107 protein-coding genes and 1 pseudogene (1 of these 108 running past the window's edge) are annotated in these 115,343 nt (G+C 38.3%); 23 read left to right on the forward strand and 85 right to left on the reverse strand.

The features are described from left to right. Nucleotides 1-5: 5 nt before the first annotated feature. From H5122_RS07590 to fdxA, 4 genes are all read right to left on the reverse strand, one after another. Entirely contained in the window at nt 6-1,760 is a 1,755-nt protein-coding gene (locus H5122_RS07590; protein ID WP_370659492.1) for a putative bifunctional diguanylate cyclase/phosphodiesterase, read from the reverse strand. 366 nt (nt 1,761-2,126) lie between these two features. After that, the gene (locus H5122_RS07595; RefSeq protein ID WP_223231588.1) at nt 2,127-2,621 is read right to left on the reverse strand and encodes an Sbal_3080 family lipoprotein; all 495 of its coding nucleotides are present in this window, start codon (nt 2,619-2,621) and stop codon (nt 2,127-2,129) included. After that, nucleotides 2,609-4,852: a carbohydrate binding family 9 domain-containing protein gene (locus H5122_RS07600; protein WP_182681655.1), complete on the reverse strand. Its 2,244-nt coding sequence runs from the start codon at nt 4,850-4,852 to the stop codon at nt 2,609-2,611. Before H5122_RS07600 ends, H5122_RS07595 begins: the two co-directional genes overlap by 13 nt. A gap of 136 nt (nt 4,853-4,988) precedes the next feature. Next, nucleotides 4,989-5,312, reverse strand: coding sequence for a ferredoxin FdxA (gene fdxA / locus H5122_RS07605; protein ID WP_002958626.1), 324 nt, complete (start codon nt 5,310-5,312; stop codon nt 4,989-4,991). Between the two features lie 194 nt (nt 5,313-5,506). Between fdxA and H5122_RS07610 the strand changes: the two genes are divergently transcribed. Both H5122_RS07610 and H5122_RS07615 read left to right on the forward strand, forming a co-directional pair. Continuing rightward, nucleotides 5,507-7,114, forward strand: coding sequence for an NAD(P)/FAD-dependent oxidoreductase (locus H5122_RS07610; protein WP_182681654.1), 1,608 nt, complete (start codon nt 5,507-5,509; stop codon nt 7,112-7,114). Nucleotides 7,115-7,209: 95 nt separating this feature from the next. Continuing rightward, nucleotides 7,210-8,709, forward strand: a complete 1,500-nt coding sequence (locus H5122_RS07615; RefSeq protein WP_182681653.1) for an amidase family protein — start codon at nt 7,210-7,212, stop codon at nt 8,707-8,709. Nucleotides 8,710-8,740: 31 nt separating this feature from the next. On the opposite strand, the gene H5122_RS07620 is transcribed toward H5122_RS07615, so the two are convergent. The 21 genes from H5122_RS07620 to dapA form a co-directional block, all read right to left on the reverse strand. After that, nucleotides 8,741-10,045 carry a DEAD/DEAH box helicase gene (locus tag H5122_RS07620; RefSeq protein ID WP_002958629.1) on the reverse strand — a complete coding sequence of 435 codons (1,305 nt, stop codon included), beginning with the start codon at nt 10,043-10,045 and terminating at the stop codon, nt 8,741-8,743. A gap of 90 nt (nt 10,046-10,135) precedes the next feature. After that, nucleotides 10,136-11,365: a beta-ketoacyl-ACP synthase gene (locus tag H5122_RS07625; protein ID WP_182681663.1), complete on the reverse strand. Its 1,230-nt coding sequence runs from the start codon at nt 11,363-11,365 to the stop codon at nt 10,136-10,138. Continuing rightward, entirely contained in the window at nt 11,365-12,090 is a 726-nt protein-coding gene (fabG, locus tag H5122_RS07630; RefSeq protein WP_002958631.1) for a 3-oxoacyl-ACP reductase FabG, read from the reverse strand. The genes H5122_RS07625 and fabG overlap by 1 nt, the downstream gene beginning before the upstream one ends. After that, nucleotides 12,087-12,542, reverse strand: a complete 456-nt coding sequence (locus tag H5122_RS07635) for a hotdog family protein (RefSeq protein WP_165722742.1) — start codon at nt 12,540-12,542, stop codon at nt 12,087-12,089. Before H5122_RS07635 ends, fabG begins: the two co-directional genes overlap by 4 nt. Further along, on the reverse strand, nt 12,535-13,704 hold the full coding sequence (locus H5122_RS07640) for a beta-ketoacyl-ACP synthase (protein WP_182681652.1): 1,170 nt from the start codon (nt 13,702-13,704) through the stop codon (nt 12,535-12,537). The genes H5122_RS07635 and H5122_RS07640 overlap by 8 nt, the downstream gene beginning before the upstream one ends. Continuing rightward, the gene (locus H5122_RS07645; RefSeq protein WP_182681651.1) at nt 13,701-14,261 is read right to left on the reverse strand and encodes a DUF3261 domain-containing protein; all 561 of its coding nucleotides are present in this window, start codon (nt 14,259-14,261) and stop codon (nt 13,701-13,703) included. The genes H5122_RS07640 and H5122_RS07645 overlap by 4 nt, the downstream gene beginning before the upstream one ends. Further along, a complete protein-coding gene (locus tag H5122_RS07650) occupies nt 14,249-15,487 on the reverse strand; it encodes an NAD(P)/FAD-dependent oxidoreductase (protein ID WP_182681650.1) in 1,239 nt (412 codons plus the stop codon). The genes H5122_RS07645 and H5122_RS07650 overlap by 13 nt, the downstream gene beginning before the upstream one ends. 1 nt (nt 15,488) lies before the next feature. Beyond that, nucleotides 15,489-17,729 carry an MMPL family transporter gene (locus H5122_RS07655; protein ID WP_182681649.1) on the reverse strand — a complete coding sequence of 747 codons (2,241 nt, stop codon included), beginning with the start codon at nt 17,727-17,729 and terminating at the stop codon, nt 15,489-15,491. A 46-nt stretch (nt 17,730-17,775) separates the two neighbouring features. Next, complete coding sequence (locus tag H5122_RS07660) at nt 17,776-18,285, reverse strand: outer membrane lipoprotein carrier protein LolA (RefSeq protein WP_182681648.1); 510 nt, start codon at nt 18,283-18,285, stop codon at nt 17,776-17,778. 23 nt (nt 18,286-18,308) lie between these two features. Beyond that, nucleotides 18,309-18,737 carry a thioesterase family protein gene (locus H5122_RS07665; RefSeq protein WP_007580812.1) on the reverse strand — a complete coding sequence of 143 codons (429 nt, stop codon included), beginning with the start codon at nt 18,735-18,737 and terminating at the stop codon, nt 18,309-18,311. After that, nucleotides 18,730-20,274, reverse strand: coding sequence for a histidine ammonia-lyase (gene hutH / locus H5122_RS07670; protein ID WP_182681647.1), 1,545 nt, complete (start codon nt 20,272-20,274; stop codon nt 18,730-18,732). The genes H5122_RS07665 and hutH overlap by 8 nt, the downstream gene beginning before the upstream one ends. Next, nucleotides 20,267-21,235 carry an acyltransferase gene (locus tag H5122_RS07675; protein ID WP_182681646.1) on the reverse strand — a complete coding sequence of 323 codons (969 nt, stop codon included), beginning with the start codon at nt 21,233-21,235 and terminating at the stop codon, nt 20,267-20,269. Before H5122_RS07675 ends, hutH begins: the two co-directional genes overlap by 8 nt. Next, a complete protein-coding gene (locus H5122_RS07680; RefSeq protein ID WP_182671188.1) occupies nt 21,225-21,974 on the reverse strand; it encodes a glycosyltransferase family 2 protein in 750 nt (249 codons plus the stop codon). Before H5122_RS07680 ends, H5122_RS07675 begins: the two co-directional genes overlap by 11 nt. After that, complete coding sequence (locus tag H5122_RS07685; protein WP_182671187.1) at nt 21,967-22,332, reverse strand: thioester dehydrase; 366 nt, start codon at nt 22,330-22,332, stop codon at nt 21,967-21,969. Before H5122_RS07685 ends, H5122_RS07680 begins: the two co-directional genes overlap by 8 nt. Then, nucleotides 22,316-23,680: an AMP-binding protein gene (locus H5122_RS07690; protein ID WP_182671186.1), complete on the reverse strand. Its 1,365-nt coding sequence runs from the start codon at nt 23,678-23,680 to the stop codon at nt 22,316-22,318. The genes H5122_RS07685 and H5122_RS07690 overlap by 17 nt, the downstream gene beginning before the upstream one ends. Next, nucleotides 23,673-24,239: a hypothetical protein gene (locus H5122_RS07695; protein WP_002958647.1), complete on the reverse strand. Its 567-nt coding sequence runs from the start codon at nt 24,237-24,239 to the stop codon at nt 23,673-23,675. The genes H5122_RS07690 and H5122_RS07695 overlap by 8 nt, the downstream gene beginning before the upstream one ends. A gap of 4 nt (nt 24,240-24,243) precedes the next feature. Then, nucleotides 24,244-24,489, reverse strand: coding sequence for an acyl carrier protein (locus H5122_RS07700; protein WP_002958648.1), 246 nt, complete (start codon nt 24,487-24,489; stop codon nt 24,244-24,246). A gap of 21 nt (nt 24,490-24,510) precedes the next feature. Continuing rightward, complete coding sequence (locus tag H5122_RS07705) at nt 24,511-24,768, reverse strand: phosphopantetheine-binding protein (RefSeq protein ID WP_002958649.1); 258 nt, start codon at nt 24,766-24,768, stop codon at nt 24,511-24,513. Then, nucleotides 24,765-25,547, reverse strand: coding sequence for a 1-acyl-sn-glycerol-3-phosphate acyltransferase (locus H5122_RS07710; protein WP_182681662.1), 783 nt, complete (start codon nt 25,545-25,547; stop codon nt 24,765-24,767). The genes H5122_RS07705 and H5122_RS07710 overlap by 4 nt, the downstream gene beginning before the upstream one ends. Next, complete coding sequence (locus H5122_RS07715; protein ID WP_045899132.1) at nt 25,540-26,253, reverse strand: beta-ketoacyl synthase chain length factor; 714 nt, start codon at nt 26,251-26,253, stop codon at nt 25,540-25,542. Before H5122_RS07715 ends, H5122_RS07710 begins: the two co-directional genes overlap by 8 nt. Nucleotides 26,254-26,371: 118 nt before the next feature. Continuing rightward, nucleotides 26,372-27,289: a 4-hydroxy-tetrahydrodipicolinate synthase gene (gene dapA, locus H5122_RS07720; RefSeq protein WP_182681645.1), complete on the reverse strand. Its 918-nt coding sequence runs from the start codon at nt 27,287-27,289 to the stop codon at nt 26,372-26,374. A 170-nt stretch (nt 27,290-27,459) separates the two neighbouring features. Between dapA and H5122_RS07725 the strand changes: the two genes are divergently transcribed. Together H5122_RS07725 and H5122_RS07730 are read left to right on the forward strand one after the other, a co-directional pair. Continuing rightward, entirely contained in the window at nt 27,460-28,113 is a 654-nt protein-coding gene (locus H5122_RS07725) for a DUF6058 family natural product biosynthesis protein (protein WP_182681644.1), read from the forward strand. Nucleotides 28,114-28,209: 96 nt separating this feature from the next. Beyond that, nucleotides 28,210-29,070, forward strand: a complete 861-nt coding sequence (locus H5122_RS07730; protein WP_182681643.1) for a delta-class carbonic anhydrase — start codon at nt 28,210-28,212, stop codon at nt 29,068-29,070. 77 nt (nt 29,071-29,147) lie between these two features. Here the strand turns inward: H5122_RS07730 and H5122_RS07735 are convergent, their stop codons facing one another. From H5122_RS07735 to H5122_RS07765, 7 genes are all read right to left on the reverse strand, one after another. Next, complete coding sequence (locus H5122_RS07735) at nt 29,148-29,912, reverse strand: 2-keto-4-pentenoate hydratase (RefSeq protein WP_182681642.1); 765 nt, start codon at nt 29,910-29,912, stop codon at nt 29,148-29,150. A 138-nt stretch (nt 29,913-30,050) separates the two neighbouring features. Then, nucleotides 30,051-30,455: a hypothetical protein gene (locus H5122_RS07740; protein WP_002958658.1), complete on the reverse strand. Its 405-nt coding sequence runs from the start codon at nt 30,453-30,455 to the stop codon at nt 30,051-30,053. A 294-nt stretch (nt 30,456-30,749) separates the two neighbouring features. Further along, nucleotides 30,750-31,094 carry a hypothetical protein gene (locus tag H5122_RS07745; protein ID WP_182681641.1) on the reverse strand — a complete coding sequence of 115 codons (345 nt, stop codon included), beginning with the start codon at nt 31,092-31,094 and terminating at the stop codon, nt 30,750-30,752. Between the two features lie 94 nt (nt 31,095-31,188). Next, entirely contained in the window at nt 31,189-31,410 is a 222-nt protein-coding gene (locus H5122_RS07750) for a hypothetical protein (RefSeq protein ID WP_182681640.1), read from the reverse strand. A gap of 455 nt (nt 31,411-31,865) precedes the next feature. Continuing rightward, entirely contained in the window at nt 31,866-32,153 is a 288-nt protein-coding gene (locus H5122_RS07755; RefSeq protein WP_002958660.1) for a putative quinol monooxygenase, read from the reverse strand. 78 nt (nt 32,154-32,231) lie between these two features. Beyond that, complete coding sequence (gene dkgB, locus H5122_RS07760; RefSeq protein ID WP_024605501.1) at nt 32,232-33,047, reverse strand: 2,5-didehydrogluconate reductase DkgB; 816 nt, start codon at nt 33,045-33,047, stop codon at nt 32,232-32,234. 157 nt (nt 33,048-33,204) lie between these two features. Further along, nucleotides 33,205-34,377, reverse strand: coding sequence for an MFS transporter (locus tag H5122_RS07765; RefSeq protein WP_039487557.1), 1,173 nt, complete (start codon nt 34,375-34,377; stop codon nt 33,205-33,207). Nucleotides 34,378-34,493: 116 nt separating this feature from the next. Here H5122_RS07765 and H5122_RS07770 point away from each other — a divergent pair, with 116 nt between their 5' ends. After that, on the forward strand, nt 34,494-35,381 hold the full coding sequence (locus tag H5122_RS07770; protein ID WP_182671178.1) for a LysR family transcriptional regulator: 888 nt from the start codon (nt 34,494-34,496) through the stop codon (nt 35,379-35,381). A 107-nt stretch (nt 35,382-35,488) separates the two neighbouring features. Continuing rightward, the gene (locus H5122_RS07775) at nt 35,489-36,529 is read left to right on the forward strand and encodes a metal-dependent hydrolase (protein WP_182671177.1); all 1,041 of its coding nucleotides are present in this window, start codon (nt 35,489-35,491) and stop codon (nt 36,527-36,529) included. A 52-nt stretch (nt 36,530-36,581) separates the two neighbouring features. Here the strand turns inward: H5122_RS07775 and H5122_RS07780 are convergent, their stop codons facing one another. Next, nucleotides 36,582-37,562, reverse strand: coding sequence for a sensor domain-containing diguanylate cyclase (locus H5122_RS07780; protein WP_182681639.1), 981 nt, complete (start codon nt 37,560-37,562; stop codon nt 36,582-36,584). 281 nt (nt 37,563-37,843) lie between these two features. After that, a complete protein-coding gene (locus H5122_RS07785; RefSeq protein WP_039487544.1) occupies nt 37,844-38,113 on the reverse strand; it encodes a hypothetical protein in 270 nt (89 codons plus the stop codon). A 241-nt stretch (nt 38,114-38,354) separates the two neighbouring features. Between H5122_RS07785 and H5122_RS07790 the strand changes: the two genes are divergently transcribed. Then, entirely contained in the window at nt 38,355-38,621 is a 267-nt protein-coding gene (locus tag H5122_RS07790; RefSeq protein WP_182681638.1) for a type B 50S ribosomal protein L31, read from the forward strand. Further along, entirely contained in the window at nt 38,618-38,752 is a 135-nt protein-coding gene (gene ykgO, locus H5122_RS07795; protein ID WP_002958669.1) for a type B 50S ribosomal protein L36, read from the forward strand. The genes H5122_RS07790 and ykgO overlap by 4 nt, the downstream gene beginning before the upstream one ends. 63 nt (nt 38,753-38,815) lie before the next feature. Here ykgO and H5122_RS07800 read toward each other — a convergent pair whose 3' ends face one another. Together H5122_RS07800 and H5122_RS07805 are read right to left on the reverse strand one after the other, a co-directional pair. After that, nucleotides 38,816-39,202 (reverse strand): OsmC family protein, encoded by a 387-nt coding sequence (locus tag H5122_RS07800; RefSeq protein WP_002958670.1) that lies wholly within the window; start codon nt 39,200-39,202, stop codon nt 38,816-38,818. 83 nt (nt 39,203-39,285) lie between these two features. Continuing rightward, on the reverse strand, nt 39,286-39,675 hold the full coding sequence (locus tag H5122_RS07805) for a cytochrome b562 (protein ID WP_101217007.1): 390 nt from the start codon (nt 39,673-39,675) through the stop codon (nt 39,286-39,288). 551 nt (nt 39,676-40,226) lie between these two features. Here H5122_RS07805 and H5122_RS07810 point away from each other — a divergent pair. Together H5122_RS07810 and H5122_RS07815 are read left to right on the forward strand one after the other, a co-directional pair. After that, nucleotides 40,227-43,079, forward strand: coding sequence for a TonB-dependent siderophore receptor (locus H5122_RS07810; RefSeq protein WP_182681637.1), 2,853 nt, complete (start codon nt 40,227-40,229; stop codon nt 43,077-43,079). 549 nt (nt 43,080-43,628) lie between these two features. Further along, nucleotides 43,629-46,469 (forward strand): TonB-dependent receptor domain-containing protein, encoded by a 2,841-nt coding sequence (locus H5122_RS07815; protein WP_182681636.1) that lies wholly within the window; start codon nt 43,629-43,631, stop codon nt 46,467-46,469. 327 nt (nt 46,470-46,796) lie between these two features. Here the strand turns inward: H5122_RS07815 and H5122_RS07820 are convergent, their stop codons facing one another. The 9 genes from H5122_RS07820 to H5122_RS07860 form a co-directional block, all read right to left on the reverse strand. Then, nucleotides 46,797-48,575, reverse strand: a complete 1,779-nt coding sequence (locus H5122_RS07820) for a sugar phosphorylase (RefSeq protein WP_002958672.1) — start codon at nt 48,573-48,575, stop codon at nt 46,797-46,799. Nucleotides 48,576-48,630: 55 nt separating this feature from the next. Then, on the reverse strand, nt 48,631-49,851 hold the full coding sequence (locus tag H5122_RS07825) for a glycosyl transferase (RefSeq protein ID WP_002958673.1): 1,221 nt from the start codon (nt 49,849-49,851) through the stop codon (nt 48,631-48,633). After that, nucleotides 49,844-51,589, reverse strand: a complete 1,746-nt coding sequence (locus H5122_RS07830; RefSeq protein ID WP_182681635.1) for an HAD-IIB family hydrolase — start codon at nt 51,587-51,589, stop codon at nt 49,844-49,846. Before H5122_RS07830 ends, H5122_RS07825 begins: the two co-directional genes overlap by 8 nt. 145 nt (nt 51,590-51,734) lie before the next feature. Further along, nucleotides 51,735-52,973 carry a uracil-xanthine permease family protein gene (locus H5122_RS07835; protein ID WP_182681634.1) on the reverse strand — a complete coding sequence of 413 codons (1,239 nt, stop codon included), beginning with the start codon at nt 52,971-52,973 and terminating at the stop codon, nt 51,735-51,737. 10 nt (nt 52,974-52,983) lie between these two features. Then, nucleotides 52,984-53,613, reverse strand: coding sequence for a uracil phosphoribosyltransferase (upp, locus tag H5122_RS07840; RefSeq protein WP_002958676.1), 630 nt, complete (start codon nt 53,611-53,613; stop codon nt 52,984-52,986). A gap of 146 nt (nt 53,614-53,759) precedes the next feature. Then, the gene (locus tag H5122_RS07845; protein ID WP_182681633.1) at nt 53,760-54,716 is read right to left on the reverse strand and encodes a phosphotransferase; all 957 of its coding nucleotides are present in this window, start codon (nt 54,714-54,716) and stop codon (nt 53,760-53,762) included. A 270-nt stretch (nt 54,717-54,986) separates the two neighbouring features. Beyond that, on the reverse strand, nt 54,987-55,430 hold the full coding sequence (locus tag H5122_RS07850) for a hypothetical protein (RefSeq protein ID WP_121955211.1): 444 nt from the start codon (nt 55,428-55,430) through the stop codon (nt 54,987-54,989). A gap of 163 nt (nt 55,431-55,593) precedes the next feature. Then, nucleotides 55,594-56,019 (reverse strand): hypothetical protein, encoded by a 426-nt coding sequence (locus tag H5122_RS07855; protein ID WP_024591716.1) that lies wholly within the window; start codon nt 56,017-56,019, stop codon nt 55,594-55,596. A gap of 87 nt (nt 56,020-56,106) precedes the next feature. Continuing rightward, nucleotides 56,107-56,331 (reverse strand): hypothetical protein, encoded by a 225-nt coding sequence (locus tag H5122_RS07860; protein ID WP_024591715.1) that lies wholly within the window; start codon nt 56,329-56,331, stop codon nt 56,107-56,109. A 323-nt stretch (nt 56,332-56,654) separates the two neighbouring features. Between H5122_RS07860 and H5122_RS07865 the strand changes: the two are divergent. Beyond that, nucleotides 56,655-57,404, forward strand: a pseudogene (locus H5122_RS07865) (IS110 family transposase); the annotation flags it as partial. A gap of 317 nt (nt 57,405-57,721) precedes the next feature. On the opposite strand, the gene H5122_RS07870 reads toward H5122_RS07865, so the two are convergent. The 9 genes from H5122_RS07870 to H5122_RS07910 form a co-directional block, all read right to left on the reverse strand. Further along, nucleotides 57,722-58,696, reverse strand: a complete 975-nt coding sequence (locus tag H5122_RS07870) for a transposase (protein WP_182681632.1) — start codon at nt 58,694-58,696, stop codon at nt 57,722-57,724. A 48-nt stretch (nt 58,697-58,744) separates the two neighbouring features. After that, nucleotides 58,745-59,350, reverse strand: a complete 606-nt coding sequence (locus H5122_RS07875; protein ID WP_182681631.1) for a hypothetical protein — start codon at nt 59,348-59,350, stop codon at nt 58,745-58,747. A gap of 205 nt (nt 59,351-59,555) precedes the next feature. Next, nucleotides 59,556-59,852, reverse strand: coding sequence for a hypothetical protein (locus H5122_RS07880; RefSeq protein WP_182671165.1), 297 nt, complete (start codon nt 59,850-59,852; stop codon nt 59,556-59,558). A 121-nt stretch (nt 59,853-59,973) separates the two neighbouring features. Then, on the reverse strand, nt 59,974-60,276 hold the full coding sequence (locus H5122_RS07885; protein ID WP_182681630.1) for a hypothetical protein: 303 nt from the start codon (nt 60,274-60,276) through the stop codon (nt 59,974-59,976). 108 nt (nt 60,277-60,384) lie between these two features. Next, complete coding sequence (locus H5122_RS07890) at nt 60,385-60,786, reverse strand: hypothetical protein (RefSeq protein ID WP_182671164.1); 402 nt, start codon at nt 60,784-60,786, stop codon at nt 60,385-60,387. A gap of 135 nt (nt 60,787-60,921) precedes the next feature. Next, complete coding sequence (locus H5122_RS07895; RefSeq protein WP_182681629.1) at nt 60,922-61,275, reverse strand: hypothetical protein; 354 nt, start codon at nt 61,273-61,275, stop codon at nt 60,922-60,924. 69 nt (nt 61,276-61,344) lie between these two features. Continuing rightward, entirely contained in the window at nt 61,345-62,139 is a 795-nt protein-coding gene (locus H5122_RS20100) for a DUF6615 family protein (protein ID WP_220487754.1), read from the reverse strand. Nucleotides 62,140-62,565: 426 nt separating this feature from the next. Then, a complete protein-coding gene (locus tag H5122_RS07905; protein WP_182681628.1) occupies nt 62,566-63,135 on the reverse strand; it encodes a hypothetical protein in 570 nt (189 codons plus the stop codon). A gap of 3 nt (nt 63,136-63,138) precedes the next feature. Continuing rightward, on the reverse strand, nt 63,139-63,522 hold the full coding sequence (locus tag H5122_RS07910; protein ID WP_182681627.1) for a hypothetical protein: 384 nt from the start codon (nt 63,520-63,522) through the stop codon (nt 63,139-63,141). A 278-nt stretch (nt 63,523-63,800) separates the two neighbouring features. On the opposite strand from H5122_RS07910, the gene H5122_RS07915 reads away from it, so the two are divergent. Beyond that, entirely contained in the window at nt 63,801-64,769 is a 969-nt protein-coding gene (locus tag H5122_RS07915) for an integron integrase (protein WP_182681626.1), read from the forward strand. A 186-nt stretch (nt 64,770-64,955) separates the two neighbouring features. Here H5122_RS07915 and H5122_RS07920 read toward each other — a convergent pair whose 3' ends face one another. From H5122_RS07920 to H5122_RS07940, 5 genes are all read right to left on the reverse strand, one after another. Then, nucleotides 64,956-67,211, reverse strand: a complete 2,256-nt coding sequence (locus H5122_RS07920; RefSeq protein ID WP_182681625.1) for an acyl-CoA dehydrogenase — start codon at nt 67,209-67,211, stop codon at nt 64,956-64,958. A 339-nt stretch (nt 67,212-67,550) separates the two neighbouring features. After that, on the reverse strand, nt 67,551-68,579 hold the full coding sequence (locus tag H5122_RS07925; RefSeq protein WP_182681624.1) for a zinc-binding dehydrogenase: 1,029 nt from the start codon (nt 68,577-68,579) through the stop codon (nt 67,551-67,553). A 10-nt stretch (nt 68,580-68,589) separates the two neighbouring features. Next, nucleotides 68,590-70,002, reverse strand: a complete 1,413-nt coding sequence (locus H5122_RS07930; protein ID WP_182681623.1) for a TolC family protein — start codon at nt 70,000-70,002, stop codon at nt 68,590-68,592. Next, complete coding sequence (locus H5122_RS07935) at nt 69,995-73,147, reverse strand: efflux RND transporter permease subunit (protein WP_149593041.1); 3,153 nt, start codon at nt 73,145-73,147, stop codon at nt 69,995-69,997. Before H5122_RS07935 ends, H5122_RS07930 begins: the two co-directional genes overlap by 8 nt. A 9-nt stretch (nt 73,148-73,156) precedes the next feature. Further along, complete coding sequence (locus tag H5122_RS07940) at nt 73,157-74,326, reverse strand: efflux RND transporter periplasmic adaptor subunit (protein WP_149593042.1); 1,170 nt, start codon at nt 74,324-74,326, stop codon at nt 73,157-73,159. A gap of 119 nt (nt 74,327-74,445) precedes the next feature. Between H5122_RS07940 and H5122_RS07945 the strand changes: the two genes are divergently transcribed. Further along, on the forward strand, nt 74,446-75,384 hold the full coding sequence (locus tag H5122_RS07945; protein ID WP_182681622.1) for a LysR family transcriptional regulator: 939 nt from the start codon (nt 74,446-74,448) through the stop codon (nt 75,382-75,384). A 10-nt stretch (nt 75,385-75,394) separates the two neighbouring features. Here the strand turns inward: H5122_RS07945 and H5122_RS07950 are convergent, their stop codons facing one another. The 7 genes from H5122_RS07950 to H5122_RS07980 form a co-directional block, all read right to left on the reverse strand. Beyond that, nucleotides 75,395-76,432, reverse strand: coding sequence for a GGDEF domain-containing protein (locus H5122_RS07950; RefSeq protein ID WP_182681621.1), 1,038 nt, complete (start codon nt 76,430-76,432; stop codon nt 75,395-75,397). Between the two features lie 147 nt (nt 76,433-76,579). Then, the gene (gene moaA, locus H5122_RS07955; protein WP_182681620.1) at nt 76,580-77,551 is read right to left on the reverse strand and encodes a GTP 3',8-cyclase MoaA; all 972 of its coding nucleotides are present in this window, start codon (nt 77,549-77,551) and stop codon (nt 76,580-76,582) included. A 186-nt stretch (nt 77,552-77,737) separates the two neighbouring features. Beyond that, nucleotides 77,738-80,029, reverse strand: a complete 2,292-nt coding sequence (locus H5122_RS07960) for a xanthine dehydrogenase family protein molybdopterin-binding subunit (RefSeq protein WP_182681619.1) — start codon at nt 80,027-80,029, stop codon at nt 77,738-77,740. Between the two features lie 12 nt (nt 80,030-80,041). After that, nucleotides 80,042-80,530 (reverse strand): (2Fe-2S)-binding protein, encoded by a 489-nt coding sequence (locus H5122_RS07965; protein ID WP_007582016.1) that lies wholly within the window; start codon nt 80,528-80,530, stop codon nt 80,042-80,044. Between the two features lie 199 nt (nt 80,531-80,729). Next, nucleotides 80,730-81,323: a nucleotidyltransferase family protein gene (locus H5122_RS07970; protein WP_182673593.1), complete on the reverse strand. Its 594-nt coding sequence runs from the start codon at nt 81,321-81,323 to the stop codon at nt 80,730-80,732. Next, nucleotides 81,317-82,345, reverse strand: a complete 1,029-nt coding sequence (locus tag H5122_RS07975) for an XdhC family protein (protein WP_182681618.1) — start codon at nt 82,343-82,345, stop codon at nt 81,317-81,319. Before H5122_RS07975 ends, H5122_RS07970 begins: the two co-directional genes overlap by 7 nt. A gap of 84 nt (nt 82,346-82,429) precedes the next feature. Then, nucleotides 82,430-83,293, reverse strand: coding sequence for a DUF6279 family lipoprotein (locus H5122_RS07980; protein WP_182671148.1), 864 nt, complete (start codon nt 83,291-83,293; stop codon nt 82,430-82,432). A 782-nt stretch (nt 83,294-84,075) separates the two neighbouring features. Between H5122_RS07980 and H5122_RS07985 the strand changes: the two genes are divergently transcribed. Further along, nucleotides 84,076-84,801 carry a tetratricopeptide repeat protein gene (locus H5122_RS07985; protein ID WP_149593050.1) on the forward strand — a complete coding sequence of 242 codons (726 nt, stop codon included), beginning with the start codon at nt 84,076-84,078 and terminating at the stop codon, nt 84,799-84,801. Nucleotides 84,802-84,947: 146 nt separating this feature from the next. Here H5122_RS07985 and H5122_RS07990 read toward each other — a convergent pair whose 3' ends face one another. From H5122_RS07990 to dnaK, 12 genes are all read right to left on the reverse strand, one after another. Further along, nucleotides 84,948-86,342: a coniferyl aldehyde dehydrogenase gene (locus H5122_RS07990; RefSeq protein WP_404936276.1), complete on the reverse strand. Its 1,395-nt coding sequence runs from the start codon at nt 86,340-86,342 to the stop codon at nt 84,948-84,950. Between the two features lie 214 nt (nt 86,343-86,556). Beyond that, nucleotides 86,557-88,032, reverse strand: coding sequence for an SLC13 family permease (locus tag H5122_RS07995; protein ID WP_182681616.1), 1,476 nt, complete (start codon nt 88,030-88,032; stop codon nt 86,557-86,559). A 9-nt stretch (nt 88,033-88,041) separates the two neighbouring features. Next, nucleotides 88,042-88,998, reverse strand: coding sequence for a porin (locus tag H5122_RS08000; protein ID WP_182671145.1), 957 nt, complete (start codon nt 88,996-88,998; stop codon nt 88,042-88,044). A 176-nt stretch (nt 88,999-89,174) separates the two neighbouring features. Continuing rightward, a complete protein-coding gene (locus H5122_RS08005; RefSeq protein ID WP_182681615.1) occupies nt 89,175-90,539 on the reverse strand; it encodes a sigma-54 dependent transcriptional regulator in 1,365 nt (454 codons plus the stop codon). Next, entirely contained in the window at nt 90,532-92,262 is a 1,731-nt protein-coding gene (locus tag H5122_RS08010; protein WP_182681614.1) for an ATP-binding protein, read from the reverse strand. The genes H5122_RS08005 and H5122_RS08010 overlap by 8 nt, the downstream gene beginning before the upstream one ends. Before the next feature lie 190 nt (nt 92,263-92,452). Then, nucleotides 92,453-92,716: a hypothetical protein gene (locus tag H5122_RS08015; RefSeq protein ID WP_024595558.1), complete on the reverse strand. Its 264-nt coding sequence runs from the start codon at nt 92,714-92,716 to the stop codon at nt 92,453-92,455. Nucleotides 92,717-92,877: 161 nt separating this feature from the next. Continuing rightward, nucleotides 92,878-93,129 carry a hypothetical protein gene (locus H5122_RS08020; protein WP_024595559.1) on the reverse strand — a complete coding sequence of 84 codons (252 nt, stop codon included), beginning with the start codon at nt 93,127-93,129 and terminating at the stop codon, nt 92,878-92,880. Between the two features lie 304 nt (nt 93,130-93,433). After that, a complete protein-coding gene (locus H5122_RS08025; RefSeq protein WP_024595560.1) occupies nt 93,434-93,802 on the reverse strand; it encodes a response regulator in 369 nt (122 codons plus the stop codon). 92 nt (nt 93,803-93,894) lie between these two features. Next, nucleotides 93,895-94,299: a DUF1761 domain-containing protein gene (locus tag H5122_RS08030; protein WP_024595561.1), complete on the reverse strand. Its 405-nt coding sequence runs from the start codon at nt 94,297-94,299 to the stop codon at nt 93,895-93,897. A gap of 150 nt (nt 94,300-94,449) precedes the next feature. Next, nucleotides 94,450-94,911 (reverse strand): Cys-tRNA(Pro) deacylase, encoded by a 462-nt coding sequence (ybaK, locus tag H5122_RS08035; RefSeq protein WP_024595562.1) that lies wholly within the window; start codon nt 94,909-94,911, stop codon nt 94,450-94,452. A 97-nt stretch (nt 94,912-95,008) separates the two neighbouring features. Next, on the reverse strand, nt 95,009-96,148 hold the full coding sequence (gene dnaJ, locus H5122_RS08040) for a molecular chaperone DnaJ (RefSeq protein ID WP_002959065.1): 1,140 nt from the start codon (nt 96,146-96,148) through the stop codon (nt 95,009-95,011). 202 nt (nt 96,149-96,350) lie between these two features. Next, nucleotides 96,351-98,267 (reverse strand): molecular chaperone DnaK, encoded by a 1,917-nt coding sequence (dnaK, locus tag H5122_RS08045; RefSeq protein ID WP_002959064.1) that lies wholly within the window; start codon nt 98,265-98,267, stop codon nt 96,351-96,353. A gap of 241 nt (nt 98,268-98,508) precedes the next feature. Here dnaK and H5122_RS08050 point away from each other — a divergent pair, with 241 nt between their 5' ends. Next, complete coding sequence (locus H5122_RS08050) at nt 98,509-99,324, forward strand: thioesterase family protein (protein ID WP_182681613.1); 816 nt, start codon at nt 98,509-98,511, stop codon at nt 99,322-99,324. Here the strand turns inward: H5122_RS08050 and H5122_RS08055 are convergent. Further along, nucleotides 99,313-100,020 carry an ABC transporter substrate-binding protein gene (locus H5122_RS08055; RefSeq protein WP_220487752.1) on the reverse strand — a complete coding sequence of 236 codons (708 nt, stop codon included), beginning with the start codon at nt 100,018-100,020 and terminating at the stop codon, nt 99,313-99,315. The two genes, H5122_RS08050 and H5122_RS08055, sit on opposite strands and share 12 nt — an antisense overlap. A gap of 191 nt (nt 100,021-100,211) precedes the next feature. Here H5122_RS08055 and H5122_RS08060 point away from each other — a divergent pair, with 191 nt between their 5' ends. Genes H5122_RS08060 through H5122_RS08070 form a run of 3 tightly spaced genes read left to right on the forward strand, consistent with a single transcriptional unit; the run spans nt 100,212 to nt 103,638 of the window. Next, nucleotides 100,212-101,378 carry a paraquat-inducible protein A gene (locus H5122_RS08060; RefSeq protein ID WP_259395764.1) on the forward strand — a complete coding sequence of 389 codons (1,167 nt, stop codon included), beginning with the start codon at nt 100,212-100,214 and terminating at the stop codon, nt 101,376-101,378. Beyond that, nucleotides 101,375-103,030, forward strand: coding sequence for an intermembrane transport protein PqiB (gene pqiB / locus H5122_RS08065; protein ID WP_182681610.1), 1,656 nt, complete (start codon nt 101,375-101,377; stop codon nt 103,028-103,030). The genes H5122_RS08060 and pqiB overlap by 4 nt, the downstream gene beginning before the upstream one ends. After that, entirely contained in the window at nt 103,030-103,638 is a 609-nt protein-coding gene (locus H5122_RS08070; protein WP_138490393.1) for a PqiC family protein, read from the forward strand. The genes pqiB and H5122_RS08070 overlap by 1 nt, the downstream gene beginning before the upstream one ends. Here the strand turns inward: H5122_RS08070 and H5122_RS08075 are convergent. Both H5122_RS08075 and H5122_RS08080 read right to left on the reverse strand, forming a co-directional pair. Then, nucleotides 103,635-103,976 carry a GNAT family N-acetyltransferase gene (locus H5122_RS08075; protein ID WP_310736069.1) on the reverse strand — a complete coding sequence of 114 codons (342 nt, stop codon included), beginning with the start codon at nt 103,974-103,976 and terminating at the stop codon, nt 103,635-103,637. The genes H5122_RS08070 and H5122_RS08075 overlap by 4 nt on opposite strands. A gap of 201 nt (nt 103,977-104,177) precedes the next feature. Then, nucleotides 104,178-104,405: a hypothetical protein gene (locus H5122_RS08080; protein ID WP_370626123.1), complete on the reverse strand. Its 228-nt coding sequence runs from the start codon at nt 104,403-104,405 to the stop codon at nt 104,178-104,180. A 323-nt stretch (nt 104,406-104,728) separates the two neighbouring features. Here H5122_RS08080 and H5122_RS08085 point away from each other — a divergent pair, with 323 nt between their 5' ends. Then, the gene (locus H5122_RS08085; RefSeq protein ID WP_182681609.1) at nt 104,729-106,111 is read left to right on the forward strand and encodes a Na+/H+ antiporter NhaC family protein; all 1,383 of its coding nucleotides are present in this window, start codon (nt 104,729-104,731) and stop codon (nt 106,109-106,111) included. Between the two features lie 247 nt (nt 106,112-106,358). Here H5122_RS08085 and H5122_RS08090 read toward each other — a convergent pair whose 3' ends face one another. After that, on the reverse strand, nt 106,359-109,241 hold the full coding sequence (locus H5122_RS08090; RefSeq protein ID WP_182681608.1) for an insulinase family protein: 2,883 nt from the start codon (nt 109,239-109,241) through the stop codon (nt 106,359-106,361). Between the two features lie 239 nt (nt 109,242-109,480). Here H5122_RS08090 and H5122_RS08095 point away from each other — a divergent pair, with 239 nt between their 5' ends. Beyond that, nucleotides 109,481-109,897: an MAPEG family protein gene (locus H5122_RS08095; protein ID WP_002959052.1), complete on the forward strand. Its 417-nt coding sequence runs from the start codon at nt 109,481-109,483 to the stop codon at nt 109,895-109,897. Between the two features lie 67 nt (nt 109,898-109,964). Here H5122_RS08095 and H5122_RS08100 read toward each other — a convergent pair whose 3' ends face one another. After that, nucleotides 109,965-110,705, reverse strand: a complete 741-nt coding sequence (locus H5122_RS08100; protein WP_182681607.1) for a peptidylprolyl isomerase — start codon at nt 110,703-110,705, stop codon at nt 109,965-109,967. A 250-nt stretch (nt 110,706-110,955) separates the two neighbouring features. Here H5122_RS08100 and H5122_RS08105 point away from each other — a divergent pair, with 250 nt between their 5' ends. Together H5122_RS08105 and ushA are read left to right on the forward strand one after the other, a co-directional pair. Then, on the forward strand, nt 110,956-111,141 hold the full coding sequence (locus tag H5122_RS08105; RefSeq protein ID WP_024594581.1) for a hypothetical protein: 186 nt from the start codon (nt 110,956-110,958) through the stop codon (nt 111,139-111,141). 87 nt (nt 111,142-111,228) lie between these two features. Further along, a complete protein-coding gene (ushA, locus tag H5122_RS08110; protein ID WP_182681606.1) occupies nt 111,229-112,860 on the forward strand; it encodes a bifunctional UDP-sugar hydrolase/5'-nucleotidase UshA in 1,632 nt (543 codons plus the stop codon). Between the two features lie 29 nt (nt 112,861-112,889). On the opposite strand, the gene H5122_RS08115 is transcribed toward ushA, so the two are convergent. Both H5122_RS08115 and H5122_RS08120 read right to left on the reverse strand, forming a co-directional pair. Then, nucleotides 112,890-113,834 (reverse strand): hypothetical protein, encoded by a 945-nt coding sequence (locus H5122_RS08115; RefSeq protein ID WP_182681605.1) that lies wholly within the window; start codon nt 113,832-113,834, stop codon nt 112,890-112,892. After that, complete coding sequence (locus H5122_RS08120; RefSeq protein ID WP_182681661.1) at nt 113,827-114,693, reverse strand: hypothetical protein; 867 nt, start codon at nt 114,691-114,693, stop codon at nt 113,827-113,829. The genes H5122_RS08115 and H5122_RS08120 overlap by 8 nt, the downstream gene beginning before the upstream one ends. A 251-nt stretch (nt 114,694-114,944) precedes the next feature. Here H5122_RS08120 and H5122_RS08125 point away from each other — a divergent pair, with 251 nt between their 5' ends. Continuing rightward, nucleotides 114,945-115,343: the start of a S1/P1 nuclease gene (locus H5122_RS08125; protein ID WP_182681604.1), read on the forward strand. 456 nt of this gene lie beyond the right edge of the window; the window shows 399 of its 855 coding nt (coding positions 1-399); it begins with the start codon at nt 114,945-114,947; its stop codon lies off the right edge, out of view.

Raw genomic sequence — 115,343 nt, forward strand, 5'->3', positions numbered from 1 at the left:
ACTAACTAACTAACAATATCCCACGCACTTGTACCTGATGCAGAAAGATTGCTGGTGTTATTACGTAATACTTTATTGCCTACATTAACTGATGACTCAGGACGGCTCACTAAATACCCCTGAACTGAACTCACACCCATTTTTTTAACAAGCTCAAACTGCCCTATTTCTTCAACGCCTTCAGCTACAATTTTAAGGCCCAGCTTTTGTCCAAGCTCACTAATTGTATTTAATATATCGTTATATTTTTGGCTTTTATTGGCTTGAGCTATAAACGAGCGATCAATTTTAATAACATCAATTGGTAGATCAGCTAATGTACTCAACGAGCTAAAACCTGTACCAAAGTCATCAATTGCAATAGTGATGCCTTCTTCTCTTAATCTACTTAGCTCTTTAATTATTCTAGGGCTGGCTTGAATAAATGTTGATTCGGTAATTTCAAGCATTAAAGACGTCGCCGGTAAGCCGGTTTTTTTTAGCTTCTTCATTATCCAATCATAAATATCACGGTGCTTTAACTGAATGCCCGAAACGTTAACAGATATTTTTACTTTGCGCATACCTGCATTATGCCATGCAGCCATTTGCCGACACGATTCAAGCATAATCCAATCGCCAAGCTCTAATATTAAATTCGACTCTTCTGCTATTGGAATAAATTCTGAAGGTGGGATCATACCTTCAACTGGGTGGTCCCACCGGGTAAGCGCTTCAAAATAATCAATCATACAATCTTCAACATGTACAATTGGCTGAAAAGACAAGTAAAAATCTTTACACGCGAGCGCTAAACGCAATTCTTCGAGTAAATAATGGTAACGGCGCATTTTGTTACCCATTTCTGGCGAGTAAACTTTAAATATTCCCTTACCATCACTCTTAGCTCTGTACATAGCAACATCAGCTAATTGTAAAAGTGCTTGTGGGGTTGACGCGCTTTCTGGGTAAGCTGCAATACCAATACTGGCACTAATTTTTACTATTTTATTGCCAAGCACAAAGTCTTTTTCAAGCTCACTTAGTACGTGCTTCGCAATGTCAACAACTCTGTCGCTATCATCAAGTAGTTCTATAAATATGGAGAATTCGTCTCCTCCTAATCTTGATAAGTTTTGCTCTAATTGATTAGCGCTATTAACATTACTTAACTTATGGTGACGTAAAACATTTGCAAGTCGACTGGCCACTTGAACTAATATTTCATCACCAAAACTATGGCCAAATGAATCATTTACTTGTTTAAAGCCATCCAAGTCGATAAATAGAAGCGCACATTTGAGATCTTCCTGATTAGCATGATTTATTTGTCTGTCTATGTGTTCAATATATGCATGGCGGTCAATTAACAGCGTCAGTTTATCTTGACAAATACTTGTTTGAGTTTGTTTTACATAATTAACTACGTGTGAATTTAAGCTATTTATAGATTGACTTAAGCTGCTTACACCTAATGGGTTCTCTGCCGGTTTAACTTGTAGGTTAAATGCAGTAAGTAAGCTATTGGCTTGGCGGTTGAGCTCCGCTATTTGATTTTTATAATGACGTTTTCTACGTTCTCTACGTAAGTAGATACCTGAGCCAAATATCAATATACATAAAAATAAAAAGTTCATGGGTGATGAGAGCGTCATCATGATTAACTTATTAGAATCAGCGGCTACAAATTGGGTATCAGTGGTTTTAATAAGTAAAAAATCAGCTGTTGGCTGCTCAATTATATAATGGCCATTTAAAATGGGATTATACCAAGGAGCCATATCAAGGGAGGTATTCGTGATCTCGAAACTTCGTATATCAATATTAGTCTGAAATAGATTTATACGGTTGATCTGATTAGTTAACTCTATGTTTATGCAGAAACAAAATAGAACTATGATTAAGAAAATAAAACCGAGCGGCTTAAGTTTATTCATAAAAAAAATCCATCTATTTTGCTTCTCCTATCAAACCTATTACCAAAAGCGGATTATATCGCTTGCATTTAGTACTACGCAAGCATTGATATAATCCTAAGCCATTAGAATAACAAAAAATTGTAACGATAATGGATTAACTAACTATATCTACATATAGTATAGGTGGGATTAATAAAAATAAACAAAAACGTTTTAATTGTTTAAAATTTAATACATACCGTCAATAAGCTCTATAATTTTTTCTTCCGCATTTATAAATTTATCCAACCCACCACCCGTGCGATAAGATGCTTGTGCTATTTTTTCATTTGTTTCAACATCTTTTACCCATATATTTGCGTATGCCATATATAGTGCTAAATCCCAACGCCAATTTGCTACATAGTAAGCCACGGCATTACAACCAGTAGTATCTGAATCAGATAATTCAGTCTGATAGTCTTGGTGTTTCAATACGTAGTTAGCTGAAATAACTCGAGTTTCTACCTCATGCTTTGCAAAACCTTTTTTCATCGCATCAATAACACCCTCTTTAACAGCCTTATGTTCAGCAATACACACTGTTTTAGGTTTGTTTGTTTCAAAGCGAGTAATGTCTTGCTTGGCCGCACAACCCGCCAAGGTAGCAACCATTGCTGCTGCAACTGTTATTTTTAAAGTTTTCATATTTATTCCTTTTTTTTTAATATTTAAAGCTGCCATGCATAGCTAACTTTTGTAAATAAGGTACGTTGATCCCGCTCAATATTTTTAAGTGAATCGTCTTGGTAACCTCTATCTGAGTAACCCAAATAAAACAGTGTTTGCGCATTAATTTTATATGAGTAAACAAGCTGACTACCATAGTCTTTGTTAATTTGGCTAACTTGATAAAAGTAGGCATTTTCGTCTCTATCAATATCTTCAAATTGTAAAATAAGCTTAAGAATTGAACGCATACTAAATTTATAATGAAGCATAAAATCAACTAAGTTAGCTGTAAATACACGCTCCCCTTGTGGGTTATCTAATTGGCTGTAGTTATGTTTTACATCGAGCTGCCAATGGTCGTTAATGTCCCACACCATTTGGGTTTGGGTGTCAAACGCATCGCCTAATTGCTCATTTGCATAATCAATGCGGCTAGCGTATTCAACATATAATGATAACTTTAAATCTTTAGTGGGTTTAAAGCCCGTATAAATGTAACCAATATTTTGATTATAAAAATTGTCATTATAATTTTCATAACGGTGTACTAAACCAATTTCAAAAATAGATTGTTTTTGACCTTTAAAACTCAAAAAGCCTTCGTACTCTTCTTCAAGTAAGTCGCCATTTTGCGCCCACGTTTTATCCCAGTCAGCTTCGTATGACCATGAGGTAAGTAAATCAGACTCATCTCTGTACCATGTTTGTCCGCCACCAAAGCCTACTTTTTCATAATCGACTTTAGCTTGATAACCTAAATCAGTGCGGTAGTCCTGCCCAATATTTTCATAAGATGCAAATAATTTGTAATCACGTTTATCGCGGGTAAGTTCTAGAGCATAAGCTTCATCTGATTGAGTTTCAGATAAGTTATAGTTTTGAATTAAAAATTCAGAGTTACGAGTATCAGCAGATGACACTTGATACAAAAGAGTATCCGATTGATTAAACCAGTAGGTACCATCCACTGATAATACAGTGTTGTGATAGTCATCACTTTCTCTGTGCGTGCTTGAAATACCAATAGTACCTTGCTGACCTAAGTCATATTGATAACGCCCTGCGGCTGCATTCGTTTTTTCGTTTAAGCTTGCAAAGCCAGAGCCCTGATTCGTTGGCAGTAAAATATTACTATTGTCGTCATCAGCTAGCATTAGCGCATAACTATGATCACCCGTTTTACCCGTCAGCTTTGCACCTAAAGTAGGCTCTGCAATTGTACGTGTGTATAAAAGCTCAAATAAGCTACTTTTAAAGTAAGAAGCACCATCTAAAAAGAAAGGACGTTTTTCAGCGTAATAAATTGAGAAGGTTGTATTTACATCAAGCTCTAAAGAGTCAGTTTCTACTTGCGAAAAATCAGGATTAATTGTCGCGTTTAAAACAGCATCTTTTGTTAAACCCCAGCGTAAATCTAAGCCCACTTCAGTATCTATATCACCCTTATCCCAATCACCTGGCAACGCAGATTTATTATCGTTACGCAGTGTGGTTAATGTAGGTGTTAATTGGATATTTTTACTTGATTCAATGTCACTAAAGCCAACTAACTTATCAAACTGGCAAAGGCTGCATTTCACATTTCTATCAAACCCCATATTTGATAGCTGATATAGCACATCACGTTGATAGTTTCTCATTACAGAAAAACCCCACGTTAGCTCATTTTGATTTTCGGGGAAACGTAGTGCCTTAAAAGGAATACGCATTTCAACAACATAACCTTGTTCGTTAATTTGCCCTGCGCTATCCCAAATAGCATTCCATGAGGTATCAGAGCTCCAGCCATCAGTGTCTGTCATTCGTATATCGCCTTGCGCGCCCAGCGGGTTCACATGGAATTCATAACCACTGCGTTCATCATTAAATGTATCAATAACAAGAATAACTACGTCGTCTTCCCATAGCGTATCGCGATCACGAAGTGATGCACGAATTTGTTCAGGGTTTGGATCCTCTGCAATAAAGGCAACATATAAGTTTGTGCCATCTTCGTAAATAAAGGCATCAGTTTTTACAGGAGGTGTGCCTTTTTCGTTAGGCTCATCTTGGTAGAGTAGAGGTATACGTGTCGCATTTTGCCAGTGCGCTTCATCCATAACACCATCAATAGTGATATTTGAATCAATACGAGATAAGGATACTTGCTGTTTACTAGCCGCTACATCAAGGCTTGAGAGTAATAAAACGAAACTTAAAAATAGGAAGGTAAATTTTTTTATTATAGTTATAAAGTACTGCATAAACATCCATTTAGACTGTAATTACTCATAGGGAGTAACTTAAGCTGGAGATTGTAATTTATCCAGGTACATTTGTTAATACTTTGAAATAAAAAATTAACTATTTAATGATAAAGGAGTAACTAATTGTTACGTATTATGTTTCGAGTAGTTTAAGTTTATCGTCTATGCCATTCCATACATCAGCGTCCTCTGGTGCAGGTTTAACCTCTGTAATGCGCGGCCAGACCAGTGCAAGTTCAGCATTCAATTCAGTAAACTCTTTTTGAGATTCTGGTAATTCATCTTCTTGATATATAGCATCAGCTGAACACTCAGGGACACATAAGCCACAATCAATACAATCAATCGGGCTAATTGCTAAAAAATTAGGGCCTTCAAAAAATGCATCTGCTGGGCACACTGATACGCAATCGGTGTACTTACATTTTATACAATTTTCGGTGACAACAAACGCCATACTATTTTAATACCTAAGATTTTGAACAACAGTTGTGGATCATACCCATCCACCCCAAAAATACAATAAATAAGTGCCATATCAGGCTATTTTAACGTAAAATGCGCGCCTAATGTTTGCACACTCGTTGTGCCCTACATCCCCTTATTGTGAGCGGTAATAATACCCCGCTATGACACCTAAAAGAGATATAAATGATACGTTTAACCGAAATAAAGCTGCCACTTGACCATGACGAAGACGCAATTGGTCAAGCAATTGTAAATAAACTAAAAATCCAACCTGAACAATTGCACAGTTTTAATGTGTTTAAACGTGGTTATGATGCACGTAAAAAATCAGCTATTTTACTTATTTATACACTCGATATAGAAGTTGATAACGAAGCCGAGCTACTCGCCGCATTTGAAAAAGACCAACATGTAAAAGTAGCGCCAGACACAAACTATAAATTTGTAACCCACGCCAGCGAAAATATAACAGAGCGCCCTGTTGTTATTGGTTTTGGTCCTTGTGGTTTATTTGCGGGCTTATTACTTGCTCAAATGGGCTTTAAACCCATTATATTAGAGCGCGGTAAAGAGGTACGTGAACGTACAAAAGACACGTTCGGCTTTTGGCGTAAACGCACACTTAATACCGAATCAAATGTACAATTTGGTGAAGGTGGCGCAGGTACATTCTCAGACGGTAAGTTATACAGCCAAGTAAAGGATCCAAAACATTACGGTCGTAAAGTCATTACTGAATTTGTAGAAGCAGGCGCACCCGATGAAATTTTATACGTAAGTAAGCCACACATTGGTACGTTTAAACTTGTCACCATGATTGAAAAAATGCGCGCTCGTATAATAGAACTCGGCGGCGAAATTCGCTTTAGCACACGTGTTGATGATATTCATTTAGATGACGGGCAAGTAACAGGTTTAACGCTTTCAAATGGCGAGAAGCTAAACACTCGCCATGTTGTATTAGCCGTTGGCCACAGCGCACGTGACACGTTTGATATGATCCACAAAAAAGGGATTTATGTTGAAGCAAAGCCATTCTCAGTCGGTTTTAGAATCGAACATAAACAATCAATGATCGATGAATGTCGTTTTGGCACAAATGCAGGAAACCCAATTTTGGGCTCTGCCGATTATAAACTTGTTCATCACTGTGACAATGGCCGTACAGTTTACAGCTTTTGTATGTGCCCAGGTGGCACAGTAGTCGCTGCAACCTCTGAAGAAGGTCGCGTTGTTACCAATGGTATGAGCCAATATTCACGAAGTGAGCGCAACGCTAACAGCGCTATTGTGGTAGGTATATCACCAGAGCAAGATTTCCCTGGTAATCCACTTGCTGGAATAGACTTACAACGCAAACTTGAAGAGCAAGCGTATGAGCTTGGTGGTAGCAACTACGATGCACCAGCACAGTTAATTGGAGATTTCTTAAAAGGTAAATCATCTGCAGACTTAGGTGAAGTACAACCCTCTTACACACCTGGTATTAAGTTAACTGATTTGAGTAAAGTGTTACCACAATTTGCAATTGATGCTCTTCGCGAAGCGATACCTGCGTTTAATAAACAAATTCGTGGTTTTTCAACTAACGACGGCTTATTAACCGGTGTTGAAACGCGTACTTCGTCGCCTATTAGTATTAAGCGCGATAAAACATTCCAAAGTATTAACACCAAAGGGCTTTACCCTGCAGGTGAAGGTGCAGGTTACGCTGGCGGTATTTTATCAGCGGGTATTGATGGTATTAAAGCAGCTGAAGCAGTCGCACTGTCTATGTTAGAAAGCGCTTAAACCTCTTTTTTAAGCTGTTTATCGAAAAGCCTCACTTTGTGAGGTTTTTTTGTGCTAAATGTATAGAAAATAATAACAACTCAAGCACCTCAACAATGATCAAAACATTTACCTTTTCGTTGCTCAGTGTATTAGCAATTTTTAACGCTAAAGCACAGGAGCTAAAAACCATCAATGAAATCCACACTGCATATAAAAATAACTCTATTAATGCACAGCAACTCACCCAAAATTATATAGACCGAATTAATAAACTTAACCCACAATACAATGCAGTTATTAGTATTGAGCCTACAGCGATTGCTCAAGCTAAAACGTTAGATGAACTTGCCGCCAAAGGCACTTGGGCAGGTCCATTACACGGAATACCTGTACTTCTTAAAGATAATATAGAAACGAAAGGCACACTTCCCACAACGGCTGGCTCTTTAGCACTTAAAAATAACGTTACTAATAATGATGCTTTTGTTGTTAAACAACTACGTAATGCGGGCGCTATAATTTTAGGCAAAGCTAATTTAAGTGAATGGGCAAATTTTCGTTCATCTTACTCATCTTCAGGCTGGAGTGCCGTAGGCGGACAAACACATAATGCGCACGATGTAACACGTAACCCATGTGGTTCTAGCTCAGGCTCTGCTGTGGCAGTCGCACTTAACTTTGCGCCTATAGCATTGGGGACTGAAACAGATGGTTCAATTACGTGCCCTGCCTCAGTAAATGGAGTTTATGCAATAAAACCGAGTATGGGCCAAGTATCACGCTCAGGCGTTATACCTCTTTCAAGTAGCCAAGATTCAGTAGGGCCGATGGCGCATTCACTTAAAGATGCACTGCTAGTTTTATCAGTTTTGCAAGGTGAAGACTCTCTTGATGCAACAACTACAGGGTTTAAATTAAAAAAAGGTAATCTAAAATCAAAACCATCACTTATTATTGGTGCGCTGCCTAGCGACAAATTTACAATTGAAACGCAGCGCCTTTATGCCAAGCAGTTACAAGCATTAAAACAGGCTGGGCACACTATTATTAATGTAGATATTACTGATAACTTAGATACGCTATTTGTTGATGAATACTATATTTTACATTATGACTTCAAAGCCGAAATTAATCATTACCTCGCAAGCACTCCAACACAAGTGGCTGTTAGAAGCCTAAAAGCACTTATTGATTTTAATATTCAAAATAAAAATACAGAAATGCCCCACTTTGAGCAAGATATACTAGTTCAATCGCAGGCTATTGATTTAACTAACAAACAAAAATACCAAGAGACTAAAGAACGCTATCGCACTTTAGCAACGACAGCCATTGCCAATGTATATAAAAACAACAAGCTTGATATTGTTATAGCGCCTACAGTATCACCCGCCTGGAAGACAGACTTAGTTAATGGTGATAATTTTAATGGCAGTAGTAGTTCGTTATCTGCTATTGCAGGCACAACTCACATAACTCTGCCGGTAGGCAAAGTAAGTGGTTTACCGGTTGGTTTGTCCATAATAGCAAATAAAGAGGGCGAGCAAGCGTCTTATGTATACGCAAATATTATTGATGAGGTGTTATCATCACGCACAAAAAAACCTGAGTAAACTCAGGTTTTTTTAAACTAAACGGCGTTAACTATGACTTTTTAAGTGACAGTTTTTCGCCTTTTAAGCTTTTACGAACGCTTGAAATACGTGAGCGATTTACTGCTCTCGCTTCACCGGTAGCTTGTCCTGATAACTTGTTAGAACGTGTACGGCGTAAATGCGCTGGTTTTTTACCAATTTTATCAATTAGTACTTCACGGTTACTTACTTCGTAACCTTCTAAATATACACGTTTGATTTTTTGACCGATTAACGTTTCAATTTCAAACAAAGTGTTTTCTTCTTCGCGGCTAACAAATGAGATTGCTTGACCTTGGCGACCAGCACGACCTGTACGGCCAATACGGTGAACGTAATCTTCTGCAAGCCAAGGTAAATCAATATTAATAACACGAGGTAAACCATCAATATCAATACCGCGAGCAGCCACTTCTGTAGCTACTAATACACGTACTTTGCCTTCTTTAAATTCACGTAAAGCACGACGACGGTTACCTTGAGATTTGTCACCGTGGCAAACGCCTGCCGGAATACCATCAAGGTTAAGCTCTTTAACAAGCTCGTCAGCTGTTTCTTTCATGTTTACAAATACAAGCACTTGTTGCCAGTTTTTCTTACCAATCAATTCAGAAAGTAGTTCTTGCTTACGACGCTCTTCAACAGGGTAAACAACATGCTCAACAGTACTTGCTGTACTGTTAGTTTGATCAACACGCACTATTTCAGCTTGTTTTAATACTTTAGATGCAAATTGTTTAATTGCTGCAGGGAAAGTAGCAGAGAAAAGTAAAATTTGGCGCTCTTCTGCACAGCTTTTAATCACGTTTTGCATGTCTTCAATAAAGCCCATATCAAGCATACGGTCGGCTTCATCAAGAACAAGGTGTTTTACACTTGCAAGGCTTAAGTTACCTAAGCGAATATGATCAAATAAACGACCTGGTGTTGCAACAACAATATCTACACCTTCTTTTAAAGCATTTGCTTGGCCGGCGGTACTAACACCACCAAATAAACTAACGACTTTAAGTGATGTATGCTTTGCAAAATCTCTAAAATTATTTGCAATTTGTTCTGCAAGTTCACGCGTTGGCGCAAGTACTAACGCATGAGGTGCATTCGTTGTGCTGAGTTCAGACTCAACCAATTTTTGGATGATAGGTAAAGCAAACGCGGCAGTTTTGCCGGTACCAGTTTGTGCACTGGCTAAAACGTCTTTACCTTTACGAACAGCAGGGATTGCTGCGCGCTGAATGGGCGTAAGAGTGTGATAGTTAAGTTCGTCCAACGCCTGGATGATTTCAGGAGCGAAACTAAAAGATTTAAAATTCATGCTGTATAACCTACGGCCACATTATCAAGGGTCGCAAATTATACAGCAAAAACGAGTCAACAGTTAGTCATTAGTTCTATTTTAACGCGTTTAATCTGCTTTATAACGTTTAAATATTAAAGAGGTGTTAATACCACCAAACGCAAAGTTATTACTCATCACATAATCGGTATTAATCTCACGTCCTTGATGCCTTATGTAATCAAGCTGAGCACATTCGTCATCAACGTTATCTAAATTAATTGTTGGTGCAAACCAATTATCAGCCATCATATTAATGCTTGCCCATGCCTCTATTGCCCCACAAGCACCTAATGTATGCCCCAAATAACTTTTTAACGAGCTAATAGGTTTACTACCCAATGCTTTAAACGTTGCGTGAGACTCGGCAATATCACCTTTATCTGTTGATGTACCATGAGCATTAACGTAACCAATTTTTTCTGGTTCTAAATTAGCATCTTGTAGTGCCATTTCTATCGCTAGTTGCATTGTTTTTGATGTTGGTTGAGTAACGTGCTGTCCATCAGAATTACAACCAAAACCAACCACCTCAGCTAATATTGTTGCTCCGCGCGCTTTTGCATGTTCGTATTCTTCTAAAATAAGAGTACCCGCGCCTTCGCCTATCACTAAGCCATCACGATTTACATCAAAGGGACGAGGTGTTTGTTTTGGTGTGTCATTTTTTGTAGATGTTGCATAAAGCGTATCAAATACTGCAGCCTCTGTGATGCATAATTCCTCCGCTCCACCAGCCACCATTATTTTTTGTCGGCCAAACTTAATCGCTTCATAGGCGAAGCCTATTCCTTGAGATCCCGATGTACAAGCAGAGCTTGTTGTTATAACACGCCCTTTTAAACCAAAAAACACACCAACATTTACAGGGGCAGTATGCGCCATCATTTTAATGTAACTCGTGGCTGTTACACCTGACATCGACCCCGTTTCCATCATATTTGCAAAGGCGAGTAGTGGCTCAGTAGAGCCCGTAGATGAGCCATACGCTATGCCCGTAGAGCCATCAGTTAGACTTTCGTGCTCTAGTAGTTTGGCTTGTTCAAGTGCGCATTCAGTAGCACGAGTTGACATAAGTGATACTCGCCCCATTGAACGGATTTGTTTTCGTTTGTAATGACTTGGTCGCTCAAAGTGTTTAACTGGCGCGGCTAAACGGGTATTGAGTTCGTCAGCTATATCCCACTCTGGCATAGTAACAACCGCATTTTCGCCTTTAATTAAGGCTTGTTTGAATTCAGACCAATCATCGCCCAATGCAGTGACCACCGACATCCCTGTTACAACAACGCGTTTAATCAAACCATACCACCATTAACCGAAATCACTTGGCGTGTTATGTAAGCTGCATCATCAGACATTAAAAAAGCAACTGTTCCCGCAACTTCTTTAACGCTCCCCATGCGTTTAAGGGGGATCATTTTCATCATTTCATCAATAGGTAATTCATCAGTCATCGCGGTTTCTATTAAACCAGGTGCCACACAATTAACTGTGATTTTGCGTTTTGCCAATTCTAATGCAAGTGCTTTAGTAGCTCCAATAATACCGGCTTTTGCTGCACTATAATTTACTTGACCTCGGTTACCTGCAATACCTGACACCGATGACATTGTAATTATTCGCCCACCTTTACGGCTTTGTACCATAGGCATTACAGTTGGGTGTACTACATTATAAAACCCATCAAGGCCTGTACGTATTACACAATCCCAGTCTTCCCCTTGCATAGCAGGAAATGCCATATCGTTAGTAATACCTGCATTACACACCACGCCATAATAAGCGCCATGCTTAGCTATATCTTCTATTATTTGTGCTTTGGCTTGCTCTCTGTCGCATACATCAAATTGTAATAAACTGGTAGCTCTACCTAATGCATTAATCTCATCGCATGTTACTTGAGCTTGCTCAACACCGGCTCTGCAATGCACAGCAATATCAAACCCTTGCTCAGCAAGTTTTAACGCAATAGCTTTACCAATACCACGGCTTGAACCCGTAACTAAAATTCTTTTTGTCATTGATTTTCTCTTATAAATTCCAACGGGTTTTCAGGCTGAAATACATTAATTTTTGCTTGGCAAAGTAGAGTTTCACACGCGAGTATTTGGCATTCAAATACACTTAAACCTGACTCTTCTTGATATAGCTTTTTCACTTCAATAGTCAGCTTACTGCCGTTTTTAAAACACGGTTGATAAGTTTGATATTTTCGCGTGCCAATTAAAAAACCAATTTTTACAGGTTTATTTTCATCATTCGCTAACGCACCAGCGTAAGCGGCAATAGACTGCGCCATGTACTCAACACCAATATAGCTAGGTACGCCGTTAATTGCAGGACTAAAAAAAGGGCTTTGCTCAGTGATAGTAACGCCGCATTGAGCTTCATCTTCGCTGTGTGTTAAAAGGCTATCTATTAAAATCATAGGCGCATCATGCGGGACTACTTGCTCTATAGGGTAATTAGTCAACGTTAACTCCCAATATTAAGCTGGCATTATTACCGCCAAACGCAAATGAATTAGATAAGCAGTATTTAAGAGCGGGCTTAAACGCTTGTTTTATTATTTTTATATCAGCCAAATCACTGCCTTCTTTAATCGCATTATACGGCAGCATATGTTGGCCGCTGTCTTTTAATAATAACCAACATATACCGGCTTCAATGGCACCTGCAGCACCAAGAGTATGTCCTGTTAAATGCTTACTTGAGCTAAGCGGGGTATTGTTGCCAAACACGCGATTAATTGCAAGTGCTTCCATTTCGTCATTTTTTACAGTAGCCGTACCGTGAGCGTTAATATAATCAATATCACCACAGGATAACTTTGCGCTTTTTAGTGCTTTTTCCATTGAGGCTTGGGCGCCCATCCCATTAGGATCGGGGGCTGACATATGATGCGCATCTGAGCTTTCGCCACTGCCTAGTAACATAACGCCGTTATTTGTTATTGGCGTATTTTTAGTCATTACAAATAAAGCGGCCCCTTCACCAATATTAATGCCGTCTCTGGTGCTAGAAAAAGGCTGGCATAAACCCGAGCTTAAAGAAGCGAGCGAATCAAAGCCATTAATTGTTAATTGGCACAAACTATCTGCACCACCACAAATTACCACATCGGCTAAATCAGTATTTAGCAAAGCTCGAGCGCTAATTAACGCTTTAGCGCTCGACGTGCATGCAGTAGAAATACTGTAACAAGGGCCTAGCGCCCCTATTTTATGTGCAATGTAATGAGCGGGTGTTGCTAGCTCTTGATCACTGTAACTAAAGTCACCTGGCCAGAGTTTTGTACTTTCATAGCTTTTACGCGCTCTTTCACCATCATGAATACCTGATGTACTAGTACCCATTACAATTGCGATACGCGACTTATCAATATGCGAAAGTTTATCTAAGGTGGGCTTAATCTGCTCTAAAGCTAAATCAATAAATGTATTGATACGTTTATTATTTGATAAAGCAATAGACTGAACTTGCCCGACATACAGCGGTGTTTTCTCAGCACTTAAATTTTTATTTAAAGTTAATAAAGGAGTTGCAGGGTTATATTTATTTAAGTTTGTTATGGTTGCATCTTGGCCTATGCCCATCGCACTCACAATGCCTAAATCATTCAGCCAATATGTCACTGTTCTACCTTTTTAAATGTTATTTGATACTGATGTAAAATATTGTTCAAGGTTGTCGACTCATCACTATAGTCAATAGCGATAAATGTACCATCATCGTTAAATACCTCCCGATTAGAGCCAACCTGCTCTATTAAAGCACCCTCTAACTGCTTTTGTAAAAATGCTACTGGCCAATGTACTAATGCAATATCCGCCAAAATATAATGAGGGTCTATCCCTTCTACCGCCAGCATATTTCTTGTTTTTACTGGGCCATTTAAAGGTTTTTCAAGCTCCATAATTGGAAAGCCTTGCACTGTCATTAACAATAACTTAATTGCACCTTTGTCATTTATAGCTAATTGGGCAAATACAGTGTGTGTGTTTTGCTGATTCGTAATATACAAAACTTGCTGCCAAGACTTATTAAACATTTGTGCTGGTACACTATTAATATTTAATTGAATATTAGGTGATAGATACACTTTATTTTTATATGCTGTAAAACTCGTACATGCGCTCAATACAGCAAATATAAATACACTACACACCGCATACTTAATTAATTTTGACATAACTGAGCCAACACATTTAAACGGCGTTCACTTTGTGCAACAAATGGGTTATTCGTATCCCATGCGTAACCCGCTAAAATAGCACTGATCATTTCTCGCACCTGAGTATTTTGTTCAGAGTAAAATATCACATCCTGAAAACGCGTATCGTACCACCCTGTTACAAATGTTCTAAAACAATCGACTCCAGCTTGTAATGGCTGTGCGTAGTGAGCGTCAAAATCGACGACTTCGTTTTTTAAATAGCGATCAACAAGTGGGGCAATTAAATTTGCAGATTTGAGTGCGATTGTTACACCTGATGAAAATACCGGGTCTAAAAATTCCCCCGCATTACCCAATAAAGCAAAGTGCTTACCATATAACTTACTCACATTTGCCGAGTAGCCTTTTATATTTTTTGCTGGAGTTAATAACTCACGCTGTGCTAACAGTGTTTTTAAATAAGGGTCTTGCTCTATAAATTGATTTAGTAAATCGCTAGATTCATCATCATTAAAACGCTCTGACTGCGCCACAACCCCAATACTCGCAGTACCATCACTAAAGGGAATAAGCCAATACCACACGTCTGAATATTGAGGGTGTACGGTAATCAAAATTTTATTTCGATCGAAGCTTGTATCACTAATATTGTCTTTAAAGTGACTAAAATAAGCGCTTCGAACAGGAAAGTTAGAAGGAAGCTCTAAATCTAACAATTTTGGTAATACACGCCCAAAGCCACTTGCGTCCAATACAAATCGGGCATTAACGCGATAAGCTTGCTGCTTCTCATTGTGTACCACTAATGATGCACCATTTGGCTCATCACAGTAGTCAACCACCGTGTGCTTATATCTGATTTCTACGCCTTGTTCTTGTGCTTTGTCTGCTAATAATTTGTCAAAGTCGGCTCTTTTCACTTGATACGTAGTGCCTGGGCCTTTAGTAAATTTTTCAGTGAAATTTATAGTTGTATTTTGCTCTGCCCGATGAAAAGCAGCGCCATCTTTAAACTGAAAACCTAAAGCCGCTGCATTGTTATGTAGTGTATCGATTAAGCCCGCGTCTTCTAAGTACGCCATACATTGCGGCAGTAAGCTTTCACCAATTGAAAAACGTGGAAACGCCTGCTGTTCAAGTACCAGTACCCGCCATCCCTTTTGAACTAAAAGACTACTAGCCAATGCACCAGAAGGCCCAGCGCCAATAACAACAACATCGTACTGCTCAAGGTTATTCAAATTATTGTTCCTTTTGAGGCTTTAAAACACTCAGCGGTGATAAAAAGTAAATAGCTAAAATCCCTACCATTACACTCAGCCCAAAGCTAAAAATAGCCGGTGTATCAGATGCACTCAACATGCCAAATACCCACATTGATGACGCAGCCGATAAGCTAATCGCTAACACATTTTTGGGCTCTAACTTATTTATTTGATAAAAAACGAGGTAATCAATTGCTAAGGCAATAACAAGTAACGCACCGAGTAAATTAAATAACGACAAGCTACCTTGAATCGCATTACATACCCAAAGCATGCTCAACACCACAACAGATAAAATGTTCACCTGCAGCAGCGCTATCTTAATCGTAAATCGCCAACTAAAAAGCAGCCAACTAATAAAACCCGCAAGCACTAGGCTTAATAGTAAATATTCACGGTAATCACTTAATAAAGCACTAATTTGTTTAGGTTTATTATAAAGGTAAATTCCATTGTTTTTTTCAACCTCATTAATTAGTTGATCAGATGAAATACCCGAAATAGACATCCATGTTATCGATTGACTTGGCTCAACAACCATTTGAGAAAGCAGTAATGGTTTAAATGTACTCGTGGCGAGTGTTTCATAAGTTAATAACGGTGCCTTTGTACTTGTTAACGCTTGCCCTGTAACGCGCTCTGCAATATCCAAAGTCCCTTTGTTTTTAGCCTGTTCAAACAAGGCTTGGTTATCCCTCTGCTTTTGTAAACTAGGCAACCAATGGCTAATGCTATTATTTTTAAAATTAGGGTTTAGTTGGGTTAAGCGTTTTAAAAACTGTTCTTGTTTTTGTAAAAGTGCTTCGTCGCTATCTGCAAACATAAAAACAATTTGGGTGTCCCATTGCCCAAGTAATAACAAATGCTTTTTTTCGTTTAGCATTAAATGTCCGGAGCTTGCATTTAATAGCTTTACATCATCATTAAAGCTAATAGGTTTTATTAAAAATAACGCACTTATAAGGGCTAATAACGTAATGAGTATTGGTTTTTTTAAACTATTACAATATAAAAAACCCTTAATGAGCTTTTGACTCATCAATAGACTCGAAGGCGATAACGTGAGTGTAGATTGCCACAATGGCAAAACTAAAACTGTAAATAGCCAAGCACTCACTAAACCCGCAATAACAAACACGCCAACTTGAGATAATAACGTTAGTGGCGCACCTAGTAAGCAGCAATAACCCAGCGTAGTCGTAATAAGAGACAGTAAAAGCGCAGATTGAGTCCCTTTGCTGTAGCCTTTTTCATGCTCTTTTTTGGCTAAGTCAGTCATACCATGAAATGCATAATCAATAGCAATACCAATCAAGGTGACTGCAAAAACAAGCGTTAATAAATGAATAGTATTAAACAGCAACACCATAGCGATAGCGCCACCAATAAGTGCGCTCAGTACGGTAAAGCTTGCTAATAAAATACTGTTTAAACGCCTAAATACCCAAAATACCATCGCAATAAGGGCTAATAAGCTAATGCCACCAAACAAGCTCATCTCGTATTTAGCTTGTTTAGCATTTTCAGCCGTATGAAATAGCACACCAGAGTAAGTAATGCTTAAATCAGGGTAGGTTTCATTAAGTAAATTGATCTGTTTAATTATCGAGCCAGCTAAATCAATTGATTTATTAACCCCTAAATTTTCAGGCGCTAAGTTTGCCAAAATGACACGGTATTCAACGCCTTTTAAACGTCGAGTTAAACGACCTTGTTCAAGCGTAAACAATTGGCTTTGTTTTAAGTTATCTTCTATAAATGCCGCTAAACTCAAACTTGTATCTTTGCTTAAGGTAGCACTTACAAACGGGTTGCCTAACTGATTTAATTGCTCAAGGTAATAATGTTCAAACGTTGTTTTTTTGCTTAATGTTTGCTTGTAAGTATCACTTAATAACGCATGTTTGAAAGGTGAGAATGTTTGCGCTAAATCGTTAACGGACGGAAAGTTAAATGTGCTTTTAATTGCATTATCGTCGAGCCATTTTTGGAAATCATCAAATGCTTTATTTTTATTATTTCCTGCAAACGAGAACATAATACGGTTAGCATTTTGCTGAAAAAAAACATCTTCCGCATGTGCAATTTGGGAGTGCGACTTTGGCAATAAGCTAAACATATCGGCGCTAAACGTTGGTTTAGACAGCCAAAAAGCTGCAGCAAAAAGTAAAATTAAACTGCTAAACCACCCTACAATAACGGTAATTCGTTTTGTCACTGCACTATTCCCTTAATTAACCACTGCATTATTTAAAAACATAATTTTATTTGGAATAAGTAAACTCAATTTTTGTGTTATTTCCTGAGTGCTCATTTAGTGTAATACTGCTCACTTGCTTAGCAGTTTCACATAAAATAAAATCACTAAATAATTGCTGTAGCATAGCTTCTTTTGGTGTTAACTGTGTGCAACTGTCTTGCATTTTAGCAATGTCAAAACGTGTTTCCAGCGCACTCATATTTACGCTAAGTAAGTCACTCAGTAATCCTATAAATTGCTCGCTACCGGGTTGTGGTATTAACTCACCATTGGCATTTTGTGCAAGTACTTTGCCGTTTTCTATTATGAGCATACTCTCAACAGGCATTTTCACTTGCCAAATGAGCTTTTCGTCAATTAACGAAAAAACACCCGACGAAATAAAAGGCTTAGCAAATCCATTAAATTGCTTATATTGCTTAAACTCACCTTTAATAGCTGCTGCATTTACTACAGTGCAAAACAGTAAAAAGCTAATAGCTATGCTAAATGTAAAACATTTTAAAAAATTCATTTAATCGCCTATAAAATAAAAATTTAATTCAAAACCGCTTTTAACTTATTAAATAAAATAGCGGGTGATTCAAATTGCATTTCTTTGGAGCTAACCTCAACCGCAACTTGCGTGGTTGAGGCTTTAGTAAGGCGCTTATTAGTTAGCGAGTCAGTGATTACGTAGTCAATCCGTAGTCTATTCTCGTATTCTTTTAAATAAGCCGCTACTTTAATTTTTTGAGTAAATACTGCTGAGGCAACATACTTTATTTGCATATCAACGATTGGCCACGCGTAGCCCGATTCATGCATTTGCGGGTAATCATAATCAAATAACCGCAGTAACTCGCAGCGCGCTACTTCTAAATAACGTGGGTAATTACCATGCCATACAACATTCATTGGGTCGCAGTCATGAAATGGAATTTCAATTTCTACCACATGCGTTAATAATGCACCTTTACTATTCATACAACGCCCAACGTTTAGTTTGAATATACCCTATTGTTTGCCTTAGCACGGCTTCCATTGGTCTATCCTCAGTGAGGTTTTCAAAGTAATCAGTTATATCGGTATACATGCTTTGCATATCTTGCGTTAAAGTCGAAAACTCAAGATCGCCTTGTTTTATACGCAATCTAACACCTTGAATACTTGCCAATAATGTACTTGCTAACACTTGTTCTGTTAGCTGTAAAATACGTAAACAATCGCGAGACGCAATAGTTCCCATACTCACTTTATCTTGATTATGACACTCCGTAGAGCGAGAAAAAACGCTGGCCGGCATGGTTAGTTTTAATGCCTCTGCTGTGTAAGCACTACAGCCAATTTGAACCGCTTTAAAACCATGATTAATATAACGGCGCTCTGGTGCACTATCAGACAAGTTTGAAGGTAGGCCATTGTTGTACTTAGTATCAACCAAAGAAGCGATTTGTCTGTCTGCTAAATCAGCAAGGTTTGCAACGGCTGTTTTCATGCTATCCATTGCCATTGCAATGTGGCCTCCGTAAAAATGCCCACCGTGTAATACATGCTCACCTTGACCGTCAATAATCGGGTTATCGTTTGCTGAGTTAAGCTCATTTTCTATCATATGCCTAAAAAACGGCAGACTGTCTTGCAGCACACCAATAACATGGGGTGCACAACGGATTGAATACCTATCTTGAAGTCTGTCGGCATTACGAGGGTGATCGTGATGGTTTAAATCTTCTCTTATCCAACGTGCAATTTGTTGCTGCCCAGGATGTGGCTTAACTGAAAATAATATCTCATCAAAATGATGGCTATTTCCTTTAAGCGCTAAACTTGATAATGCAGTAATACGGCTCGCCAGTTTAGCTAAGTAATTAGCCCTATCAAACGCCAAACACGCTAATGCAGTCATTACCGCTGTGCCATTCATAACGGCAAGACCTTCTTTTGGCCTTAGAGTGAGTGGCTCTAAGCCAACTTCTTTCATAACTTCTGCACTGTTACGTACTTGGTCTTTGTAAAACACATCACGTTCGCCTACCATCGCACCTGCAACGTAAGATAACGGTGTTAAATCGCCACTGGCACCTACTGACCCTTCTTGAGGGATCACAGGCACTATATCGTTATTTAAGTAATCTTTAAGTAGATGCAGCATTTCCCAGCTAATACCAGAGTAGCCCTGTGAAAGTGATGTTAAGCGGGTCGCTAAAATTGCACGCCCTTGCACTTTATTAAATACATCCCCGAGTCCACAGCCGTGAAAGCGAGTTAAATGCAGAGGTAATTCATCAACTAAATCAAGGGGTACAGCCACCGTTACAGAATCACCGTAACCAGTAGTAACGCCGTAAATTACGCCATCTTCTTTTAAAAGTGTGTCTAAAAAATGCAAAGCGCTATTAATTTTAACGCTAAAAGTTTCACAGCTATTTAATTGCACTTGTGTTTCATTAAAGGCAACTCGAACAATATCTTCAATTGATAATCGCTGATTGCCAAAAAGCTGTATATTTTGTTCAGTCACACTTGTTCTCCATTGATTGATCGCGCACTACCTGCTGATCACTTTTCCAAAAATCGTAAAAATTAAACCACTGATAAGGATATAAAGCTGCGTAATAACTCAAACGATGTGCATAGTCAGTAATAATAAGTGTTAGCGCCTGCTGTCGCTCTCGTCGAGGCATTTTTAATGATTGGCTGTAATGTTCAAATATCACTTGATACTTTTTGCTTTTTTTATCTTTTAAACAAAACAAAAAGTAAACAGGGCAATCAAGCAGCGCGGCTAATATAAAAGGTCCCTGTGAAAATGGGGCTTTTTTGCCTAAAAAAGGTACCTGTACCGACCGAGAAGCCGTTGTTGTGCTTGTTCTGTCACCAACAATAACGATTATTTCTCCCTGCTCTACTTTTTCTTTTAGTAAAATAGCTAAGTCAGGCCCCATATCAGTCACTTGTATTAAATTGACCGACACATCTGGGTTAATCTTTTTAAGCATTTTATTAAATTCAACAGCGTGATGGGTAAACACCAGTACATTTATTTTTTTACTGCTGCGGTGCTGGCTAAGTGCCCTGCACACCTCTAAATTACCCAAGTGGGAACCTATAAAAATAGCCCCTTGGTTTTGCTCATCTAGCTCAGCAAATAAATGCTCATTCGTGTATTTAATATCACGTTGGGTTATTCGCCCAAGCCAAGCATCAATTTTATCTAGTGCGCTATCTGCAAAACTGCAAAAGTGCGTTAATTGCATTTTAAACGTAACAGGTTGTTTGCAGCCTTGGTAAACATTAACCTGCGCTAAAAACGCTTTAGATGCTACACGCGCTACTTTTCCTGTTAAAAAAAGATAAAAAACCACAGGAAACAAAACAATCCACAGCCCTTTTCTACCCAGTAATTTATGAGCAAATAACAGTATTTGAATACCTAAGAAATTACCGCGCTCTTGCATTTTAGACCAGTGTTTAGCGGCCATAACGCCTCTTTAATTTATGCCAAATTAACACAGGAGAGCGAATCAACATTCCAAAAAACAAGCGGGTGTGTAACCACGAAATACGCACGTTATCGTGTAAAGGCTGAAAATGAGAAAGCCCATTTTCTGGGTAAATTACTTGGCTAGGTAAAAATACAAAAGGCACATTGCGCCAATATAAACGCACTAAAATTTCGGGGTCAAAATCCATGCGTTTTCCAAGCGATACCTCATCAATTAGCTTTGTACTTTGCTCAAGCGGATACACTCTAAAGCCACACATCGAATCTACAATTGTAAAACTTAACGTTTCAATCCATACCCAAACATGCGTTAAATAACGTGCTAAATAACGGTGTTTAGGCACTGAATCGTCATATATTGGGCAACAGCTTATAAGCGCTTTAGGCTGAGCGTTTGAAAGCGCTATTAGTTTTTTAATATCAGATAAGTCATGCTGACCATCAGCATCAACCTGTATCGCATGCGAAAAACCTAGCTTATATGCTTGCTTTAAGCCTGTCTGTACCGCGCCGCCTTTACCTTGATTATCGTCGTGGGTAACTACACTCAACTGCGTGTATTTTGCATCAAGCTTACTGAACACACTTTTAGCTTCGGCGTTGCTTGCGTCATCAACCATAATAATAGGAAGATTAAATGACGATAATTGGCTCAGTACATCATCAATTACCGTAATGTGATTATAATTTGGGATAACAATACAAAAGTTATTCATTTATTAGGCTATCAAAAACAACACGGCCAGATGCATGCTGTCCTTTGTTTGAATTATACGAAAAGGTATATTTATTCTCTGCCTTTTGCTCAAGCAATAATTCAACTGTTATACCTGGGGTAATCACTACCTGAAACTTTAATACTTCAACATTTTTAACAGATTGCTGAACATTATAATATTTACAAATTGCAGCCACAGCCCAGTCTAACTGCACAACACCTGCGAGTATTGGACCACCCGTAAAGTGTCCTTTGAAATAATCTAAATCATGAGGAACTAGTAAGCTTAATTTACACTTTTGCTCTACTTGTTCACAAGACAGTAAATCAGGCTGTGTTTTAGTCAACTTTTGCAAAAAGACTCTCCAATGCTTTTAAATTTAACTTTGCTTGTGAGTTGTATGGTAATTGTTCTACAAAACGCCACTTTTTAGGGATACAAATTCGCTCAAAGCGCGCTAATGCATGCGCTTTTAATAAATTATTTGTAGCTAACTTACCGTCACCATTAAAAAATATCTGCCCTTTATGCGTAAGCACAATAATAGCGCCTACTATTAATCGCTCACCAGGCAAGGCAATTACTTTAGCTTCACTTACCCACTCACTAGTACACAAATGCTGTTCTAGCTCGTCTAAACTTAATCGCTTTTCTTCTAATTTTATAATTCGATCGAATCGACCTAATAATCTAAATTGACCATTTTTAAGCACTTCGCCTCTATCATCTAGAGGGTAATTTTTGTCAGGAACGAGCGGTGAGTTTAAAATTAAACGCTGATCGTCCAAGGCCCTTACTTTAATACCCAAGAATGGCTGCCAAAGGCTAACCTTTTCAAGTGAAGTAACTTGTCGATATGCAATACCACCTGTTTCGGTACTACCAAAAACTTGTGTGACTGGTTTATTCAATTGCGTAAACAATGATACAGCATCTTCGTTCAGTAGCGGTCCACCTGATGAAAAAATCCATTGTAAATTAGACTTATTATCCACTAAAACATTATCAATACATAACCGTTTTAACTGCGCAGGGCTTGAAACAAACACTACTTTTTTAAATAACTTAAGCTTTGTAGCTACATGTTCTGGGTAATGCAGTAGCTCAGTATTTACAACCTTTTCTGCGCGTAATGGCCACAATAATCTAAACAATAAGCCGTATATATGCTGATGCGAAACGCTCGCTATAAAAATAGGATTATCAACCAGTGCGTAGCTGTTTATTAATGTATTTAATTCTTTATTTATTACCTGCCACGTTTTTACAATTGGCTTTGCTTTACCCGACGAGCCCGACGTGTAAAAAACAATTGTACCTTCTTCAGGCCATTTAATTATTTCAAGAGATACGAAATGAGGTTGATTGTCTAACGTACCTACATCTAAAAAATCAGCCTCTAAATCGGCTACTAATTCAGATTCACCAATAAAAAAAGGCGTTTGTTTAAGTAAGGAGTTTAACGTTGCAGGTTGCCCATTCGACGGCAAAATCACTGCGTTACCGTGTAATGCTAAAGCAAATAGGTAAACGGCAAATTCATAGGTGTCTGTGGTGTATAAAACAACCGATGATTTAGTATTTAACGTTGATAGCTTTGCTAAAACTTGGTTTATATCACTAACAAACTGATACTCTAAAATATTATTGTCGTTATGATTAAAACATGCTCTTAACGCATTGCTCTGAAAAGCATTAAACACCGGCATTCCTTTTTACTTTTTGTCTGACTAGCCACTCTATCGCAAACAATGCGCCCATGCCTAAGTAAGCAATAAAACCATTATAAAAAGCCCAAGTTTCTAGGCTACTGAAAATACTGGTGTACAGGGCAATACCACCGTTTAATACAAAAAACACACACCACACTAGCGTTACTTTTTTTGTATAAATTACACCGTTTTCATCAAGTGAGGGCTCAGTAATTCGCGCAAAGGTTTCAATAATAGAAGGCCCTTTATACAAAGAATACGCAAACACAACTAACATAACTAAATTAATGATTACGGGATACAAACGCAGCCCTAAGTCGCTATCCATTACCTTGGAAATCAAAATAGTAATGGCTGCTAAAAATGTAGCGGGCTTTAACCACGGCATTTTATCAAACAAGGTTCTGCTTAACCAAAGTCTAAGCCCGAGTAAAAATAGCAGTAATACTGTAATAATCTGACTATTAAAACGCGTAAGGCCTACGTACACAATAATAGGGTAGCAAGCCAAGCAAATCATAATTAACGTTGTTAAAACTGCTTTTAACATAGTATTAGTTAACTAACTTTTCTATTTCGGTGACTATGTCTTGCACTGTGCGCACAAGCTTAAAGGCATCAGGCTCAATTTTTTTACCTGTGATTTCTCTTAATTTTACAACTAAGTCAACTGCATCAATACTGTCTAAATCAAGATCTTGGTACAGGTTAGCCTCTAAGCTAATATCTTCTGGGTCTATTTCAAATTCGTTTTCTAAAATGCCGTGTAATACATCATAAATTTCAGCAGCGGTTTTCATCTTTCTTCCTACTTTTATATATTAAGAACGTGCTTGTTCAATAAATTTTGCTAAAGAATTAACTGAGGCAAAGTGCGCTTTAGTTTGCTCAGAGTTTGCATCAATTTTCACATCAAATTGCTTCTTTATCGCAAGGCCAAGTTCTAATGCATCTATGCTATCTAGCCCTAGGCCATCTACAAATAAAGCGTCATCATCTTGAATGTCAGCAGTGGTCATGTCTTCAAGGTCAAGGCTTGAGATAATCAGTTGTTTTATTTGTTCTTTTAATTCGCTCATATATTTTTTAGCTCTTGTGTAAAATAATGTTGTAAATCTTTAGTCAATTGGCGTGATTGCATCGCAGGCATATCGCTGTGGTACGTTGCACAATTAAACTGCTGGCTCGCAAGCCCCATTGTAAAATGCGCCTGATATGGCGCGACCTTATACCAAGGTGTGCCTTTGGTTAAGGTGTTTGGCTTCATTTTAATTAAAAAAGTAGTAATGGGCGCATGACACCTAATTGCAATATTTGCAGCGCCTCGTTTAAACTTTAATGCTTTGTTAGGCTCTGTCCGTGTCCCTTCTGGAAATACAATTAAGTTATTACCCTTTTGCAAACTGCGCTCGCATTCTCGTAATAGCTCCTGTGGGTCCTCATTACTTATGTAGCCGGTGCTTTTAATAACGCCACGCATAAAAGGGTTTTTAAATAAATGTGCTTTTACTACGCAATCTGCATTTTTTACTACCGAAATTAAAACAACAACATCAATTAAAGAAGGATGGTTTGCTAATATCAATTGCCCTTTTAAGCCTGCAATTTTTGCTTTATCGTTGACATGAAATCGAATAACGCCCGTTACATGCATTAAACTAACAAACCATTTGAAGCTATAATGTACTGTTTTTCGAGCCTTAAGCTTTTGTTTAACTGAGTCACTTTGAAATAGGCGCTGAGCAGGAAAAACAATAAAGGCTAATACTAAACCACCAATTCCAAAAACTGAAAAGCAAAATGCAGTCGCAATAATCCGCCAAATCAATCCACATAGCCTTTGTGCATTTTTAAGCATGGTACGTAAGCTGCCAATCGTGCTCAAGCGTGTTATGAACAAGTAATGTATTGCTTCGCTCATACAAAGCTTTAGCGCATTGAATACTCATTGGTAAGTCGCTTTTTTCCATGCCCATATTAAATACTTTATTTAAACTAAAATGGGGTTCGCCTTTTTGCGGCGCTCTTATTATTAAACCAATAGAGTGTGCTATTTGCTGTTCATCGGCATACTGAGCGTAAATATCAGGGAGAGTCTCATCGGTATGAACTATTAACATGTGTGGCTGATCGTTATCAGCAAGTCTTACAAAGCCATCTACGAGGGCATAAATAAAGCTTTCGGCTCCTGCAGCAATAGCATTTGTAGCACTTGTATTACCCTGTATTATCCCGAAAAGCCCCGATGCGGCATTATGCACACTTAACCCAAAACCAGTGGGCGACAATGGCTGATCATTTACTACATCAACAAGTAAGTTAGCCGTTTTGTGAAAATCGCCGTGGCGAGAAGAAAAGACACTCGGTAAGTTAACATAATTACCTTGTGTGCTTACTTGATGAGCACTGAAGAGTGCCATTTTAATAAAAGAAGTCATTCGGCGTCGCTGCATAGCAGGCACCCAACTAAGATTTAATACGGAGGAATCAAACCAATTACTCTCTTTTATTTGTCGCTGTTCGGGCTTTATCCATATAGCGAGTTCTTCAACAACAAATTCCACAGCTCTGCATATTTTATAAGATATAAGGGAGAGAATTTTACCGATTTTAGCAATAGAAGTAAATAATCATTAATAAAAAGCACTGAACCACCCCCCTGTTCAGCGCTTGCTCATATTGCTAAGAAAGTAGAGCTATATCATCCTGCTTTATGCACTTAGCTTTACCGCCAACAACATCGTTGTTATTTAACTCATTAATTAAAACTTCGCCTTGAGCTTGTTGTTCATCACTAAGCGGTAAATACGGTAATCTAAATACTGGATTTACTGCACCTGTCATCATCATCGCAGTGTTAATAGCAATAGGGTTTGGCTCACAGAACAACCAGTTCATTAATGGTTGTAATGACGTATTTAACTCATCATTTTTAGTATCCATTAATTGGCGAAACAACCCAGGAATAAGGTTAGAAGTAACCGAAATAACACCGTGAGCTTTGTGTACATGACGAGCGTCGTGTGCTTCATCGTCGTTACCAGACCAACACGCAATGCCTTGCTGCTCATAGTGTGCAATGCGCTCATTGCCGCCACATTCTTTAATACCAATTAGGTTCGAATGCTGTGCTAATGGTTCAATAATATCAGGTGTTAGGTCTTGACCTGTGCGACCTGCTACGTTGTAAATAAAGGCAGGTCCAATATCAAGTACTCGTTTAAAGTGCTCTTTAACACCCGCGATTGACGTACGTCCGTAATATGGGTTAATTTGCAGTGCTGCATCCATACCGCTGGCAAAGCCATATTTAGTTGCTTTAATCGCTTCACGGGTGTTGTTACTACCGGTATTACCAACAATAACCAGTTTGTCACCATATTTGTTTGCACTGTGCGCTATAAGCATTAAATGCTCTTCCCAGTTCATTAACTGGCCTTCGCCTGTTGTGCCACCGACTACGATGCCATCAACGCCCGCTGCAATTTGTATTTCAACGAGTTCATCGTACTTTGCGAGATCAATTTCACCGTTTGCTAAATATGGCGTTTTAATAGCTGTAATAAGGCTTGCTTGTTTAATTTGGTCTAGGGTGCGCATAAAAATTCATTATTTATAAAACTTGCGCTATTTGTAACATACTTGCCGGTATTTTTGGAGGTATAAGCGCACATTTAATTATAAAATCGCTTGTGTTATTGAGTTTGGTAATACAAAATGAATAACTGTATATATAAACAGTGTTTTATTTTAACGATACCAGAGGCTTTATGCGTTTATCTGACTACTTAGCAACTCATTTTTATAACACCGATGAACTGTGCCAAGCATTAAACATAGATGCAGATACACTTTTAGCTTGGCAAGAGCGAAGTGTGTTCCCCAAACCAAGTTACTGTATTAAAAGTCAACTTAGCTGCAGCTCATATTCGGGTTTGTATGAATGCGAAGAATATGACGACTATTATCCGCGCGGCTGTGTTAATTGGGGGCAAGGTCTTTTAAAACAAAAAATAGAATCATCAAGCCATGCTTTTAATTATTTTGCGCGGCAATATACTGTAAGCCTAACTAAACTCGCTCAGCAAGGATTTACGTTTAGCGAAGAGCTATTTGGCTGTGAAATAGACGAGCACTTACAGCAAGTTTGGCAACAGTTTTTATGCAGTAAATATGGCGTACTTACTCAAAATGGATTAATAGACGAAATAGTCTCGGTAGACATTGGCAGGCTACTAGTTGACGACATTACAGAACTGCGCAGTAAAGCGAGTTTAAACCAAGAAGAAAGAGCGCTATTACACCCCGCCATAAAGCTTTTAAACAAAGCGCTAGGGCATGGCGCCGATCATGAAAAACAACATACATTACGCACCCGCTATATAGATGCACTTATTTTAAAATACGATTTATCTATTAAATAGTTTTGCATTAGTTTAATTATTTTAGGATTATTTGACGAACAACAAGAGCTGTTAACTTAATTGTTACGCAAAATATAATTTAAAGGCACTGACTCAATGACAATCAAAACACAAATAAGTGTAATTTCTGCTGTAGTCACTATCCTGTCTTTTAATACACTAGCTAAAGCTAACCACGAAATAGTAAATGACGACATAATAAAAATACAGCGTGCAGCGCTTGCTAAAAACACCGCTAATAAAGGTTTTGGGCCACAATCTCCACGCAATATTGATAATTATAAAGGCGAAAACACGGCAGTTTTCTCTCATGCCCCAACTTCATCAAATATGAATTTATGTAATATACACTTTCATAAAAATGCTGAACACGCCGGTGGCGAATTTAGCAAATATGCAGGAAATGGTAATGGAAAAGGCTTTAAAAGTGGCTACTTATATTCAGGCTCTTTAACTAAAAGTGAAAGTAAACCAGCAAAAATTGAAATTTGTCCGAGCGATCACGGCGCGCTTTTAGTTGGCGATACCATTGAGGTTCATAACGTTCATACGTCAGCAATTGTAAAACCAGGCTCTACCTTGGGGAGTTGTTTAAGTGATTCGATTAAAAATCCGCAACTACGTGTTGAAGCTCAAGTATATGTATTAGTAAACGATGCTAACGCACTTGATTTTGCTCAAATAAGCGCCGTGTCATCTGTTAGTGGTTACTATCAAGCTATTGCTACACCGACAAATACGGGTAAACCTGTTGTTTATAGCGGTTCAACTACTGGCCCGAGTTACAACGCAGCAGGTTCTCCTTTTCAAGTAACATGGTCAGTTAAACCAAAAGTGGCAAAGGTTGATATAAACAGTGTTGGTAAATGGTGTGAAAGTAACGTCTTTAATGAAGATCATGCCCACGGCGTACGAAACCTCGTAATAAATCCCGCACTACTCTCTAAAATTAAATAATTAAAATTTAGCCAAATAAAAACAACCCACTAATTAGTGGGTTGTTTTTATTATGACCGTTAAAATGAGTACTTCGCTTAATGGGATAAAAATGTCACATTAAATTTATTTAAATCTTCATATGTAATACATGTTTGCTCATTAGTATTAAGCTCAACCACGCCACAGTAAGAACCAGTTATAAACACTTGCCCTGCTTTTAAGTTAATTCCCTTTGCTGATAAGTAATTAACCGCCCAATAAAGTGGAAGCTGCGCAAGTTCTGCAGGGTGCACACCTACCAAGTTTAACTCCAGCTCAGTTTGCTTAACGTTGATATTTACAGTACTTGCGTTATACGCTTTGGCTTTATCTATTTGCGGGCCTAAATACACGCCTTGATTAGATAGGCCATCGGCCAGCTTTTCAATGTGAGTGCTTGGAGTGTCTTCATCAAACCTTTTTTGAATAAGCTCAAGTGCTAAATGGGCGCTGGCAAATGCAGTATCTACGTCTTTATTTGTATAGGTTTTATTACTTGGTAAATCGCTTTGCAAAATAAATGCAATTTCTGGTTCAATAAGCGCTTTATTGTTTGTTGTATACAGTGGGCAATTTTCAGCTTGTTTTATCGGTGCATGTAAAAGAGGCGCTAATAAAATTGAGCCATCATCTAAAGGCAGCATACACTTCCAGCCATATACGGTTTGATCATTTAAATAAATCATCAACTTTTGTACTTCTATCGCATCGTCAGTCGAGTCTAGTACTAACTCTTTAGGAAAGTTTGAACGCGCTGGGTTTTCTTCTCTTTGTGCTAATAGATGAGTAGCAATTAGTTTTAGCTGTATTGAGTTGTTCACATAAATCTCTTTAAAATACGTTACTGGTTAAACAGTAAATAGGAAGGATTACATTATTAATGTATCAGCTTAGGCATTAGAACGTCATGTTGAATGCCTATAATTAAAATTGTATTTAAAGCAAAGCGTGGTAATTATTTAAGTATCAATAGATTTAAGCGAACGTAAAAACAGCCCTAAGCCGCCAAACGCTAAAATTATAATAACAATCAAATCAAACGACGTCATAGTTCGCATACTAAATCGAACACTCGATATAACGCCAAATATGAGTGCGGTTAACGAACCTAGAGATAGCACCCAACCTAAAATATTTTTAGAATTGTAAAAAATCAGGCCTACACCAAAAATAAACGGGATCATAACCATGCCGCCTGTAACGCCAAAGCCACCTAAAGCATTAACACTATAAATGCGAGAACTTAGTCCAAAATTAGAGGTCACCGAAATTGCATTTAGCAGCATATAAAAGCCACCGCACATCATAATTAAACCAATAAAAAAATGCCCAATACCACCAGAGCTTCCACCCGCACCTTTCATTATTAATTATTCCTTTTATATTTTTGACTTAATTGTTTTAGATGGTAATTGCTCGAGTATTAACATTGACCGCAATCTACATAATCAATCAGCGCACACGCGAAAATACTTATCGCGTAATTACATGCCAAATAACATAAAACCAAGACAAAAAACCGTGCAAAATTGCCCATAACACAGACTCATTAGCACTCCATGAAATAGCAATTGCTAGGGCCGTACCAAAAGAGACTCCATATTTTACTATTTCATTTCTTGAGTTTCTCATTAATTATATTCCTAGTTTTTAACTTATTAGCTGCTTGATTTGCTTACTAAAACTGACAGCTCTTTACCATCAATATTAATACTTGCTTCTTTGCCTAGTTCAACAACTAAAGAGGGAGCCATATGTTTTCCACCTAGTTTTAGGTAAGTTACTAAACTAACAGTAGAATCATCAATTGGCGTTACTGTAAGAGCAAAACTATACGAATTATCAACTGAAACTGATGCCTCTTCGTTTGAATTTACTACTAAAATAGGTGAACCAATTAAGTTTTTATTATCATAAAATTTAGCATTCACTACAAAACTATCATTAGCTTGTGCAAATGAGGCAAAGCCTAACAACGCTATTATTGCGATTAATTTTTTCATTATTATTTCCATATAAATTATACAGTTTAAAGCTGTTAAGGCTTTATTGGCTGTGATTTTTTAGCTAGCAATTTACCAGCTAATGATTTAAAACTTATGTTTTAGCTCTGATGGCATAACCAACGCCCAGCGAACTAATATAGAACAACACTCCAAATACACTAATATCAATGAGTAGCTTTAGAATGTCAAAAGTATCTGTAAACACAAGATACTCAAAAGCAAATAAGTGAAATATGACTTTTGATCCGAAATACGCAGCTAATAAAGGGATTACAAAAATAAGAATTGATTGATTAGATTTATTAATTTCCATACCCATGTCTCCATTATTAGTTTAATTAACTCAGCTCTAAAAATATAACACACAAAAAATATATAAATAGTTTGCTATTTTGAGTCTCTTGTTCAGTACCACTCGAACTATTTACGGCTGACTAAAATGCCATGTTATATTTCTATAATTTACACCAGAGAACTTTAATGTAAACAACAAATTAAATAGGCTATTTATAAGAGTGGGTTGTGATACCAAAACGACTTTAATAAAGTTATGAACCTCTTTTGATTTCGAAGCACTACGAATGCGAATTAACAAAAAAGAGTCCTAATAGGTTTCATTGATATTGGCGAAGTTGGGTATTTAGGCAGGTTGGAGTGTAAGAATAAAAGGTGATGTAAGTTAACAGCACCTATTTGAGTATTTACTTTATGATATGTAATTTAGCTAAGTATTTTAAAACGTACCATAATAGGCACTATAACAAGAATTTAACCAATTGATTTATATACATCAATACTACTATTGGTTAAAAGCCCAGTAACTTGCGTACCAAACGCTTTAAAGTGTGGCTCGTTTTTATGCGCTTCAAAGTGCTCATCAGACGCCCACTGTTCGCTAACAACGTAATCGGTATGTTCATCATCACTTTTTACCGATAGTTCATAACGTAAGCACCCTACTTCTTGGCGCGATGACTTTTGTAAGTTTTCAAGTGCTGTAAGCATTACATCTGCATCAATATTTTTGCACGACAGGGCCGCTATAACCGTTAACATGTGTATTCCTTTTAAAAGTTAAGGTGTAGATAATCTACACCTTAAAATATTTAGTTTAACTTTGCGTTTGAGGTAAGTTTACTGATCCCACTGCGGCGCAAAGTCTGGTGTTGCTTGGCGGTCGCCGCAATCAAGACCATCAATGCGGGCTATGTCTTCATCATCTAATTTAACGTGGTCGTTAAAGTTATCTTCTAAGTTTTTACGCTTAGTTGATGATGGAATTGTCGTCATGCCGCTTGCGTTAACCCATGCTAAAACAACTTGTGCTGGACTTGCATCGTGCTTTTTAGCAATGTCGATAATGGTTTGATCTTTAAGTACTTTACCTACTACAAATGGCATGTACGCAGTTACATGTATATCGTGCTGAGCACAAAATGCACGCAATTTAGTATTAGTTAAATATGGGTGAACCTCAACCTGATTGGTAAATATTTCACGCGAGTCAAGTGTTTGCATTGCTTCATTTAAGTTTGCAATGGTGAAGTTTGATACACCAATGTGCTTAGTTAAACCAAGCTGCTTCGCTTTTAGTAATTCAGTGAGGTATTCACTCATTGGCTCGTCGTTAGCAGGCGATGGCCAATGAATTAGCAGTAAGTCGACAGAATCAACTTGTAGCTTTTCAAGTGACTTTTTAACGCTTGGGATAAAGTCGCTTTTATTTAATTTGTTATTCCACACTTTGGTGGTTAAGAATATTTCACTGCGCGGAATATTACTATCTTTTATGGCTTGACCTACTTGCTCTTCGTTGCCATAAATTTGTGCGGTATCAATATGGCGAAACCCAACTTCGAGTGCCATTTTTACTGAGTTATAGGCAGTGTCGCCCTCTAAGCGGAATGTTCCCATACCGAGTTCTGGCATTTCTATTACACGTTTTGTCATGGTTTATCCTTATAAAATAATCGGTTAAAAATACAAACTTTTAAAAGTTTTACGAAATACACCTTTTACTTCTTATTACGACTGTCACTTAAAAATCTATGACCTCATAACAGGTATGAGGTCATTAATTTTAGTTTCAAGGTTAACAGAAGATACTTTATGCTTGCTGAATTTCACGTTTATCAAGCATACCGCTGTAGCGTGTAACACCGAGTGCTAAAACAGAGATAACGGCGCCTATCCATGCTGTATCTTGCAGTGTCATGTTCTCTACTACACTACCGCCAATAATTGAGCCAAGTGCAATACCAATATTAAATGCGGCTATGTTTAAACCTGATGCAACATCTACCGCATTGGGCGTGTGCTTTTGTGCTTGCTTTACTACATAAAGTTGCAAGCCTGGCACATTACCAAAAGCAAATGCGCCCCATACTAAAATAGTAAGTACAGCAGCAATTTTTGATTCCATCGTAAAGGTAAATATCAGTAAAATAATACTCAAAGCGCTAAATATAATGCTCAGTGCACTAATTGGGCCGCGTTTGTCGGCCAACTTTCCACCCCAAATATTACCTACCGCTACCGATACACCGTAAACAAGCATTATTAAGGCAATAGCCGAAGGCGCAAAACCTGTTTGTTGCTCTAAAATAGGTGCTAAATAAGTAAACGCTGTAAACGTGCCGCCATAGCCCAATATCGTCATTAAATATACGAGTAATAAACGCGGTTTTACGATTACTTGTAGTTGCTCTTTAAACGTCGCTGGTATTGATTGTTTTAAGTTTTTTGGTACTAAAATAGAGCTGCCGATTAATGCAATTAAACCTAATACCGACACAACTAAAAACGTTGCACGCCAACCAAAGTGTTGTCCAATCCATGTACCTAGTGGCACACCAGTTACGAGTGCTACAGTAAGCCCGGTAAACATAATGGCTATTGCACTCGCTTCTTTGTCTTTGCTTACTAGACTTGTGGCAATCATCGATCCGATTGAAAAAAACACACCATGGGCAAGCCCCGTTAAAATGCGCGCAAGTATTAATGTTTCGTAACTTGGCGCTTGCCATGCAAGTAAGTTACCTAAAACAAATAAGCCCATTAAGCTTATTAGTACCACTTTACGATTCCAACGACCCGTTAAAGCTGTTAGCACCGGCGCACCAATGGCAACGCCAACCGCATATAAACTTACAAGCAAACCTGCTGAAGGTAGGCTTACGCCTAAGTCGTTTGCAATGGTGGGTACTAATCCCACTATTACAAACTCAGTTGTTCCTATTGCAAATGCGCTTAAGGTAAGCGCCCACAAAGCCAATGGCATAGTTATATCCTCATTAATATTTGAAGAATGTAGTTTGGCTAAAATATCGTTTGCAAAAAATAGCATTAGTGACAAAATACTTTTGTTAATAATGCAAAGATGGTGTTGGTATACTTATGGCTGTTCATTCAAAAACTGAAGATTTAGAAACGTTTATAACGGTAGTAGATTGCGGAAGCTTTTCGGGGGCGGCTAATTTGCTCGATCAACAGGTGGCTAAAGTGTCGCGAGCTGTATCACGCCTTGAAAATACATTGCAATGCACTTTACTAAACAGAACAACACGCCGATTAGAACTTACCGAAGAGGGCCATACTTTTATAAAATATGCGCGCGAAGGATTAAATACGCTTTATACCGGTGAAGAAGCCATAAAGCTTTTAAAACAAGCGCCAAGTGGCAAGTTGCGAATAGATGCTGCAAGCCCTTTTGTATTGCACCAACTTACGCCTTTAATTGGCGAATTTGCCAAGCAATACCCTCACATAACGCTTGATATAACCTCGCACGACAGCATTATTGATTTACTTGAACATAAAACCGATTTAGCCATACGCATTGGTGATTTAAAAGACTCAAATTTACATGCTCGTAAACTCGGCAGCAGTCAGTTACGTATTGTAGCCAGCCCAGAATATATAAAAAACAACACAGCAATTACGCAAATAGATGACTTACAAAATCACAAGATAATTGGTTTTAGTGACTCCCCTAAATTAAACACTTGGCCGTTAGTAAAGCCCGCTTTATTTACGTTTTCGCTTAGCGCAAGCAGCGGCGAAACAGTGCGCCAACTATGTATTGCAAACCAAGGCGTTGCGCTACTTTCTCACTTTATGATTGGCAATGACCTAAAAACAGGTAAATTAGTTGAAGTGTTACCCAGTGCAGTTAGCTCACCTAATAACCGAGAGGTTGTACAAGCCGTGTATTATAAAAATAGTGCGGTATCGTCTCGCATTACAGCATTTTTAGATTTTATAAAACCCAGGCTTAGTTTATAAATTTTGGGCATTGATGTGCTTATCAAATATTTCACATTATTTTTTGACGCTTTTGAATAATCAAAAAGTATAAATAATAAAAGTCGTAATTAAAGGTATTAATCAAAATGGATTCTTTAACGCAGGTAGCATTAGGTAGTGCTGTAGGTTATGCGGTATTAGGCAATAAAATAGGTCGAAAAGCCGTTTTATGGGGAGCAATTTTAGGCACACTCCCTGATTTAGATGTATTTTTGCCTTATGGTGGCTCTGTAGAAGCATTTACTTATCACCGTAGCTTTAGTCATTCGTTATTAATACATTTATTAATTAGCCCGCTCATTGTATGGCTAATATTAAAAATACACACCGGAATGAAAACTTATAAAGTGCGCTGGTTTTGGCTAGTATTTTTAAGTTTATCTACACATGCCATATTAGACAGCCTAACGGTATACGGTACACAATTACTTTGGCCTTTTACTGAGTACCCCTTTGCGGTTTCTAGTGTGTTTATTATTGACCCCGCTTACACGCTTCCTTTATTAATTGGCGTAATATGTACGCTAATACCCAAAATACAAGCAGCAACGGCTTATCGTATAAATGCAGCGGCCTTAGTTTTAAGTAGCTTATATTTATTTTGCGCTTTAATTTTAAAAGTAAATATTGATGAGAAGGTAAAAACTGCACTCAACAACAGGCAAATACCAGTAAATGCGTATATTAGTACGCCTGCCCCGCTAACCACTTTGCTGTGGCGTATTGTTGTGATGTCTGACGGACAATACTACGAAGGTTATGCATCAGTATTTGACGCGCCCAGCGATGTTACATTAACGCCTTATCAAACAACGCCTTCATTGTTAAATAATATTAGCGATGAATGGGCTATAAAACGCTTGCAGTGGTTTACTAAAGGGTTTTATTCGGTGCGCCAACAGCAAAGCAGTATTGTACTTTCTGATTTACGTATGGGGATGGAGTGCAACTATGTGTTTAATTTTGTAGTGGGTCAAAAAAATAATTCAGAGGTGAGCATTGGTAACTTTGAAAAAATAAGTCAAAGACCAAACTTAAGCAATCTTCATAAAATATGGGACAGGATTTGGCAACCAAATGTGTCTTTAGCATCACCCTCTGCAAAAAATGACTGTAATAGCGAATAACGTCATATTATAAGATTCGTACTAGCATGAGGAAGTGAAGTTCAGGCAGCAATTAAACTAAATAGCTCACTAAAGTGATTGCTGCTTTTTTTTGCTGATACATGGCAACATCAGCATCTTGAATCATATCCTCAACCGATTTACCTGTATCGTATTTAAAGTGTGTTACCCCTACACTGTAATCAATTTTGTATGGCTTATTTAAGGTATTATTGGTATGCGCAATTGCATCCGCAAACCTTTGTAAAACAAACTCAGCTTTTGTTTCATCTAAATCACTTAGCATTACTACAAACTCATCTCCGCCAAGTCTGCCTATTACTTCACAATCACAAAATGAACTAAGCATAATTTGCGCAAATTTATTCAATACAAAATCGCCTTCGTGGTGTCCATAAACATCATTAATTTGTTTAAATTTATTAAGATCAAACAATATAAACGACATTGATACTTTGTTTCGCCTACATACATTTAGCGTATGCTCAGCAAGGTTCAAAAAGCCACGCCGGTTAGAGATTCTTGTTAACTCGTCAATTGTGGCTAGTTGAATTGATTGAATCTCTTGCTCAACCAACGTGCCTAAATCTCTTAGTAATTGTTTTTCTTCATCATTAAGGTGTCTAGGTTTATTATCAGCAAGGCATAAAGTGCCTATAATAACCCCTTGCCTTAATTTTAAAGGAAAGCCGGCATAAAAGCGTACTTTAGGATCGCCTGCAACAAAAGGGTTATCAAAAAACCTTTTATCTTGGGCTGTATCTGGGATTATTAAGAGCTCGTCTTGATTTATGGTATGGCCACAAAATGAGGTTTCGCGAGGAAGCTCAGGCGCATCAAGCCCCTGCCTAGATTTAAACCATTGGCGGTCTTCGTCAATTAAAGTAACCAATGAAATAGAAACATTAAACATACGCTTGGCAATACGAGTAACACGATCAAAGCGCTCTTCATGCGACGTATCTAGAATTTTTAATGTTTTTAACGCATGTAATCGCTCTGCTTCGTTACTTGGGATATCAGGTTTAATCATTAAAGCTCAATTAATTTTAAGTGTTTTATGAATTACGAAATGGGAGCGAATATTTTCGAGTATATAACCCATAAACTTATTTAAATTATAAACAGTCTGTCTATTAAAACTAGAACATTACCTTAAAATAGCAATAAATACTTATGAATATCAGTAAGTCGTACTTAAATAAAGATAAGATTAAATCCGCAAAAAATTATGATGAAAACAGGTGGGAGTAGTGGCTATTTAGTTTTATTTAAATAACCACTGGATTTGGCATACTTACAAAAATAAACACTTTAATTTTGGTGCTCATATTGTCCACGGTAAACTTCAAATACTTTTAAAACAGTATGTTGCTCTTTAGTTAGGTTATCAAACCAAGTATCAAACAGCTCATCATCTTCTTGCTCACTAAGTGCCATATACCTTGCTAGTAACTCTACAATATCATTGTGGTTGCAGGTTAACGGATTTACTTGTTGCGCCAAGGTACTGTGGTCGCGCTCTCTTAGGGTTTCCATCACCCCTTGGTCAATTTGTTCTTGTTGTTGTGTTGCGTCACTCATACATAACCTCTGTAATAACTTTATAACCGTATTTGTTAACGTTTTAACTCTTAAATATAGTTATAACAGCCTAAACGCCAATAGCCAGCATTTTTAATTCAAGTGCTTATTTTTTGATTTGTTTGCACAAATAGCCAGCAATTACGCCCCTTTTGGGGAGCATTTAAATAATTTGCAATGAGAGAATAAATACGTCAAATTAAAATGATATATTATCACATATCATTTATTGAGGCGTATTATGAAACCAAATATTCATCCTGATTACCAAGTGGTTGCTTTTCACGATACTGCCGCCGATTCTTACTTTATTATTGGCTCAACCATTAAATCAGGCCGCACAGTAGAAATAGACGGTAATACTTATCCATATGTACCTATTGACGTATCAAGTGACTCACACCCATTTTATACAGGCAAGCAAAAAACTGTTGCTACAGATGGCCGTGTTGCGCAGTTTAACCGTCGTTTTAAAAGTTTATCGACTGTTAAAAAGGAAAAGGTATGAAAGTATTAAGCTCTCTAAAAAGCGCCAAGCAACGCCCGGGCTGTCAAATTGTAAAACGCAAAGGTCGTGTATTTGTAATTTGTAAAAACAACCCACGCTTTAAAGCAGTACAAGGAATGAAAAAGAAATAAGTTAAGCCGTGGAGCACTATACATAATTAGGTAGCCTGTTAAAGCTACCTAATTTAGGGAGGATTATTTTACCACTACTGAAAACTCTGGCACTGCCTGAATTACTTTTTTTACCGTACAGGTATTAACGGCTGCAATAAGCGCCTTTTTATATTTATCAGGAAAACCGTCTGGTAGGTTAATTTCAATTGAAAATAACTTTTTACCGTTATCATCTACATTTTCATTATTTTGAGTAAGCGTCATACCTTGCGTTGAAATATCACGCTGCTCACAAAATTTACGTGCATAAAAACCTGCACATAAAACCATACTTACTAAAAAGTAATCAAACGGTTCTGGATGCTCTGCGTTGCCACCAGCGTTTACACTTTGATCGCTGATTACTTCTAGGTCGCCAAATTTAGCGCTTTGCTTTTGGCCTTCTAACATTGAAACTGAAATTTCCATTGTGTTTCCTTATATTTATTGCTGCAGATACTTTTAACGCAATTAGCTTAAAAGTAGCGACTAAAGATACATATAGTTTAGGTTTATGAACCGAACAGTAATTCAAAGAACCCTGGAGGCTCATGTAGCTCATGATATTTTTTACGTAAATTATCTATATTTTTTAACGGTTCTTTTGCTGCACTTAGACCCTGCTCGTTCGCTGCTTTTTTAGCAAGCTCAGCTTGGGCAATCACTTTATCAAGGCCCTGCAATGACTGCTCAGGTTTTTTGTAAAACTTACCTGTTTTACTCACTTTAACCAGCTTTATGAATTCATCAATCGCAGTATTAAATTCACTAAGTTGAGTTGCCTGCACCGCTTGTTTATATGCAAGGCCCGTGTTTTTCATATTTACTTCAAGATCGACAGGTTCCTCGGCTAAAACCAATGAGCTAAATAATAACGCAATATTTAATAAGAAATATTTCATGAACAACCTTATGAATGAAAGACGCCGAATTGTATCAATTAAAGTAAAAAAAGTAACTCTACTACTCTAAACTTTGGAAGCTATCTGTAAAGCCCCTTTACAGTTTGTATTAGCGGTGGAAGACAGAACTTAATCTTGAATTTATGAAAATAAATTATCAAGCTAACCCTATACGATACAAACCTCAAAAGTAACAAAATAATCCCCAAAAACACAACTATAAAACCATGAAAATAAACATATAAATATTTATACTTTTAAAAATCAATAAGTAAAAAACAATAAAAAAGACAAACAAGATACAAAATATAAACACATTGCCAATAGGGCAAACAAGAAGTTAACAGAAACATTTTAAACCATTGTTTTAACTGCATTTTAACAAACCGCTTGTCTTCTTTATTTGTAGGTTCAGCGATAATCCATTGCCTAAAAAACTGCAAGTGTTAAATCTGGGTGCGCAATGTAAATTTTGTATACAAATAATTACTAACATGAATTTTATATTGCACTTAAGTTTAAAAAAACAACTAATTCATCTAGGGGATAATATGAAATCTTATAACCAGCTCTCAAGCGGCATAAAAACAGCTCTCTGTTTAAGTGCAATTGGTTTGGCGAATACTTCTATTGCAGCAAATGCTGAGGATACAAAAATAGAACGAGTTGAAGTAACAGGTTCAAAAATCAGCCGAGTTGGTGCAATTGCACCTGCACCTGTAACTGTCATTACTGGTGAACAACTTCTGAATACTGGTGCAGTGAATATCGGTGAAGCGTTAAATAAACTACCAGCACTAGGTAACACATATTCTTTAGCAAACTCAGGGCGCTTTATTGGTACTGCAGGTCTTAATATTCTTGATCTACGTAACATGGGTACTGACCGTACGCTTGTACTTGTAAATGGTAAACGCCATGTTTCGAGCTCAGCTGGCTCACAATCTGTTGACACTAATACTATACCAAGCGTATGGGTTGAGCGTGTAGAAATTGTAACAGGCGGTGCATCTGCTGTTTACGGTGCTGATGCTGTAACAGGTGTTGTTAACTTTATTTTAAAAGATAATATTGAAGGTTTAGACTTTACTGTAACTAAAGGCGTTTCAGATTTAAGTGATTACAACAATGAAAAGGCAACCTTTTCATATGGTAAGAACTTTGATGATGGCCGTGGTAATGCTGCATTTGCAGTTGAATACTCAGCTCAGGACTCTTTAAATGCGTTAGATCACCCTTGGACTGATGGTTCATACTCAAGTCTACGTAACCAAGCCCAAAACGATTCTAATAAAGACGACCCTAATTTTCCTGATAAGATTTATACGCCAAATGCTGGTTACTACGCAATTAATAACGCAGGCGTATTTAGCCTGGGTAATGGTTATGTAAATACATTTAATGCAGATGGCTCTCATCGTGACATTTATACTGGTGACAACGTTGACGGTCTTCTATGTGCAGATTGTGATTCGTTTAACCTAGCCCAGTTTGACGAGATACAACCAAAATTCGAACGTTACAATGTTAACTTTAAAGTTAACTATGATGTAACAGACGATTTAAATGCTTATTTTGAAGCCAAATACGTAAACAGTGAAGGTGAAAGCATTGGCCAACCCGCATTTTTCTTTGGCGATCCACGTAATACCATACAAATTGATAACGCATATTTAGACCCAAGTGTTAAGAAGCTTATGGAAGAAGCTAACGACGGTGAAGGCGTAGAATCAATAAATGTACTTCGTATGATGACTGATTTAGGTCGTCGCATTGAAAACAATACACGCGAAACAACACGATTTGTAGCTGGCCTTAAAGGTACGGTCTTTAGTGATTGGGATTTAGATGCATCTATTGTACGTGGTAAAACAGAATTAGAACGCGTCAATGGCGCGAATATGATTCTTGAAAATTACTCTAACGCACTTGATGCGGTAGATGATGGCAATGGTAATATTGTATGTAGAAGTGAAGCAGCACAAGCTGAAGGCTGTGTTCCTGTAAATATTATGGGCTTTGGTGCGCCAAGTGATGAAGCAATTGACTACATTAATACTGTTTCTACAGGTACATCTGAAATCACTCAAACTGTAGTATCTGCTTCTTTGGCCAATGGTGGATTATTTGAATTACCTGCAGGTTATGTAGGTATGGCTTTTGGTGTTGAATACCGTAAAGAAGAAAGTGAAACAAAAGAGCCAAATAATGCTGAAGGCACATTCTTTAATGCACTTGGTGAAGACAAAGGCGACTTTGATGTAAGTGAAATTTTTACAGAAGTATCAATTCCACTACTTTCTGATATACCATTTGTTCAAGACTTAGTGCTGGATGCAGCTGTACGCTACGCTGATTACAGCACAATTGGCGATGCAACTAGCTGGAAATTAGGGCTTGATTGGACTCTAAACGATGAGCTACGTTTTCGTTTAACACAATCAGAAGCGCTAAGAGCGCCAAATATTGGTGAAATTTTTGGTGCACCGAGCCAAACTTTCTACAGTGTCGACGATCCTTGTCAAGCTGATAACTTAAATGATTTACAAAACAGTAGTACACGCCGTGCCAACTGTGCTGCATTAGGTGTGCCAGAAGGTTTTGATTCTGACTATGATTCACAAACACTTGAAGGTTTACAAAGCGGTAACCGAGATGTGAAGGGTGAAGAATCTACAAGTACTACTATTGGTCTAGTTTACCAACCAGAGTTTATTGAAAACGCAACACTTACTATCGATTACTGGAAAATTGAGCTCGAAGATGCAATCTCGACTATCAGTGCGCAAGATATCCTAGATCGTTGTGTTGATAGCGGCTCAGGTATTTCAAATCAATATTGTAATCTTATTACACGTGATGCAAACAGTGAGATTTCGTTAATTCAAAACTCAGTGCTTAATGTGTCAGGTCAAGAAGCATCTGGTGTTGACTTTGAATTAGGTTACGACTTTGATGCGCTTGAAGGTAGCTTTAAAACACGCTTTATTGGTACATATTTGATTGAGCGTAAAGAGTTCCCATTCCAAGATGAGCCTAGCGACTACATTGAATATGCGGGCGTTACAGGTGAAGCGCAATGGCAAGCTAACTTAAATATAGAATACAGCTACGAAAACTTATACACATCTTTGAGCACTCGTTATATCGAAGAAGTAAGCTTATACACAGATCAAGATTTAAGCGATAACCCCAATCCAAATAGTTTAACTTCTTTTGGTACATACATAATTACTGACATGACAGTCGGTTATAACTTTGATAACGGTGTTGGCTTAAAAGTGGGTGTAGATAACCTATTCAATCGTGAGTTACCTTATGGTACACGTGGTGATGGTAGCGGAAGTGCTAGCTACGATAATATAGGGCGTTTTGGTTACATTACTTTTTCATATAAAATGTAAGTTTTATTGTTAATAAAAGGCCCATAAACTGGGCCTTTTTTACTTTTCAAAGATGAAATTTACTCATTTTTATATTTATTAGCAACAAAAATAGCGTAATTTAAATTACTTCACGACAACATGAAATTACATAAATAAAACATTAAAGACTAATAAACCTTCTATTAAAATTTATTAATTAACTAACCTTCTCTTAAAAAATTAATATGAAAGCCATAAAAAAGTTCATTATTAACACTCAAATGAAAACAAAAAACACTACATGATAATGAAAAGTGCATAGACAATAAAAAACCTTATTTTTAGTTACAAACTCATATCAAATAATTAAAATTATAAATGTAAAAAACGCAACAAACTGAACTTTATAAAAATTGATACAGAAATAACTCATTTAAATCCATCAAGTTACCTCTCTTCTATTACTGGTTTCCCCGTGCAATAATCGCCGACCTCATAAAAAAGTTATAGGTTTTTATCTAATACAGACTGTATTAAGTAAAAATAAATATTGTATTAAATTACTATAAAATGTCCTTTGGGAAACACATGAAACGTCATAATTTACTTTCTACTAGCATTAAATGTGCATTAATTACTGCTGCTGCAACAGCAAGTAACTCTGTGCTTGCACAAGATGAGCAAGCAACAAAAATTGAACGCGTTGAAGTAACGGGTTCACGTATTTTACGTGAAGGTGCTATTGCACCTGCACCAGTAACAGTTATAAGTGGCGAGCAGCTAATTAATACAGGCGCTGTAAACATTGGTGAAGCGCTAAACAATTTACCAGCACTTGGCAATACATATTCTATGGCTAACTCAGGCCGTTTTATTGGTACTGCTGGTTTAAATATTCTTGATTTACGTAACATGGGTACAGACCGTACCTTAGTACTTGTAAATGGTAAGCGTCATGTATCAAGCTCTGCAGGCTCTCAAGCTGTGGATACCAATACTATTCCAAGTGTATGGGTCGAGCGTGTAGAAATTATCACTGGTGGTGCATCCGCTGTATATGGAGCTGACGCGGTAACAGGTGTTGTAAACTTTATATTAAAAGACAACATTGAAGGTATGGATTTTAGTGTTACCCGAGGTTTTGCCGATTTAAACAGCTACAACAACGAAAAAGCGACGTTCTCTTACGGCTCTAATTTTGATAACGGCCGTGGTAATGCCGCTTTTGCTATTGAGTACTCTGGCCAAGATTCATTAAATGCACTTGACCACCCTTGGACTAGTACTTCGTTTAGTAGTTTACGTAATCAAGCCCAAACAGATGCAAACAAAGATAGCGCAGCCTTCCCTGACAAAATCTTAACACCTAATGCTGGTTATTACGCAATTAATAACGCCGGTGTTTATGCACTTGAAGATGGATATACTAATAGCTTTAACGCCGACAGTAGCGCTCGCGACTTATACATAGGTGATAATGTAGATGGCTTGTCATGTGCAAACTGTGATTCGTTTAATCTTGGTCAATTTGAAGAGATTCAACCTGAGTTCGAGCGCTACAACGTAAACTTTAAAGTTAACTACGATGTTACCGACGACTTAAATGTCTACTTTGATGCAAAATACGTAAACAGCCAAGGCGAAAGCATAGGCCAACCTGCATTTTTCTTTTTCGACAGCGACAATAGCATTAAAATCGACAACCCTTACCTAGACCCAGCCATCAAAGCACGTATGGAAGAGGAAGGTGTTGATTCGATCATGGTTAACCGCATGATGACCGACCTTGGCCGCCGCATTGAAAACAATACGCGTGAAACAACGCGCTTTGTTACCGGCTTAAAAGGTACTGTATTTGAAGATTGGGAATTAGATACATCAGTTGTTTATGGCCAAACTGATCTTGAGCGTGAAAACGGCGCTAACATGATTTTAGCCAACTACTTTAATGCACTTGATGCCGTTGAAGATACAAATGGTAACGTAGTATGTCGTAGTGCTGCTGCACAAGCTGACGGATGTGTGCCTGTAAACATTATGGGTTTTGGCGCACCATCTCAACAAGCTATTGATTACATAAATACAGTATCAGTTGGTACCTCAACAATTAAGCAAACGGTTGTTTCTGGCTCACTTGCTAATGGCGCTATTTTTGAATTACCAGCAGGCTATGTAGGTGTTGCATTTGGTGCCGAGTACCGTAAAGAAGAAAGCGAAACAAAAGAGCCAGATAACGCAGAAGGTACTTTCTTTAACGCACTGGGCGAAGATAAAGGTTCGTTCAACGTACGCGAAGTATTTTTTGAAGCGACGATGCCAATTTTAACTGATTTGCCGCTTATCCAAGATTTAGTATTTGACACTGCAGTACGTCATGCTGACTACAGTACGATTGGCGAAGCCACTAGCTGGAAACTTGGCCTTGATTGGACTGTAAATGATGAGCTACGTGTACGTGTAACACAATCTGCAGCACTTCGTGCGCCAAACATTAGTGAAGTATTTGGTGCACCGAGTCAAACTTTCTACAATGTAGACGACCCGTGTCGCGCTGAAAACTTAGGTGACTTATCAAACGGTGCAACACGTACTGCAAACTGTGCCGCATTAGGCGTAGCGAGTGACTTTAATTCAGATTACGATTCAGCCTCTTTAGATGGTTTAAGCAGTGGTAACCGCGATGTTAAAGGCGAAGAGTCAACAAGTACAACTGTAGGCATTGTTTACCAACCAGAGTTTTTAGAAAACGCGCTACTTACTATTGATTACTGGGAAATTGAACTTGAAGATGCAATTGACACAATTAACGCGCAAGACATTCTTGATCGCTGTGTTGATAGCGCAACAGGTATAAACAATCAGTACTGTAACTTAATTACACGTAATGCTAATGGTGAAATTACTTTAATACAAAACTCTGTATTAAATGTTGCTGGCCAAAAAGCATCAGGGATAGATTTTGAACTAGGTTACGACTTTGACGCGCTTGAAGGTAGCTTTAAAACCCGCTTAATTGGTACTTACTTAATTGAACGTAAAGATTACCCGTTCCAAGACGACCCTAGTAACTACATTGAATACGCAGGTACTACAGGTGAAGCTAAGTGGCAAACTAACTTATCTGTAAGTTATGTTATGGATAACTTTTTCTCAACAGTTGAAACACGCTTTTTAAGTGAAGTAGATTTATATACAAATGTTGAGCTTGAAAATAACCCGAACCCAAGTAATCAAATGTCTTACGGTAAATACTTTATTACCGATATGACTGTTGGTTACAACTTCGATAGCGGTTTAGGCGTTAAAGTAGGTGTTGATAACGTATTTAATCGTAAACTTCCGTACGGTTCACGTGGTACAAGCGCGGGCAGCGCAAGTTACGACAACATTGGCCGCTTTGGCTACATTAACTTAAGCTACAGCTTATAATTAATAAAATAACTTATTAGGGCGTGTTGATCATTGGTGGGTGAATTTTCAGCAGTATGTTTGGTTTTTAGGCAAGGCAGAGCCTATGTAGTGTGGTTATTCCCCATAAATAGGCGATAACGCAGCATAAATACCAAACATGCGCTGCCCGAAGGGTTCTTTCTAGGGGCGATTAACTCTTTGTTGCTCGGTTTTTACTTAGTCCACTAGGTTACAAACCTCGCGTCGCGATTTAATTGCCCCTAAATTGAACAAATTTCAATCCACAAAGATCAACACGCCCTAGTTAAAACAAAGGCTCGCAGTGCGAGCCTTTTTTAATACATTTTATTTAATATTACTCAGCCACACGCTTTGGTATGGTTCTAGCTCTATTGTTAATTGGCTTTCTTCAATCGTTTTATCTGCCACCAAATCAAACCACTTTTGGGTGTTAATTAAGTTTAAGTCGGCTAATGTAAGTGTTTGTGGTTTATCGCTAATGTTATAAACACAAAATATGCTTTGGCGTCTGTCTATACTTTGTCGCCAAAAACCAAATAATCCCCCTGCTAAATGCAGCGTAAACTGTGTAGCATTTGGGTGGAAGGCACTTTGCTTTTTGCGTACTGCCAATAAACTTTTTATGCCGTTAAACACTTTATGATGATGACTGTACTTTTCACCAATTGCCGCCAGTAGCTTTGACTCTTGCCAACGATGGCGATTAATAGCACGGTTATGCTGTGAATTTTCAAAGCGTTCGTAATCGTTAGTTGTACCCAACAAACTATGAATATAAAGCCCTGGGATACCTTCTAGCGCAAACATAATTGCGTGAGCACACATAAACCGCTCCAGGCCAAACTTATCTGGGCCATTGTGCGTCCCTTGGAGAGCATCAAATAAAGCAATATTTAGCTCGTACGGTGTATGTGTGCCATCGTTACTTGTACGCATAGATACACGACCACCAAATTGCATTGTGGTACTTACTAGAGATGCCACTTCACTGGGTTGCAATAAACCTTCAATTGGTCTGAGCCCTATTCCATCGTGCGAGGCTATAAAATTAAAGTATGCCGTACCATTTTGCGCAGGCGGCATGCTCATCATCCAATGCTTAATTGCAGTGCTATCGCCACTAAGTAATGTATGAAGCAATAAAGGCGGCAGTGCAAAGTTATAAATACTGTGCGCTTCGTTGGCATTACCAAAATAAGACAGGTTTTCTTGGTTTGGAATATTGGTTTCGGTAATTATAACTACGCTGGGCTCTGCGTGCTCAATAAGTGTTCGCATTAGCCTTACTGCTTCATGTGTTTGCGGCAAGTTAATGCAACTTGTATTAAGCTGTTTCCACAAAAATGCAACCGCATCGAGTCTAAATAAACGCACGCCATTGTCTAAATAATGCCTAATTATTCCCACAAACTCTTTAAGTACCTCGGGGTTTGCAAAATCAAAATCAACCTGATCGTGACTAAAGGTACACCACACGTGTTTTTCGCCGCTTGGCGTAGTTACAGTATTTAATAACGATGAGGTTCGCGGGCGAACAACTTGGCTTAAATCATCCGTTAAGCTCGCCGTTTTGAAATAATCTTTACCCGGGTGTAAATCATTTAAAAAGTTCTCAAACCATACACTTCTGCTTGAGCAATGGTTAATAACTAAATCCGCCATTAGCTTTACGTCTTTAGCGATGTTTTGAATATCTCCCCAATCACCCAAGGACTCGTTCACTTGCACGTAGTTCATTACGGCAAAGCCTTCGTCTGAGCTGTACGGGTAAAATGGCAATATATGCAGCGCATTTAACTGCATATCACATTGCTCTTTTATAAACCTGTGTAGTGTTTTAAGCGGTGCCTCCATTGGGCTCGATACGGCAAATTCGCTATCATCGTGTTTAATAATAGAGTCGCCATAAGCAATCAATACTATATCTTGTTCATCCCACCGGTTTGTATGGGGTGTCGGGTCGCGCAGTGCATTGCTACCTAATATAATTTTAATAAGTTGCTGAGCAAGCTCAGTAACCGATAAAGGCAGCTCAACACCCTCATAAATAATATGAAGATGTTGCTCTACTCGTTGTAAAAATAATTCGCTAACTGTGCTCACATGCGCCCCTAATATTTATTGTTTAGACTTATAGGCTAGTTAACCTGCACGCAGGTTAACTATATTCTTCGTTATCTAGCTCTACGGCTTCTTTTAAGCGCTCAAGTACGTCTGGCATTGCTGATACAACACGGTTCCAACTTGGCACAAATGGCGCTTCCATTGGGTTTTCTAAAAAGTGTTGCCCTGCTTCCATAATATTTTGTGCAAACATTTCTACTGCTTTTTCTTCTTGGTGTACATCAAGCGTTAACCCGTTCATTAACGCATCGTTATGATACGTTTCTATAAAATCTAGACCGATACGGTAATAAGTCGCTTTTAATGAACGAATTGTTTCGCTGGTAAAAGTAACACCTTGAGTCGCCAGCTTTCTAAACAATGCCTTAGTAATATCAATCGACATTTTAGACAAGCCTGCACTTTGATCATCAAGTGAAAGTTCTTGGTGTTTATGATCGTAATTATCGGCAATATCTACTTGGCACAAGCGGTTATGCGAATAGTTACGATACATTTCACTCAGTACGCCTATTTCAAGGCCCCAATCACTTGGGATACGAATATCGTTTAATACATCGCGTCTAAACGAAAACTCACCTGCAAGTGGGTATCTAAAAGAGTCCATATATTCAAGGTAGTCGGTATTGCCTAAAATTGTTTTAAACGAGCGAAGCAATGGCGTTACTAATAAGCGCGATACACGGCCATTAATTTTGCCATTAGCAGTACGCGGGTAAAACCCTTTACAAAATTCATAGTTAAAACGCGGATGCGCAACGGGGTAAATTAAGCGAGCAAGTAGGCTTCTGTCGTAGGTTAAAATATCACAATCATGCAGTGCGATAGACTCTACTTCTGCTGTTGCTAATTTATAGCCCATGCAGTACCACACATTACGCCCTTTACCCAGCTCGCGTGGGGCAACACCTAGCTCTTGTAATTCTTTATCAAGTGCTTGTAAGCGTGGGCCGTCGTTCCATAATACTTTATGGTTTTGGTTTAGCTCTTTAAAAAAGCCAAGTGCATGGCGGTACTGTGCTTCGTCAGCTCTATCTAAACCTATGGTAATTTGCGATAAATACGGTACTTCGCGTAATTCACTAACTATATTTTGCAGTGCAGGACCTTCAAGTTCACTAAATAACGAAGGAAGTATTAATCCCATTGGGCGCTGCTTGCTAAAAGTAAGTAGCTCTTTTTCTAGATCTTCTATTGGTCTGTCGGCAATATTATGTAATGTTGTAATAATGCCATTTTGGTAAAAATCAGCCATGAGATGTTTGCTCCTCAGAAATACTTAAAATACTGCTAATGCACGGCAACGATGTTATTTCTTCAATCCAGCCCAGCGGTGCTGGTGATTGAGAGTATCGTGCTTTATTGTGCGACAATTTAACCGGCTTTTTACTCGCCGGATTGGCAATAATAATGGCGATATTTGCGTGTTCTAACATTTGCTTATCGTTATCGCTATCACCCAGTGCTATAACCGTGAGAGGCTTTCTGAAATGATGGGTAAACTGTTTAACTAACCACTGCTGTGCAGCGCTTTTATCGGTATTTTTGGCAATATGAATGAAGCGCCCACCAATTTTTATATCGTAGCCGAGTGCTTCAACATCGTTTACAAAAGCTGTGAGTAATTCGTCATTGCCATACCAATAAAGAGGGTCTGAATAATCGCGGGTTTGTGCGCGTCTTGCTTGCGCATCATCGAGACCTGTAAGTTCTGATATTTGCTCACTCGATAAGTCACTAAACAATTTGTAATGTGCTTTATAATCTGCCTTTAAAGTATTTAAGTCCTTTAATAAACTCGATAGCGGCTTTGCCATTGCGTAGCACCAATACGCGCCTACTTTTTTACAACCAATTGGCTTTAATTCAAAATAGTCTTCTGGAATAAATACCGCTGCACCGTTTTCGACAATAAAAGGCTGTTGAATATTTAAATCGTTTTTAAGCTCTATAACTTCGCAAAAAGTTTTGCTGGTATTAAACACCACAGGAATATGCGCATTTTGCAGCTGCTGTAATAACTCACTGATATTATTTATATTGTAATCGGCGTGATCGAGTAATGTACCGTCCAAATCTGTAAAAATAATAGGTTGAAGGGTGTCATCACTTGTTAGGTGCATACCGCTAATATCTCGGTTGCTATCAAGTTCAATTAAAGCATTTGCTTTAGCGCTCAGTGTGTTTAAGTTCTCACGCGTAATGCGCTCAAAATGAGAAATAAAATACACCAATTGCTCGTTAGTCATGGTGCCTGAGCCTTCACCTTTTTTGGCTATTAGCTTTTGTTCTTGCTCTTGTCGCCATGTAAAAACATCACTAAAACTCGGTGCTTTTAGCATAACTGTATAATCAATTAGGTTAAAAACGGCTTTATATTCATTTGCCAAACAGCTATTTACACAGCGGCGCCAAACGCCTTCTTTATCAAACTGGTGCTCTAACTCGTTAAGCGGCTCACTCAATGAAAACAACGGTTGTGGCTCACTGCCCACGCACCATCCTTCTAAAATAACAATATCAACTGGCTTTTCGTTTGTTAGCCAATCACTTGCTGACACGCTGTCGTCTTCGTGTTTATTAAAACGTGGAAGCGGTACGTTTACCTCTCCTGCCAGTAAGTTAGTTATTGTGCTATTCATTAACGCTACATCGTGAGTACCCGGTACTCCGCGAGTAGTAAAAAGAGGATGTACGTCTTTGGCAAGGTCAGTACGTGCTTGTTTTGCTAAATAAAAGTCATCAATTGACAATGCAACACTGTTAAGTGGTGTGTTTTTAGAAAACCACGTAACTAAAAAATCTGCGAGTGTTGTTTTTCCTGAGCCCTGGCATCCATTTATGGCAACAAAAATAGGAGTATTTGTTTTTTTAGATTCGAGGATGTCATGCGCAAGTGGAACAAAATATTGCTCACTCAAATATTGATACTTTAAAGGCAGTTGGTGTTTTGCTAAAAACGGGGTTATATCCACAATATTGGCCTCTGACATAGTAACTCCTTTGCATACGATGCGTTCTGGAAATTAAATGCAGGTAATAGACCATTATTATTTTTGTATATTTATTAATAGGTTAAAAAAATAGCGCGTTGAAAATGCGCTATTTTGGTGCAATATTTTTAACTTACGTGCACTATTAACTCTCTTGAGGCTGCGCCTTAGGTAGTACAAGGTTGAGTACAATGCCTAAAATAGCGCATAAACTTACGCCCTCTAAACTAAATTGGCTACCACCTATATGCATACCGCCAATACCGCACACCAAAATAAGTGCAACAATACTTAAGTTACGTGGTGCTGTTAAATCATCGCCCGACTTAACTAACGTATTTAAACCCACTACAGCAATAGAGCCAAAAAGTAGAATCATAATGCCACCCATTACAGGTACAGGTATAGTCTGTAAGCCAGATCCCATTTTAGCAACAAAGGCTAAAATAATGGCGATAATGGCTGTCCACATCATTACTTTAGGATTGAAGTTTTTGGTAAGCATAACAGCTCCCGTTACCTCTGAGTAAGTTGTGTTAGGCGGGCCGCCAAATAATGATGCAGCAGACGTCGCAAGGCCGTCACCAAACAAAGTACGGTGAAGCCCAGGCTTTTTCAAAAAGTCTTTATTGGTCACTTGGCTTATAGCCATCATATCGCCAATGTGCTCAATTGCAGGTGCTATTGCTACAGGCACCATAAACAAAATAGCCTGCCATTTAAACTCAGGCCATGTGAAGTTTGGTACAGCAAACCACTGTGCGTTAGTTACTGCGTCAAATTGCACAACGTCCATTGCAAGCGATAAACAATAACCCGCAACAACCCCTGCCAGAATAGGTATAAGCTTAAATACGCCTTTTCCCCACACTGCAAAAATAAGCGTAACCACTAACGAGAACAACGAAATATAAATAGCGCTGTTGTAATCAATAATTTGAATACTGCCGTCGCCACTTTTACCCATCGCCATATTTACAGCAACAGGTGCAAGCGCTAAACCAATAACCATAATTACAGGGCCTACAACCACAGGCGGTAAAATTTTATGAAGCGTTGCAACGCCCTTAAACTTTACTAATAAACTTAAAAGCATATAAGCAAAGCCGGCCACCATTAAGCCGCCCATAGTGGCTGGCACGCCCCACATTTGCACAGCGGCAATAATGGGTGCAATAAAAGCAAACGATGAAGCTAAAAATATAGGCACTTGGCCTTTAGTCACTACCTGAAACAGCAAAGTACCAATGCCAGCGGTAAAAAGCGCAACATTAGGATCCAAGCCCGTTAAAAGTGGCACTAATACCAGCGCACCAAATGCTACAAACAGCATTTGCGCGCCCGTTAAAATAGTTTTTATTGAAAAGGTGTCATTATTTTGCACTTAAAGACTCCTAAACAGTACCGAATATTTTGTCGCCCGCATCGCCTAAACCAGGGATAATATAGCCCTTTTCGTTTAAGTGGCTATCTACAGAGGCTGTAAATATTTCTACGTCGGGATGTGCTGTAAGTGTTTTTTCCACACCTTCTGGTGCAGCTACTAATACAATTACTTTGATTTCTTTACAGCCTGCTTTTTTAAGCATATCGATTGTAGCAATCATTGAGCCACCTGTTGCAAGCATAGGGTCAATAACTAAGCTTAAGCGCTCATCAATATTACCAACGAGCTTTTCAAAATATGGTACTGGTTCTAGTGTTTCTTCGTTACGTTCAAGACCAACAACACTTACTTTAGCCGCTGGTAATAACTGCATAACACCGTCCATCATGCCAAGACCAGCGCGTAAAATAGGCACTACGGTAATTTTTTTACCTTTAATATGCTCTACTTTTAATTTATTGCCATCCCAGCCTGTAATTTCGTTATCTTCTAACTGTAGGTTTTTAGTTGCTTCGTAAGTTAATAAGGTTCCAACTTCAGAACATAATTCACGAAAGCTTTTAGTACTAATACCATGCGCTCGCATTAGGCCTAGTTTATGTTGAACAAGAGGGTGAGAAATAACGTGAATTGCCATGATATAAACCTACTGATACAAGAATTTGCAGTATTTTATATTAAAAAAGGTCATTTGACCTGTAGTTTTAAAGAGATTTTCATACATCGTGCCAAAATGTATTGTTTTGCTTGATATTTATGCAAGCAATCAACCCGTTGTGTTTATTAAATGTTACTCGCTAACCAGCTGTTTACTTGCTGTTGCATATAACTATTTATTTTTTGGTGCTCGGGGCTCCAGCCAGCTAAAAATCGATAAAAGTCAGCCCATGCAGCAGGCCATAAAGCGAGCCAATCGTCAGCTATTTTACCTGCTGGTGCTGTAGGATGATAAGTTGTAATAGCAGCCTTTAAATTATCAAAATAATACGCAAGATACTCATCAGCGCACTCGTGTAATTGTGCATCACTTAAGCAACTGGTCATAAAATACATTACATCAATTATCCCAGAACCTGCACCTATATACTGAAAATCATAACCGAGTATTTCATCGCGCTCATTTGCTGCAAAGTTAGCAAGTTTTGCATCGCCATGAATCAGCGTTTTATACGCACAACTTTGTAGCTGCTCATCTATTTTATGTGCAGCATTTTTAATATCGGACTTTTCATTTTCGCTTGTTTTTAATTTATTAAACTCATCTGGTCGCGTGCTTAAATGCCAATAATTGCCTTGCTGCCATAACCCATTAGCGGGTTCACTTAAGTTAAACGCATGAAAGTGCGCAAGCCACTTTAATATAGCTTTAACATGTTGTGCCCCTGCTTGAGCAAACCCATGTTTGGTGAAATCCTTAAACACCAGCGCGTATTCATCGTCTTTATTAATTGCGCTTATACATTCAATACTTTGCGCATGTTTTGGTAAGTGCTGGCTATAAAGCTTATAAAAAGTGTATTCAACACTATATGAGTGCTGCTTTCTTTTAAGCGCAAATTCGCTTTGTTTAATTTTAGGATGGTGTATATAACTGGGTATTTTAATCGCTTTAATAACACATGGCTTATCATCAAGCTGGCACTGCACAATATTGCCACACCCACTCCAAAGTGATGTAAGCGTATCGCCAATTTCAATGTGTTTAAAGTGAGGTTGTAATAAAGGAAGATAAAATGCCATAGCTATATTAAGTAATTAAGTTTTTTGTAGTTTAACATTAGTGGACGTTTTTAATAAAACTAAGGCATAAGAAAGCTCCACTTGGTTTTATACAAGTTTGTATGTAAATAGTGGCCAAAATCACTATGCCACAACACTTTGATTTTGAAATTAACTGGATAAAACCATGTCTTCCTAGGTTGAGTATATTTAGGCATTTTAGCCTCTTCAAAGTGATGAGGAGGTGTCCACTAAAACGGGTGAGGAGCAATGTCCTGCTTGAATGGTTTGTTATGTAACCTTTATACCACTTTCCTCAAAAAACTTTTCTAATTTACTTTTATTAATGTTTGATAGAAAAGCAAAAGATCTAAAGGTAATACCGACTTTAGATTTAAAGTCTATTAGGTGACCCAGCGGACCAAGATTATAGGAGCGTATTTCTTGAAGTGAATCAAGTGCAATGTCATCTTTAAAAAAGCCATAACCGTAAAAGTACAACCTATTTTGATGAATTTGAAAAACAGGCTTACTTAAAGCTCTAATAGACCAAACCCAAAGGATAAAACCAACACCAAATAAAATAATCAAAGTAAAATCTAAACGATAGTTAAGCAAGCTAAGTAATAATTCATCATCGCTCCTATTACGAGCCTCTAAGAAATAAACACCTAAAAAGGTTCCTATCGGAACTCCAGGTATTACCCAGATGTACATCAAGAATGCTTTCCACATTGGATAATGTTCTGTGGACGAGTTTCTCCAGAATTTCACGATTCTTCCTTGGTTACATAACTTTTAAATAAGGGGCGCAGGCATGTGGGCTAAAATCCGAACGAAGTGAGCAGCCCACATGTTTGTGCCCCAGCCCGCGCAGCGGGCGAACTTAATTTTTTTGTTATACGTTTGATTGAACAAAAAACTGCCTCATGCCAGTGCTATAGAACACATAGTACGCCCAAACAGCTATTATTGCCCCACCTATTACAACCCCAGTTAAAGAATAAAAAGACATGAAGGCAATAATAGATGCCCAGTATAAAAAAGTACCAACACGGCCAGCCCAGTGTTTATTCACTGAAGCAAAGCAAATTGCAATGATTAGTATGCTAAATAACAGAAAGCCGGGCGCCATACCTGTTAACCAAAATTCTTGATAAGTAAGGCTGCGCCCATTCAACGAATACTCTCCGTTTGGCCAAGGCCAGAAAGCAAAAAGCACCATCAGTGAATATGTAATTGAGTTGAGCATATGCTGAAACCGGAATAACTTTGGCATCCCTTTCGTTTCTTTGAATACTCTCATGAATTTATTAAAAATCATCCTTGATGCCTGTTCGACGTATAACGATTCGAATATGCGGCGCGCGCTGTTTGCGCGTCGCGCCATAATTTGTTTGTTATATGCAAATTACTCAACAGCCTCAGTAGTATTGTTTTGATTAATGTCATTTTTTAACACTAGAATGGCAATATAAATTAAACCGAGTGGCGGAATAAATGCTAATAGCACGCCTATAAATGTAGCTATTTTAGGTGTGCTAGTTTTACGTTTAGCCAAATAATAACTAAGGACACCGATAACGATCCCAGAGATAAATATTATCTCTCCTAATAGTGTTGCATTGATATTCATACGCGATTCTCCTTTTGCATATAACGCCCATTTAAGAGGCTTTTAATTGTTAGTTACAATGTGAAGCGAAGCGGAAAAAGTCCTGCTTGAATGGCTTGTATGGATAATAAACCCATAAATTAATTAATACTTTAACCTAGTTCGGGTAATGTGAGGCCCAAGCTTTGGCTGCAACCAAAGCCTTTTATACAGTAGTTCGATTGATTGAACGCTCCTCTATTGAGAGACCGATAACAAGAAAGGACGCTGTATAAACTCCAAGCATTAAACTCGGATAGTCAACGGGGCCTCGAGCCCGAATCGCAAGGCAGAGTCAGCTTATTATGAATACACTCAATAAGCAAAATGAAATTAACGTCGGTGTCGATACAGGTAAAACTCAACTCGATATTTACATCCGACCGTTAGATATATATTTCACCGTAGAAAACAATGACGGCGGCATTAAACACGCTATAAAAACACTAAAAAAGCACCCAATAACGCGTGTTACTATTGAAGCAACTGGGCGCCTCGAACACCCCTTTATTATGGCGTGTGCTCAAGCGAATATCCCTTTCGTTGTTGCTAATCCCGTTAATATTAAACGTTTCGCAGGCGCTATTGGCCAAAAAGCAAAAACAGATAAACTTGATGCGCAACTCATCGCTCATTTTGGTGAAGCAATAAAGCCACCACTCTCTTCTTTAAAGCCAGAGCAGATGCGCTTGATGAGTGATTTACTTTCTAGAAGAAGGCAGTTAATGGATATGCAAACGATGGAGAAAAATCGTTCACAAATAATGCCAAAAACAATATCATCACTAATAAAACCTATCCTAACGGCATTAAAAAATCAGATTGACAAAGTAGATTTGAAACTACAAAAACTCATCAAAGAATGTGACGAATATAAGGTCAAGAATGACATTATTCAAAGTGTGCCTGGCGTTGGTAATGTTGTCGCGTTTAACTTACTTAGTGACATGCCTGAGCTTGGGTGTGTAAACAATAAAGAGGCTGCATCACTGGTTGGTGTTGCACCATTTAATCGAGAAAGTGGTGCTTATCAGGGTAAACGGATGATACGAGGTGCAGCTAAACTGGACAGCCACTCTAATTGAACAAACAAAATGTTGCCATAAAATTTAATTTGTAGGCTAATAATATATCTTTTATCGACAGGTTATTTTTATTTCAGCTAAACTGGACAGCCACTCTAATTGAACAAACAAAATGTTGCCATAAAATTTAATTTGTAGGCTAATAATATATCTTTTATCGACAGGTTATTTTTATTTCATTCATCAAATAAGTCACTAGCGCTCTTAATCTAAATTGCACGCATGAAAATGACTGCATGGTGCAGTTGTGATTTTTTACTGAATAGTTTTACTGAGTAGTTTAAATTTTATGCCAGTAGCTTTTCGCAGTTACTGATATTCGTTCGCCGCTTTCGGTTTAAGTTTTCACAATAACCTTCTTGTGAGACTGGTCTGCCCACTGCGCCATGAAATACGCGCGTAAATTGGGTTGTAAGCTTTAACCAGTTTTCTGCAGATATATTCACCCTTTCTAGTAAAGGCAAGTGTGTACTTTCAATATACCCTCGCTTATTTTCTCGTATACAACGTCCTGTTAATTCAACAAGTTCAAGGTACGATTTAAGCTCAAACGGCAGACCTTTTGGCATTATTTGACGTGGCATGCCTGAAAAGCGCTGTAGTTTTTTTGGTTGTTTACCATCCTTTGCATACGTTAAACGCTGTTTGATGCTGGTATGGCCTGAATCCTCTGGAGTGTTAGCCATTTTAGCTCTAATGGGATTTAAATCGACATAGGCCATACAGGCCGCAAGTGCTGCCTCATCTAGTAATGCCTGCGATTTGAATCTACCCTCCCAGAACCGTCCAGTGCAGTGATCTTCTTTATTTGCTCTGCGAGCAATGTCTTCATTTAATAGCCGCATAAACCAGCTGATACTTGATAGGCGCTCTCGGTATTGCTTTACTGTTTGATTAAAAAAGATAAGTTCAACTTTACTTAGCTTTTCATCCTGTATGTATTTTTGCGTAAGTACGGTCCCTTTACAAAGTTTATGCCAACGGATAATAATCGCTTTATCATTTAGCCTATTCGCTTTTTTATCATCAACATACAGTACTAAATGGGTATGATTACTCATTACGGCATAAGCACATACATCAATACAAAATATTTTTGCTAATACGAGCAACCTATCTTCAACCCAGCCTCGTCGATGCCCATAAGATTGACCAGTTAAACGGTCTTCACCACATAAAAATGCACGGCGCACGCAACGCGAAATACAGTGATAGTATTTTGTATCAACCAAACTTACTTGACGCTTTCTTGCGATTGCCATAAGACACCCTGCACATTTTTTGCACTAAACAAAGGCTAGCCTTTAATTTTAAAAAATGCAAAATTTAGGATGGATGTCTTGTTTATTCAATGTATTCAATGCTCTATTTTCGATAATGAAATTAGATTCTTCCCATGTACCTACAAATAACTCAAACCAAACTGTATTCCAAATTGCATTGCTAAATAAGCAATGCCTAGCCAAAGTAACACCTTGTTTATTCACTAAAGTGAAATTAACATCCATACCGCCAACTTTATGATTCAACTCGGTTATTGCTCTCAAGCTCCTTGCTTTATTCCACTTTGTCGTTTTTTTATATTCGCGTTTTAGCTCAAAATTACTCTCTAAAACTTGTTTAGAGACTGTTCTTATAACTTCAGATACCTGATCGGACAGTTCAAATCTTTTGCAAAGCACGAGCAAGGAATCTCTTACATAAAATAGAGATCGTTCATTTTTATCCTGTTCGGGAAGTTTTTTGAATTCGCTAAAATCAAAATCGCATCGACGATAAATTGCTATTCCATCTGTAGATGCTTCAGTAAAGTTTTCACCTTCGAAGGGACCAAGATAAATATTTAACTTAGATATCCCGTAAAAATCGAACTTGTTGGGTAAAAGGGTGAAAATATATCCCGCAAGTTTTCCCAATAAGCCATCAAATACCGATTTTGAGCTAATTTCTCTTCGCTATGTTTTCCAGCGTTAATTAGTTGTACGTCTCGGAATATCATTGGTTACCTAACTTTAAGCTAAGGGGCGCAGATGCGTGGGGCATAATGGCGAAGCCGCCCCGCGTATAGGCGTCCCTGCGACCAGAGGGAGCGAGCTTGAGCGTTTTGTTAGAAGTGCCATGCTACCAACCCTCCAAATGTGTACCAACTTCTTTGCCTTTTTCGAGGTCATCCTTTGCAAGGTAGCCAAATTTGTTATGCTCATTTCGCATACTTAGCCTATGAAATGTAATGCAAAAAAGTAAATATACAAACCAGAAAAAGAATAATAATCCACTAAACAATAGTGACTTTTCTACTAAGTCTAAGCCATCCCTAAAAAATACAATCGGAATTCCAATTAGGGCAACAAGCCAAGAAATATGTAAAAAAGAGACTTTTGCAGCGGTCTTTAAAATAGTGCAGTTGTAATAAGACATTTGCAGATCCTTCTGGCACTTCTAACGCCACCTTAAGCGGCAAAAAATTGTTTGCCAAAATGTTGAACGAAGTGAAAACAGCAAACTGTTTTTTGTCCGTTTAAAGGTCTTGTTAGCCATATTAAACGGCTTGCTGCTCTTTAAACCATGGGCTATTTACATTGTCACGCCAAGCACACCAACCCCTAGGAAGGTCAGAAAACTGTTCTATTAGCTTATGATGCTCATAAAAACACCCAAAGCAAGCAACTACAATATCTTCTGTTGTCGTACCACATAAGAACTGCCAGTCACCATCTTCATCATGTACGATAAAAACAATAGGATACTGTTCGTGTACTACAAGTTTAGTTGTGTACACTTGCGAAGAACTAGACTCTTTAAATGGCCATTCATTTTGATTAAAGTTATGATTATGACTCATGAGTACCTTATATGGCTAACGCCCTGTTAAGGGGCTGATAATTGTTGGCTAAAATGTGTAGCGAAGCGAAACCGAGCCAACTGTTAGCAGTCCCGCTTGAACAGCTTGTTATGCGTCTTTTTGCCATGGCAATTGAAGATATAGCAACGTCGTACACGCAAAAATTAATATTGTAAAAAATTTGGCTAACCTTATATTTATTTCAGTTGAACCAAGAGCTACTGCAATAAAATAAAGTACTAACACAGAAAATGAAATAGCAAATGCGAAAACAAGTGAGCAAAGGTATTTATTTAAGTTTGATAGTTTTAATTTTGTATAAGCGAAAACACCAATTAAAAGTGTTGGTATAAAAGTTAACAACACTAAAGGTGCGGTTGGATCTTCAATTTCACCTTCTTGGAGTTCATCGATTGTTATTTTTATGATTAATCCAAGTAGCACAATTCCAACGAATTTAAACGTGACTTTTAAGTTTGACCAAAATTTAGATTTGAATTCATAGGTCAATTAGAAACTCCATTTTATCGAGACGCATAACGCCTCATTAAGAGGAAATTTATAGTTGGCTAAAATGTTGAACGCAGTGAAAACAGCCAACTGTAAATTTTCCTGCTTTAATGACTTGTTATGTGTACTTTACACTTAACCTTTTTTAAACACGCTTAATAACTGCCTAAATAATACAGGACTCATCGCCCGAATCCATGCAAAACCAACAATAGTAAAAGGCACAGAAAACGTAAATAATATAAGAGTTACTGTTTTCCTAAACTGAGATTCATCAAATAGAATATTGTTGTTATAAATAGCACCTAACATAAAGCCCATTAATAGCATCAAAGCAATTAACCATTTAGATATTTTCAGCTCGTTGTATAAAGTTTTATGAGAACCAGTTTTCTTTAAATATAAAAAAGTTCCTACATGCAACAAACCAAAAAACGTTGATAAGATTAAAAACACTTCGAATTTAACAGTAGACTCCTTTGTACACATAACGCCCCAATAAGAGGCTAAAAATTGTTTGCTAGAATGTGAAGCGAAGCGGAACCAAGCAAACTGTTTTTAGTCCTGCTTGATTGGCTTGTTAAGTTCACATTCACTGGTTTCGATTAGTAAAATGCGTTTAGGGTACAGACCTAACTCATGATCATAAAACTGAGAAGGCATTTCTTCATAACTTGTTAGGTGTCCCATTTCGCTTATCCAACCCCAAGGGTTTTCATACACCTTAGGCACATCTCCCATTTTATTACGGGTATTATTTGAAAATGCAATATTTGGACAAACTGCTAAACACCTTAAAGGAACTGTCTCAGGAAACGCGTGAATTTTTTCAAAAGTACGAAAACCTCGTTTAGAAAGTGCAGTTTTAACGTTTTTTAAAGGCGTGACAGTACATCCAAATTTAGGGATATCAAGAGGTAATGGACAGTTCCAGCTCTTAGGATACTCAGAATGTTTCAAGTGATTATAAAACGCATATATTGGAATCGCTTTATTAGCTTTAGCATAAGCTTCTAATATTTCATGTTGTGCTCTGGCATTACTACCTTTACCCACCACATGATTTAACGACGCATACCTGCCTGTTTTCAAATCCAGCTTTTTTGCTTGAACAGCATAGCGTAAATATCCTTGCTTTCTGTTGCCTATCCACCACTCCCAGTCTGTTCCTTTCAGTTTTTCTTTATCTTTAGGTGTTTGGATAATTTTAATGTTTGATAATTTTTGAGAAGCTAAATATAACAACAAATTGTCTGTTAATGTTTCTTCGCCTTGATTTATACCAAACTGTATAGAGTTGTCTAAACGATTCCAAACATCGTCACAAACAATATTAAGGTGATGATCTAGCACTGAACCTCCTTGTGAACTTAACGCCTCAATAAGAGGCTAAATATAGTGGGCAAAATGGAGCGGAGCGAACAGCCCGCTGTATTTAGTCCTGCTTAATTGCCTTGTTAGCTGTGTGAGACAAACGTTTGCGGTTTACCGCTGTAACTTACTAATAAGACGATATATTATTTTAAATACACTTTACTTAAAAGTTTACGCGAAGAAAACAACGAAAAGCATTTAACGTTAAGTAAATTATAATTAGGGATAGTTGAAGTGAAACGTAAAACCTTTTACTAAAAACCAATCCCTGATTTATACAAACTGAATAAGACTGCTAACGCTCCGCATAAATGGCGGATAACAGTTGGCTAACCTTAGCGAAGAATGAGCGCCAGCCAACTGTTAGGCGTCCATTTTAATGCGTTTGTTATGTATTAAACGCACCTATCTAAAATACCGTTTGAATAACACTGGGCAAAGAAATTTAGAATGTTCAATATCAGGTAAACTGTTACCAGGATGAGAGCAATAACTAAATACTGAATCAACAAAGTAAGCAAGATCTATAAGGTATTTATTAGCTTTTTTAGAGTGAAGAGCTTTACTTACTCGAATCTTTTTTAAGTCAGCTAAATCATTTTTATCAACTCGAAATTGGCCAAAATAAGGATCGTTAGAGTAAAATTCGATACGAAAAGCCTCACCTTCCAAAATATACTCGATATCATGGAATTTCTTCCATGATATATAACCAGCATTATATTTTTTAGCTAGAGTAATACCTTTTTCTAAATTACCACTGCTTCTATATTTGACCAGTTTTTTGCAGCAAGCTAATAGGTATTTCTTTATTTGCTTTTGTTTAAACGGGTCAGCGTTTAATTGCTCAAGCCTATTCAATATATCCATATTCAAAGTAATACATAACGCCTTGCTAAGAGGAAAATAATGGTTGGTTATAATCGCGAAGCGATGGCCAACTGTTATTTTTCCTTTTAAGCAACTTGTTAGCATTATTTACTCTGTAGTTGAATATGTCGTACCTTCTAATAAACCTTTATTAGATAAAGTGACTTCAAATCTCTTAAACAAAGCAAAAAAATCTACAACAGGCATGTCAATACGGATTTCCTTAACATTTAAGTTATCTTTGGTTGCCTCAATCATTTCTGGAATATTGCTATAACCATTTAAGCCCGAAACAATAAACTTAACACTAACAGGATCTCTGTGAGTTCCATGATTTTCACCAGCCCACATAGAAATACCTAGAACATACTCACCTTTAGTAATGTGTCCTTGGTCTTCTAACCATTTACTAGCATGCTCCATATCAGCTTTATCTGCTGCGGCACTACCTATTAGATCGTTGTATTGTACTGATGCTTTAAAAGTTTCCATTTTACTTCCTTTGTGATGTTGATAAATATTATTGGAATCGAGAATCTCGATAATGCTAACAATTTAATAGTGCGCTCATCGCGCATATTTCTGCCAACGATACGCTCATGTATTTTATAAATCATTTTTACCAAATAACTTAACACATTGCTATATATAATTTTTATTAGCATTCAAACTCTCAATAAAAGAGAAAATGCGCTCGCCGCTCATTTTCTTGAATATGTGTGCATCACAACTATACTGTATATAAAAACAGCGCCATTATTGGTAATAGTATGAAAACACGTTCCCCATTTTTAAATTATATAGCCGATTATATGTTAGTACGTCAGTATTCATTACGCACCGTAGATACCTACCTAAGATGGATTGCATCTTATATCCATTTTCATAATAAACGCCATCCCGCCTCAATGGGGGACAATGAAGTCGAACGCTACTTAGAACATTTAGTGTTAAAGCAAAACGTTGCACCACGTACGCAAGCCACCGCACTCAATTCATTGTCATTTTTATACAAGCACATAATAAAAAAAGAACTCTCATTAAATTTAAATTTTGCCCGTAGTAAAAAACAAGCAAAGCTCCCTGTAGTGATGACCCCAGAGGAAGTTAAAATGTTGATGGCTCATTTAAATAAGCGCTATTATTTAATTGCAGCCCTTATGTATGGAAGTGGCTTAAGAGTAATGGAAGCGGTGCAATTAAGAGTAAAAGATATTGATTTTGATTATAAATGCATTCAAGTATGGAATGGAAAAGGTAATAAACACCGCATTGTTACGCTGGCCACAGAGCTAATTCCTATGCTGAGAAATCAAATTTTGAACGTTGATGACTATTTAAAACTGGATTTAAATAATACTAAATATTCTGGCGTATGGATGCCATATGCTTTAACAAAAAAATATCCAAGTGCCGCAAAATCGCTTGCGTGGCAATATTTATTTCCTTCTCATATATTAAGTTCAGATCCTCAAAGTGGTGAAATAAGGCGACATCATTTTCATCACTCTTGTATTAGAAAAGAGATTAAAAAAGCCGTCCAAAAATCAGGGTTAACAAAAATAATAACACCTCATACATTAAGACACTCATTCGCTACGCACTTGCTGCAAAATGGCGCCGATATAAGAACTGTTCAAGCTCAGCTTGGCCATTCTGATGTTAAAACTACACAAATTTATACCCATGTACTACAACAAGGTGCTAATGGTGTTATTAGCCCTTTTTCAAGATTATAAGCGTCTCTTTTTAATCCTCTAAGCATACATACTCACTTTCAAACCAATACCGTCATCTACTTTAAATAACACATAAAAAAGCCCCGCTTGTTTTTACACAAGCGGGGCTCCACACTAATTTTTTACTCAAAAATAAAAGCGCCGATACTGCGGGCGCTTTGCATCATTGAATATAATTACTTTAGCTTACTGATTAACTACGCTTTTAAGCGGATTAATCGGCTGTGCGTTATCGTCTAGTATGTTCATATCAAAATCGAACTCATCTACACGAATCGCTTTTTCACGTTTGATGTTGTAATCAATTAACTGAACGTGTTCAGCTTGCGTGATTACGTTTGCCGCTAATGCGTTATCAAGTGTAATGTTAAAACGTGCACCTGGCTTAATTACTTTAGCACGTAATGCTTTTTTAACTTTAGCCAGCTCGCCAAGTGATGCCATTTTAGCTTTGTAAGCTTGCTCATTAATATGATGGCCATCGCCCACTACTGGTTTAACTAAATGCGTGATTTGCGCTTTAAATGCGGTATCTAGCTGAGCTTGCTTAGCTAGTTCGCGGATTAAATCGTCGCTAATTTTTGGCATTTTAGTTGAGTAGTTCATTGTAATGAAACGAATAAACTTACGTGTACCACTTGCAGGGAAGTTATCTAAAAACTTATGCAATGCTTCTTCAGCACTTTGTAGTGCAAAACGAGTCGCGTAATGGAAATACGGCGCTGCTTGCTCACGGTCACTACTTGATACTTTTTGCTCGTAGTATTTAATTGATGCCATAGCTGCATATAAGAAGCTCATTACATCGCCTAAACGTGCCGATAGCATTTCTGCTTGTTTTAACTTACCGCCAAGTACCAGTAACGAAAAGTCTGCGTACACTGCAAGTTTTGCAGATAATTTATGTACTGCTTTTTCGTAGTCACGTACTTCTGGTAATTCAGAATTAGCACTTGCTGTAAATGGTAAAACACCAAGGCGGAAAGCACGTAAGCTGTTTGCTGTGCTGTAGCCGATTGTTTTACGCAAAATGCCGTTAAATTCTTTATCTGCGCCTTTGTCTTCACTGTGAATTGACTCAACCATAGATTGTAAATATGGGTGACAACGCATAACACCTTGACCAAAGATCATTAGGTTACGTGTAAGAATGTTCGCGCCTTCTACCGTAATGGCAATCGGCTGAGCAACATAACCGCTTGCTAATGTATTTTGTGGACCGTTTTGAATCGCTTTACCTGCTTGAATATCCATTGCTGAATCAAGCACGTCGCGACCAAGCTCTGTCATATGGTATTTAGCAATTGCGGTTACTACTGATGGTTTTAAACCCATGCCTAAGCCTTCAGTTGTAAGTACGCGCATTGCTTCTTGTAGGTATGTTTTACCTGCAATGTCGGCTAGTTTTTCTTGAATACCTTCAAACTGACCAATGGCTAAACCAAACTGTTCACGCACTGCTGCGTATTCAGATGCTGATTTAAATGCAACTTGTGCTGTACTAACACCTAGCGCAGGTAATGAAATACCACGGCCAGCACCTAAACAGCTAACCAGCATTTGCCAACCACGGCCGATGTTTTTCTGTCCACCAATAACAAAATCTATTGGTACAAATACTTTGTTACCACGTGTAGTACCGTTGTAAAAACGAATACCCATTGGGTCGTGGCGATTACCAAGCTCAACACCTGGGTGCTCTTTAGGAATAAGTGCACAGGTAATGCCTAGGTTTTCTTTACCACCTAGCAGACCATCAGGGTCAACTACTTTAAATGCTAAACCAAGTACGGTAGCAATAGGTGCAAGTGTAATGTAGCGCTTGTCCCAGGTAATTTCTAAACCAAGGACTTCTTCGCCGTTGTACATACCTTTAGTTACTTTACCAACATCAGGAATACCACCTGCATCAGAACCCGCTTCTGGGCTTGTTAATGCAAAACATGGAATGTCTGTACCATTTGCTAGGCGTGGTAAGTAATGTGCTTGTTGTTCTTGCGTACCAAAGTGAAGTAATAACTCACCTGGGCCTAACGAGTTAGGAACCATTACGGTTACCGCAACTGCTGAGCTTTTAGTCGCAATTGTGCCAACAATGGTAGAGTTTGCATAAGGGCTAAACTCTAAACCACCAAACGACTTAGGAATGATAAGCGAGAAAAAACGCTCTTTTTTCAAAAACTCTAAGATGTCATTTGGTAAATGAATGCCGTTTTGAATCACTGAATCGTCAATCATGCCCAATAACTCTTTTACTGGACCGTCTAAGAATGCTTGCTCGTCTGCGCTTAATGTAGCAGCAGGTACGTCGCGAAGTGCACTGAAATCAGGTTTACCTTGGTAGATAGAACCTTCAAGCCATACATCACCCGCGTCTAGCGCTTCTTGTTCTGTGATAGAAATACTTGGTAATACTTTTTTTAGTTTTGTACGTAAACTCATGATTGAACTCATCCGACCAGCTAAATAATACCTACATTACGTCATAAAAAATCGTTTAGATCAATTACTCTATTCAATTAATTAACAGTTTTTTCAATTTATTTTCTTTACCTGAACGTAAACTGTTGAAACACAAAGGCTTACAGTTGTACGCTGAAAAAAAGTATTTTGACTAAAATGATGAATAAAACAGCAAAAATCCTAGCGCTGTATCTATTTTCTGATGGGCATAAAAAAACGCAGCACAAATAGGCTACGTTTTTATTCAATTTATAGAGGCTACATTATCAGTTAATCTAACTAAAACTACTTAAATTTAAATCACATTGTATAAGCGCTTCAGTTAGCAACTTTAACAACTTGTTTGCCGGTAAAACCACCAGCAAGTTGTTTATTAAGCGCTTGCGATACTGACTCAGCACTAAAGTCTACGGGCGTTATTTCTGGGTATTTAATGTCGCCACTAACAACTCCTTCAAGTAACAGGTTGCCCATAAAGCTCAAGCGTTGTTGTGCGCATAAACTATTAGCAAGCCATGCACCACCAATCGATACAACGCTAATATTCGGCGCTCGGTGATACATTAAGTCTTGATCAAAACAAGGTAGCGGATTTAAGCAGGCAATACGTCCGCAAAAACGCATTAACTCAATATTACGCTGAGTACACTCACCACCTATCGTATCAATAACCGCATCAAAGCCTTGCGGGCCAAGTTCTCTGCGGATTTTTTCGCATAGCTTTTTATCGCTATAGTCAAAAACCACATCAGCGCCTAGCTGCTTAACCAATTTATGGTTACGCTTTGATGCGGTGGTAAATACATCTGCACCACGCTGTTTTGCATATTGAATAGCAAACTGCCCTACCGCTCCGGCTCCGCCTTCAATAAAAATAGTATCGCCTTCACTAATGCCTATTTTATCTAAGCTGATAAGTGCTGCCATACCGGCGCATGGAAGTGTTGCTGCTATGGCCGGATTTAAACCGCTTGGCACAACCGACACTGCAAAGTTAGGTACTTTGGTGTATTCGCTCAAAGCACCTTGCTCACCAATGTTGGCATGCCACATAACCCGCTGGCCAACATTTGGAAACACACCTTTATTAGCTTTAACCACAACACCTACGGCATCTAAGCCTAAAATGTGTGGATACTGCCACTTACAAAAGCCTGTTTTAGCAAATTGACCATCAACTGGATTTAAACCAACGTACTCTACTTTTACAAGCAGCTCGTTATCTGCACAGTCTGGAACAGGCAGCTCAGCATCCGCTAAGTCAATTGCTTCATTTGGTTCTGGCAGTACAATAGCGCGCATTGTATGCGGGATAATGTATTCATGTAAATTTTCAGTATTTGGCATCAATATAACTCTACTTATTAGTGTCGTTTAACGCATAACTCCATTGGCCATTAAATGACTGGTAAGCATTTACTTTGGCAAGCAGTGAAGAAATTGTTGTTTCAACAGCATTTTCTTGTGCTATTAAAACATCCTGGCGCGCATCTAACAACTCAAGGTAAGGAATTTGACCTTCTTCATACATTGCTTGTGCTTGTAAAAATGCTTTATTAGCAAAGTCATAGCGCTCATCGGCAAAGCGTTTTTGCTGTGCCTGATTGACCAACAATTGCAGTGAAAGTTCACTTTCACTTAGTGCACTTAATACCACTTGTTGATAATCGCTGTATGCGGCTTCACTTAAAAACTGCTGTGCGTCGCGCTGTGCTAATAATGCTGGGTAGCTTAATAACGACCATTGTAACTGCGGCGCTACTTGCCACTGCTGATCGGTATTTTTTAAGCCTGTGCTGTCTATACTCACAACCCCTGCAAATGCAGATAAGCTAATATCTGGTAATAACGCTTTGCTAGCTGCAACACTTAAACTATTTGCTTGGCTAAAGTCAAACAGTGCACGGCCAATATCTGGACGTAAGGCAATGGCATTATTAGCGTTTTTTAGTGCTACGCTAAAGTCACGTTCAAGCACGCCTTGCTCGTTTTCAATAGCAATATTTTGCGCTAGCTTACCGCTTAGTACTGCAAGAGCAGATAAATCGCTGTATTTTGCATACTCAATAGCAGGCATTAATGCTTGTTGCTGCCTAAGCTGCGCCATCGTACGGTTTAAATCAAGTTCGTTTGCGACACCTTCGTCAACACGGGCTTGAAGAACGTCAATACTTTGCTCAAGCGCTTCAATTTGAAGCGTAACAATGTGTTGTTTTTCAACATTGCCTTGATAACTTACAAAGCCTTTAACAACTGACGAAACTACTTCAATTTGTAATAAGCGTACTTGCTCTGCTTGGCTCATGGCTGATGCATTTGCAGCATCAACCAACGCTGTTATGCGACCAAATAAATCTAGCTGCCAATCAAGAGCAACATTTGCACTTGATTGGCGGTCAAACACGCTTGGTGCATCGCTTCGAGCTGCGCCAACATTTACGCCACCTTGCGGAAGGTACTGGGCTTTTTGCTCTCCTAGTCGCGCTAATGCACTTTTAAGTGTTAGCTGGCTTGTTTGCAAATTATAGTTATTTGCAAGCGCACCAGTAACAAGCTCATTTAGTTGATCAGAATTAAGCTTTTTCCACCAGTTTGTTTCATCAGCAACGCTAACGTTACTAGCAATATTAGCTTTGGCAACAAATTCGTTAACGGCTTTTTGCTCGCTCATGGTGTCTATTTTACTCGCACACCCGGCTAAAAACGCAGCGACTAATACTGCACTGGCAGTCAGACTTGTTTTAAGTCTTTTTTGCATTAATTTAGTCATGAGTATTCTCCTGCGCTTTCTCTTTTTTGTTAGTCACTAACATATAAAATACCGGCGTAAACAATAGGCCAAACACGGTTACACCTATCATCCCTGAGAATACTGCGTTACCCATTGCGTGTCGCATTTCGGCGCCTGCACCGGTGGCAAGTACTAACGGTACAACACCTGCTGTAAATGCAATTGAGGTCATTAATATTGGGCGCAAGCGCATACGACATGCCTCAAGTATTGCCTCTAAGTGCGATAAGCCTGAGTCGTGTCTATCTTTTGCAAACTCAACCATCAATATCGCATTTTTAGAAGCCAACGCGACCAGAACTATGAGCGCTATTTGGGTGAATATGTTGTTGTCAGAGCCAACAAACCACACGCCCAACAAGGCTGAGAAAATAGTCATTGGTACAATTAATATAATTGCCAGTGGTAAACGTAAGCTCTCGTACTGCGCTGCAAGTACCATAAATACAAGTAATACAACTAACGGGAATACATAAACCATGGTGTTACCGGCAAGTACTTGTTGGTACGTTACTTCAGTCCACTCATATTCAATACCTGTTGGTAGTGTGTCTGCGAGTACTTTTTCAATAGCAACTTGTGCTTGATCAGAGCTATAACCTGGCGCTGGGCTACCATTTAGTTCTGCACTTGGGTAACCGTTGTAATGCATAACACGGTCAGGACCAATTGTTGGTGTTACTGTTAATACAGAGCCTAAGGGCACCATATTACCTGAGCGATTACGTACTTTTAAATTAAGTATTTGATCAGGGTCTAAGCGGTAGTCAGCATCAGCCTGTGCATTTACTTGGTACGTACGGCCAAACATATTAAAGTCATTTACGTACACAGAGCCTAAATAAATTTGCAGAGCATTAAATACTTCATCAAGTGGAATACCTTGAATAAGCGCTTGCTCACGGTCAATATCAATATCCATTTGTGGAACTTGGATACGGAAACTTGAGTACAGGCCCATTAATGCAGGGTCTTGTTGCGCTTTACCAATAACGGCTTGCAGGCTATTAAATAGTGCTTCAAAACCTTTGTTAGCTCTGTCTTCTATTTGCAGTTTAAAACCACCGGTAGTGCCCAAACCTTGAATTGGCGGCGGTGGAAATACCGCTACAAATGCCTCATCAATGGCAGCAAAACGTTTATTCAACTGCGCCGCTATCGCCATCGCTGATTGGCTCGGGTCGGTACGTTTGTCAAAGCTTTCAAGTGGTGTAAATACAATACCGCTGTTAGGGCTATTGGTAAAACCGTTAACCGATAAACCTGGGAATGCAACAGTATTTGCAACGCCTGGTACTTCTAGTGCAATTTGTTGCATTTGAGCAAGTACGTCTTCAGTACGATCAAGGCTTGAAGCGTCAGGTAACTGCGCAATAGCCACTAAATACTGTTTATCTTGCTGCGGAATAAAGCCACCTGGTACGGTATCAAATAACTTAATTGTGCCGCCAACAAGTGCAATGTAAGCCACCATTACAACAACGGTCATACGGATTAGTTTTTGTACCAGTTTTTCGTAGCCTTTTGCACCACGATTAAATACGCGGTTAAATGGTTTAAATAACCAACGACCAAACAATTTATTAAGTAAACGCGTGAACGCATCTGGTTTTGCATCGTGCGATTTTAGTAGCAATGCAGCAAGCGCAGGCGATAACGTTAATGAGTTAAACGCTGAGATAATCGTCGAAATTGTAATCGTAAGGGCAAATTGCTTATAAAACTGACCTGATAAACCGGTAATAAACGCAGTAGGAATAAATACAGCACTTAGTACTAATGCAATGGCAATAATAGGGCCTGTTACTTCGCTCATTGCAACGCGGGTTGCTTCAAGAGGCGATAAACCATTTTCGATATTACGCTCTACGTTTTCAACAACTACAATCGCATCGTCTACAACAATACCTATGGCTAATACTAAACCAAACAACGACAAGGTGTTAATTGAGACACCTAACCACTGCATTACAGCAAACGTACCAATGAGTGAAATAGGCACGGCAATTAACGGAATAATTGATGCACGCCACGTTTGTAAAAATACAATAACAACAATAACTACCAGTACAATTGCTTCAAGCAACGTTGCAATTACCGCGTCAATTGAGCCGCGAACAAATACCGTTGGGTCGTACACAATGTCGTATTCAACACCGGTAGGGAAATCTTTAGATAAGCGCGCCATTGTTTCGCGTACTTGATCAGAAAGCTCAATAGCGTTTGAACCTGGGCGTTGGAATATTGGCATTGCAAGAGCTGGTTGGTTATCAAGCTCTGCACGCAGTGCGTAAGTGTCTTGACCTAAATCAACACGGGCTATATCAGATAAGCGCGTTAACTGACCTTCGTCGCCTACTTTAATAATAACTTGTTCAAATTCTTCAATACTGTTTAAACGACCTTTAACGTTTAACAATATTTGAAATTGATTGTCGTTTGAAATAGGTTGCGCGCCTAAGCTACCTGCAGCAACTTGCTGGTTTTGCGATCGAAGCGCTGTTACTACATCTGTTGCTGTTAATTCGCGTGCAGCAAGTGCATCTGGGTTAAGCCATACTCGCATTGAGTATTTACCGCCACCGAATAAGCGAATATCACCTACGCCTGGTAAGCGCGCAATTTCATCTTTAATGTTTAAATCAGCATAATTAGATAAGTAAGCTGTGTCGTGCGTTTTTTCAGGTGAATATAAATGCACCACCATGGTTAAATCGGGTGATGACTTTTCAGCCACAACACCTAAACGTTGTACTTCTTCTGGCAAGCGTGGAAGTGCACTGTTTACACGGTTTTGAACTTGTACTTGAGCACGGTCTAAATCGGTACCTAACGCAAAGGTTACCGTTAGTGTCATACGGCCATCACTGGTACCTTGCGAAAACATATATAACATGTTTTCAGTGCCGTTAATTTCTTGCTCCAGCGGTGTTGCCACTGTTTGCGCAATAACGGTAGGGTTAGCACCCGGGTAACTTGCAGTAACAACCACTGTAGGAGGAACTACTTCTGGGTATTCACTTACTGGAAGTTGGAATAGTGATATGCCACCAGCAATTAAAATAACCAACGATAGCATGGCCGCAAATATTGGGCGCTGTATAAAGAAATGCGAAAATTTCATCAATAAACCTTATTGCTTAGCCACAAGTTGTGCGTTGTCGTTTGACAATGTAAATGCCACACCGCTTGTATCAATTGTTACTGTTTGAGGAGAGATTGGCATACCAGGACCAACGCGAGCAGGACCATTTACTGCGATTACATCACCTTTGCTAAGGCCTGAAGTAACCGCACGTAATGCACCGTAACGCTCACCAATAGTAATTAGTTTGTATTCAAGTACGTTGTTTTCGCCAACGGTTAATACAAAACGATTTTTAAGGTCGGTACCAATTGCACGCTCAGGAATAATAACTTTTTCACTCACTTCATTAGCCGCTAACTTAATGCGTGCAAATGAACCAGCTCGAAGTTGATTACTATCTTCATCAAATACTGCACGTACACGTAATGTGCCCGTTGATGAATTAATTTGGTTATCAATAAAGTTAATGTAGCCTTTGTATGCAAAATCACTTTGACCAACTTTTTGCATTACAACAGTTTGATGGCTCGCAGCAGTAACATCATTAAAAGAGCTATTCCATGTGCGTTCATCAACATCAAAATAAGCGTACATAGCTTGGTTTGAAACAATCGATGTTAATACGCTTTGACCCGCAAGTACGTTATTACCTTTAGTAATATTTGCACGAGAAATAATGCCGTCAATGGGTGATACTACTGACGTAAATTCTAAATCAAGCTCTGCTGAAGTAAGTTGTGCTTGCAGTGCAGAAAGCTGTGCTTCGCGTTGGCGCAGTGTTGAAGTACGCGCTTGTGCTTGCTCAGTTGAGATTGCCTTACGGTCTAATAAGCGTACAGCACGTTTGTCTTCACTTTTAGCTTGTTCAAGTGCGGCTTCTGCACTTTTAATTTGTGCTTTTAAGCTTGCAACAACCGCTGCAAATGGGCGTGCATCTAATTGAAATAAAACATCGCCTTGCTTAACCACGTCGCCTTCTTTAAATTCAATGCTATCGATGATTCCTGATACACGCGGCATTAAAGCAACTTCTTGTGGAGACTCTAAACGAGTTGTATATGTGTGCCAGCTTTGTACCGGCTTAACAAGCACCTGTGCTACATCAATTGGTTGAAGTTGCTGTGCAGGTGCTGATTGAGCTGTGCTCTCATCAGCACAACCCGCAAGTGTTAAAGATGCCGCAGTAAGTGCAGCAGCAATTAGATGTTTGTTCATGAAGACGCTCCATTGTTGATTAGCCTCGCATAATACGGATTAAACCCGTGTGTAAAAACCATAGATTTTTAAATTCATTAATGCCAAAATGGCATCAATAGATTAGTTAAGGTGTAATAATGGATACAACAAGTCGACTTTTAATGTTACTTGAAGTAGTTGAGCAAGGCTCTTTTGCTAAAGCTGCAGAAATACGCAACATAGATCGCTCTGTTATATCTAAACAAATTAGCCGTTTAGAGGATGAGTTAGGCGTTAGGTTACTTAACCGAACTACCCGTTCATTTTCGCTCACAGCGGCAGGCGCCGAAATGATCAAAAAAGCCGCAGAGCTTAGAGAGCTGCTCGGCGAAACCGTGCGCATGGCTGAAAACTACCATTTAGAGCCGCGCGGCGTTTTAAAAATCACTTCATCAACACTTATTGGTCGTCGTTATTTACAACCTGTACTTAATGATTTTCAAAAACGCTTTCCGCAAGTAGAAGTTGAACTGCGCTTAGACGACAGATTAGTAGACATAGTCTCTGAAGGATTTGATTTGGCTTTTCGTGTAGGAGAGCCTAAAGACTCGTCACTTATTGCACGTAAAATAGCGCGTAATCGATTATTAATTTTAGCTGCGCCACAGTTTATTGAAACTTATGGTATGCCAAAAACAATGGAAGAGTTAGCGAAATTACCAGCAGCAAGCTATGCCAGTAACTCTATTCGAGTAGAAACAATTGATTATTACGATAGTAAAGGTGAGCGCTGCGAGCAAAAAATAAAAAGTGTGTTTCGTGCTAATGATGCCGAGTCATTGTTAATGAAAACATTATCGGGTACAACTTACTTTGTCGCCCCTGCATTTATTATTGGTGATGAAGTAATACAAGGTAAGTTAGTGCCTTTATTGACCGACGTAAAACTGATGGAGTTTAGCGCGATGTATGCCGTATATCCGCATCGAGATTTACCAGTAAGAACTCGATTATTTTTTGATGCTGTGCGCGAGCATTTAGGAAAAGATAAACCGATTTGGGAAAACGGCATCCCTAACTTTGAACAAATGTACTAAATAGCACGACTTACGCAACAACTGCCTGGTAATCATTTTCTTTTTTAAACTTACAATACACTTTATTGCGACCAAATTGCTTTGCTTTGTATAACTGTTTATCTGCTTGGTTTACAAAGCTTTCCAATGAATTGGTACTTTTAAATTTTGCGACACCAATACTGGTTGTAACATTGATTGCAAGGCCGTCAATGTCGAATGTGGTATTTTCAAAACGTGCTCTTATTTGTTCAGCGGTTTTCAGCGCGGCCTCATCATTTTCAAAAGAGCTAAATAAAGCAAACTCCTCACCGCCGACTCTAAATACATACCCTCTTCCCAGCATAACTCTTAATAAGGTAGCCACTTCGACAAGTACTTGGTCACCCACACCATGGCCATACTCATCATTTACTTGTTTAAAAAAATCTAAATCAAGTAAGAATAAATATAACTGTGACTTATCTTGTAGTTCTACTTCAAAGTAGTGGTTCATTGAAAGGCGATTGCCTGCCCCCGTTAGTGGGTCAAGTAACGCTAAATTTTTAAGTCGCCTTGAAAAGTGTGAACGACTTCCTTCAAAAACATGAGAAATCGCCCAAATACTTAAATAAGCACAGAGTAGATTAAGAGATAAGTTAAAAGTCTCAAAAGGGGCAAGAGTAGACTGACTACCTAAAATAAACACTTGGATCACTAATAAATTTGCAGAGAAAATTACACCATATTGTTTACCCAATAGTAGGTAGTACAAAATAGGTAATGCAAACGACCATACATACACACCGTTACGAGGCGACGCCAAAGATGTGCCCAAAATAACGATGAATGTGATAAGTGCGCACATTACAACGGATTGCCAAAACTGTAATGGGCGGCGTTTAAGTGAAATATAAGTAAATATACAATAAATAGAAAAACAGATTTCGATATAGCCTAGCAATGGAAAATTATTTACGGTCAAATTAACACTCGCAAATACTAGCGATAAAAAACCAAAACAAAGACACATCCCTCTCAGGACGTCCTTTCTTAATGATTTAGTGCTATTAAGGGCCGCTATATCCATTCTAATCACTTAATAAAAATAAAAAGTAAGTTTAACGTGAAAATACAATTTAACAAGCTTTGTTGCTCTAAAACCATGTAAACAAACCCTTTTATTGGTGATTTAGGGACACGTTTGGTGTTTTTGTTTACAAATTAGTTCTAAAAATTAACCACCTAACATAGATAAATTAGTGGTGATGCCCGTATTACCTTGATGCAAAAGATGAGTTGGCTTTTTAGTTTTAATATAACGAGATAACAATGCCATTAATTCACTATTCGAACTGTCGTTCATATATTCTCTTAGCGAAATACCCTCTTCAGAAAACAAACACAAGTGCAGATTTCCTTTTGCTGTAACCCTTAGTCGATTACAGGTACTACAAAAGTCGTTACTGTAAGGCATTATTAAACCAATTCTGCCTTGATAATCAGGATGAGCAAACTCTTGAGCAGGACCTGCTGATGCACTACGCGCAACTTGCTGCCAGCCCGTTTGTAGTAGCTGAGTTTTTAAAACTTGCCCAGAAACATGGTTAGCATCAAAAAAGGCTTTGTTGTCGTTTGTTTGCATCAATTCTATAAAGCGGATGGTGACGGGGCGGTGTTTAACCCAATTTAAAAATGTATCAAACTCTTTTGCGTTGTATTGCTTCATCAGCACGCTGTTTATTTTTACTGAATCAATACCCGTTTCAAGCGCAGTATCAATACCTTTCATTACTGAGGTAAATTTGTCATGCCCAGTAATGGTGTTAAACATGCGTGAGTCTAAACTATCAATGCTTACATTAATGGCGTTTAAGCCTGCATCTACCCAGTCATGAATATTCTTATGAAGAGAAAAACCATTGGTGGTCATTGCAATTTTTTTTATGCCCGCAAAATCTTTTGCCGCGCGAACAACATCTATAAAGTCTTTTCTAAGGGTTGGCTCTCCGCCAGTGATCCTTACTTTTTCAATACCATGGTGTGCAAACGCTTTAAGCGTGTTGCTAATTTCATCAATTGTGAGAAAGCCACGGTCGTGACCGCCCTGATAACCATCTGGTAAACAATAAACACACTTAAAATTACATACATCCGTAATAGACAAACGTAAGTAACTAAACTCTCGCCCTGTTGGGTCGATTAGCATAAATAAACCTTAACTAATATCAACACGTAATAACAACCTGATACCAATTTGCAATAATACTTAATCGTTTAATTAAGCGAATTGGTATAAACAACGCTACATATTGATACATAAATAATAATTACATAAATATATTTAATAACTTAAAGGGGCAGCCTAAAGCATACCCCTTTAATTATTTTTGTTTTACGCTTCTAAGCCTTTTTTAAGTTCGCTTGGCTTCATTGGTAGGTCGCGTAAACGAACGCCTACAGCATTAAACACTGCATTACCAATAGCAGGAGCAACCCCTATCACGCCTGGCTCACCTAAACCAACTGGAAACTCATCGCTTTGTAAAAACTCGATGTCCATATCTGGCACATCTTGCATTCTTAGCGGTAAATAAGTATTAAAGTTAGTCGCTGATACCTGTCCATCTTTATACGTATTTGACTCATGCAATGCAAGGCTGCTGCCCCATAGTAACGACCCTTCAATTTGCGCCAGTGCGCCATCAGGGTGAACTATTAAGCCCGCATCTACAACAACATAAAGCTTTTTAAGCGTTATTTTACCACTATCACGGTTAACGTGAACATGCGCTGCGGTTGCAAGCCATGCTGGCATTGTACGTTCTTGCCCTGAGCTTACAGAAAAACCAATGCCTTCGTCTTTCGCCAATTTTACAGAAGCTACTTTGTCAGACACCGTTTTAAGCACATTACGTAAGCGCAGTGCTCCGCCAACGCTCTCAGGCGCTTTACCCGCTTGCTTGCCTTTACCATCTAACATTTCAATTCTAAATTGAACAGGATCTTTGCCTTGCTTATGGGCAATTTCATCAATAAACGACTCAAGACTCCATGCAATCCAGCCTGGCCCTACTGAACGTAACCAACCTGGAGTAAAGGTGCTTTGAGCAACTTCGTTATTAATAGCGCGTGCACGATGACTGCTCATGCTATACCAGTGATCAGCGCCTGATGCCGAAAATGCATCAAATTTACCTTTGCCATCAACACCCGGTGATAAAAACCCTGGTGCCATAGCTTTAGTAGGCCAACCAGCAGCAAATGCATGTTCCATTCCTGTGAATGTACCATTTTTATCAAACGACGCCGTCATTTTTGCAGCAGATGCAGAGCGAGACTGATCGAATAAACTATCGTCTGCTCGTGTAAATACCAGTTTTACTGGTTTACCTACTGCTTTTGCAGTTAGAGCCGCAGGTACAGTCCAATCACCAAATAATCGACGACCAAAACCACCACCTAAATAATAAGGACGAATAATTACTTTGTTTTGTTCTATATCGAGTGCTTTAGCAAGCGCTGGTAACGTAAGTGACTGCCACTGGTTACCTGTATGAATAATCCAATTTCCGTCTTTAAACTCTGCAACCGCATTTAATGGTTCTAGCTGATAATGGCTCGCTGTCGCTGTGGTATACATTGATTCTAACGACTCACTAGCGTCTGCTTGGGTTTTCTTTATATCGCCTTCATCAACAAACAAAGTGCCCGAGTCGCGTTGCTCGCATAATCGCTTACCTTCTTTTTGAATATCAGCTTCAGATATATTTGCCGACTCACCCTTTTTGTAACTCACCTTTAAAGCATCTACTGCTTTAATGGCACTTGGGTAACTATCAGCTAATACAACAACCCAGCCTTGCACTGTGTTACTAGGGTCATTTAAAATTTCATAGCCTTTGTAACCTGTAATTGCTTTTGCTGCACTATCGTCAACGTTTGTTACTGTGCTGCCATAACGAGTTGGTGGAATAACTGGACGCGCGTACAGCATGCCTTTAACTTCTACATCTATCCCATATACTGCTGTACCATTTGTTTTGGCTGGTATATCAAGCGCTTTAAAGTCTTGTTTAAGCCCTGTTAAATGACGTTTATTAGCAGGTTTTAGTGGCAGGTTTGCAACTTCATCACTTGTAAATGTACGATTAAACTCGCCTTTTTTAACTATTTCTGCGTAACTAACCGATTTTTCGCCTGCAATAATATAGCCCTTTTCAGCACGACATTTATCTGCAGTCACGCCGAGCATTTTAGCTCCAGCTTCTATTAATGCAATTCGACCTGCAGCACCGGCTTGAGATAATGGCTTAAAGCTTTGAAATACAGACCACGAACCACCCGTTACCATAAAGCCCCATTTTTCATGAGTATCTACGTAGGTAATTGATACTTTATCCCAATCACATTCAAGTTCATCAGCCACAATACGCGCAAGAGCAGTACCGATATGTTGACCCATTTCAGCTTTAGCAATACTCACTTCTACGGCACCGTCGGTGCTCATAGTCCACCAAATAGTGGGTGAAAAAGCTTGTTGCGCAATTGATTCTTTTGCACTGAGCGAACCCGAAAATAACGCAGGGGCAAACGCCATGACTAAGCCTGCGCTAGCAGTGCCAATCATAAACGAGCGACGATTTAAATTAACGGTTTCGCTATTTTTTTGAAATAATTTTTTCATTATCGGCTCCAGTTAAGCGTCTTGTGCATTTGGATCAAATATATTTACGACACTTTGCGACTCATCTGCAGCGCGTTGAATAGCAGTTTTAATACGTTTATAAGCCATACAGCGACAGTAGTTACCATTCATATGGCTTACTATTTCTTCATCTGAAGGACTTGGATTAGCTGCCAGTAATGTAGCAGCTTGCATTATTTGCCCCGACTGACAGTAACCGCACTGTGGTACTTGCTCTTCAACCCATGCTTTTTGAAGTGGGTGTTCGTTATTAAGCCCTTCAATTGTGGTAATGTTTTTTCCTGCAATAGCGCCAATTGGTAAAACACATGAGCGAGTTGCTTGCCCATCTAAATGCACCGTACACGCACCACACATTGCAATACCGCAACCAAACTTCGTCCCTTTTAATCCAATTTCATCGCGAATAACCCATAACAATGGTGTATCTTCACTTGCGTGTGATTCAACCACCTTGCCATTAATTGTAAACGTCACCATAGCTTGCCCCTTGATTAAGCTTTATAACCTGCGTTTAAATTGTTTAATTTAAACGCAGGTTATAACAGTTAAGATTGTTGTAACTACTAATCCATAACACATATAGTTACCGCATCAGCTACATTAACAGCTAAATACCATAACCACTGCACTATAGCGTTAGCGCAGCTAAAACTTATTTTGCCCTACTAATACTTTTTCACTCATTTTTAGCTATAAAATTACTTAGCTGCTTTTGAGTATCTATGTCTAAACTCGCACTACGTAAACTAATTGTATTGACTACTTCACTGCTGGAGCGCAGTAATTGCTGTGCACCTCTATCTGAAGTTAAGCTTGCAAGCTGAGATAAATCAACCGCTGGGAATATAGCGGGTACGCCTAAACGCTCGCCATAGTTTGCGCACCAGCGCGATGGATTACGTGTAAAACCAGTAACTAGCTCACTTAAGTGCGCTACTTTGAGCTCAACCTGATCCGCAAGCATAAATAAAATCCCATCAAAGGACTTATTTTTAAACACAGTTTGAGAAGCTGTCGCGATTGAATGACCCAAACCTTGGCTCCATTGCTTGTTCTCAATCAGCTCTATGTTTTTATAACCTGCCAGTGCTTGCGCTACTTCTTTATGCCATGCCCCGGTAACTACATACACCGGCGTGTCATCAAGTGCATGCAGTGTATTTACAGCATGCTCAATCATTGTTTTGCCAAAGCCAATATCAGCTGTTAATTTACAGCCGTTAAAGCGAGATGATTGACCTGCGGCTAAAACAACTTTTGCAATTAGCACGCCTCTTGCCCCCAATGGCTTAGCGATTGGGCATTTTTTTCACACAGCACTGCATGTATTTCACTGATCAGCGATAGTGCAATACTCTCTGGCGAGTCGCCGCCTAAATTTAAACCGACAGGCCCAAAAACAGGAGCCTTAATTTGTGATACTCGCGTATTTGCGTGCTCTAAAACTTGTTCACGTCTGTGCTTAGGACCCAATAACCCTATGTATTTAAAAGGAACATCTTTAAATTGAGCCAACGTACTGGCGTCAAGTTCAACGCTGTGAGCCATTAAAATAGTCGCATCGACTTTATCGGTTATGCAATATTCTTTTAACTCACTCGGTGTGATGCGCAAAATAGCATCTGCATTTTTAAAATATTGTCTTTTTGCATTAGCCGCGCGTGTATCCCATACAGTTACACTCCAACCAAGTTGTTTGGCAAATGTATAAACCGGAACTGCATCTGCGCCACCACCTACTATTAATAGGTGAGGCGGTGGATAAATAGAGGTTTGCAAGCACGTAGCGCCTTGTAATTCTACCAACTGCGCTTTGCGGTTCATTGATAAACCATGTAACTCATCATTTTGCGTAAATACACCACTGCCGGCTGGCAAAATCGGGCTTACTTGTTGAAGGTATCGCCCTGGTTTATTCTCATTAAGTGCTTTAGATACGAGCTCTAGCTGTAAATAGTCATTAGCTTTGTGAATGGGCTGCAGTAAAATGTGTACTATGCCCCCACAACCAATGCCAAGTTGAAATGTTAAATCGTCTTCATCGGTGGCATCATAACTAATGGTTTTACTGATTAAACTACTCATTACTTGTTTAGCATGGCGTTGTATGTCAGCTTCTAAACAGCCACCCGAAAGCATCCCCAAGCGCTCGCCTAGGCTCGAAATAAGCATCATAGCCCCTAGCTTTCTGTAACTAGAGCCTTCAATTTTGTACAAAGTAGCTAAAACCCATTCTTGGTTATCCCTGTTGGGATACCAAGTGTTTAAGATACTTTTCAAATCTGTAACCATATATTGCCCTTTAAAAAGCATTTTTGCGTTTAAAAACAAATCAGCCTAAACAGCTAATTTAAAACTTAATAATTCACGCACAATTTAATTTTCTATTATATCGTTTAAGGTCTCAATTAACTCATCAAATTGATCATTAACGCTTTGGCGTTGTTTATCATTTAGAGTTGAGTTTAATTCGTAGAGTAAATTTATATATAAATCTAAGTTTGCTTCATTGCTTTTCAATAGTGCGTCGCTCATATATAGTTCGCGCTCTTTAATAACTGTACTCAACTGATTTATAAATTCTTTTTTTGTTATTTCAACATTTTCAAATACCTGTTTGGCTGCATTCAAACGGGTTTGTTTGTATTCCAACCACAACATTCCAGAGTCTTGATGTTGCTCATTAGTTGATTTAATCAGCGCTTTTTGTTGTTTATTAAGCTTGCCTATCCACTGCTCGTAGTATTCAAATTGCTCTTCCAAACGCTCACTTTTTCGCTCAAGCGGGGTTTGTTCGTCAAACTCTTCACGTTCGTCGTTAATTTTTATTTGAATATTGTTTAAAAGTTCTTCTCTTTGCTCACTTGATAAGGTTGCCCCAAGCTCTGCTAAAGGCATGTGCGCGTATTCGAGTAAGTTTTGCCAATGCTTTTTAGCAAAAACCACCTGCTCTTTTAACTGATCGTTGCTTAGTGTGTTGTTAAAAAGTGCCTTAATATTTTGAATGTCTTGTTTGTAAGCTGGTAGCTGCGTACTTCTATGCCATGCTTGAGTCGTGTTAATGATCTGTTTGAGCTGCTTATTTTGTGTTTTATTTAAATCAATATAATCATCTACCCAAAATGACGAAAGCCAGCTCAAGTTATTATAAGTAAATGAGGCTGAACAACTACACAAAAATACCATGCTGATAGCAAAGCATGCATTTATCACTTTTTTAGTTTTTAGATTATTAAGCATCACTTTCCTTATTTAAAATTTTATACTCATGAAAATCTTATTTGATAATAATTATCATTTAAGTATTGACTTGCGCGCTAATCTAACTAATAATCATTATCAGAAACAAAGTGTACCGACCTCAGTGCCTATGGAAGGGTATTCAGCAAGGATGCTGACACATTAAAAGAAGAACGTGCCGCTTCGTGGTATTACTTACTCGACCCAAGTAATAACACCAAATATCACATTTACTTGCTACATTGCTCATATTAGTGACGGTTAATATGACTCAAAAAAGCCCTAACGGGCTTTTTTTATATATTTAAATTTTCTATAAAATCTGTATCTTACACTTCTTAAACTCATTTACTTACCTTGAAAGTCCACCGCGCTGTTATTTACATTTTATACGCACGATCTTATAAGGTGCCACCTTGCGTTTACACTAAAGCTGGCGTAAAACATAACAGTAGACACCCTTTTTTGCATCTATTTATAGTAACCGATCTAGTCTTTACATAAATGTATTGGGTATTAAACGTTTATAATGTGCAAATAGTGCAAAAATTTAATAAATTAGCATTTAACTATGGCCTGTTGAACTTTTAGGATTAAAATTTGTTCTATCTAGGCGCTATTTAATCGCCGCGCAAAGTTTGTAGCTTAGTAAGCTCATTAAAAAACCGAGCAGCAAAGAGCAAACCGCCTCAAGCGCGAGCCTAAATAGCAGTGGATGTTTAATCTAAAAAATGTACTGGCTCTAAAATCTATCGAAACTATTACTAATTGGAGACATTAATATGTCACAGTTTAATTTAAAAGCACTCGTTCTTGCTGGCGTTTTACTTGCCAGCCCTTTTGCTCATGCAACATTAGAAGATGGCATAAGAGCAGCTAACGAAGGTGAATTTGCAGTCGCCCTAAAAGAATTCCAATACCTAGCAGACAAAGGCTTTGCGCCAGGAATTTACGAGCTAGCTAAATTATACGAAGGTGGGTACGGTGTAACACGCGATTACCGCAAAGCTGCTGCACTTTATCAGCAAGGCGTTAAAAAGAACCATGCTGATTCGATGTTTGCTCTAGCGGTTTTATACGACGAAGGTAAAGGCGTAAAGCTTGATCACCAAATGGCTGTTACTTTATTTGAAAAAGCAGCCAAGAAGAATCTACCTGCAGCTCAATTTAATTTGGGCGTAATGTACGCCAATGGCGTGGGTGTTACACGAGACTATGAAGCGGCACGTAACTGGTACGAAAAAGCAGCTGCAAACAATTACTCTTTAGCGCAATTTAATTTAGCCCTCATGTATTTTGAAGGACTAGGTATGCCAAAAGATCTAGAAAAGTCATATATTTGGAATACTATCGCTGAGTACAACGGTAATATGCAAGCGAGTCATAGCCGTAAACTTGATGAGCGTAAAATGCTGCCTAAAGAAATTGAAGAAGCTAAAGAAAAAGCCGATGCCATTTATGCAAAAATACAAGTGGGTACTTATGCTGGCGAAGGTCGCTTATTTTAAAGTCTTATTTTAAAGTCTTATTTTAAAGTTTAAGACCTTAGTTTGAAACTAATCTAAAAAGGCTGAATTACATAACGTAATTCAGCCTTTTATATATCTTGATTAGCAAGTTAACACTTATTCAACTTTACCAAATCAGCACCCTATTATTTTATGTAAAGCCACTTTAGAAGCTTAATAATAAGTTTGCTTTGTTTTAGTAGCATAACAATGCGAGGATTAAACGAGCCCGATACTAACGTATTTTTAGCATGGCTAAACGTTAAAAACCCTTCTATACCATGATAATGCCCCATTCCTGAATGCCCTACACCACCAAAAGGAGCATCGTCAGCAGTAACTTGTACTAAGGTGTCGTTTATTGCCACAGTGCCACTGATTGTTTGCTTCATAATATATTCTTGAGCGTGCTTATCTTGGCCTAAAATATAAAGCGCTAATGGGTGCTGATGAGCTTTAATATAGTCAATTGCGCTGTCGAGCTTTTCATAACTCATTATTGGTAGTATTGGACCAAATAACTCATCTTGCATAAGCTGCATTTCGTCAGTTACTTGAGTCACTAAATGCAGCCCCATACGATGCTTTTGCTCGTCTTGCTGGTTTTGCTCAAGTGGCTTAATAATGTTTGCGCCAAGCTCTTGGGCTTGCTCTAAGTAGGTTGCTAAACGTTTATAGTGTGCATCGCTAATAATAGAGGTTAAGTTTTTACCTTCAACACCGTCTTTAAAATGCTTTTTATACAGCTCGCATAATTGCTGAATAAGCTGATGTTCAAGCTCTTTGGGTACTAATACGTAGTCAGGTGCAACGCATATTTGCCCTGCGTTGGCCATTTTGCCAAACAGTAAGGCTTGTGCCGCTTGTTTAATATCGGCATTTTGCGTAATTACAACTGGCGATTTACCACCGAGCTCAAGCGTTACCGGCGTTAAGTTACGACTTGCTGACTCCATTACTAATTTACCTACGTTCGTAGAACCCGTAAATAATAAATGAGCAAATGGCAGTGATGAAAACTGTGCTGCAACATCACTCCCCCCTAGTATTATTTTACAATGAGCTTGCAGATCATCTTTAAAGATTTTTTCGATAACGGCGTTTGTATGAGGTGTGAATTCGCTTAATTTAAGCATCACTCTATTACCGGCAGCTATGGCGGTAAGCACAGGTACTAACGCTAACTGAATAGGGTAATTCCACGGTGCAATAATACCAACCACACCTTTGGGCTGATAATTAACACTTACTTTTGAAGGCCATAAGCTTAAACCCACAGAGCGATTACTTGGCTTTGCCCATTTTGGCAGTTTTTTAATAATGTGCGCGAGTGTTTGCACTGTAGGCAATATATCGCCAAGTAAAGTATCGAAAGCGGTTCTGTAACCAAAGTCTTTTGAAGCAGCATCTACTAGCTCTTGCTCAAGTTCAACAATACGTACACGGAGTTTTTTCAATAAAACGAGACGTTTATCAATTGGCAAGTAAGGCGTTTCGAGAAAGCTTTTTTGCAATTCATCAAACTGGGGAATTAAAGGCATTACCTGTGATGTCTCAGTGCTCAAAATAGGTTACTCAATTTTTAAAGTTATTAACGACTATAACCTTGTTCTGTTTTTCGAGCAATAACACTAATTATCTAAAAAAGAGCTTATTAAGCAATATAAATAAGCATAAAGAGTAGCTTTGTTTAAATTGTAAATATAAACAAAACTACTCTGGTAATAGGTTGGTTGGAACTAATTTAATGAGTGGTTAAAAATTAAACACCTGGGCTGCAATCGTCATTGTAACCAGTGTTATTAACGCAATTGCTACAATATTTAATACAAAACCCGCTCTTATCATATCGCGCATTTGTAGTTGACCTGAACCAAAAACAATAGCGTTAGGCGGTGTCGCTACAGGCATCATAAATGCACAGCTACATGCAATAGCGGCAGGAATAACCCATACCAACGGTGAACCTGTTATAGACTCAGCAACAGGGCCTAATAAAGGTAAGAACCCTGCGGCTGTTGCGGTATTACTTGTGATCTCAGTTAAAAACGTAATTAATGCAACAACAACAAGTACACTCATAACAAGTGGAATAGTGCTGGCGCCTTCAATTAGATGAGCAATAAATTCAGCAAGCCCTGATGACTTAATTTGAGATGCAAGTGTAAGTCCGCCCCCAAACAATAGCAATACGCCCCAAGGCACTTGTGAGGCATTTTGCCAATCAAGAATTCGCTCATCACTGCCTTTATTCGCTGGCATTACAAACAACAGCAATGCCGCTGCAATTGCAATAGTAGTATCTGAAATATTAAGGCCTGTTATGTCACCTAATAAAGGTCTAAATATCCAACAAAGTGCTGCTAAAACAAACACAAATAACACGCCTTTTTCGGCGCGCTGCATTATACCTAGGTTTTTTAACTGTGTTGAAAACACCGCTTTTGTATCAATTTTCTGATCGTTTTTAACATTAGCATCTACTTTATACGCAAATTTAGTAAGCCAAACCCAGCTAATAATTAGCATGCCTAAAGACAGTGGTACGCCTACAATCATCCATTGCGCAAAGCCAATTTCTATTTGGTAACTATCTGACAAGTAAGCAGCCATTAAAGCATTAGGCGGAGTACCGATTAAGGTAGCAATACCACCAATACTTGCACCATAAGCGATTGATAACAGTAAAGCCTTACCAAAACCTTCATTACTCGGGTCTGATTGCTTAACTAAATTAGTAATTGAAAGCGCAATAGGCAGCATCATTACAGCTGTTGCGGTATTAGACATCCACATCGACAAAAATGCGGTTACCAGCATCATTGCTAAAATTTGCAAGCTTGGCTTTTTACCCGCATATAACATGGTGCTTAGCGCAATACGTTTATGTAACCCCCAACGCTCCATAGCAATAGAAATTAAAAAACCACCTAAAAATAAAAATATTAGCGGGTGCGCATACGGGGCAGCCACGCTTTTAATTGCTGCTATATCAGCAAGTGGTGATATTACCAGAGGGAGCAAAGCAGTTGCTGGAATTGGTACTACTTCGCTCACCCACCACGATGCCATCCAAAATGCTAAACCTGCGGTTTTAAATGCCGCTACAGACATACCCGTTGGTGGATCGAGTAAACATGTTAATAGCATTACTACAGGGCCTAGTATCAAAAAAAGCCATTGGAAATGTCTTTTCTTATCTGGTTTTTGCGTGAGTATATTATCTGTCATGGCAGGCCTCTAAAATTTGTATTTAAGACCAAGCGCAACACTGCTGTCGTCTTGTTCTTCTAAATTAAGGTCGGTGTATAAAAGGTAAGCAGTTGTTTGCTTATCAAATACATAGTCAAGGCCCGTAGTCCATTGCGTTGCCTCAGAAGTTTGACGAAGTAAAGAGTCATCTTTAGCAAACTGTAATTTAGGTACCCATTTATCAAGCGTATAGCTTGCACTTAACACATAACCGTTACCTGATTTTATACCATCTGTTGATTCAGAATGCTGATACAGTGCACCAAGCTGTAATTGTTCAAATTTATAGGCTGCTGCTATTCGGCTCGCATTAATATTATTGAGAGAATCAACATGGCTTAATGATAAGTAATATGAGGTGTTTTTTAAGCTACGATCACCATAAATAAAGGTTGCTGCAAATCCAGCTTCGTTATCTTTGTTGTCGTCTTTTGGAGCATAAGTAAACGAAAATTGCGTATTATGCCAATGCTTAGAAGTGTATGTTAGCGTATCACCAAGTCTATCTTGTCCTGCAATAACTTGGGCTATGTCACCTTGGGTTTCATTAAAGTTATCAACTTTGCCTTCAGAGTATTTAAAGCGAGTATCATTTCTTCCCACTACAAGCTCGCCAAATTGACCTTTTAAACCAAGGTATGTATTCCTTGCACTAAATGGCTCTTCGGTGTCATCTTGCTCAAAGCCTTTTACTTGCACTTCGTATTTAAAAACAACGTTTAAATATTCATTTAATTTGTGTTGCCCTTGAATACCTATACGCGAAAATGGCGCTTCAATCTGCGTGCCTTCTTCTGCGTAACGCATAATACCCGTATCTGTATTAGCAATTTGCACTTCGGCTTTACCATAAACATCATATTCAGTAGCGCAAGCCGTGTACGAGTAAAAAGCAAAGCTACTTATTGAGGTGAGTAAAATAGTAGAGTGTGTAAACTTTATCATTATGTGTCCTAATTATTAGAATCTACTTGTTGTCAGACCTAATAAGGCAACTTTACTGCCAATGGTAAAATACTATTACATTTCAGATAGTTAATTGAGGTTTAATATAAAAAAGAGAATAAATGTGCGGTTTCCCACACATCATAAAAACGAAGTTGTCACATAAACCACACAATTTAGTCAATAAACATATCGCGGTTTAAATTGTATTTACTCATTTTATCGTAAAGGGTTTTACGAGCGATTTGCAGTGTATCCATCGTATTTTTAATACTGCCATGGTTACGCTCTAGGGCTTCTTCTATTAACGACTGCTCATAAAAAGCAACTTTTTCAGATAGGCTTAAATCGGGAGAAAGCTCACCTTTAGCCTGCGTTTTGCTAACACTAAAAGCAAGTTCTACTCCTAATAAAACCGCGCGCTCAGCCTGGTTTCTAAGCTCCCTTACATTACCAGGCCAGTCGTACGCTAAGAGTCGCTGTTGTATTTCGCTATTAAGAGGTGCTGGCGGCTTGTGATAGCGTGTTGCTGCAATAGAGCTAAAATGCTTAAACAGTAATACTATATCTGCTTTTCGAGCTCTAAGTGGGGGTATATCTACTTTTACCAAGCTTAGCCGATAATATAAGTCTGCTCTAAATTCACCTTTTTCAACTAACAAAAGCAAATCTACTTTAGTGGCTGCAACAATTCTTATATCTAATTCAATTGCTTTATTATCACCTACTGGAGTTACTTTTCGCTCCTCTAATACGCGTAATAATTTAACCTGCAACGACATTGGGGTGCTTTCTATTTCATCTAAAAAAACTGTACCACCTTGTGCAAATTCAAACTTTCCCTTACGAGTGTGAGTTGCTCCGGTATAGGCACCACTTGCAGCACCAAATAACTCACTTTCTATCAACTGCTCAGGCACCGCGCCGCAATTTATAGCAACAAAGTTACTTGCTGAGCGAATACTTTGATCGTGTAAGTAACGCGCTATAAGCTCTTTACCCGTGCCAGTTTCACCTTCAATCATTACATCAGCTGGGGTATCAATAACCGTATTGAGCAAATGCATCATATCTTGCATTTTAGGAGTATCACCTAGGATTCGTACACCCGGCGCTGAGGTTTTTTGTACAGCAAGTTTTAGTGCACGATTTTGAATCACTAAGCTACGCTTGTCGCATGCTCTTGCTATGCAATCAAGCAATGTTTCGTTGACTGGTTTTTCAAATAAGTCATACGCGCCTAATTGCATAGCTTTAACAGCAATAGTTACATCGGCGTACCCAGTTAAAAATATAACCGGCAGTTCGCTATCAAATGCCGTAACTTGCTCAAGCAAAGTAAGCCCATCCATTGCAGGCATATTTATATCACTCAGTACAACACCCATAAAACGTCGATTAAGCTTTGTTAGTGCGGTACTTGCATCATTAAAACACTCAACTGTATAGCCTTCGAGAGTAAGTAATTGCTTTAATGAATCTCTGATCATCGCTTCATCATCAACTACAATGATGTGCTTACACGGTGAGTTTTCAATCATCTGTTTTATCCTGCGTGCTTGATAGACTGATTATAAACTCAGCCCCGCCTTGCAGTCGATTGTGCGCGCTTAAAGAGCCATTAAACGAGTCAATGATTTGTTTTGAAATAGATAATCCAAGGCCTAAGCCGTTACTCTCTTTAGTACTATAAAAAGGTTCGAAAATATTACCAAAAGCATGTTGCTCTATTCCAGGCCCTGTATCTAAAATTGAGAGTTTTACTCGATTATCAAAGCACTCAACATTAAAACTTAATTTACGTATTATTGCGCCATTCATAGCTTGGCTCGCGTTAGTTATTAAGTTAACCAACACTTGCTCAAATTTAAGTGAATCAACCCACACTATTAATCCACTATCTAAATTAGGCTGCTCTACGTGTACATTATCTTGCTTTAGTTGTGAGCTGGCAATCAGCAAGGCGTTATTTAATAAACCAGCTAACGGATAAGGCCTTAATTGAGTTTGTGATGGTTTGCTAAAATGTTTTAGCTGCCCCACTATTTTGTGTACGCGACCTACAAGCCCCTCAATCACAGTTATGCTTTCGCCAAGTGCGGTGTAATTTTGCTTAGCGAGTAAACGTTTGGCGCTTGCTAGGTAAGTATTCATAGCGCTAAGGGGCTGGTTTATTTCGTGATTAATACCTGCGCTTAACTGCCCAATTGTTGCAAGTTTTGCTGATTGAACTAATGCAACTTGCGTTTTCTCAAGCTCTTGTGTGCGCTCAATCACTTTTTGCTCAAGACTATGCCTAGAGTAAACGAGCTTTTTATAACCTGCAAAACGAGCAAGTAAGCTATAACCAACAATCATAACTAAAGCATAAATACTAAATGCCCAAAACAAGCGTATTAATTGAGCTGAATTTACTTTTGTAATATCAACAAGTACGTTCATATGTGCACTAAAGTAACGCAATGGTTTTGTCGCACTCACATAAAGGTTTTTATTAATTTTGAAATGCGAAATACCCTGGCTCTTATATTGAAATTGCTTAATATATACAGGTTGATGATCTAAATAGGCACGGCGTAATTTTATATTACGTCGCTTTGTTATATCAAACTCGCTGAAGCTATTTAAACGCCATGTTTGCATATCAGACATCGCAATTACATTATCACTAAGCTCTAAATAAAAATGGCTACCTTTAGATGTATTTAAAAGCTCTCTGTCGTTTTCAAATTTGCTTACATTCACTTTTAATACAACAACACCAACCGCTTTGTTGTCGTGATAAACAGCCTGCGAAAAATAAATGCCACGCTCTTTTGAACGCATACCTAGTGCAAAGTAGGCCACTTTTTCACCTGCAAATGCACGCTTAAAGTAAGGTCTAAAGGCAAAGTTACTGCCTAAAAATGTGTAGTCGGCTTGCCAGTTACTACTTGCCGTTACTGCGCCTTGGGCATTCAGTACAAATATATCTGATGCACCACTGGCTTGTTGTATATCAGCTAAGTAGTTATTTATAGCGTTGTAATGGGCTTGGTCGCCGTTTGCAAATTCAATCATTAACTGATTATAAGTAAGTAGCTGGGGAATAGCCGAAAAACGAGCGAGTTCAGTATCAATGTAATTATTTAATTGAGTAACCTGACGCTGCGCTTGAGCTGTTGCTTTTTCAATATCGTGAGCGCGGCCTACCCAAAATGTAACAACCAAAATTAATACTAATAATATACATACTGTAATTATTTTTTTAGAAAACGTAAACATGGCCTACCCGAGAAATAGCCTAAAAATTTAAGGTCGCTAGTGTAACGACTTATATGAGGCAGGGATATAAACTTTTTGTTAACAAATGAATTTAATTATACTTGTTAATTAAATTTAGTCCTAAAAACAAAAAACACTGCAAACAGGTGTGCTTGCAGTGTTTAAGGTTTAGAACAAAATTAATACGTTATTAATTTGTAGCTAAAGCTGATCTGTTTTTTAGGTATTTGTATAAACCAATTAATGAAGCAGCTATCCAAAATATTTCTATCACAAAGCTCGCTAAATTAAAGTTATAGCAAAGGCTAATTAACAACAAAATCGCCCCTGTTAAATTCATCATATTATACGTTAGGCTAGATGGGGACGTTTTTCCTAGCTGCAGTAAGAAAAATGAACCAACTACTAAAAAAGTACCTGTCATACCTATGATGTCAAATAAGAGTGCTATCACGAAACTATCCTTTATCCATTTTTAAATAACCCAATAAACTGGCCCGATCCATGGGGAGGGTATTTTTTCATTCATTGAAACAGCAAACCGAGCGATTCTATCAATATGGTAAATTCTAACAAGGCCATATGTCCGTATGAATAAATTTTACTGTATCTGAATTATTTAAACGTTACTTTGCCACCAATTATTTTATAGGCAGGCGCACCACGAATAATCGCTTCTCGGGCAAAAGGCCGACTACAGTTAGGGCAAATACAGGGCTCTTGTGTAAAGTCTTGACTAATACGCTCTTTAAAACACTTAACTAATGCTCCTTTGCCTCCTTTTCGGTATTTAAATAAGGAAGCTTTACAGGCTGAGCAAAAAATATCGACCGTTTTAGTAGGGCCTTTTTTATTGGGTTTTGCCATTAAGTCCTTCAGTACTATATAAAAAATTATTCTTTATGATACCAGTTTATAGCAATTCGTTTAATTAAGTGATCTATTTGAGGATAGAAAAACGTGTTGATAGCTAGGTGAAAGTTCGCTATTTAATTACCCTAAATGAGAATTTTTTAACACAGGGAGCGACACATTTAGCCTCGCAAAATGATTAGGTATTGTTGCTCATTTGTATTAGGTGGGTAAAGATGACCACTGGGTTTTAGAATTTTTACGCGGTATGGATACTAAAGTGAGCTCATAATAATTTAATGATAATGAAAAATATAACTTAATCTTTGAAAAAGAAGCGGTTTAATTGAGATGATAGTACATTCATATTAAAAGGTTTGATTATAAACCCCGATACTTTAGCTGCAATAACTTGCTTAACTTTATCTGTACTATCCTCACAGGTAACCATCAACACAGGAATATCGGCAAGGGCTCTGTCTTTTCGAATGTTTGTGAGTAAATCAACGCCATCCATTTTTGGCATATGAAGATCTGTAATAACCAAATCGAAATGCTGGTCACGTAATAAAGCCAAAGCTTGTAATCCATCTGTAGCTTCAACGATATTGCAATACTCCAATTTTCTTAGCATATTAATTAAAACATGACGCATGAGCGGCATATCATCAACAACTAATATTTTCATTAATACCGCTACCAAATCATGTAAATACGATTATATAAACCTACTCTACTCTCAGGTAAGAATCAAACTGGGCATTAACGGCTACTCAACCCTTACGGCCAAATACCTAAAATAAGCCCCATTAACGAAAACTGTAAAATACAGTAACTCCCATTAATTAAAAATAGTTTTAAAGGGCGTTGCTCAAATATATAACTTAACCCTAGTGAACTACTGATCCAAAAAAAGCCGATCACAAAGCCTGTTCCTACACACTCAACTAAACTTGCGTCTTTACCTAAAAATAGAGACAACATTAAAGCCGCTATAAATACTAAAAAGAAGCTGCCGCCAAATATCAACTTAGGATTGGCTGATTGTAAATCAAGGTCAGTTAAGCCAATACTTTCTAGCCAAGCGTTTTTAAAGAGTGCTTTTGAGTACCATATGCCGCCAAGCATAAAAGAAGACAGTGCAGCCACCAGTATTGCAAAATAATCTACATCTAAAAGGTTCATACAAACAGCCGTATACAAAATGTGTAATACCGTTTGGTATTAAATATTAACGGTATAAAGATACTCTCAATGTAGTTACAAATAAGGTATTGAGCAAATTGCTTAACTTGAGTTAATTGCCTTTATGGAGAGTGATTTTAAAAATAAAGGCTATAAATCGCCAAATTTAGCGCTAGTTAACGCCGCTAAATTAGTTGGGGAGAGTGCGATTTCTAAACCTCGCTTTCCGGCGCTTACATAAATAGTATCAAAAAGTGAAGCACTACTATGAATAAACGTAGCTAAGCGTTTTTTTTGCCCAAGTGGACTTACTCCACCTAAAATATAACCAGTGCTAGCTTGAACTTTTTGCGGGGCAGCCATGGCTACTTTTTTGGCACCACATAATTTTGCTAACTGTTTTAAGTTAACTTGTTGCGACACAGGAGTAACAGCAACAATTAGCTGCCTTTCGTGTGTTTCAAGAACGAGGGTTTTATATACTTGGGCGCTATCTAAATTTAACTTTTCAACAGCTTCAAGCCCATATTGACTATTACCTGCATCATGTTCGTAACTGAGTACTTCAAAGGGGATTTTTTGTTTTTTAAGTAATTCGATTGCTGGGGTCATACTATTTAATCGTGTTTTTTTTAACAGTAACAAAAATAAAATTTAAAGCAAAAAAAACGACGCTAAAAAGCGCCGTTTCATTATTAATAATTTAAATTTACTTGGTTAAATCATCAAAAAACTTTTTAACACCGTCAAAAAAGCCTTGCTCTTTAGGACGATTTTTCGAGCTATCTGTACCCATACTTTCATCTAACTCTTGCAGTAGTTCACGTTGACGCTCGTTAAGATTAACTGGCGTTTCGATTACTACCTTACAAATTAGATCGCCTTGGGCACCACTTCGAACAGACTTAACGCCTTTGCCACGCATACGGAACATTTTGCCCGTTTGCGTTTCAGAAGGTATTTTAAGTTTTGCACGACCATCAAGTGTAGGCACCTGAATTTCGCCACCAAGACCTGCTGTTGTAAAGCTAATTGGTACTTCACAGTATAAATTATTTGCTTCACGTACAAATATTTCATGTTCGCGAACAGATACTTGCACGTACAAGTCGCCAGATGGCGCGCCGTGCATTCCGGCTTCACCTTCACCAGTTAAGCGGATACGGTCTCCTGTATCAACGCCCGCTGGAATTTTAACTGAAAGCGTTTTAGTTTTTTCTACGCGGCCCTGACCATGACATTTGTTACAAGGGTCTGAAATAATCTGACCTTGTCCCTGACACGTTGGACACGTTTGCTGGACAGCAAAGAAACCTTGGCGCATTTGTACTTGGCCAGCACCATGACACGTAGTACATGTTTTAGGCTTTGAACCTGCTTTAGCACCACTGCCATCACACGGCTCACAACCCACCCATGTTGGCACTTTAATTTCAACTTCTTTACCACGAACCGCTTCTTCTAAGCTCAAGTCCATGTTGTAACGTAAGTCAGAACCACGTTGTTGACGAGATTGACGTCGACCACCGCCGCCACCAAAAATATCGCCAAATACGTCACCAAATACATCACCAAAATCGCCATGACCGCCACCAAAGCCGCCATGACCACCGCCACCGCCTTGCTCAAATGCCGCGTGACCATGTTGGTCATACATTTGGCGTTTTTGAGGATCGGTTAAAATCTCGTAAGCTTCTTTAACTTCTTTAAATTTAGTTTCAAGCTCTTTATCGCCTGCGGTACGATCTGGATGATATTTCATCGCTAAGCGTTTATACGCTTTTTTTATGTCTCGCTCACTCGCATCTTTGCTTACGCCGAGGGCTTCGTAATAATCGCGTTTTGACATATCTATCACACTACTCTTTTCTGTTTGCAGCGTGAGCTGCTGGATAAACCGATAAATCGCATCGATTTATCATTGAATTTTTAAACCTTAAATACATGCAAAAGGCGCGACAAGCTATTGCTCGCGCGCCTCAATTGTTCATCCTAACCTAAACACTCGATTGAGTTAAGTGTTTTTGGCTAGCGAGAAGCGTTAGCAACAATTACTTGTCGTCTTTCACTTCTTCGAACTCTGCATCAACAACGTCGTCGTCTTGCTTAGCTGATTGCTGTTGCTCGCCTGCATCTGCTGAACCTTGCTGTGCTTTCGCTTGTGCAATTTCCATTAGTTTTTGAGACTTTTCAGCAAGAGCTTGAGTTTTAGCTTCAATCTCTTCTTTGTTGTCGCTCTTAATAGCAGCTTCTAAATCTACAACAGCCGCTTCAATCGCTTCTTTGTCTTCACTTGGTAATGCATCGCCAGCTTCTTCAATTTGCTTACGAGTACCGTGTACTAGAGCATCAGCTTGGTTACGAGCAGCTACAAGTTCTTCAAACTTTTTATCGTCTTCAGCATGTGCTTCTGCATCACGAACCATTTTTTCAACTTCTTCATCGCTTAAGCCTGAAGATGCTTGAATTGTGATTTTTTGCTCTTTACCTGTATCTTTATCTTTCGCAGATACATGTAAGATACCATCGGCATCAACATCGAATGTTACTTCGATTTGCGGTGTACCACGTTGTGCTGGGCGAATACCTTCTAGGTTAAATTGACCTAAAGATTTATTGTCGCTTGAACGTTTACGCTCACCTTGTAACACGTGAATTGTTACAGCAGATTGGTTATCTTCAGCTGTTGAGAATGTTTGCGACTTCTTAGTAGGAATCGTCGTGTTTTTCTCAATTAATGCAGTCATTACTGAACCCATAGTCTCAATACCTAGAGATAATGGAGAAACGTCTAGTAATAGTACATCTTTTACGTCACCAGCAAGTACACCACCTTGAATCGCTGCGCCTACTGCAACTGCTTCATCAGGGTTTACATCTTTACGTGGTTCTTTACCGAAGAAATCAGCAACTGTTTTTTGTACTAAAGGCATACGTGTTTGGCCACCAACAAGAATAATATCGTTGATGTCGCTTACTGATAAATCAGCATCAGCAAGTGCACGTTTAAGTGGCTCTAGAGATTTAGTTACTAAATCTTCAACTAGTGATTCAAGCTTAGCACGTGTTAGTTTCACGTTCATGTGCTTAGGACCAGATGCATCAGCAGTTACATACGGAAGATTTACTTCAGTTGATTGTGCAGATGACAGTTCAATTTTTGCTTTTTCAGCAGCTTCTTTAACACGTTGCATTGCAAGAGGATCAGTTTTTAAATCTAAACCTTGATCTTTCTTGAATTCAGCTACTAAGTAGTTGATTACACGGTTATCGAAATCTTCACCACCTAAGTGAGTATCACCGTTTGTAGCAAGTACTTCAAAAGTGTGCTCGCCTTCAACTTCATCAATTTCAATGATTGATAAATCGAAAGTACCGCCACCTAAGTCATATACTGCAACGATGTTTTCGCCACGGTTTTTATCCATACCGTAAGCAAGTGCCGCAGCAGTTGGCTCATTGATAATACGTTTAACTTCAAGACCCGCAATACGGCCAGCATCTTTCGTTGCTTGACGTTGTGAATCGTTAAAGTATGCAGGTACTGTGATTACAGCTTCAGTTACTTCTTCACCTAAGAAGTCCTCTGCCGTTTTCTTCATTTTTTTCAGTACTTCAGCAGAAATTTGTGGTGCAGCGCGTTTTTCGCCACCCGCTTCTACCCATGCATCGCCGTTATCAGCTTTGATGATTTTAAACGGCATGATGCCGATATCGCGTTGTACTTCTTCGTCTTCAAAACGACGACCAATTAAACGCTTGATTGCAAATAATGTGTTTGTCGGGTTAGTGACCGCTTGACGCTTAGCAGATTGACCTACTAATGTTTCGCCGTCTTGCGTGTAAGCAATAATAGACGGGGTTGTGCGATCGCCTTCCGCGTTTTCAATAACACGTGCTTTGCCACCATCAAGTACTGCAACACAAGAGTTTGTAGTACCTAAATCGATTCCAATAATTTTACCCATGAAACTTCTCCAACTTCAATATTCGTTAATACGTTCGATGACATAGTAAATAGGGATGCGCCAAACTTATTTCAACTGTAAAAATGAAAAAAAATCCATTTTTTGTGATTTATTTACAAAATAACCCTAATAATTGTAAGGAATGGTGATTTTTGCACCGCCAGAGACGTTTTTAATTACTGGTCTGACTAGTTTGGTTGTGTTATAAATTTATTAAATCGCACTATAAAAGGACACCTTCATGCATTTTGAACAATTACTTCTCCAAGCTGCAAAAATTGGCAATTTAGACAATACCGAACAATTAGCTAGCACAATGCAATTTCCAGAAAACTGGTGCCAAGGCAGAACTGCTTTTGGTGGGCTCTCAGCCGCACTGTTGTACCAAGCAATCAGAGGAAAAGTATCCAATGATCGTCGCATACTCTCACTCAGTACAAATTTTGTAGGGCCATTACTAGCTGATACTCCTTTTTCGTTATCGGTAGAAATATTACGACAAGGTAAAAGCAGTACACAAGTACTCGCCAAAGCCATTCAAAATGAACAAGTGTGCGTTATCGTACAAGCATGTTTTGCTAAAAGTAGAGAGTCGGGTGTAAATGTGCCTGTTTCAAAATCTTTAGGGTTAAAACCGGTAGACGAGCGCCATACCCTACCTTTTATTAAAGGTCAGATGCCTGAATTTTTTCAACATGTTGATTTATGCCCTCAACAAGGTGCCATGCCATTTAGTAGCGCAGAAACTTCTCACTTAGGTGGCTGGATGCGCTTTAAGCACACCCCAGAGCAAATAACAGAAGCGCACATAATTGCATTAACAGATGCATGGCCACCTACGTTATTACAAATGTTTAAACAACCCGCTCCAGCTAGTAGCATGTCATGGTATTTAGAGTTTGTACAAGAGCCAAACTTATCACCTGGAGAATGGCTTGGCTTTGAAGCGATCACTCATCATTCAAAAGATGGCTATGGTTTAGAAGATGGCTGTATATGGTCACAATCCGGTGAGCTAATAGCGCTTACACGTCAAACAGTGGCGTTATTTGATTGATGAATGGGTTTGGCCTTCATCAACAATTCTTTTATAAGTACCGTTTTGCTTGATGAGCGCCAAACCAATACCAAACTCAGTAGCTAAAGAGAGGTTATTAAAATAAGCAGGTCGCTCTGCTTTTGGAAATAAAGTGTAAATTTGCACAGCTTCGGGTGATTTATGTTGATTGTAGTAATAGTAAAAAATACGCTTATCTAACACAATTATATCCACCCAACCTTTTAACAGCTTATCTACTTGCGCTTTTTGATTAATAACCTCTTGATATGAGCTAAAGTGTTTAACATTACTTTTAAATATAGAAGGCAGATATGCAGTTGCATTTTGAAAAGCAAGAACGTTTTTATTAAACAAGCCTTCTATTTTATCAATATTATATTTATTTCGCTTGAGTGTGATGGCTACATTTTCATAACTAAGTACCGGTTTACTTGAGTAAATACCAGGACTACTTCTTCCTGCATAATTTAAAAGTATATCTACTCCTTTATTATGCAATTGATGCTCAGCGCGTTTATTCGACATATATTGCACATTAATATTGGCAAATCCATTAGCCTTTAACGCGGCTTTGATTAAACCTAGGTGTATACCCGAGTCTGTTTTTGCAAAAACGTAGGGCGGAATTGATGCGCTCGCGGCGATAATTACTTCTCGCTCTTTATTAATATGCGAGAAAATAAAGAGCCACATTAATATGCAGTACAAATAATATTTCACACGCTTCTTTTATATAACGAGCAGCTTGATGGCAGAACGCGTTGTATTAATGTATTAAATATAGCAAAATTGAAGAAATATTCTTCTTGCTTGGTATTAAATTGCAAACTGTCTGCCCCTGTTGTGATCTGATCATAGATATACCTCGCATAATCGCAAAACAAATGGCGATATGCCCACATTGTCACCATAAACTTTGCGAAGCCGATGTTAATCACGACAGTCGCATAGTTGCACTAAGCTTTAGCGCACTATTAATGTTGCTCAGCAGTATGTTTTACCCTTTTATTTCATTTAGTAGTAGCGGTATAACTCAAACTATTACACTGCCCGACGCGGCTCGAATTTTGTTTAATTATGATAGTGAGCTACTTGGCTTATTTATTGATTTGAGCATTATTGCCCTGCCCATGGGTTTGCTTGTTATTTTAATTCCTTTGCATCTTGGGCTTTTAAAAGCATTACCAGAGAGTATTGCAAGGCGACTACTAAAGTTCACTTTGGCGTTAGAGCCTTGGATTATGTCGGAAATATTTTTAATTGGCGTACTTGTTAGTATGGTTAAAATCATGTCGCTGGCTGATATTAGCTTCGGCACGAGTTTTTGGGCTTATGTGGGGTTTGTTATTTTATACATAGCTGCACTTGTTCACTTAAATCGCCTACGCTTATGGGCTCAAATAAAGCCTGTAAAAGTACTCGAAGGCGCAGAGCATGCTAAACGTGCAATAGATGAAAATATTAAAGCCTGCCATGTGTGCCATCAACTATGTACCGGTAATATTTGCCAGCGTTGCCATACAAAAACGCACGTTAGAAATCCTTATAGCGTACAAAAAGCAGCAGCTTGGCTAATTACTTCTGTTGTTTGTTATATTCCAGCAAATGTTTTACCTATTATGCACACCACTAGCCTTGGGGATGAATCCCCTTCAACTTTAATTGGTGGTGTTATTACTCTTTGGAACAGTGGCTCCTACCCTATTGCCGCTATTATATTTTTAGCCAGTGTGGTTGTACCACTTGCTAAGGCATTTGTATTGAGCTTTTTATGCTTTATGGTTACAAGGCCTGCCAATAAACATACAAAAAGTTACACCCGAATTTATCAACTGACTGAGTTTATTGGTAAATGGTCGATGATAGATGTATTCGTGGTTGCTATTTTAGTGGCCTTAGTTCAACTGGGTAATTTAATGTCAGTAACGCCAGGATTAGGCATTGTATTTTTTACAGTTATGGTAATATGCCAAATGATGGCTGCCCATGCCTTTGACCCACGCTTATTGTGGGATTCCCCTAAAAACAAAAAATCAGAGAACAAAGCATGACCGAAACCGCCGAAATAACAAAAGAACCGAAAATTTCCGCTATCTGGATCATTCCGGCAATTGCGCTGTTAGTGGGCATGTGGATGTTATACCAATACCAAGCTAATAAAGGCCCTACTATTTTTATCGAAATGCCACAAGCAGAAGGTATTATTGCAGGTAAGACTGAAATAAAAGTGCGCAGCGTAAAAATAGGCCAAATTGATCATGTTCGACTATCAGACACCCAAGACAGCGTTATTGCCCGTGCGCAAATAGACAAAAACTACAATAACTTATTAACTGATGATGCCAAAATTTGGGTCGTAAAACCACGCATTGATGAAACGGGTATTAGCGGAATGAGTACGCTATTGTCTGGTGTATATTTAGAGTTTTCACCCGGTGAAAGTAAAGAGCTAAAAGAGCGTTTTAAATTACAAGACGAACCCGCCCTCATTGGTAAAGATGTGAAAGGTGGTCGTTTCAAATTAATGAGTTATAACGCTGAAGTGCTTGATGTGAGTACCGGTATATTTTTCAAAAATTACAAAATAGGTCAAATAGAAACCGCCACTTTTGATTGGGAAAACCAGGCAATGAAGTACGGCGTATTTATTAAAGCCCCTTATCAAAATCTGATCACCATGAACTCTATTTTTTGGGTGAACGCAGGAATTGAAATTGACCTATCTGCCGATGGCATCAATATTAATACGGGCTCTTTGAGTAAACTATTAAAAGGCGGTATTTCGGTTGGTTTACCTGAACAACAGGCCCCGGGTGAAATAGCACAAGATGGGCATAGCTTTTCATTAAGCCAAAGCTATAAAGAGGCGTTAGAAGAGCGCTTTTATGATTTTGATTACTACCTAATTGAATTTGAACAATCAGTTCGAGGACTACGCACAGGTGCACCTGTCGAATACAGAGGTATGCGTGTAGGTACTGTTGTTGAAACACCTGCCAATGTAATTATTGACGGTAAACCTGCCCACTTTAGAAACCATAATACGGCGGTTCCAGTGCTTATAAAAGTAGAATACGGACGCTTGTATCATGACAGTGCTTCAGCAAAAGAGTATTGGCAAGGCAGTTTAAAGGGCTGGATTGAAAGTGGTATGCGCGCCTCGTTAAAGCCTGGTAATTTATTAACGGGTGCTGTGTATGTAGATTTTGATATATACCCCGACGCGCCAGAAGCACACCTAGGTAAACTTGTGCAGTATGATGTTTTTCCGAGTATTTCTAGCGGTATAACTGTATTAGCAGATCAAGTTTCTGACGTACTTAATAAGGTAAATAACTTAAAAGTTGAAGATAGCTTGGCACAAATGCAAGCTACTTTTACCGATTACCGAGCGCTTGCTAATGAAATGCGAGAGCTGCTAAGCCAAAAAGATACACAAAACTTGCCTGGCGACTTTAACCGTAATTTCGAAAAGATGACAAAAAGCATGGAGCAGTTTGAAGTCACTATGCGCCAATTTGATAAAACCATGGCCAGTTACCAAGCCGGTTCTGAACTTCATCATCAAATACAGCAAACATTAAAAGAGTTTAAACGTTTAAGTGAGGGCCTACAGCCTCTAACTCGCGGATTAAACGAGCAACCTAATATGCTAATTTTTGATAAATCATTACCAGCAGATCCAAAACCAAGGAAGCAATAATGAAATCGTTATTTTTAACCGCAAGTTTATTATTACTATTGGCAGGTTGTAGTTCAGCAATACAAACTGCGACACAGTATTACCAGTTTGAGCAGCCTATAGGTGCATCGTCTCGAAACGTTGCAGATACAGATGCGCAACTAAGAATACAAACTGTTGTACTTAGAGGCGCTTTAAATAATTTGGGCATTGCGATGAAAATAGATAGCAACCAAATTCATGCTGCAAATTATAACCTGTGGGGCGAATCGCCGGATGTAATGCTTACTGCAACAGCCCAGCAAACACTTTTTAATGCTATGCCCAACTGGATGGTAATAAAAGGCTTACCGGTCATTACTGAACTTGATCAACAAACGTTTTATGAGCTTGAATACGAAATTCACCACTTTAATGGCGATATGCAAGGTAACGCTGATATTTCTGGGCTTTGGCGTTTATATTACACACACCCTGAAACAGGCCGACGCCTTATAAGTATTAATAATTTTTCGCAATTGGTCCCTATTGATGATGATGGCTATGACGGTTTAGTTTCAACACTTGAAGCAACATGGCTAAATATAAACCTAAATGTTGCAAAACAAATAGAACAAGCAAGACTTTAATCGTTAAGTGACAATATAATCACGGCGGTTTTATCATCATTGATAACCGCCTTGCCCTCTCTTTTAAAACCCAATTTTAACAACACATTCTGCGATGCCCTATTATCTGGTGATGTTATTGCACACAGTTTTGTAATTCCAAATTCATGCTTATGTTGCAAAAGTGCGCTGGCCGCTTCAAAAACATAACCCTTTTTTTCAAAACCGCTTACAAGTGCAAAACCTAAATCAGGTTGCAGTAACGCGGCGCGTTTATAAAACCCAACAACGCCAACCACTACAGCATTATGCAAAGTAATAATGTAAGGCCCAAAGCCTTGGCGTACATGAGAAGCAATAAATGACTAGGGCCTGTTGACCTTTCAGGATTAAAATCTGTTCAATCTAGGGGCAATTTAATCGCGGCGTGAGGTTTGTAACCTAGTGGGCTAAGTAAAAACCGACCAACAAAGAGTTAATTGCCCCTAGGTAGAACCCTTCGGGCAGCGCATGTTTGGCATTTATGCTGTGTTATCGCCTATTTATGGGGAATAACCACACTACATAGGCTCTGCCTTGCCTAAATACCAAACATACTGCTGCAAATTTAACCTCGAAAGATAAACAGGCCCTATAATGTACGACTTGGCATCATCAAGGGTATAAATTGCTTTATCACCAATATGCTCTATGAAGCTCGCTTGATTAACTAGCTTAAGTAAAATAGCTGCATCAAGCTCATTTGCATGGCGCAACAACAATCGATTTGTTTTAAATACAGCGTTCAATATAAGCTCCTCTAAAAAACTTTGTTTTGCATGTAACTTTTTGTTGACTGAAATTAAAAAGCAGATTATTTTTGCGCCGATGTTTTTACAGGCACAACAATAGCGGTTTGCACTCCTTGCACCGTCTGGCGCCAAAGCCAACGCGTTTCACTTAAGCCGCTATTTAACATAACTGTTTATGTGTCCCTCCCTCGCGTACAAAAGCAGTGACTTGGAAGATGATTTTACAACAAACTTATCATCTTCTTTGTTTTTGTATAAGCAGTTTAAAAATTAATACTATTTTAATTTTTATACATGCTTTTAATTTTGTGAATACTTAAATGCTTGAACCTTCTGCGTTAAGTTTACTGCCACCGTTGGTGGTAGTTGTATTGGCTGTTGTATTACGCCGCCCTATTTTATCTTTACTTATTGGTGCTTTAGTTGGTTTAGTTATCGCCGATCCTGCACAAGTACTTACTAACTTTTCGAGTACATCGCTAAAAGTGATGACAGACGAAACCATCGGCTGGCTAATACTTGTATGTGGTGGCTTTGGCGCTTTAATCGCGCTATTAGTGCGTACAGGTGGCGCATCGGCTTTTGGCAAGTTAGCCCTTAAATACACTAAAGGTAAACGCTCATCTTTGTTTATGACCTTTTGTTTGGGTGTAGTTATTTTTATTGATGACTACTTAAATGCGCTTACCGTGGGTGAAACCATGAAACGCATTACCGATAAATTTAAAGTGAGCCGTGAGATGCTTGCCTATGTTGTAGACTCTACTGCTGCACCAATTTGTGTACTTGTCCCTTTATCTACCTGGGCGGTTTTTTTTGGTGGCTTACTTGTAGATAACGGTATTGCTGAAGAAGGCAAAGGGATTGCGGTTTATATCCAAGCCATACCGTATATGTTTTATGCGTGGTTTGCAGTGCTTGTTGTTTTACTTGTTGTGCTGGGTATTATTCCTGCGATTGGTCCAATGAAAAAAGCAGAGCAAATGGCACAAATTGAGCAAGCTCAAGTTGATCCAGCCCAATACAATGATGTTCAAACAGCGGATGAATATGCAGTAAAAGCCGTAGAAGAGAACTTTGAAGATGCTGATCCTAAAGGTAAATTACGTAACTTTTTGGTGCCGATTATTTTACTGGTTGCATTTACTGTTTACTTTGAAATAGACGTATACAAAGGCTTATTAGCAACAATGGCGGTCACTCTCCCGTTTTATGCTCTACAAAAATTAATGAGCGTAAGTGAAATGATTGAACGCATGCTTGATGGCTTTAAAAGTATGATCCCCGCTATTGGTACTGTTATAGCGGCGTTTATATTCAAAGATGTATGCGACTTAATTGGTTTGCCTCAGTTTGTTATTGGCAGCTTAAGCCCTTATATGACCGCTGCATACTTACCAGCCGTGGTATTTATTTCAATGGCTATTTTAGCGTTTGCAACGGGGTCTAGCTGGGGTATTTTTGCTGTATCAATTCCCATTGTTATGCCACTGGCTAATGCGGTTGATGCAAACATACCACTGGTAATTGGGGCGCTATTATCGGCTTCCTCTTTTGGTAGCCAAGCTTGTTTTTACTCAGATTCAACGGTGCTCGCAGCGCAAGGCTCTGGTTGTAATTTAATGAGCCATGCTGTTACACAATTGCCTTACACGCTAATTGCTGCGGCATTAGCTGTTATAGGCTTTTTGATAATGGCTTAAATATTATACCAATCCGCAATAATACTTAATCATTTTGCGGGGCTAAACGAGTCGCTACCTGCGTTAAAAAATTTTCATTTAGAACAACTAAATAGCGAATTTTTTGCCTAGCTATCAACCCGTTTTTCCATCCTCAAAATAGATCACTTAACTAAGCGAATTGGTATTATTAGTAAATATAGTGAGATAAATAAAAACCCCAATGTAGTGATACATTGGGGTTTATTTTTAGCTACATAAATAAAGCTTATTTTTGTAATTTAATACCATTGTAATAGGCATCAAGCGTTGTGATTTTAGTTTGATTTGGTAAATCGGCAAAGTCACTTTCTAAAAACTTAGTCCCGCGTAATTGTACATTTAAACGTGCGGCATTAGGGTTAAGCATTGTTTGCTTGTAGTAGTCTTTTATATCTGCAAGCGTTACTTTTTCAACTTCATCAATCAGCTTTTGCTTAGAATCAAAGGTAAAGTTTTCACGGTACCAATCGTTTATAAGTGGGCTCATTTCGTCACTTAAGTTTTTAGGCTGCTCTTTAAGTGATACAAGGGTAGAGTTTTTAAGCTGCTCAAAAGTCTCTTCGCTCATGTTATCAAGTTCAACTGCGTACTCTTTTTTAAATTTATCAAAACGAGCTTGTATTTCTTTTGGTCCTTTAACCGGTGTTTGAATATACAAACCAATTGCTGAGTAATCTTCAATTGGGCGAGCTAACGCACCTACTGCGTATGCAAGTTGCTCCTCAGTACGCATTTTATCAAACGCAACTGTTCTAAAGTGGCTTTGTAATACAGCTGCTTCTGCTTTTTGTTTGTAACCCGCAACAGGGTGAACGGTCATATCGACCACCGCTACATCGGCTACATCGATATCTTTTTGTAATACCAGCGTTTCGCCCGGTTGTGGCAACCACGCTTTGCTTCGTGCAAATTCACTGCGCTTATGATTACTTGGTAATGTTGCACTTAATTCGTCTGCAATCGCGTCTATATCTTGCTGATCGTAGTTACCGTAACTAAATACACGTAAATCGTTTTGTGCAAACGTAGCTGATTTTAATTGTGCTAAGTCGGCAACACTCAGTGAGTCAGCGGCTTTAATAAGCGCATCTGTATCAAAGCCACCTGTACGCGTTAGTTTTGAATACTCGCCAAATGCTTGTGCATACGGAAACTGCTTTTGTTGGTTTAGTAAATTACGTTTAAAACGATCTACCGCTTGGCTAAATGCTTGTGCTGTTTCATCGGCTTTTAACCCGGTTAAAGCTTGTTTAAGCAATACATCTTGCTTATCTGTAAAACCACTCATAGATAAAACAAGACCATTACTCGGTGCTAAGCTTACGCTCATACCGGCGATTGCTGCTTCGGTACTTAACTGACTTTGTTGAATATTATATAAATCAGCCCAAACAGAATAAAGGACTTCTGCTTTGATATCGTTCAAACCTGGTTGAGTATTTATATAAACTTCAACAAGCCCTTTTGGCTGCTCTGCAAATTTTTGACTTGCTTGGCGCCATACTTTTACACCATTTTTATCGTAAGCAAGTTCTGGGTGTTTTTGCTCTTTAAATGCTTGCGTTTTTATTGCAAAATTTTCAGGCAATAAATTGTTTACAGTCGGTAGTGCTAACTTAAATTCGCTTGGTTTTTTCCAGCTGGCAATTTCATCATCGCTAATGTCACTGATGCGGTATTTACCGTCGTAAAAGTGTAGTTGTGAGTCTGTTTCTTCTTGCTGCGATACATACCAAATACGAAGGGTGTCGGCATTTAACTGCTCAAGTACATTGTTTACAGCGTCAGCGTCAAACTTTGCATAATAATAAGGTGCATTAATAGCGTGATTTAACGGATAGTCTTGCATGCTTTGCGTAAGCGAGCTTACATAATTAAACTCATCACCTTTTTCTAAAAACTTAAACTGGTTATTAAGAGAAGTACGAATTTCGTTGAAGTACTTACTATCAACGCCTTCTTTTTTAATTAAATCGATGTACTGCATAATAGTCGCAACTATTTCGTCACGATTTTTCATGCCTTCATCTGTAAGCTCGACATTTACATTTAACGAACCGTAGTTGCCATATTGATTTGGTGCAGCTGAAGCTGAAAGCTGAGACACCCATCCTTTATCACGAAGAAGTTGTGCTGGGCTGCCCGGCATTTCGTTACTTAGTAAATACGCTACAAACCGGTTTGGTTTAAGTGCAAATTCGCTATTATTATTAGCAATGGTGAAATCAAGTTGCAGCTGTTTTACATCTTCATTTGGTGCATAAAACACGCGTTTTCCGCCAGCGTTATCAAAATCCAGTTTTGCAGTTACTGTTGGTTTTTCGATGTTTTTATTTTTAATATCAGCAAAATATTTTTGCGCTTTTTGCTCCATTTCAGCAATAGGTAAATTAGAAATAAGCGCAACTTTCATAATATTTGAAGAGTAATATTTATTATAAAAATCAACCGCTTCTTTATGAAGTGAACTGTTTTCTTTATCGCCAAGCGTTTCTAGGTTACCAATTAAAAAACGATTAGCTGGGTGATCGCCCATCATTTTACGCGCGAGTTTAAATTGACCAAAAAAGTCCATTTCGCGGCGCATTGACCACTCTGCGTTTACTGCATTTTTTTCTTTATCTGTGTATTCAGGGTATAACTTAGGCGCTTTGAAAAAGTCAGCAAAACGGTCTAGCCCTTCATCAAACGCGTCGTTGTTAATTTTAAACATGTAATTAGTAATATCGAGCCACGTGTAAGCATTGTGCGCGCCACCATTTTTGGTCATAAAATCAGAATACCCTTTTGTGTCTGGGTAACGATCAGTGCCTAAAAACAGCATATGCTCTAAATAATGCGCCATACCTTGTTGCGACATTGGATCGTGCAGTAAACCAACACCAACGCTTAGTGCTGCTGCTGATTTTTCAGCCCCTGGATCTGACACTAAAATAACTTCAATGTCGTTTGCCAGCTTAAGTGTTTTATATTCGCGGTTATCGTTAGGACTTACAACTAACGTATCTGATAGTAAAGAGGCCTGAGGCGCCACTGAAACCGAAGCTGTATTTGAACAACCACTTAAAACTGCAAGTGCGATAGCACTAAAACCAATAATCTTTTTCATTTTTGTTTTCCATTAAAAAGTATTGCGCAAAATAGCGTGCGCCAATTCAAAGCAATATAGTTAAGCTAAACTAACATTTTCAATTAATAACTTTCTACAAAATAACGCTATTTTGTGTAACACATTGTGAAAAATGTCTTCATAATCGGCTACTAGTTGGGAGTATGCCAACCTTGCGAGATTAAAAATCTTTCAATATCAAAAAATACGCAAATTCTAAATAATAATAAGGAAAAACAATGGAAAAAATCATCATACTTGCCATGTTTGCACAAGTTACGCTTTCACTGGTTGTCATGCTCATTATGGGTAAAAGGCGCTTTGCCGCAGCTAAAAACAAACAACTAGATTTAAGTGATTTTAAAACAATGCAATTAGATAAGGCTGGCGACACTATTAGGGTGGCAGATAGAAACTTTTCAAATCAGTTTGAAATACCTGTGCTTTTTTACGCGGGGTGTTTACTTGCACTGCAACTAAATAGCGCCAGTACACTTGTGGCAATACTGGCCTGTTTATTTGTAGCAACACGTATTGTGCACAGTGTTATTCATTTAGGTGAAAATAACGTACGCGCACGTTTTAAAGTGTTTTTACTGGGTTGTATTTGTGTGTTTTCAATTTGGCTAGCAATGGTTTGGCGAGTACTATTTTAAACAGCAAAGTTTAATAATAGTAATGTGGTCGGCTGGTTTAGGCCATCCACATTACCGTTAATTTTAATTATTTAGCACGTTTTAAACGAGGTACCGCAAGTAAAAAAGCACCTAAAAGCCAAATTAACCCGCCGCCAGAACTGCTACTAGAACCTGTTGATGTGTCAGAATCAATTAACGTATTTTCAGTGACAGTAAGGCCTGCTGCTGAATTAGGATCATCATCCATTACCGCCACATTTTGAATAGTCACTAAGTTAGCACTACTAATTGTTACATCAGTACTTGCACATTGCTCAGCAGTAATATCCACCACGGGTGTTTCACCACAGTGTACTAACGCTGCAATTTTATCTAAAGTTGATTGGCTTGCTCCAGTAATTTGTCCAAACACAGTAAAGCCACCATTTTGCGTATCAAGTGCTGCACTATTGTCTGTAATATTAAAAAACCACTGACTTGTTGCGCTATTAGCATCACCCGATAATTTAGCCATCGCAATGGTGCCCTTAACATTAGAAAAAACGGGCTCATTTTCTACAGCAGGCTTTGTAGTAATCGCATCTAGCGAATCAGAAAATGTAAATCCACCACCTTGAATAACAAAGTTACTAACAGAGCGGTGAATTACTGTTTCGTTATATGAATCGTCTTGAACGTAACTTAAAAAATTTGCGACTGTTTTGGGGGTTTGTTGATCAAACAGGTTAATTTCTATGACACCTTGGCTCGTGTTCATTTCAACTATAGTAGCGGTGCTTGTAAAACTTGCTGCAGCAAGTGCTGAGCCAAGTAAAAGTTTTTTCATGTTTTATTCCTGTTGTTATATTTTTTAAATAATTAGTTAATGCGTTAACACATTAATGCCATCGGCGACTAAAATCGATTCTAAAGTGTGAGTTGATACAATTAAGACCGTGTTGATAACAAATTAATTACATATGCCATTATTTATATTCTTTTTTGCTATATAAATCTAACTATTTAAAATTAAATCATCTTAAAAGTGTGGTCACTTATTTGTTACCTTAAAAAAACACAAACAACAGGATCTAACAATGCCACACACTAAACAAACAATTTGCGACTTTGGTTTACACAAAGGTGAACCATACACAAAACTACCGGCGAGCTTTTTAACGTGGATGGTAGGTATAAACCATACTAAGCGGGAATATGCGGATGCAGAGTTAAAGCGTCGCGAAAGTGCCGCCACAAATCGATTAACTGTACCTTCTAAATAAAATGTCAATAAGTACGTTTTTTTAGCATAAAACTAGTTTAAACTACCCGCTTGATAAATTAAGTAGACCTTAATCCATAGGTATTTTATGCGTATAATTATTTTATTTTCGATTATTTTTAGTGTACTTGGATGTACATCTCCTGCTCCTGAATCAACCTCTAACAGTACTCCTACTGAATATTTAACTGTTCTTCATACTAATGATAATCACGGCCGTTTTTGGCAAAACGAAAAAGGCGAATACGGTATGGCCGCTCGCAAAACGTTAATTGACTCTTTACGTAATGACGCCCAAAAGCAAGGTCATGCCGTTTTACTTCTCTCTGGTGGTGACATTAATACCGGTATTCCTGAGTCAGATTTACAAAAAGCAGAACCTGACTTTAAAGGTATGTCGCTGATTGGTTATGATGCAATGGCATTAGGTAATCACGAATTCGATAACCCTATTGATGTATTGAAGCAACAGCAAAAATGGGTGAACTTTCCTTTTCTATCAGCCAATATATTTGAAAAAGAATCAGGCGAACATGCGTTTGATAGCTATAAAATATTCAAAAAAAATGGCTTAACTATTGCTGTTATTGGATTAACAACAACAGACACAGCTAAAATTGGTAATCCTCAGTATATTGGCCACTTAGAGTTTAAAGACCCTGTTAACGTTACCGCAAAACTAGCTAAAGAAATAAAAGCTAAGTACAACCCTGATATTACCATTGCGCTGACTCATATGGGTCATTATGTTGATGCTAGCTTTGGCATTAATGCACCAGGTGATGTAACACTTGCTCGCTCACTTCCTGCAAACACGCTTGATATGATCATTGGCGGTCACTCACAAGAACCTGTGTGTATGAGTGATACAAATGTAAATGACGACAACTTTAAACCTGGCCTTGCCTGTAAGCCAGACCAGCAAAACGGTACTTACATTATGCAAGCCCATGAATGGGGTAAGTATGTTGGTAAAGCTGAGTTTAAGCTTGAAAACGGAAAATTAACGTTACTAGACTACAAACTCATGCCTGTTAATTTGTATGTAGATAAAGTTCAAGCTGATGGCTCTACTAAAGCAGTATTAGCAAACGAGTACATTAAACCAGACCCTAAACTTGAATCTTATTTAGCGGTATACCAAGCTAAAGGCGCTAAACAAATTGAAGGTACCATTGGTGAAGTAGATGCTCGCTTAGAAGGTGACAGAAACAAAGTTCGTTACCAACAAACAAACCTTGCACGTGTAATTATTCAAGCTCAAATGGATGTAGTAAATGCAGACTTTGGATTAATAAGTGGCGGTGGTATTCGCAGCTCAATAGAGGCTGGTAAAGTAAGCTATAAAGATATTTTAAAAGTACATCCTTTTAAAAACCGCATTACTTATATGGATTGGCAAGGCAGTGATTTATGGGATTACTTAAATACAGTAACGAGCTTCCCACCGGATGCTGGTGCTTATTTGCAATACCATAAAATATCGTTTGAGCGTAAAAATAATCAGTTGGTTAATGTTTTGATCAATGGCGAACCGCTTAATAAAAATAAAACATACAGAATGAGTCTAAATAGCTATAACGCATCAGGCGGTGATGGTTATCCTGCACTTACAAATAAAAAAGGCTTTGTAAGTACAGACGAAACAGATGCTAAAGCACTTCAAGACTTTATATCAAAAAATAGCCCTCTCAAAGCGGCTGAATTTACCCCTAAATAACCTCTAAGAATAAGAGGAAAGTAATCTAGTTACTTTCCTCTTATTTCAATATTACCTTTTTTAATATTTGCCAGCCCATAACTATGCAAACGAGAACGAGAGCCTTCTCCATAGGCTTTAGGTGGGTAATATAACTCTTTTTCTTCAGGAGACTCGCTAAGTACTTCATCTAATGCTGCACGTATCTCACTCAACGTTTTTTCTAGGCTATTATTAAAGTTAGGCCTTTTTCTAACTGTATGACCAAGTTCGACCAACCTATAAAAATACTTGTTAGCGAGCTCTAGAAGCTCCTCTGGTACATCTTTGTTATGGCTAAGCGCTACATCATCGTTATTTGTACAATACTCTACAAGTGCTAAATAAAAGCATAATGGCTTATTAGCTAAACCCACTTTTTGCTCTGTATTACAACTACTTGATAATGTCTTATCGTTAAGATCGACTATAAGTATCAGCGGCGTAGGCTCTGCAATTGATTGATGCTGTGCATTATTAGACTGCTTATTGCTTTGTTTGATAAACGCAAACTTTACCCAAAAACTAATCAACACACTTAATACTAAAAATATAAAATAGTAAATAAGATGGCTCACTGTAAAGTCGGTTTGCTGAACGTTAAATACAACTAATACAGGTCCGTTATTAGTGCTCAAACTACGTGTTATTTGGTGTAAGTTTACAGGTGCTAGTATTTCGCCTTTTGGTGCAATAGCAACAACTTTAAGATCATTCGAATTAATGTAGCTGTTTAAGGTTTTAATGTAGCTATTAACCGCATCTTTATTCCCTGAATGCTTTAGCAGCTCATTTGATAAATCAAGTAATGGTAAGTCGAGTGCTATTTGCCTTTCTATCTGCGTTATTTTTTGTTTAGTCACTTGCTGGCTTTTTTGAATTACAGAAATATAAAACACAGAAGATAAAGTTAAAAATAAGCATAGTAAAACAAGTAGTTGTTTATATTTACTCATCACTAACTTCCTCTTTTAAGTTTACTGAGCTAGTACCGCAACTCCAAAACGATTGTGCATTTTGATAATAATGCAAACTTTGATCTTTAGACATATCAAGCAAATTTGCCTGTACTGCACATAATAAATCAGTATTGTTTTGCTGCATTTTTAAATACCATCTTGTTCCAGTAATATTATTACTCAAAGGCGTAATATAGTTTTTTGAAAAACGTTTTTCGTCACTCTCTTTCCAAAACGAAGCAATAATATCTACTTTTCCGTCGGCGAGTAAATCGCGTAATTCGTTATGAGAACTAGCATAAGTGATTTTCAAATTAGCTAAATTTATATCCAGTTCTTTAAACATTTGCTTTGGTAAAATATGCCCTGATCGGCTGGTAGGATAATCAAGCAAACCTATGCGTTTATCTAAAAAATATTGTTTAGTAATTCGAGGTTTTTCTTTAGAAGATATAAAAAAAGCCGTGTAGTCAGAAAAACCAACAACGGGCTGGTAGTTATATGTCGACTCTGCTTTAAAGGCTGCCATAATATTGTTTTTAGCCAAAATTAAGTCAGCAATTCCTTTACCCACAAACTCAAAGCTGTCTGCCGTTCTATACCCCCAATACCCTTTTACAGAGCCATATTGCTTAGCTACTACGTTATCAGAGCATAACTTTTGTGTTAATAATTTGGCTATTTTTTTTGATTGTGTAAAAACAATTAATTGGCCTTTATTACTTGTAGCAGTTGTTTGACACTCTGTTGAGGTTTCGATCATAACCGGAAAATGTAAATCATCATTGTATACACTAACTTGACCGCAAACCCACGTAACGACCAATAATAGAAACAAAAATGTAACAAATAACATTTTGTGCAACACAATATTTTTATAATTCAAAGCAATGCCACCCAAAAATAGACGATATAGTGTATTTGAACAATTTCGCTTACCCATTACAACAAGTAATTTTACCTGTTAAATATAAGAGACTGATTTTAAACTCAATTTAATAAGAAACTATGAATTTTAATAAGTCCTTCCTATCAACGTTAAAAATGAGGACAATTGACCGCATTAGCTTATAGCAACCCCATGAAATATTCATTTAGGAAGTTTTAATGCATAACAATATAAAGTACTCGATATCTTCTGCGCTTTTGATTAGTGCGATATTCACAAGCACTAACTCACACGCTTGGGGTCAAAATGGCCACCGTATTGTAGGGCAGATTGCACAATCTCATATAAGCGAAACAACTAAAGCAGCAATTAAACCTTATTTAGATGGTGAGTCACTTGCGCAAATATCAACGTGGCCTGATGAAATGCGCTCTGCTCCTGGCGACTTTTGGCAAAAGCAATCATCTCGTTGGCATTATATTAATGCAGCACCAGGAAAATCTTTCAGCTTCAATCACGATCACACTAAAAACAAAGAATCTGTAAGTAATATCCTAGAAGGCATTCACTATTCAATGCAAACACTCACTAATAAAAATAGCACCTTAGATGCTAAG

This window comes from Pseudoalteromonas sp. SG43-8 (assembly GCF_014164245.1).
GTDB classification, from domain to species: Bacteria; Pseudomonadota; Gammaproteobacteria; order Enterobacterales; family Alteromonadaceae; genus Pseudoalteromonas; species Pseudoalteromonas distincta.

Bases quoted from the DNA above. Each gene is read 5' to 3' on its own strand.
- H5122_RS07780 (WP_182681639.1), bottom strand. From the start codon at position 37,562: ATGATTAAACCTGATATCCCAAGTAACGAAGCAGAGCGATTACATGCG.
- H5122_RS08115 (WP_182681605.1), bottom strand. From the start codon at position 113,834: ATGAGTAAATATAAACAACTACTTGTTTTACTATGCTTATTTTTAACT.
- H5122_RS07785 (WP_039487544.1), bottom strand. From the start codon at position 38,113: ATGAGTGACGCAACACAACAACAAGAACAAATTGACCAAGGGGTGATG.
- H5122_RS08010 (WP_182681614.1), bottom strand. From the start codon at position 92,262: ATGTTTACGTTTTCTAAAAAAATAATTACAGTATGTATATTATTAGTA.
- H5122_RS08030 (WP_024595561.1), bottom strand. From the start codon at position 94,299: ATGAACCTTTTAGATGTAGATTATTTTGCAATACTGGTGGCTGCACTG.
- H5122_RS07930 (WP_182681623.1), bottom strand. From the start codon at position 70,002: ATGACTAAATTAATGCAAAAAAGACTTAAAACAAGTCTGACTGCCAGT.
- dkgB (WP_024605501.1), bottom strand. From the start codon at position 33,047: ATGACAAAACGTGTAATAGAAATGCCAGAACTCGGTATGGGAACATTC.
- H5122_RS07805 (WP_101217007.1), bottom strand. From the start codon at position 39,675: ATGAAATATTTCTTATTAAATATTGCGTTATTATTTAGCTCATTGGTT.
- H5122_RS07680 (WP_182671188.1), bottom strand. From the start codon at position 21,974: ATGAATAACTTTTGTATTGTTATCCCAAATTATAATCACATTACGGTA.
- H5122_RS07600 (WP_182681655.1), bottom strand. From the start codon at position 4,852: ATGCAGTACTTTATAACTATAATAAAAAAATTTACCTTCCTATTTTTA.
- H5122_RS08105 (WP_024594581.1), top strand. From the start codon at position 110,956: ATGCCACACACTAAACAAACAATTTGCGACTTTGGTTTACACAAAGGT.
- H5122_RS07620 (WP_002958629.1), bottom strand. From the start codon at position 10,045: ATGAATTTTAAATCTTTTAGTTTCGCTCCTGAAATCATCCAGGCGTTG.
- H5122_RS08095 (WP_002959052.1), top strand. From the start codon at position 109,481: ATGGAAAAAATCATCATACTTGCCATGTTTGCACAAGTTACGCTTTCA.
- H5122_RS07965 (WP_007582016.1), bottom strand. From the start codon at position 80,530: ATGGTGACGTTTACAATTAATGGCAAGGTGGTTGAATCACACGCAAGT.
- H5122_RS07745 (WP_182681641.1), bottom strand. From the start codon at position 31,094: ATGAAAAAATTAATCGCAATAATAGCGTTGTTAGGCTTTGCCTCATTT.
- H5122_RS08005 (WP_182681615.1), bottom strand. From the start codon at position 90,539: ATGATTGAAAACTCACCGTGTAAGCACATCATTGTAGTTGATGATGAA.
- H5122_RS08060 (WP_259395764.1), top strand. From the start codon at position 100,212: ATGGCGATATGCCCACATTGTCACCATAAACTTTGCGAAGCCGATGTT.
- H5122_RS07945 (WP_182681622.1), top strand. From the start codon at position 74,446: ATGGATACAACAAGTCGACTTTTAATGTTACTTGAAGTAGTTGAGCAA.
- H5122_RS07830 (WP_182681635.1), bottom strand. From the start codon at position 51,589: ATGTCAGAGGCCAATATTGTGGATATAACCCCGTTTTTAGCAAAACAC.
- H5122_RS07920 (WP_182681625.1), bottom strand. From the start codon at position 67,211: ATGAGTTTACGTACAAAACTAAAAAAAGTATTACCAAGTATTTCTATC.
- fabG (WP_002958631.1), bottom strand. From the start codon at position 12,090: ATGACAAAAAGAATTTTAGTTACGGGTTCAAGCCGTGGTATTGGTAAA.
- H5122_RS07850 (WP_121955211.1), bottom strand. From the start codon at position 55,430: ATGTGGAAAGCATTCTTGATGTACATCTGGGTAATACCTGGAGTTCCG.
- H5122_RS07800 (WP_002958670.1), bottom strand. From the start codon at position 39,202: ATGGAAATTTCAGTTTCAATGTTAGAAGGCCAAAAGCAAAGCGCTAAA.
- H5122_RS07910 (WP_182681627.1), bottom strand. From the start codon at position 63,522: ATGGAAACTTTTAAAGCATCAGTACAATACAACGATCTAATAGGTAGT.
- H5122_RS07985 (WP_149593050.1), top strand. From the start codon at position 84,076: ATGTCACAGTTTAATTTAAAAGCACTCGTTCTTGCTGGCGTTTTACTT.
- H5122_RS07775 (WP_182671177.1), top strand. From the start codon at position 35,489: ATGGATTCTTTAACGCAGGTAGCATTAGGTAGTGCTGTAGGTTATGCG.
- dnaK (WP_002959064.1), bottom strand. From the start codon at position 98,267: ATGGGTAAAATTATTGGAATCGATTTAGGTACTACAAACTCTTGTGTT.
- H5122_RS07725 (WP_182681644.1), top strand. From the start codon at position 27,460: ATGCGTTTATCTGACTACTTAGCAACTCATTTTTATAACACCGATGAA.
- H5122_RS07700 (WP_002958648.1), bottom strand. From the start codon at position 24,489: ATGAAAACCGCTGCTGAAATTTATGATGTATTACACGGCATTTTAGAA.
- H5122_RS07960 (WP_182681619.1), bottom strand. From the start codon at position 80,029: ATGAAAAAATTATTTCAAAAAAATAGCGAAACCGTTAATTTAAATCGT.
- H5122_RS07645 (WP_182681651.1), bottom strand. From the start codon at position 14,261: ATGTCAAAATTAATTAAGTATGCGGTGTGTAGTGTATTTATATTTGCT.
- H5122_RS07610 (WP_182681654.1), top strand. From the start codon at position 5,507: ATGATACGTTTAACCGAAATAAAGCTGCCACTTGACCATGACGAAGAC.
- H5122_RS07810 (WP_182681637.1), top strand. From the start codon at position 40,227: ATGAAATCTTATAACCAGCTCTCAAGCGGCATAAAAACAGCTCTCTGT.
- H5122_RS07675 (WP_182681646.1), bottom strand. From the start codon at position 21,235: ATGGCCGCTAAACACTGGTCTAAAATGCAAGAGCGCGGTAATTTCTTA.
- H5122_RS07590 (WP_370659492.1), bottom strand. From the start codon at position 1,760: ATGGCTCCTTGGTATAATCCCATTTTAAATGGCCATTATATAATTGAG.
- H5122_RS08100 (WP_182681607.1), bottom strand. From the start codon at position 110,705: ATGAAAAAACTTTTACTTGGCTCAGCACTTGCTGCAGCAAGTTTTACA.
- H5122_RS08070 (WP_138490393.1), top strand. From the start codon at position 103,030: ATGAAATCGTTATTTTTAACCGCAAGTTTATTATTACTATTGGCAGGT.
- H5122_RS07755 (WP_002958660.1), bottom strand. From the start codon at position 32,153: ATGTTAACGGTTATAGCGGCCCTGTCGTGCAAAAATATTGATGCAGAT.
- H5122_RS07595 (WP_223231588.1), bottom strand. From the start codon at position 2,621: ATGGCAGCTTTAAATATTAAAAAAAAAGGAATAAATATGAAAACTTTA.
- H5122_RS08120 (WP_182681661.1), bottom strand. From the start codon at position 114,693: ATGTTATTTGTTACATTTTTGTTTCTATTATTGGTCGTTACGTGGGTT.
- moaA (WP_182681620.1), bottom strand. From the start codon at position 77,551: ATGCTAATCGACCCAACAGGGCGAGAGTTTAGTTACTTACGTTTGTCT.
- H5122_RS07860 (WP_024591715.1), bottom strand. From the start codon at position 56,331: ATGAATATCAATGCAACACTATTAGGAGAGATAATATTTATCTCTGGG.
- H5122_RS07995 (WP_182681616.1), bottom strand. From the start codon at position 88,032: ATGACAGATAATATACTCACGCAAAAACCAGATAAGAAAAGACATTTC.
- H5122_RS07980 (WP_182671148.1), bottom strand. From the start codon at position 83,293: ATGCTTAATAATCTAAAAACTAAAAAAGTGATAAATGCATGCTTTGCT.
- H5122_RS07660 (WP_182681648.1), bottom strand. From the start codon at position 18,285: ATGAATTTTTTAAAATGTTTTACATTTAGCATAGCTATTAGCTTTTTA.
- H5122_RS07855 (WP_024591716.1), bottom strand. From the start codon at position 56,019: ATGATTTTTAATAAATTCATGAGAGTATTCAAAGAAACGAAAGGGATG.
- H5122_RS07790 (WP_182681638.1), top strand. From the start codon at position 38,355: ATGAAACCAAATATTCATCCTGATTACCAAGTGGTTGCTTTTCACGAT.
- fdxA (WP_002958626.1), bottom strand. From the start codon at position 5,312: ATGGCGTTTGTTGTCACCGAAAATTGTATAAAATGTAAGTACACCGAT.
- H5122_RS07705 (WP_002958649.1), bottom strand. From the start codon at position 24,768: ATGAGCGAATTAAAAGAACAAATAAAACAACTGATTATCTCAAGCCTT.
- H5122_RS07750 (WP_182681640.1), bottom strand. From the start codon at position 31,410: ATGGAAATTAATAAATCTAATCAATCAATTCTTATTTTTGTAATCCCT.
- H5122_RS08025 (WP_024595560.1), bottom strand. From the start codon at position 93,802: ATGAAAATATTAGTTGTTGATGATATGCCGCTCATGCGTCATGTTTTA.
- H5122_RS07925 (WP_182681624.1), bottom strand. From the start codon at position 68,579: ATGCCAAATACTGAAAATTTACATGAATACATTATCCCGCATACAATG.
- H5122_RS07950 (WP_182681621.1), bottom strand. From the start codon at position 76,432: ATGGATATAGCGGCCCTTAATAGCACTAAATCATTAAGAAAGGACGTC.
- H5122_RS07885 (WP_182681630.1), bottom strand. From the start codon at position 60,276: ATGAGTCATAATCATAACTTTAATCAAAATGAATGGCCATTTAAAGAG.
- upp (WP_002958676.1), bottom strand. From the start codon at position 53,613: ATGGCAATTCACGTTATTTCTCACCCTCTTGTTCAACATAAACTAGGC.
- H5122_RS07895 (WP_182681629.1), bottom strand. From the start codon at position 61,275: ATGTGTACAAAGGAGTCTACTGTTAAATTCGAAGTGTTTTTAATCTTA.
- ybaK (WP_024595562.1), bottom strand. From the start codon at position 94,911: ATGACCCCAGCAATCGAATTACTTAAAAAACAAAAAATCCCCTTTGAA.
- H5122_RS07695 (WP_002958647.1), bottom strand. From the start codon at position 24,239: ATGTTAAAAGCAGTTTTAACAACGTTAATTATGATTTGCTTGGCTTGC.
- H5122_RS07845 (WP_182681633.1), bottom strand. From the start codon at position 54,716: ATGGCATTTTATCTTCCTTTATTACAACCTCACTTTAAACACATTGAA.
- H5122_RS07940 (WP_149593042.1), bottom strand. From the start codon at position 74,326: ATGAACAAACATCTAATTGCTGCTGCACTTACTGCGGCATCTTTAACA.
- H5122_RS08085 (WP_182681609.1), top strand. From the start codon at position 104,729: ATGCTTGAACCTTCTGCGTTAAGTTTACTGCCACCGTTGGTGGTAGTT.
- ykgO (WP_002958669.1), top strand. From the start codon at position 38,618: ATGAAAGTATTAAGCTCTCTAAAAAGCGCCAAGCAACGCCCGGGCTGT.
- H5122_RS07815 (WP_182681636.1), top strand. From the start codon at position 43,629: ATGAAACGTCATAATTTACTTTCTACTAGCATTAAATGTGCATTAATT.
- H5122_RS07730 (WP_182681643.1), top strand. From the start codon at position 28,210: ATGACAATCAAAACACAAATAAGTGTAATTTCTGCTGTAGTCACTATC.
- H5122_RS08090 (WP_182681608.1), bottom strand. From the start codon at position 109,241: ATGAAAAAGATTATTGGTTTTAGTGCTATCGCACTTGCAGTTTTAAGT.
- H5122_RS07770 (WP_182671178.1), top strand. From the start codon at position 34,494: ATGGCTGTTCATTCAAAAACTGAAGATTTAGAAACGTTTATAACGGTA.
- pqiB (WP_182681610.1), top strand. From the start codon at position 101,375: ATGACCGAAACCGCCGAAATAACAAAAGAACCGAAAATTTCCGCTATC.
- H5122_RS07710 (WP_182681662.1), bottom strand. From the start codon at position 25,547: ATGCTTAAAAATGCACAAAGGCTATGTGGATTGATTTGGCGGATTATT.
- ushA (WP_182681606.1), top strand. From the start codon at position 111,229: ATGCGTATAATTATTTTATTTTCGATTATTTTTAGTGTACTTGGATGT.
- H5122_RS08000 (WP_182671145.1), bottom strand. From the start codon at position 88,998: ATGATAAAGTTTACACACTCTACTATTTTACTCACCTCAATAAGTAGC.
- H5122_RS08020 (WP_024595559.1), bottom strand. From the start codon at position 93,129: ATGGCAAAACCCAATAAAAAAGGCCCTACTAAAACGGTCGATATTTTT.
- H5122_RS07880 (WP_182671165.1), bottom strand. From the start codon at position 59,852: ATGTCTTATTACAACTGCACTATTTTAAAGACCGCTGCAAAAGTCTCT.
- H5122_RS07915 (WP_182681626.1), top strand. From the start codon at position 63,801: ATGAAAACACGTTCCCCATTTTTAAATTATATAGCCGATTATATGTTA.
- H5122_RS08050 (WP_182681613.1), top strand. From the start codon at position 98,509: ATGCATTTTGAACAATTACTTCTCCAAGCTGCAAAAATTGGCAATTTA.
- H5122_RS07935 (WP_149593041.1), bottom strand. From the start codon at position 73,147: ATGAAATTTTCGCATTTCTTTATACAGCGCCCAATATTTGCGGCCATG.
- H5122_RS07990 (WP_404936276.1), bottom strand. From the start codon at position 86,342: ATGCCTTTAATTCCCCAGTTTGATGAATTGCAAAAAAGCTTTCTCGAA.
- H5122_RS07905 (WP_182681628.1), bottom strand. From the start codon at position 63,135: ATGCTAACAAGTTGCTTAAAAGGAAAAATAACAGTTGGCCATCGCTTC.
- H5122_RS07740 (WP_002958658.1), bottom strand. From the start codon at position 30,455: ATGAAAGGTGCGGGTGGAAGCTCTGGTGGTATTGGGCATTTTTTTATT.
- H5122_RS07665 (WP_007580812.1), bottom strand. From the start codon at position 18,737: ATGAATAGTAAAGGTGCATTATTAACGCATGTGGTAGAAATTGAAATT.
- H5122_RS07870 (WP_182681632.1), bottom strand. From the start codon at position 58,696: ATGGCAATCGCAAGAAAGCGTCAAGTAAGTTTGGTTGATACAAAATAC.
- H5122_RS07975 (WP_182681618.1), bottom strand. From the start codon at position 82,345: ATGGTTACAGATTTGAAAAGTATCTTAAACACTTGGTATCCCAACAGG.
- H5122_RS07825 (WP_002958673.1), bottom strand. From the start codon at position 49,851: ATGGCTGATTTTTACCAAAATGGCATTATTACAACATTACATAATATT.
- H5122_RS07615 (WP_182681653.1), top strand. From the start codon at position 7,210: ATGATCAAAACATTTACCTTTTCGTTGCTCAGTGTATTAGCAATTTTT.
- H5122_RS07765 (WP_039487557.1), bottom strand. From the start codon at position 34,377: ATGCCATTGGCTTTGTGGGCGCTTACCTTAAGCGCATTTGCAATAGGA.
- dnaJ (WP_002959065.1), bottom strand. From the start codon at position 96,148: ATGTCAAAACGCGATTATTACGAAGCCCTCGGCGTAAGCAAAGATGCG.
- H5122_RS08055 (WP_220487752.1), bottom strand. From the start codon at position 100,020: ATGTGGCTCTTTATTTTCTCGCATATTAATAAAGAGCGAGAAGTAATT.
- dapA (WP_182681645.1), bottom strand. From the start codon at position 27,289: ATGCGCACCCTAGACCAAATTAAACAAGCAAGCCTTATTACAGCTATT.